This is a genomic window from Thalassiella azotivora (assembly GCF_054781695.1).
The window spans coordinates 1-90656 of the sequence record NZ_BAAGTX010000020.1; the positions used below are offsets into that span (position 1 = coordinate 1).

Annotated in this window: 80 protein-coding genes, 1 pseudogene and 1 riboswitch; of the genes and pseudogenes, 54 read left to right on the plus strand and 27 right to left on the minus strand. The window is 75.1% G+C overall.

The genetic code is table 11. The annotated features are described in order from the left end of the window. From ACYVQV_RS14105 to ACYVQV_RS14130, 6 genes are all read right to left on the minus strand, one after another. Nucleotides 1-249, minus strand: a 249-nt coding sequence (locus ACYVQV_RS14105) for a pentapeptide repeat-containing protein (RefSeq protein ID WP_461023943.1), incomplete at its 3' end; no start/stop codon positions are given. 135 nt (nt 250-384) lie between these two features. Further along, complete coding sequence (locus ACYVQV_RS14110; protein ID WP_461023944.1) at nt 385-2040, minus strand: DNA repair helicase XPB; 1656 nt, start codon at nt 2038-2040, stop codon at nt 385-387. A 145-nt stretch (nt 2041-2185) separates the two neighbouring features. After that, nucleotides 2186-3160: a hypothetical protein gene (locus ACYVQV_RS14115; protein WP_461023945.1), complete on the minus strand. Its 975-nt coding sequence runs from the start codon at nt 3158-3160 to the stop codon at nt 2186-2188. Nucleotides 3161-3214: 54 nt separating this feature from the next. Next, nucleotides 3215-3781: a hypothetical protein gene (locus tag ACYVQV_RS14120; RefSeq protein ID WP_461023946.1), complete on the minus strand. Its 567-nt coding sequence runs from the start codon at nt 3779-3781 to the stop codon at nt 3215-3217. Nucleotides 3782-3844: 63 nt separating this feature from the next. Continuing rightward, nucleotides 3845-6235 carry a helicase-associated domain-containing protein gene (locus tag ACYVQV_RS14125; protein WP_461023947.1) on the minus strand — a complete coding sequence of 797 codons (2391 nt, stop codon included), beginning with the start codon at nt 6233-6235 and terminating at the stop codon, nt 3845-3847. A 28-nt stretch (nt 6236-6263) separates the two neighbouring features. Further along, complete coding sequence (locus ACYVQV_RS14130; RefSeq protein ID WP_461023948.1) at nt 6264-6881, minus strand: DUF998 domain-containing protein; 618 nt, start codon at nt 6879-6881, stop codon at nt 6264-6266. Nucleotides 6882-6947: 66 nt separating this feature from the next. Here ACYVQV_RS14130 and ACYVQV_RS14135 point away from each other — a divergent pair, with 66 nt between their 5' ends. Then, nucleotides 6948-7826 carry an LLM class flavin-dependent oxidoreductase gene (locus ACYVQV_RS14135; protein WP_461023949.1) on the plus strand — a complete coding sequence of 293 codons (879 nt, stop codon included), beginning with the start codon at nt 6948-6950 and terminating at the stop codon, nt 7824-7826. Between the two features lie 179 nt (nt 7827-8005). Beyond that, entirely contained in the window at nt 8006-9661 is a 1656-nt protein-coding gene (locus ACYVQV_RS14140; protein ID WP_461023950.1) for an AMP-binding protein, read from the plus strand. A gap of 98 nt (nt 9662-9759) precedes the next feature. Here the strand turns inward: ACYVQV_RS14140 and ACYVQV_RS14145 are convergent, their stop codons facing one another. After that, nucleotides 9760-12798, minus strand: coding sequence for a S8 family serine peptidase (locus tag ACYVQV_RS14145; protein ID WP_461023951.1), 3039 nt, complete (start codon nt 12796-12798; stop codon nt 9760-9762). A gap of 247 nt (nt 12799-13045) precedes the next feature. Here ACYVQV_RS14145 and larE point away from each other — a divergent pair, with 247 nt between their 5' ends. The 4 genes from larE to ACYVQV_RS14165 all read left to right on the plus strand — a co-directional run bounded on the left by larE (nt 13046) and on the right by ACYVQV_RS14165 (nt 19174). After that, nucleotides 13046-14494, plus strand: coding sequence for an ATP-dependent sacrificial sulfur transferase LarE (larE, locus tag ACYVQV_RS14150; RefSeq protein ID WP_461023952.1), 1449 nt, complete (start codon nt 13046-13048; stop codon nt 14492-14494). Nucleotides 14495-14628: 134 nt separating this feature from the next. Next, a complete protein-coding gene (locus ACYVQV_RS14155) occupies nt 14629-15009 on the plus strand; it encodes a cold-shock protein (RefSeq protein WP_461023953.1) in 381 nt (126 codons plus the stop codon). A gap of 5 nt (nt 15010-15014) precedes the next feature. After that, nucleotides 15015-15983: a DUF3027 domain-containing protein gene (locus ACYVQV_RS14160; RefSeq protein WP_461023954.1), complete on the plus strand. Its 969-nt coding sequence runs from the start codon at nt 15015-15017 to the stop codon at nt 15981-15983. After that, on the plus strand, nt 15980-19174 hold the full coding sequence (locus ACYVQV_RS14165) for a sacsin N-terminal ATP-binding-like domain-containing protein (protein ID WP_461023955.1): 3195 nt from the start codon (nt 15980-15982) through the stop codon (nt 19172-19174). The genes ACYVQV_RS14160 and ACYVQV_RS14165 overlap by 4 nt, the downstream gene beginning before the upstream one ends. 12 nt (nt 19175-19186) lie before the next feature. Here ACYVQV_RS14165 and ACYVQV_RS14170 read toward each other — a convergent pair whose 3' ends face one another. Then, nucleotides 19187-19447, minus strand: coding sequence for a DUF2530 domain-containing protein (locus ACYVQV_RS14170; protein ID WP_461023956.1), 261 nt, complete (start codon nt 19445-19447; stop codon nt 19187-19189). Nucleotides 19448-19590: 143 nt separating this feature from the next. Between ACYVQV_RS14170 and ACYVQV_RS14175 the strand changes: the two genes are divergently transcribed. Next, on the plus strand, nt 19591-21069 hold the full coding sequence (locus ACYVQV_RS14175; protein WP_461023957.1) for an NCS2 family permease: 1479 nt from the start codon (nt 19591-19593) through the stop codon (nt 21067-21069). Nucleotides 21070-21145: 76 nt separating this feature from the next. Here the strand turns inward: ACYVQV_RS14175 and ACYVQV_RS14180 are convergent, their stop codons facing one another. Then, nucleotides 21146-23779: a M12 family metallo-peptidase gene (locus ACYVQV_RS14180; protein WP_461023958.1), complete on the minus strand. Its 2634-nt coding sequence runs from the start codon at nt 23777-23779 to the stop codon at nt 21146-21148. Nucleotides 23780-23981: 202 nt separating this feature from the next. Here ACYVQV_RS14180 and ACYVQV_RS14185 point away from each other — a divergent pair, with 202 nt between their 5' ends. The 3 genes from ACYVQV_RS14185 to ACYVQV_RS14195 are packed head-to-tail and all read left to right on the plus strand — an operon-like array spanning nt 23982 to nt 27082. Further along, complete coding sequence (locus ACYVQV_RS14185) at nt 23982-24485, plus strand: MarR family winged helix-turn-helix transcriptional regulator (protein WP_461023959.1); 504 nt, start codon at nt 23982-23984, stop codon at nt 24483-24485. Then, complete coding sequence (locus ACYVQV_RS14190; protein ID WP_461023960.1) at nt 24482-25834, plus strand: MFS transporter; 1353 nt, start codon at nt 24482-24484, stop codon at nt 25832-25834. Before ACYVQV_RS14185 ends, ACYVQV_RS14190 begins: the two co-directional genes overlap by 4 nt. A 51-nt stretch (nt 25835-25885) precedes the next feature. Next, entirely contained in the window at nt 25886-27082 is a 1197-nt protein-coding gene (locus ACYVQV_RS14195) for a class I SAM-dependent methyltransferase (protein WP_461023961.1), read from the plus strand. Here ACYVQV_RS14195 and ACYVQV_RS14200 read toward each other — a convergent pair. Genes ACYVQV_RS14200 through ACYVQV_RS14210 form a run of 3 tightly spaced genes read right to left on the minus strand, consistent with a single transcriptional unit; the run spans nt 27072 to nt 30550 of the window. Beyond that, entirely contained in the window at nt 27072-28292 is a 1221-nt protein-coding gene (locus tag ACYVQV_RS14200) for an MFS transporter (protein ID WP_461023962.1), read from the minus strand. The genes ACYVQV_RS14195 and ACYVQV_RS14200 overlap by 11 nt on opposite strands. Further along, nucleotides 28259-29389, minus strand: a complete 1131-nt coding sequence (gene serC, locus ACYVQV_RS14205) for a phosphoserine transaminase (protein ID WP_461023963.1) — start codon at nt 29387-29389, stop codon at nt 28259-28261. The genes ACYVQV_RS14200 and serC overlap by 34 nt, the downstream gene beginning before the upstream one ends. A 30-nt stretch (nt 29390-29419) precedes the next feature. Continuing rightward, the gene (locus tag ACYVQV_RS14210; protein ID WP_461023964.1) at nt 29420-30550 is read right to left on the minus strand and encodes a citrate synthase 2; all 1131 of its coding nucleotides are present in this window, start codon (nt 30548-30550) and stop codon (nt 29420-29422) included. A gap of 119 nt (nt 30551-30669) precedes the next feature. On the opposite strand from ACYVQV_RS14210, the gene pdxH reads away from it, so the two are divergent. After that, nucleotides 30670-31410, plus strand: coding sequence for a pyridoxamine 5'-phosphate oxidase (pdxH, locus tag ACYVQV_RS14215; RefSeq protein WP_461023965.1), 741 nt, complete (start codon nt 30670-30672; stop codon nt 31408-31410). A 368-nt stretch (nt 31411-31778) separates the two neighbouring features. Here the strand turns inward: pdxH and ACYVQV_RS14220 are convergent, their stop codons facing one another. Next, nucleotides 31779-32264: a GbsR/MarR family transcriptional regulator gene (locus ACYVQV_RS14220; protein ID WP_461023966.1), complete on the minus strand. Its 486-nt coding sequence runs from the start codon at nt 32262-32264 to the stop codon at nt 31779-31781. An 88-nt stretch (nt 32265-32352) separates the two neighbouring features. Here ACYVQV_RS14220 and ACYVQV_RS14225 point away from each other — a divergent pair, with 88 nt between their 5' ends. Together ACYVQV_RS14225 and ACYVQV_RS14230 are read left to right on the plus strand one after the other, a co-directional pair. After that, nucleotides 32353-33318 carry an ABC transporter ATP-binding protein gene (locus tag ACYVQV_RS14225; RefSeq protein ID WP_461023967.1) on the plus strand — a complete coding sequence of 322 codons (966 nt, stop codon included), beginning with the start codon at nt 32353-32355 and terminating at the stop codon, nt 33316-33318. Continuing rightward, on the plus strand, nt 33315-34907 hold the full coding sequence (locus tag ACYVQV_RS14230; RefSeq protein WP_461023968.1) for an ABC transporter permease: 1593 nt from the start codon (nt 33315-33317) through the stop codon (nt 34905-34907). Before ACYVQV_RS14225 ends, ACYVQV_RS14230 begins: the two co-directional genes overlap by 4 nt. Before the next feature lie 52 nt (nt 34908-34959). Here the strand turns inward: ACYVQV_RS14230 and ACYVQV_RS14235 are convergent, their stop codons facing one another. The 3 genes from ACYVQV_RS14235 to ACYVQV_RS14245 form a co-directional block, all read right to left on the minus strand. Continuing rightward, nucleotides 34960-35589, minus strand: coding sequence for a malonic semialdehyde reductase (locus tag ACYVQV_RS14235; RefSeq protein ID WP_461023969.1), 630 nt, complete (start codon nt 35587-35589; stop codon nt 34960-34962). 80 nt (nt 35590-35669) lie between these two features. Next, on the minus strand, nt 35670-36392 hold the full coding sequence (locus ACYVQV_RS14240) for a hypothetical protein (protein WP_461023970.1): 723 nt from the start codon (nt 36390-36392) through the stop codon (nt 35670-35672). Nucleotides 36393-36401: 9 nt separating this feature from the next. Next, nucleotides 36402-37757, minus strand: a complete 1356-nt coding sequence (locus ACYVQV_RS14245) for a cryptochrome/photolyase family protein (protein ID WP_461023971.1) — start codon at nt 37755-37757, stop codon at nt 36402-36404. Between the two features lie 116 nt (nt 37758-37873). On the opposite strand from ACYVQV_RS14245, the gene ACYVQV_RS14250 reads away from it, so the two are divergent. The 6 genes from ACYVQV_RS14250 to ACYVQV_RS14275 all read left to right on the plus strand — a co-directional run bounded on the left by ACYVQV_RS14250 (nt 37874) and on the right by ACYVQV_RS14275 (nt 44647). Next, the gene (locus ACYVQV_RS14250) at nt 37874-38599 is read left to right on the plus strand and encodes a metal-dependent transcriptional regulator (RefSeq protein WP_461023972.1); all 726 of its coding nucleotides are present in this window, start codon (nt 37874-37876) and stop codon (nt 38597-38599) included. Between the two features lie 20 nt (nt 38600-38619). After that, nucleotides 38620-39786 carry a hypothetical protein gene (locus tag ACYVQV_RS14255; RefSeq protein WP_461023973.1) on the plus strand — a complete coding sequence of 389 codons (1167 nt, stop codon included), beginning with the start codon at nt 38620-38622 and terminating at the stop codon, nt 39784-39786. Nucleotides 39787-39998: 212 nt separating this feature from the next. Then, nucleotides 39999-40157: riboswitch (cyclic di-AMP (ydaO/yuaA leader) on the plus strand. 4 nt (nt 40158-40161) lie between these two features. After that, nucleotides 40162-40932, plus strand: a complete 771-nt coding sequence (locus ACYVQV_RS14260) for a C40 family peptidase (protein WP_461023974.1) — start codon at nt 40162-40164, stop codon at nt 40930-40932. A 316-nt stretch (nt 40933-41248) separates the two neighbouring features. Continuing rightward, a complete protein-coding gene (locus tag ACYVQV_RS14265; protein ID WP_461023975.1) occupies nt 41249-41743 on the plus strand; it encodes an HNH endonuclease in 495 nt (164 codons plus the stop codon). Nucleotides 41744-41909: 166 nt separating this feature from the next. Further along, nucleotides 41910-42638: a DsbA family oxidoreductase gene (locus ACYVQV_RS14270; protein WP_461023976.1), complete on the plus strand. Its 729-nt coding sequence runs from the start codon at nt 41910-41912 to the stop codon at nt 42636-42638. A gap of 185 nt (nt 42639-42823) precedes the next feature. Beyond that, nucleotides 42824-44647, plus strand: coding sequence for a gamma-glutamyltransferase family protein (locus ACYVQV_RS14275; RefSeq protein ID WP_461023977.1), 1824 nt, complete (start codon nt 42824-42826; stop codon nt 44645-44647). 106 nt (nt 44648-44753) lie between these two features. On the opposite strand, the gene ACYVQV_RS14280 is transcribed toward ACYVQV_RS14275, so the two are convergent. After that, nucleotides 44754-45680: an NHL repeat-containing protein gene (locus tag ACYVQV_RS14280; RefSeq protein ID WP_461023978.1), complete on the minus strand. Its 927-nt coding sequence runs from the start codon at nt 45678-45680 to the stop codon at nt 44754-44756. A gap of 122 nt (nt 45681-45802) precedes the next feature. On the opposite strand from ACYVQV_RS14280, the gene ACYVQV_RS14285 reads away from it, so the two are divergent. Both ACYVQV_RS14285 and ACYVQV_RS14290 read left to right on the plus strand, forming a co-directional pair. Continuing rightward, nucleotides 45803-46345, plus strand: coding sequence for a pyridoxamine 5'-phosphate oxidase family protein (locus tag ACYVQV_RS14285; RefSeq protein ID WP_461023979.1), 543 nt, complete (start codon nt 45803-45805; stop codon nt 46343-46345). A 9-nt stretch (nt 46346-46354) separates the two neighbouring features. After that, nucleotides 46355-46684, plus strand: coding sequence for a hypothetical protein (locus ACYVQV_RS14290; RefSeq protein ID WP_461023980.1), 330 nt, complete (start codon nt 46355-46357; stop codon nt 46682-46684). A gap of 26 nt (nt 46685-46710) precedes the next feature. Here ACYVQV_RS14290 and ligD (ACYVQV_RS14295) read toward each other — a convergent pair whose 3' ends face one another. Further along, a complete protein-coding gene (ligD, locus tag ACYVQV_RS14295) occupies nt 46711-47679 on the minus strand; it encodes a non-homologous end-joining DNA ligase (RefSeq protein WP_461023981.1) in 969 nt (322 codons plus the stop codon). A gap of 75 nt (nt 47680-47754) precedes the next feature. Here ligD (ACYVQV_RS14295) and ACYVQV_RS14300 point away from each other — a divergent pair, with 75 nt between their 5' ends. The 3 genes from ACYVQV_RS14300 to ACYVQV_RS14310 are packed head-to-tail and all read left to right on the plus strand — an operon-like array spanning nt 47755 to nt 50017. Further along, nucleotides 47755-49308: a sodium-dependent transporter gene (locus ACYVQV_RS14300; RefSeq protein WP_461023982.1), complete on the plus strand. Its 1554-nt coding sequence runs from the start codon at nt 47755-47757 to the stop codon at nt 49306-49308. Next, a complete protein-coding gene (locus ACYVQV_RS14305; protein ID WP_461023983.1) occupies nt 49287-49454 on the plus strand; it encodes a methionine/alanine import family NSS transporter small subunit in 168 nt (55 codons plus the stop codon). The genes ACYVQV_RS14300 and ACYVQV_RS14305 overlap by 22 nt, the downstream gene beginning before the upstream one ends. Then, a complete protein-coding gene (locus ACYVQV_RS14310; RefSeq protein ID WP_461023984.1) occupies nt 49451-50017 on the plus strand; it encodes a DUF1697 domain-containing protein in 567 nt (188 codons plus the stop codon). The genes ACYVQV_RS14305 and ACYVQV_RS14310 overlap by 4 nt, the downstream gene beginning before the upstream one ends. On the opposite strand, the gene ACYVQV_RS14315 is transcribed toward ACYVQV_RS14310, so the two are convergent. Both ACYVQV_RS14315 and ligD (ACYVQV_RS14320) read right to left on the minus strand, forming a co-directional pair. Next, entirely contained in the window at nt 49977-50462 is a 486-nt protein-coding gene (locus ACYVQV_RS14315; RefSeq protein WP_461023985.1) for a hypothetical protein, read from the minus strand. The genes ACYVQV_RS14310 and ACYVQV_RS14315 overlap by 41 nt on opposite strands. A 57-nt stretch (nt 50463-50519) precedes the next feature. Continuing rightward, nucleotides 50520-51470 carry a non-homologous end-joining DNA ligase gene (ligD, locus tag ACYVQV_RS14320; RefSeq protein WP_461024021.1) on the minus strand — a complete coding sequence of 317 codons (951 nt, stop codon included), beginning with the start codon at nt 51468-51470 and terminating at the stop codon, nt 50520-50522. Nucleotides 51471-51496: 26 nt separating this feature from the next. Here ligD (ACYVQV_RS14320) and ku point away from each other — a divergent pair, with 26 nt between their 5' ends. Next, a complete protein-coding gene (ku, locus tag ACYVQV_RS14325; protein WP_461023986.1) occupies nt 51497-52537 on the plus strand; it encodes a non-homologous end joining protein Ku in 1041 nt (346 codons plus the stop codon). Further along, entirely contained in the window at nt 52537-53403 is an 867-nt protein-coding gene (locus ACYVQV_RS14330) for a hypothetical protein (RefSeq protein WP_461023987.1), read from the plus strand. The genes ku and ACYVQV_RS14330 overlap by 1 nt, the downstream gene beginning before the upstream one ends. Before the next feature lie 21 nt (nt 53404-53424). Here the strand turns inward: ACYVQV_RS14330 and ACYVQV_RS14335 are convergent, their stop codons facing one another. After that, nucleotides 53425-54231 carry an alpha/beta hydrolase family protein gene (locus ACYVQV_RS14335; RefSeq protein WP_461023988.1) on the minus strand — a complete coding sequence of 269 codons (807 nt, stop codon included), beginning with the start codon at nt 54229-54231 and terminating at the stop codon, nt 53425-53427. A gap of 165 nt (nt 54232-54396) precedes the next feature. Between ACYVQV_RS14335 and ACYVQV_RS14340 the strand changes: the two genes are divergently transcribed. The 5 genes from ACYVQV_RS14340 (at nt 54397) to ACYVQV_RS14360 (ending at nt 60108) form a co-directional block, all read left to right on the plus strand. After that, entirely contained in the window at nt 54397-55494 is a 1098-nt protein-coding gene (locus ACYVQV_RS14340) for a type III polyketide synthase (protein WP_461023989.1), read from the plus strand. Further along, a complete protein-coding gene (locus tag ACYVQV_RS14345; RefSeq protein ID WP_461023990.1) occupies nt 55491-56054 on the plus strand; it encodes an isoprenylcysteine carboxyl methyltransferase family protein in 564 nt (187 codons plus the stop codon). Before ACYVQV_RS14340 ends, ACYVQV_RS14345 begins: the two co-directional genes overlap by 4 nt. Continuing rightward, entirely contained in the window at nt 56051-57118 is a 1068-nt protein-coding gene (locus ACYVQV_RS14350; RefSeq protein WP_461023991.1) for an NAD(P)/FAD-dependent oxidoreductase, read from the plus strand. The genes ACYVQV_RS14345 and ACYVQV_RS14350 overlap by 4 nt, the downstream gene beginning before the upstream one ends. Nucleotides 57119-57271: 153 nt before the next feature. Then, nucleotides 57272-58252, plus strand: a complete 981-nt coding sequence (locus ACYVQV_RS14355; RefSeq protein ID WP_461024022.1) for an App1 family protein — start codon at nt 57272-57274, stop codon at nt 58250-58252. After that, a complete protein-coding gene (locus ACYVQV_RS14360) occupies nt 58249-60108 on the plus strand; it encodes an ABC transporter ATP-binding protein (RefSeq protein WP_461023992.1) in 1860 nt (619 codons plus the stop codon). Before ACYVQV_RS14355 ends, ACYVQV_RS14360 begins: the two co-directional genes overlap by 4 nt. 57 nt (nt 60109-60165) lie before the next feature. Here ACYVQV_RS14360 and rfbB read toward each other — a convergent pair whose 3' ends face one another. The 3 genes from rfbB to ACYVQV_RS14375 form a co-directional block, all read right to left on the minus strand. Beyond that, a complete protein-coding gene (rfbB, locus tag ACYVQV_RS14365) occupies nt 60166-61161 on the minus strand; it encodes a dTDP-glucose 4,6-dehydratase (RefSeq protein ID WP_461023993.1) in 996 nt (331 codons plus the stop codon). Nucleotides 61162-61241: 80 nt separating this feature from the next. Next, the gene (locus ACYVQV_RS14370; RefSeq protein ID WP_461023994.1) at nt 61242-62003 is read right to left on the minus strand and encodes a GntR family transcriptional regulator; all 762 of its coding nucleotides are present in this window, start codon (nt 62001-62003) and stop codon (nt 61242-61244) included. 53 nt (nt 62004-62056) lie between these two features. After that, nucleotides 62057-62467 carry a PPOX class F420-dependent oxidoreductase gene (locus tag ACYVQV_RS14375; RefSeq protein ID WP_461023995.1) on the minus strand — a complete coding sequence of 137 codons (411 nt, stop codon included), beginning with the start codon at nt 62465-62467 and terminating at the stop codon, nt 62057-62059. Between the two features lie 127 nt (nt 62468-62594). On the opposite strand from ACYVQV_RS14375, the gene serA reads away from it, so the two are divergent. The 8 genes from serA (at nt 62595) to ACYVQV_RS14415 (ending at nt 72102) form a co-directional block, all read left to right on the plus strand. Then, nucleotides 62595-63794, plus strand: a complete 1200-nt coding sequence (gene serA / locus ACYVQV_RS14380; protein ID WP_461023996.1) for a phosphoglycerate dehydrogenase — start codon at nt 62595-62597, stop codon at nt 63792-63794. A gap of 86 nt (nt 63795-63880) precedes the next feature. Beyond that, a complete protein-coding gene (gene fgd / locus ACYVQV_RS14385; protein ID WP_461023997.1) occupies nt 63881-64879 on the plus strand; it encodes a glucose-6-phosphate dehydrogenase (coenzyme-F420) in 999 nt (332 codons plus the stop codon). A 5-nt stretch (nt 64880-64884) separates the two neighbouring features. Further along, nucleotides 64885-67470 (plus strand): bifunctional FO biosynthesis protein CofGH, encoded by a 2586-nt coding sequence (locus ACYVQV_RS14390; RefSeq protein WP_461023998.1) that lies wholly within the window; start codon nt 64885-64887, stop codon nt 67468-67470. A gap of 160 nt (nt 67471-67630) precedes the next feature. Then, nucleotides 67631-68182, plus strand: a complete 552-nt coding sequence (locus tag ACYVQV_RS14395) for a MauE/DoxX family redox-associated membrane protein (protein WP_461023999.1) — start codon at nt 67631-67633, stop codon at nt 68180-68182. After that, nucleotides 68179-68949 carry a hypothetical protein gene (locus tag ACYVQV_RS14400; RefSeq protein WP_461024000.1) on the plus strand — a complete coding sequence of 257 codons (771 nt, stop codon included), beginning with the start codon at nt 68179-68181 and terminating at the stop codon, nt 68947-68949. Before ACYVQV_RS14395 ends, ACYVQV_RS14400 begins: the two co-directional genes overlap by 4 nt. Then, nucleotides 68946-69458, plus strand: coding sequence for a hypothetical protein (locus tag ACYVQV_RS14405; protein ID WP_461024001.1), 513 nt, complete (start codon nt 68946-68948; stop codon nt 69456-69458). Before ACYVQV_RS14400 ends, ACYVQV_RS14405 begins: the two co-directional genes overlap by 4 nt. Next, on the plus strand, nt 69455-71302 hold the full coding sequence (locus tag ACYVQV_RS14410) for a twin-arginine translocation signal domain-containing protein (protein ID WP_461024002.1): 1848 nt from the start codon (nt 69455-69457) through the stop codon (nt 71300-71302). The genes ACYVQV_RS14405 and ACYVQV_RS14410 overlap by 4 nt, the downstream gene beginning before the upstream one ends. A 5-nt stretch (nt 71303-71307) precedes the next feature. Continuing rightward, nucleotides 71308-72102, plus strand: coding sequence for a hypothetical protein (locus tag ACYVQV_RS14415; protein WP_461024003.1), 795 nt, complete (start codon nt 71308-71310; stop codon nt 72100-72102). Between the two features lie 42 nt (nt 72103-72144). Here the strand turns inward: ACYVQV_RS14415 and ACYVQV_RS14420 are convergent, their stop codons facing one another. Continuing rightward, entirely contained in the window at nt 72145-75456 is a 3312-nt protein-coding gene (locus tag ACYVQV_RS14420) for a S8 family serine peptidase (protein WP_461024004.1), read from the minus strand. A 194-nt stretch (nt 75457-75650) separates the two neighbouring features. Here ACYVQV_RS14420 and ACYVQV_RS14425 point away from each other — a divergent pair, with 194 nt between their 5' ends. From ACYVQV_RS14425 to ACYVQV_RS14465, 9 genes are all read left to right on the plus strand, one after another. Next, nucleotides 75651-76406: a PIG-L deacetylase family protein gene (locus tag ACYVQV_RS14425; RefSeq protein WP_461024005.1), complete on the plus strand. Its 756-nt coding sequence runs from the start codon at nt 75651-75653 to the stop codon at nt 76404-76406. Nucleotides 76407-76467: 61 nt separating this feature from the next. After that, nucleotides 76468-77481, plus strand: a complete 1014-nt coding sequence (locus tag ACYVQV_RS14430; RefSeq protein ID WP_461024006.1) for a glycosyltransferase family 2 protein — start codon at nt 76468-76470, stop codon at nt 77479-77481. Further along, entirely contained in the window at nt 77478-78989 is a 1512-nt protein-coding gene (locus tag ACYVQV_RS14435) for an oligosaccharide flippase family protein (protein WP_461024007.1), read from the plus strand. The genes ACYVQV_RS14430 and ACYVQV_RS14435 overlap by 4 nt, the downstream gene beginning before the upstream one ends. Further along, the gene (locus ACYVQV_RS14440) at nt 78986-80176 is read left to right on the plus strand and encodes a glycosyltransferase family 4 protein (RefSeq protein WP_461024008.1); all 1191 of its coding nucleotides are present in this window, start codon (nt 78986-78988) and stop codon (nt 80174-80176) included. The genes ACYVQV_RS14435 and ACYVQV_RS14440 overlap by 4 nt, the downstream gene beginning before the upstream one ends. Then, entirely contained in the window at nt 80173-81048 is an 876-nt protein-coding gene (locus ACYVQV_RS14445) for an alpha/beta fold hydrolase (protein WP_461024009.1), read from the plus strand. The genes ACYVQV_RS14440 and ACYVQV_RS14445 overlap by 4 nt, the downstream gene beginning before the upstream one ends. A gap of 32 nt (nt 81049-81080) precedes the next feature. Further along, a complete protein-coding gene (locus tag ACYVQV_RS14450) occupies nt 81081-81413 on the plus strand; it encodes an ArsR/SmtB family transcription factor (protein WP_461024010.1) in 333 nt (110 codons plus the stop codon). Nucleotides 81414-81446: 33 nt separating this feature from the next. Next, nucleotides 81447-81971 (plus strand): SRPBCC domain-containing protein, encoded by a 525-nt coding sequence (locus ACYVQV_RS14455; protein ID WP_461024011.1) that lies wholly within the window; start codon nt 81447-81449, stop codon nt 81969-81971. 179 nt (nt 81972-82150) lie between these two features. Further along, complete coding sequence (gene helR / locus ACYVQV_RS14460; RefSeq protein ID WP_461024012.1) at nt 82151-84328, plus strand: RNA polymerase recycling motor ATPase HelR; 2178 nt, start codon at nt 82151-82153, stop codon at nt 84326-84328. Continuing rightward, a complete protein-coding gene (locus ACYVQV_RS14465; RefSeq protein ID WP_461024013.1) occupies nt 84325-84729 on the plus strand; it encodes a VOC family protein in 405 nt (134 codons plus the stop codon). The genes helR and ACYVQV_RS14465 overlap by 4 nt, the downstream gene beginning before the upstream one ends. Here the strand turns inward: ACYVQV_RS14465 and ACYVQV_RS14470 are convergent. Next, nucleotides 84714-85592 carry a hypothetical protein gene (locus tag ACYVQV_RS14470; RefSeq protein WP_461024014.1) on the minus strand — a complete coding sequence of 293 codons (879 nt, stop codon included), beginning with the start codon at nt 85590-85592 and terminating at the stop codon, nt 84714-84716. The two genes, ACYVQV_RS14465 and ACYVQV_RS14470, sit on opposite strands and share 16 nt — an antisense overlap. A gap of 185 nt (nt 85593-85777) precedes the next feature. On the opposite strand from ACYVQV_RS14470, the gene ACYVQV_RS14475 reads away from it, so the two are divergent. Both ACYVQV_RS14475 and ACYVQV_RS14480 read left to right on the plus strand, forming a co-directional pair. Next, nucleotides 85778-86485 (plus strand): 4a-hydroxytetrahydrobiopterin dehydratase, encoded by a 708-nt coding sequence (locus tag ACYVQV_RS14475; RefSeq protein WP_461024015.1) that lies wholly within the window; start codon nt 85778-85780, stop codon nt 86483-86485. Nucleotides 86486-86510: 25 nt separating this feature from the next. Continuing rightward, nucleotides 86511-87101 (plus strand): GNAT family N-acetyltransferase, encoded by a 591-nt coding sequence (locus ACYVQV_RS14480; protein ID WP_461024016.1) that lies wholly within the window; start codon nt 86511-86513, stop codon nt 87099-87101. A gap of 17 nt (nt 87102-87118) precedes the next feature. Here ACYVQV_RS14480 and ACYVQV_RS14485 read toward each other — a convergent pair whose 3' ends face one another. After that, the gene (locus ACYVQV_RS14485; protein ID WP_461024017.1) at nt 87119-87601 is read right to left on the minus strand and encodes a DUF6326 family protein; all 483 of its coding nucleotides are present in this window, start codon (nt 87599-87601) and stop codon (nt 87119-87121) included. Nucleotides 87602-87761: 160 nt separating this feature from the next. On the opposite strand from ACYVQV_RS14485, the gene ACYVQV_RS14490 reads away from it, so the two are divergent. From ACYVQV_RS14490 to ACYVQV_RS14505, 4 genes and pseudogenes are all read left to right on the plus strand, one after another. Next, on the plus strand, nt 87762-88901 hold the full coding sequence (locus ACYVQV_RS14490; protein WP_461024018.1) for a sensor histidine kinase: 1140 nt from the start codon (nt 87762-87764) through the stop codon (nt 88899-88901). Then, nucleotides 88898-89554: a response regulator gene (locus tag ACYVQV_RS14495; protein WP_461024019.1), complete on the plus strand. Its 657-nt coding sequence runs from the start codon at nt 88898-88900 to the stop codon at nt 89552-89554. Before ACYVQV_RS14490 ends, ACYVQV_RS14495 begins: the two co-directional genes overlap by 4 nt. A 43-nt stretch (nt 89555-89597) precedes the next feature. Beyond that, nucleotides 89598-90131 (plus strand): hypothetical protein, encoded by a 534-nt coding sequence (locus tag ACYVQV_RS14500; RefSeq protein WP_461024020.1) that lies wholly within the window; start codon nt 89598-89600, stop codon nt 90129-90131. 108 nt (nt 90132-90239) lie between these two features. Beyond that, nucleotides 90240-90656 (plus strand): annotated as a pseudogene (locus ACYVQV_RS14505) (hypothetical protein); the annotation flags it as partial.

A 90656-nucleotide genomic window follows, 5' to 3' on the forward strand; every position in this document is an offset into this window, starting at 1 on the left:
GCCGTCCTTGGTGCCGGTCAGCTGCGCGCCGGTCAGCTGGGCGCCGGTGAGCTGGGCGCCGTCCTTGGTGCCGGTCAGCTGCGCGCCGGTCAGCTGCGCGCCGGTGAGCTGGGCGCCGGTGAGCTGGGCCCCGGTGAGCTGCGCGCCGTCCGTTCCGCTCACGGCGTGGGCCGTCGCGGTGCCACCGAGGACGAGGGCGGTGACGAGGCCGGCCTGGGCGAGGACCTTGGTGCAGGACGTGCGGAACATAGGTGCCTCCGGGGCGTGGTGGGGGTCGTACCGGGGTCATCGGCACGCTGTCACGGTCAGTGAACCCCAACGGCACTGCTCGGGCTAACCGTGGAGATCACCTGTGACACACCCTGTCCGGCACCACGCCGAAGTTCACAGGTCGGCGGCGCCGTCCAGCACGTCCGCGCCGTCCACGATCCGGTACGCGTACCCCTGCTCGGCCAGGAACCGCTGGCGGTGCGCCGCGAACTCCTGGTCCAGCGTGTCCCTGGCCACGACGGCGTAGAAGCGCGCTGTCCGCCCATCCGCCTTGGGGCGCAACAGCCTCCCGAGCCGCTGCGCCTCCTCCTGCCTCGACCCGAACGACCCCGAGACCTGGATCGCCACCGACGCCTCGGGCAGGTCGATGGAGAAGTTCGCCACCTTGCTGACCACCAGCGTGGACAGCGCACCCTCTCGGAACGCCTGGAAGAGCCGCTGACGCTCAGCGACCGTCGTCTCACCCTTGATGACCGGTGCGTCGAGCCGTTCCGCCAGCTCGTCCAGCTGGTCGATGTACTGCCCGATCACGAGGACCTGGTCCTGGGTGTGGTGCCGCACGAGGTTCTCGACCACGCGGGTCTTCTCCTCGCTGCTGGCGCACAGGCGGTACCGGTCCTCCGGCTCCGCCGTCGCGTAGACGAGCCGCTCCGCCTCGGGCAGGGTCACCCGCACCTCGACGCAGTCGGCCGGGGCGATCCAGCCCTGGTTCTCGATGTCCTTCCACGGTGCGTCGTACCGCTTGGGGCCGATGAGGGAGAACACCTCGCCCTCGCGACCGTCCTCGCGGACGAGCGTGGCGGTCAGGCCGAGCCGGCGACGGGCCTGCAGGTCCGCGGTCATCCGGAAGATGGGCGCGGGGAGCAGGTGGACCTCGTCGTAGACGATGAGGCCCCAGTCGCGGGCGTCGAGAAGCTCCAGGTGGCTGTAGACGCCCTTCCGCTTCGTCGTCATCACCTGGTAGGTCGCGATGGTGACCGGCCGGATCTCCTTCCGCGCGCCCGAGTACTCGCCGATCTCCTCCTCCGTCAGCGACGTCCGGCGCAGCAGCTCGTCCCGCCACTGGCGGGCGGAGACCGTGTTCGTCACGAGGATCAGCGTCGTGGCGGACGCTCGGGCCATGGACGCCGCGCCGACGATGGTCTTGCCCGCGCCGCACGGGAGGACGACGACGCCGGAACCCCCGTGCCAGAAGCCCTCGACGGCCTCGGACTGGTACGGCCGCAGGGACCAGCCGTCGGTGACCAGGTCGATGGGGTGGGCCTCGCCGTCGACGTAGCCGGCGAGGTCCTCGGCCGGCCAGCCGAGCTTGAGCAGCACCTGCTTGAGGTGCCCCCGCTCGCTGGGGTGGACCACGACGGCGTCCTGGCCGACACGCGCACCGACCAGCGGCGTGACCTTCTTGCTGCGCAGGACCTCCTCGAGCACCGGGACGTCCAGCGCCTGCAGCACCAGGCCGTGCGCGGGGTGCTTGACGAGCTGCAGCCTGCCGTAGCGGGCCATCGTCTCGGCGACGTCGATGAGGAGCGCGTGCGGTACCGGGTACCTCGAGTGCTCCAGCAGGACGTCGACCACCTGCTCGGCGTCGTGACCCGCCGCGCGGGCGTTCCACAGGCCCAGCGGGGTCAGCCGGTAGGTGTGCACGTGCTCGGGTGCGCGCTCCAGCTCGGCGAAGGGGGCGATGGCCCGCCGGCACGCCTCGGACGCCGGGTGGTCGACCTCCAGGAGCAGCGTCTTGTCGCTCTGGACGATCAGCGGTCCGTCGGTCACGTCACTCCTCACGGGCCCGGGGTGGTGTGCGGTCGGACGGGCCCACCGGGTCAACCACGCGACGGGCCGCCGCGTTCCCGACGAGCAGCGCAGCAGACCGGTCGGGAGCGGTCCCGACCCGCGGTCGGGTGCGCCGGACGGCGGCCTAGATGCCGGTGACGAACCCGCTGAGCGACCCGAGGACCGCCAGCACGACGCCGAGGCCGACGCCCACGCCGAGGGCGATCCAGGACCACTTCACGAGGTTCTTCGCCGCCGGCAGGTCGTTCTGCACCTTGCCGATCGCCAGCCCCGCGAGGATGGCACCGGCGATGCCGCTGAAGAACGTCACGAAGGTCAGGCAGCAGAACAGCACCGACACGATGTTGACGACCAGCGAGATGATCGCCTGCGTCTTCGTCGACTGGGCGTCGGGGGACAGCGCGCTCGCGCCGGCTGCGGGGTACCCCCCGGTCGGCGGCGGCTGCTGCGGGTAGCCCGCCTGGCCGTACTGCTGGCCGTACTGGGGATCGGTCTGGCCGTACTGCTGGCCCTGGGTCTGGCCGTAGGGGGTCTGGCCGTAGGGCGCGTCCGGCTGGCCGTACTGCCCGGGCTGGCCGTACTGCTGACCCTGGGCCTGGCCGTAGGGGGTCTGGCCGTACGAGGGGGCGTCCTGCGCGCCCTGCCCGGACGGGGCCTGGCCGTAGGGGCTGTCGGCCTGGCCCGGCGGCTGGCCGTAGGGGGAGGGCTCGGACGCCTGCCCGGAGGGAGCCTGCCCCCAGGCGGGAGGTTGCTCGGTCGTCTGGTCACCGGCCGAGGACGGCTGCCCGTACGGGTAGGCGGCGGTCTCGTCCGCCCCGGAACCGGCCCCGGGCTGCGGGGACGTCGTCCCTGGCTGCTGGTACGAGGGCTGCTGGTAGGACGGCTGCTGGTACGACGGCGTCCACGACCCAGGCGCAGGACCGTCGCCTCGCTCCGCGTCCGCGGTGCCGGCCGGCTCCTCGGCCGCCGCTTCCTCGGCGCGGCTTCCCGCGCCCGTCCCGGCCGCCGGCGAGGCGGAGGCGTCGCCCGACGGGGTGCCCGTCTCGTCGGGGCGGTCGTCCTCGCCGTCGGGGCGCGGCGTTCCGGTCGTGTCGTTCATCGTCCCTCGTCTCGTCAGTTGTGTGACCGTGGTGGCCGTCGATGGCGCGCCGGCTCAGTACCCGTCGTAGCTGGTGGACGACTCGCTGGCGATGAGGAAGCCGAACAGCGCGACGACCGCGATCAGGACGATCACGGACACCACGCCGAACACGACCCACCCCCACCTGGTCAGGCGGCGAGCACGCTCCGGGTCCTGCTTGTAGGACGTCAGAGCCACGATGGACAGGATGAGCGGGACGATGCCCGCCAGGCTGAAGTAGCAGGACAGCGTCGCCAGCCCGGACAGCACGAGCAGCACCACCGTCGAGGCGGGCGTCGGCGGTCCCACCGGGCCGTACTGCCCGTAGGCCGCCGGCGCACCGCCCGCGTAGCCGTACGGACCGGCGGAGGGGGCTGCGTACTGGCCGGCGTACGGGTCGCCGTACCCGCTCCCCGGCTGCGCTCCGTACGGTCCAGCGGGCGGGGCGCCGTACTGACCGCCGTACTGACCGCCCGGCTGCGGCTCGGCAGCGCCGTACCCGCCGGGCTCGCCCGGCTGCGCACCCGACGACGCGTCGTCGCCCTGCGTCCCGCCCCCCGGCGTCGGCTCCTCGGCCCGCCCGTGCTGCTCGTCGCTCATCGTCCCTCGTCGTCTCCAGCCGGTCACCCGGCCCGGTCTCGCGGCCGCGCCGCGCGGTCGAACCTACCGCCTCGGCCCCGGCGCCCGGTCACCGTCCTGCGACCGTGCGACGCCCGTCACCCGGTGCACCGACAGCGTCCGGACCTCACCCAGGCCGTGGTCGAACACGGTGATCCGACCCGCGGAGACGCCCAGCGGTTCCACGAGGCGACGCGAGACCCGGCCGGTGCCGTCGCTGACGCCCACCCACACCCGGCGCCGCTCCGAGGCGGCCGCCCGCAGCTCGGCCAGCGAGACCGCGGGGTCCATCGAGGGGAGAGCGGGCGCGTCCCCCGCGACGTCCACCGGCCTCGCGCGCTCGGCGTGGTCGCCGCGCCGCAGCCCTTCCACCACGGCCACCGCGACCCGGTCGGTGACGCTCGGCACGTAGCCGACCGGTCGCGGCGGGTCGCGCGGCGGTGTGCGGTGCCGGTCGGGCCGGGCCAGGACGAGCGTGCCGTCGGCGCCCTCCGCGGCGGGGGCCAGCCCGATCGCGCGCAGCGTCTCGAGCACCGTCGTGGGATCCGCCTGGGCGGCCAGCACGGTGGGCGCCAGCCGGCGCAGCCGCAGCACCGCGGTCCGCCGGTCGGCCAGCACCTCGCCGAGGACCGCCTCGTCGTCCGAGCGGAGGTAGGCACCCGCGGCGCCCACGCGGACGCGCCCGTGGCGGCGGGCGACGTCGCCGACCAGGTACTCCAGCGGTTGGGGGACCGGGGTCCGCGAGTGCTCCCGCAGGAAGGCCAGGACCTCCTGCGCGTCCCGCCCGGCGTCCAGGGCGCGACGCAGCGACCTGTCCGAGAACCGGTACACGGTCGCGCCGCCCCTGGAGTCGACGTCCGCCGCCAGCGCCAGCTCCGCGGCGACCTCCGGGGCGAGCGGCCCCGGCGCGACCGCGGTCAGGTCGGCCTGCAGCAGGACCTCCCGGACGGGCGCCGGCAGCAGCGCGTCCAGCACCCCGGCGGGGTCACCGTCGGCGTCCGCGAGCGCCCGACCCGGACCGGACAGCGCCCCCAGCGCCGTCACCCCCAGCCACGCCGCGTCCGCGAGGACGGCGTCCACCAGGGACGGGGAGGTCGCCGCCGGGCCGCGAGGACGACGCCACCGCAGCTGCACGGCGAGGTCCTCCACCCGGACGGCGCACCCGGGGTCGGCCTCCGCCAGCACCGCGACCACCGCGTGCCGGACGGCGACCACGGAGGGCCGCTCGACGGCGTCCCCGAGGGCCGCGCGCACGCCGTCGCGCGAGTCGCGGGTGCCGACCAGGGCCGGGACGCGCGACGACGTCCACCACGCGCGCGCGAGCGCCGCCCACTGGGTCGCGGTCGTCCCCGCCCACCACAGGTCGTAGGCGGGCGTCGGCAGCCACACGGGGTCGGCCTCGGCGTCCTGCGCCCACAGCCCCGCCACGTACCCGAGCTCGACGACGCGCGCGGCGGTGGCCTCGTCGACGTCGAGCGTGCTCGCGGCGCGGCGCAGCTCGCGGACGCCCAGGCCGCCACCGCGCAGGACCGGCGGCGGGGTCCGCCCCCACGTCTCGGCGAGCTCGTGCACCAGCCGGACGACGTCGGCCGCCGCACCCGCGGCCGCACCGTCGACGCGCTCGGGGCGCGCGACCGGCGCGGCGGTCACCCGCGGCGGCCGCCCCGACCACTCGCGGAGCACGACCCCGCCGCGCAGCGCGCGCCCGACCTCGCGGGGGACGGCGACGCGCTCGGCGTCGAGCGGGACGAGCAGGGCGCGCGCCAGCAGCCAGTCGACCGGTCCGGTGGCGTCGGTCGCTCGCGCGCTGCGCTGGGCGTCCTGCACGGTGCCGACCGGGCCGTCCCACGTCAGCCGCTCGAGCAGCCGGCGTGCGGCCTCGGGGGCGTCGGCCAGCAGCCCCTCGACCACGCCGGGCGCCGCGAGGTGCGCGGCGACGGTCGCGGCGTCCGTCACCGGGTCGCCGGAGGTGGGCAGGGAGAGGTCCTCGCACCAGCCGGCCACGCGGGCCGGGGACAGGGCGAGTGCCGCGTCCGGCAGCGTCGGCCCCAGGCCCGCGGGGTAGGGGCCGAGCACGTCGGAGACCGTCCGCACGAGCCGCAGCGCCCGGTCCGGCCCCCAGACGAGTGCCCGCTCCCGGGCGGCCTGCAGCTGCGCGGTGACGGGCCCGCCGCAGGCGCGGGCCAGCTCCGTCCGGGCGACCGGCGACGGCAGGGCGGCGAGCACCTCGAGCACCTGCCACGTGGGCAGGTCGAGGTGGTCGAGGGCACGCTGCACCGACGCCCGGGTGCTCGCGCGTGCCGCCAGCGAGGTGGTGTCGGAGGGCACCGGCTGCGCGAGGTCCGGCCGGTGGTGCAGCAGCGCCACGAGCGCCTCGTCCGACCTGGCCCGCAGGTCGTCGGCGAGGCTGCGCGGGGCGCTGCGACGGGTGGGCATCCGCTCCACGGTACGCGAGCGCGGGCGGTCAGGACGGCGCGGCAGCGGCGGCATCCCGTCGGGCCACCGGGCGCGCCGGGGACGCGAGGGGGAGGACCGCCGTCCACGCCACCAGGGCGAACGTCATGGCCTTCTCGGTGTAGCCGACCGGCCCGCCGCCGCCGAGCAGGGCGACGAGCCAGGCGGTGTGGGGGAGCGCGACGGCCAGCGCCGCCCACGCCGCGCGTCGCGACCAGCGCGGCAGGCCGTGGTCCAGCGCGCCGAGGAGGACGGCGACGTGCAGGGCCGTGAAGGCGGCGACCGCGGCGGCGGTGTGCCCGCTCGCGACCCAGCCGCCGTCGTCCGACGGGCCGGGTAGCCGCAGAGCACCGGCCGCGAGGGTCGCCGAGCCCGCGACGGCCAGCACCACACCCAGCCGGTGCGCGCCGCGCCGGGCGGCGAGCACGGCGTTCGCCACCTGCCCGAGTCCCTGCGCGGCGAACCCGGCGAGCGCAGGCCCGGCGACGGGGGACCCGAGCGCCGCCAGCGCGCTGATCGTGTCCTCGAGCGGGTCGTGGCCGGCGTCCACCGCGCCGAGCGCGAGCCACGACACGAGGAAGAGGACCTGCCCCCCGACGGCGACGACGACGAGGGGGCGGTCGGGCACCTGCCCCACCGTGCCAGACGGTGGGTGACCGGGCAGTGCCGACGTGGCCGGGTAGCGTCTCGCCTCGTGCGCGTCGGTCTGGTCGTCCTGCCCCAGCAGCGGTGGTCCGAGGCGGCGGCGCGGTGGCGCGCCGTCGAGGACCTCGGCTTCGACCACGCGTGGACGTACGACCACCTCGCCTGGCGGGACCTGGCCGACGAGCCGTGGTTCGCGACCGTGCCGACCCTCGTCGCCGCCGCGACGGTGACCTCCAGGGTGCGGCTCGGGACCTGGGTGGCGTCGCCGAACTTCCGCCACCCGGTGCCCTTCGCGAAGGAGCTGCTCAGCCTGGACGACGTGTCCGGCGGCCGCGCCGTCCTGGGCGTCGGCGCGGGCGGCACCGGGTGGGACGCCGAGGTGCTCGGCGACCAGGAGCTGACGCCGCGGCAGCGCGTCGACCGCTTCGCGGAGTTCGTCGACCTGCTCGACCGGCTGCTCACCGAGCCCGACGTGACCTGGGACGGCGCCTGGTACCGCGCGGTGCGGGCGCGCAACCACCCCGGCTGCGTGCAGCGTCCGCGGCTGCCGTTCGTCGTGGCCGCCGGTGGCCCGCGGGCGATGCGTGTCGCCGCGCGCCACGGGCAGGGGTGGGCGACCACCGGCCCGTACGAGGGGACCGGCGAGACCTGGTGGGACGGCGTCGCGCGCCAGGTGGACCAGTGGCGCTCCGCGCTCGACGCGTCGGGGCGCCCGGACGCCGGCGAGGTCCCGACGTACCTCAGCGTGGACGCCGGCGGGTACAGCCTGGAGTCGGCGGACCGGTTCGAGGACGTGCTCGGCCGGGCGCGGACCCTGGGGTTCACCGACGTCGTCGCGCACTGGCCGCGGTCGTCCGGCGTGTACGCGGGCGACGAGCGGGTCGTCGAGCAGGTCGCGGCGCGGCTGCCGCGCTGGCGGTCCGCCTGACCTGGGCGCCGACCTGACCGCCTGACGCCGTCCACCGCGGTGGGGTGACCGTCCGTCGACCGACGACTACGGACCGACTACCGGCCGCGGCGCGTTGGGGCCAGGATGGCCGGACGACGTCCGTGGCCGGTCCGGCCGTGGCGTCGCACGGTGACGCCGACGCGTACAGGGGTGCTTCGATGCTGACCAAGCCCACCGGGTCCTACACGAGCGGGACCTCGACCGAGCCGCTGCTGGGGCGGACCATCGGCGAGGACCTCGAGCGCACGGTCGCCCGGTTCGGCGACCGCGAGGCGCTCGTGGACTGCGCGACCCGGCGCCGGTGGACGTACTCCGAGCTGGACGTCGAGGTCGACGAGCTCGCGCTCGGGCTGATGGCCGCCGGTGTGCAGAAGGGCGACCGGGTCGGGATCTGGGCGCCGAACTGCGCGGAGTGGGTGCTCGTGCAGTACGCCACGGCGAAGGTCGGGGCCGTGCTGGTCAACGTGAACCCGGCCTACCGGGCGCACGAGCTGGCGTTCGTCGTCCGGCAGTCGGGGATGCGGATGCTCTTCAGCGCGGTGTCCCACCGCAGCAGCGACTACCGGGCGATGGTCGAGCAGGTCCGGCCCGAGTGCCCTGACCTGAGCGAGGTCGTGTGGATCGGTGAGGACTCGTGGGCGGACCTCGTCCGCCGCGGTGGGTCCAGCGACCACCACGCGCTCGACGAGCGGATGGCGACCCTGTCGTTCGACGACCCGATCAACATCCAGTACACGTCCGGGACCACGGGCTTCCCCAAGGGCGCGACGCTGTCGCACCACAACATCCTCAACAACGGGTACTTCGTCGGCGAGCTCGTCCACTACACCGAGCAGGACCGGGTGTGCCTGCCCGTGCCCTTCTACCACTGCTTCGGGATGGTGATGGGCAACCTCGCGTGCACCTCGCACGGGGCGTGCATCGTGATCCCGGCGCCGGCGTTCGACCCGGCGGCGACGCTGCGGGCGGTGTCGGAGGAGCGGTGCACGTCGCTGTACGGCGTCCCCACGATGTTCATCGCCGAGCTGGGCCTGGACGACCTCGGGTCGTACGACCTGTCGACGCTGCGGACGGGCATCATGGCCGGGTCGCCGTGCCCGGTCGAGGTGATGAAGCGGGTCGTGTCGGAGATGAACATGGCCGAGGTGGCGATCTGCTACGGGATGACGGAGACGTCACCGGTGTCGACGATGACCCGCCCGGACGACGACCTGGCCCGGCGGACGGAGACGGTCGGGCGGACGATGCCGCACCTGGAGTCGAAGGTCGTCGACCCCGCGACCGGGCTGGTCGTGCCGCGCGGGGTGTCGGGGGAGCTGTGCACCCGGGGGTACTCGGTGATGCTCGGCTACTGGCAGGAGCCGCAGAAGACCGCCGAGGCCGTCGACGCGGCGGGGTGGATGCACACCGGCGACCTGGCGGTGATGGACGACGCGGGGTACGTGACCATCTCCGGCCGGATCAAGGACATGGTGATCCGCGGCGGGGAGAACGTGTACCCGCGCGAGGTGGAGGAGTTCCTCTACACCCACCCGGACGTCGCCGACGTCCAGGTCGTCGGGGTGCCGGACGAGCGGTACGGCGAGGAGCTGATGGCCTGGGTGGTGCTGCGGCCCGGTGCCGAGCCGTTGACCGCCGAGGCGGTGCGGGAGTTCTGCTCCGGGCGGCTCGCGCACTACAAGGTCCCCCGGTACGTGCACTGCGTCGATGGGTTCCCGATGACGGTGACCGGCAAGGTCCGCAAGGTCGAGATGCGCGAGCAGGCCATCGAGATCCTCGGCCTGCAGGCCGCGGCGGCCGTCCGGCACGCCTGACACGTGGGGAGGGCCGGCCGGCCCGCTGCGGAGGCCGCCGGACGCCGGAGGGCCCCGCCGGGATCGTCCCGGCGGGGCCCTCCTGGTGACTGCTCAGGTCAGTCGATCGTCACCACCGTGGTGGTCTGGGCGCCGGAGTACCGGACGACCCCCAGGTACGGGGTGCCCTCCTCCAGGCCGTCCCAGGAGACGGTGACCTCGGTCGAGCGGCCCTGACGGCCCTTGAGCGGGTCCGGGCTCACCGTGGCGTTCCCGGCGTCCGCGCCCGGCACCGCGAAGGTGCGCAGCGTGAACTCCGCGTCCGTGGCACCGGACTCGGCCGAGTACCCGTGCACGAACACGTAGTAGTTGCCGGGTGCCGGGTCGACCAGGTCGATCCGCTCGCTCGCGCCGGAGGTCGCGCCCGCGCCCTGGCTGGGCACGAAGCCGGTGAACTCCGGGTTGACCAGGTACAGGTCGAGGTCCTCGGCGCGGTCACCGGCCACGAGGTCCACGCGGGCCATCGAGGTGCCCTCGGGGACGTTGAACCGGTAGACCTTGGTGTTCTCGTTGCCGGTCGGCGTGATGGCCGCCGGGCCGATGCCCACCGTGTCGCTGTTCGACTCGCCGGCGACGAGACCGTCGACCGACAGGTCGATGGTGTCGTTGGTGCCCGGGGTGACCCGGTAGGACAGCGAGCCGTCAGCCGCGGACGCGGAGACCTCGGACGGTGCCGAGACCGACACCGGCTTGACCACGATGGGGCTGCGGACCGTCGTGCGGCCACCGTTCCAGGTGAGGTGCCCCTGCGCGTACTCGCCCAGGGTGGCGTCGTCCCGCGAGATGCGGATCTGGAACGTCTTGCTCTGGCCGGGCTGGGTGAAGTTCAGCACCGACGGCACGACCCGGACGTTCATCCCGGGCACGTCGACCTTCGCCCGGTACAGGCCCGGGGTGACGGCGGTGACGGTGCGGGTGATCGTCTGCGTGCCGGCCAGCGAACCGACCGCCACGGACGGCTGGTTCAGGTCGGACGGGTCGATGCCCTCCAGGTCCGGGATCCCCAGGTCGAAGCCCTGGCCCTGGAGGAACGCCAGCCACTCGTCCGGGCCGGACTCGTAGACCAGGCCGGGGTTGAGGAAGCGGGTCGGGTCGACGTGGCCTGCACCCTGGTTGAACAGGTTGGTGTCGGTCGAGCCGTCGGCGTTCTTCAGGTCGTACGCCGTGGTCATCATGGCCGACTTGACGGCCATCGGGGACCACTCCGGCTTCTCGCCCAGGATCAGCGCGGCGAGGCCGGCGACGTGCGGGGAGCTCATCGACGTGCCGGAGAGCAGGTTGAAGTCCCTGCCGCCGTTCGGCCCCGGGGCCACGGCGGCCAGCACGCTGACGCCGGGGGCGGAGATGTCCGGCTTCAGCAGGTCACCGCTGTTCGCCAGGGCCGGGCCGCGCGAGGAGAAGCCGGCGACGACCGGGGTGGCCGTGGGGGCCTGACCGGTCTGGTCACCGGGCAGCAGCGCCGCGGTGGCGTCCTCGCCGGTGCCCGTGACGTACTCCTTGATCGCCGCACCGGCGACCTCGTCGACGTGCACCGTGGGCACCGAGTGGAAGTCGGCGTCCAGGCTGCCGGGGGTGACGTTCGCCAGGATCGTGCCGACGCCACCGGCGCGGGCGACCTCGGCGGACTTGTCGACCCGGGCGTACACGCCGCGGTCGCAGACGACGACCTTGCCGGTCGCCGCGGCCGGGTCCAGCGTGTTCGCCGCGCACAGCGCCACCTCGGCGGGCGGGGCGCCCTCGAGGCCGACCTGCGAGGCCAGCACGACCGGGGTCTGCTCCGGCAGGCCCGTGTCGCTGATGGACGCACCGCGGTAGCGGTCGCCGTTGCCGAGCTCGACGGTGCCCTCGTAGTTGACGTGCGTCGACGCGGCGACGGTCGTCAGCCACGGGCTGTTGTGCGCCACCGTGGACGCACCCGGGCCGCTGTTGCCGGCGGAGGCGGCGACGAAGACGCCCGCGGAGGCCGCGGACAGGAAGGCCAGCTCGACCGGGTCGTAGGCCGTGGTGGTCGACCCGGAGATCGAGTAGTTCAGGACGTCGACGCCGTCCAGGACGGCCTGGTCGATCGCGCGGATCGAGTCGGAGGTGTAGCAGCCGCCCGTGTCCGGGTCGTCGTCCTCCCAGCAGACCTTGTAGACGGCGAGCTTGGCAGCCGGGGCCATGCCCGAGCCCTCACCGAAGCTGCGGCCGTCGACGCTCATCGGCACACCGGCGTTGCCGACGGCGGTGCCGGCGGTGTGGGTGCCGTGGCCGTCGCTGTCGCGGGCCGAGATGACCTCGAACTCGCCCCGGTTCTCCTCCGGCACGGCAGCCAGGAAGCCGTCGGCGAAGTAGCGCGCGGAGACCATCTTGCTGTTGCAGAGGTCGGCGCTGAACTCCTCGCCCTCCTCGCACTCGCCCATGAAGACGTCGCCGTCCGCCTTGAGCATCGCGATCTGGTCGCCGTCGCGGTACGGCCGGCCGACCGCGTCGGGGTCGCCGCTGTCGTCGGTGACGGGGTCACCGGCGAACGACGGGTTCTCCGGGGTGATGCCGGAGTCGATGATGCCGACGACGACACCCTCGCCGGCGGCGTCGACGCCACCGACCTTCTCCCACACCCCGCCGCGGCCGGTGAGGCCGAGGAAGTCCGGGGAGGTCACGGTGTCGAGCTGCCGGGCCTCGTCCGGGACGACCGCGAGGACGCCCTTCTGCGTGGACAGCTTGGCCGCCTGCGCGGGGGACAGCTCCGCGGAGAAGCCGTTGACGACGGTGGTGTACGAGTACCCCACCTCGGCGTCGACCAGCTCGGCGACCTCCTGCTGCTCCTCCTGCAGGAACTCCTGGTACTTGCGCACCTCGGGTGCGTCGCCGTCGAGCTGCTCACCCTTCTCCGGCTTGGTCGCGGCCAGGCCGCGCACCTCGCCCTCGTAGGTGGCGGCGGGCTTCTGCGCCATGACGACGACGTAGCTGCCGGCGGTGAAGTCGGACGGTGGGGGCGTCCCGGGGTCGTTCGCGAAGGCCGAGCCCGCTGTTCCCAGCGTGGCGGCCAGCATGCCGGCTCCGGTGACAACCGCCAGGGCGCCGCGGTACGGGCCCGGTCGGCTGGATCTCGACACGGATGTGCCTCCTCGGGTGGACGAGATGGGTGCGCCTGGGGCGGGTGTGCCCCGGTGGGGTTGCGCGATCCCCGGGTGATCCCACCTGAGTCAGGGCGGACCGTCAAGGGTCGGGTGCGCAGCCGAGACCCAGCCGTGACCAGTCGCCGACGCCCCCAGCCGCCGCGGGCCGCCCGCGTGTCGGGTGCGACCGCGGCCGCGCTGGTCCGATCGGGTGATGCGGCGAACCGGTCCCTACGCTGGGTCGGTGAGCACCCACCCGGTCGTCGGCTTCGACCTCGACATGACGCTGGTGGACACGCGTGCGCGGATCACCACGGCGCTGCGGGCGACGCTCGCGGAGGTGGGCGTGCAGGTGTCCGAGGCGGACGTGTGGCCGTGGATCGGCCCGCCCCTGCTGGACACCCTCGCCGCGCTGGCGCCCGACCACGCACCCGACCCGCTCGTGCGCCGGTACCGGGCGCTGCACGACGCCCCCGACGCGCCCGACGTGCCGGCGCTGCCCGGGGCGGCGCAGGCGCTGGCTGCGGTGCGCGGGTGCGGCGGCCGCACCGTCGTGGTCAGCGCCAAGGTCACCCACGCGGTCGAGGCGGTGCTCGCCGACGCCGGTCTCGCGCCGCTCGTCGACCGGGCCGCCGGCGGGCTGTTCGCCGAGCAGAAGGCCGCCGTGCTGCTGGAGGAGGGCGCCCGCGTCTACGTCGGCGACCACCCCGGCGACGTGCGCGCCGCGAGGGCCGCCGGGGCGCTCGCCGTCGCCGTGGCCACGGGGCCGCACGCTCGCGGCGAGCTCGAGGCCGCGGGACCGGACGTCGTCCTGGACGGCCTGGAGGACTTCGGGCCGTGGTTCGACGCCTACGTGCTCGACCTGCGTCTGGACGCGCTGCGCGCGCGCCTGGAGACGCTCGGGTCGGTGCTGGTGGCCTTCTCCGGCGGCGCGGACTCCGCGCTCCTGCTCGCGGAGGCCGCCCGCGTCCTCGGCCCCGACCGGGTGGTCGCCGCGACCGCCGTGTCGCACTCGCTGGCGTCCGGCGAGCTGGACGGCGCCCGGGCGCTCGCGGACCGGCTGGGCGTACGGCTGGTGACGCCGACGACCCGCGAGATCGACCGGGAGGGCTACCGGCGCAACGAGGGCGACCGGTGCTTCTTCTGCAAGGCCGAGCTGCTGGACACGCTGCGCCCGCTGGCGGACGAGCTGGGGCTCGCGCACGTGGCGACCGGTACGAACGCCGACGACGCGGTGGCAGGGTTCCGCCCCGGCATCCGCGCGGCGGCAGAGCGCGGAGCCGTCACGCCGCTGCTCGACGCGGGCCTGACCAAGGCGCAGGTGCGGCGGGCGTCGCGGGACGCCGGCCTGCCGACGTGGGACAAGCCCGCCGCGGCGTGCCTGTCGAGCCGGGTGGCGTACGGCGTCGCGATCACGCCGTCCCGGCTGGCGCGCGTGGACCGCGCGGAGCAGGCGCTGCGCGAGGCCCTGGACGCCGCGGGCCTGGTCTCGCCGGACGTGCGGGTGCGCGACCTAGGCGGGGACCGTGCCCGGGTCGAGGTCGACCCGGCCGTCGTGGACCGGGTCGCGGCGGCGGCCGGGGTGCTCGACGCGGTGCGCGCCGCGGGGTTCGCCGACGTCGAGGTGGACCCGCGCGGCTTCCGCTCCGGTTCCATGAACGAGCTGCTGGCGGCGCCGGACCGCTACCGCTGACGGCGCCCGGGTCGGGCCGCCGGCCACCGGCCGGTATCGGAGGCGACCTCGTCGCCGACCGGCAGTAGCCTGGCTGCGGCAACACCCCTGCAGGGCGCGAGCGCGCCCCCCACGACTGACGAGGTTCGATCAACGTGCCCACTGGCAAGGTCAAGTGGTTCGACGCCGAGCGGGGCTTCGGCTTCCTGGCGACCGACGAAGGCGACGAGGTGTTCCTGCACGCCTCCGCCCTGCCGGCTGGCACCACCGTCAAGCCGGGTGCGCGGGTCGAGTTCGGCGTCGCGGACGGCCGCAAGGGCAAGCAGGCCCTGTCGGTCCGCCTGCTGGAGAAGCCGCCGTCCGTGGCCGCCGCCCACCGCAAGCCGCCGGAGGAGATGACCGCGATCGTCGAGGACCTGATCCGGCTGCTGGACGCCACGTCCAACACGTTGCGGCGTGGCCGGTACCCGGACCGCGCCCACGGTCGCAAGCTCGCCACCGTGCTGCGCGCCGTCGCCGACGACCTGGAGGCCTGAGCCGGATGCCCACGGCTCCCAGCGACCCCTCCGGCCAGGCCCCCGACCCCGAGGTGCCCGTCGTCGAGGTCGGTCCCGCAGCCGACGCCGCAGCCGACGCCTCGGCCGACGCCTCGACCCACGCCTCGGCCGACGTCTCCATGGACCCGTCGACCGGTCAGGCGCACGCCACCGCGTCCGCCGGACCCGTGCCGCAGGACGCCGACGAGGCCCCGCGGACCAGGGCCCGGCGCGTGCGCGCGGCGACCCTGGACGCCGTGTGCGCCAAGGCCGTCGACCTCGCCCGGGACGCCGCCGCCGAGGTCGCCGAGCCCGGCACGGTGGGCGACCACCTCGGCGCGCGCGCGGTCGGCGACCGCCTCGTCGAGCACGCGTTCGCCTGCACGGCCAAGGGCTACCGCGGGTGGCGCTGGGTCGTCGTCGTCGCCCGGGCACCGCGCGCCCGCGTGGCGACCGTGTGCGAGGCGTCCCTCGTCGCGGGCGAGGAGTCCGTGCTCGCGCCGCAGTGGCTGCCGTGGTCCCAGCGGCTGCGTCCCGGCGACGTCGGCCCGGGTGACGTGCTGCCGCGGGTCGACCCCGACCCCCGGCTCGAGCACGGCTTCGAGGCGACCGGTGACGAGGACGTCGACCGGGTGGCCCTGTGGGAGCTCGGTCTGGGCCGGCACCGCGTCCTGTCCCGCGAGGGCCGGGAGGACGCCGCGGGTCGCTGGTACGCCGGTGACACCGGCCCGCAGTCCGAGACGGGGCGGTCGGCCACCGCGCCGTGCTCGTCGTGCGGCTTCCTCACGCCGCTGGACGGCGCGTTGCGCCGGGCCTTCGGCGTCTGCTCGAACGAGTGGTCCCCGGCGGACGGTCGCGTGGTCGCCCTGGACTTCGGCTGCGGGGCGCACAGCGAGACCGACGTCGACGCCGGGCCCGAGCCCCTGGCCGAGCCCGTGCTGGACGAGCTGGGGTACGACACGGTCGTCCGGTGACCGCCGACCCGTTCGAGACCGCCCGCGTCGTCGAGCGGGTCCTCGCCGGGTGGGCACAGGCGCCGGAGCGGTTCCGTGAGGACGCCAACGCCGAGGAGGACGTCGTCCTCGCCCACCGGGACCGGGTCGTCGTCGAGCTCGCCCAGAACGCCGCGGACGCGGCCGCGCGCGCGGGAGCCGCAGGGCGGGTGCTGCTGCGGCTCGTGGACGCCACCGCCGGCGCACCGCACGGCACGCTGGTCGCGGCCAACACCGGCGCCGGCCTCGACGCCGCGGGGGTCCTGGCCCTGGCCACGCTGCGGTCGTCGGCCAAGCGGGCGGGCGACGCCGCGCACGCCGGTGCGGTCGGCCGGTTCGGCGTCGGCTTCGCGGCGGTGCTCGCGGTGACGGACTCCCCGAGCGTGCTGACCCGGACCGGCGGGGTGCGGTTCGACCGGAGCGAGACCCGGTCGCTGGTGGAGCGGGCCGCCCGCCGCAGCCCGGGTCTGCGCGAGGAGGTCGAGCGCCGGCAGGGGCACGTGCCGGCGCTGCGCCTGCCCTTCCCGGCGGAGGGGGCGGCACCGGACGGCTACGACTCGGCGGTGCTGCTGCCGCTGCGGGACGGTGCCGCCCGCGACCTCGCCGAGCACCTGCTCGCCCAGGTCGACGACGGGCTCCTGCTCGGGCTGGCGGCTCTCGACGAGGTGGTGGTCGAGGCCCCCGGCGCGCCGGTGCGACGGCTCGCGGACGCCGGGCGGCGCTGGCGGTCGCTGACCCGGACCGGCACCCACACCACGCACGCGCTCGCCGACCGTCCGACGGAGGAGCGCCAGCGTCCCGGCTGGTCGCTCACCTGGGCGCTGCCGCGCGACGCCCTGGTCGACCCGCCCCAGCCGGCCGGCGGCGCCGACGCCCCACCCGGCGTCGTCCACGCGCCGACGCCCACCGACGAGCCGCTGCCGTGGAGGTCGATGCTCGTCGCGTCGTTCCCGCTGGACCCGACGCGACGTCACGTCGCCCGGGGCGCGGCCACCGACGAGCTGGTCGCCGCCGCGGCCGAGGCGTACGCCGACCTGCTGGCGGGGCTGGTGGCCGAGGGGGCGGACGTCGTGGCGCTCGTGCCCACGGGCCTGGCGGCGGGCTGGCTGGACGCCGAGCTGCGGGAGGCCGCGTTGCGCCGGCTCCGGCACGCCCCCGTCCTCGTCGCCGTCGAGGACGGCGCGCCGCTGCGCCCGGGTGAGGCGGTCGCCCTGGAACCGGGGTCCTGGGCCGGCGACCGCGACGTCCTGGCGGCCCTGGCCCCGACGGTCGCCGGCCTGGTGGCGGCGCCGCGTGCGGCCGAGCCCGCCCTGGCCGGTCTCGGCGTCCGCCGGCTGGAGCTGGCCGAGCTGGCGGAGCGGCTGCCGGCGCAGCCCGACGCCGCCTCCTGGTCGGGCCTGTACCGCGCGCTGCTGCCGCTCACCGCGGACCCCCGGGCGCGTGAGGCGCTGTCGGTCCTGCCCTGCCCGCTGGCGGACGGCCGGGTGGTGCGCGGAGCCCGCGGCGCGGCGCTCGTCCCGGACCGGCTCCAGGCGGTCGCCCGGGGCCTGACGCGCCACGGGCTGCGGGTCGTGGCCCCCGACGTCGCCGCCGACCCGCCGTCAGCGACGCTGCTGGAGCGGCTCGGCGCGGTCCCCGCGGGCCCGGCCGACCTCCTCGACGCCCCCGGGCTCCGCGACGCCGTGGGGGACTGGGACCCGGAGGGGCCCGACGGCTCCGCCGGCGTCGAGGCCGACGAGCTGCGGGACGTCGTGCTGGCCCTCGTCGTCGCCGCCGTCGAGGACGGCACCGGCCCTGCGGCCGACGGCGGGACCGGCGGCTGGCCGGCCTGGCTGACGGGCCTGCCGGTCCGCGACACCGACGGCGACCTCGTGCCCGCGGGCTGGCTGGTGCGCTCCGCGACGACCGCGGCCGACCTCCTCGACCCGGACGCCGTGGGCCTGCTCGACGAGGACCTGCGCCGACGGTGGCCCGAGCGGGTGTGGGACGCCGTCGGCGTCGCCTCGTCGCTGACGGCCCGCCGGTGGACCGACGTCGACCTGCTCGACCTGCCCGACGACCTCGCCGACGTCGAGGGGGTCGCGGCGTGGGCGTCGGCCCACGGCCCGGGCACCGTGCCCGAGCTGGCCGTCGTCCCCGACCTCGACCTCGTCCGGGTCGGTCGGCTGCCCGACGCCGTGACCCTGCTGGCCGCCGACCCTCTCACCCGTGCCGCGCTCGTCGGGGACGTCACGGTCGTCGGCCCCGACCGGTCGGCGCGGCGCGTCCCCGGACCCACCGCGCGGTGGCTGCGCTCCGAGCTCGGGCTCGCGGGTCGTCGCCACCCCCGACCGCCCGCGGACGGCCGCGACGACCCGCTCGACGCCCTGCCGCCCGCCCCGGAGTGGGTCGCGCAGCTGGACGACGCGGTGCTCGCGGCGCTCGGCGTCGCCCGCACCTGGCAGGACCTCGACGCCGACGGCTGGTCCCTCGTCCTGACCGCGGGGGCGGAGCCGCCGTCGGTCGCCGGGCTGCTGGCGGGTTGGGCGGCGCTCGCCGCCGCCGACCTCGACGACCGGTTGCGCCCGGCCGGCGAGGTGTGGGCCCTCGCCCCGACGGCCACCCCGGTCGGCGGTGATCCCGACGCCGGGCCGGGTGGGGGCGTCGACCGGGCGGCGCACGCGGCCGTCGACGTCGTCCGCTGCGACGCCGCCCGGGTGCGCGTGCCGGACGACGCCCGGTGGTGGCAGCGTCCCGACCTCGGTCCGTTCGCGGTCGCGCCCCACGGTGCGGCCGTCGCGCTGGCCGACGTCCTGGATGTCGACCTGGCCTCGGAGGTCGCCGAGGGCGTGGTGGACGGCGGCGACGGCGCGGTCGAGGCCGTGCCGCGGGCCGTGCACGACGTCCTGGCCGGGACGCCGCGGTCGTGGCGCCGCCGGGCCCGGTTGGCCGTCGACGGTCACCCCGTCCGGTGGTGGGTCGAGGGCGAGGGGCCCGACGCCGTCGTGCACGCCACCGACCCCGCGGCCGCCGCGTGGGGTCTGAGCCACGCCGCGGGCGCTCCGTGGCGCCGGCACCTCGTGCAGGCGGCGCTGACGGACGAGCCGACCCTGAGGGGGTTGCTGGTGGAGGACGCGCTGACGGGGTCACCGCGGGAGGGACCGGTCGCGGGCCCTGAGCGGTCCGGCCGCTGAGGTGGGCGCCGGTCAGTCCGGTGCGGGTCCGGTCCGGCGGCGGACCTCGCGCCGGTGCAGGTAGGCCAGACCGGCGAGGCCGAGCAGGACCCCGGCCAGGCAGCACCACAGCCACCAGCCGCGACCGTCGGCGCGCAGGTCGTCGAGGCGGACGAGCGCGACCGCGCCGAGGACCAGCCACACGCCGATGCCGACGAGCACGGCCTTGCGGTCGTCGGTGCGCAGGGGCTCGGGGTCGGGACGGCGCTCGGCCGGGTGGAGCAGGATCCGCACGACCCCAGCCTAGGGTCTGGCAGGATGCGGGCGCCGCGACGGCGCGGCGAACCGCACCGCCACCTCGCGGGTGCCGAACCGGGCCTGCCCCGGGTCGCCGGGCGCCGGGCGGGGGGCGGCCCACCAGCCACCGCGAGGTACGCATGAGCACGGCCACCGAGACCCGGACCAGCGGGCTCGACCGCTTCTTCAAGATCACCGAACGTGGGTCGACCGTCGGCCGGGAGGTGCGCGGCGGGCTCGCGACCTTCTTCACGATGGCCTACATCGTCGTCCTCAACCCGATCATCATCGGCACCCAGCCGGATGGGACCGGCGGCTTCCTCGGCGGGGGCGACGGGCCGAACCTGGCGATGGTCGCCGCCGCGACGGCCCTGGTCGCCGGGGTCATGACCGTCCTCATGGGCGTCGTCGCCAACTACCCGCTGGCGCTGGCCACCGGCCTCGGCCTCAACGCGTTCGTCGCGTTCGGCATCGCCCAGCTGCCGGAGATGACCTGGGCCGACGCGATGGGCCTGGTGGTCCTCGAGGGCCTGATCATCCTGGTCCTGGTGCTCACCGGCTTCCGCCAGGCGGTGTTCCGGGCGGTCCCGGTGCAGCTGAAGACGGCGATCAGCGTCGGCATCGGGCTGTTCATCACGATCATCGGCCTGGTCGACGCCGGGTTCGTCCGCAAGGCGGCCGGGGGACCGGCGCTCGAGCTGGGGGTCGGCGGGTTCCTGTCCGGCTGGCCGACGCTCGTCTTCGTCCTGGGCCTGCTGACGATCATCACCCTGTACGTGCGGAAGGTCCGCGGCGCCATCCTCATCGGGATCATCGGCGCCACCGTGCTGGCCATCGTCATCGAGGCGGTCGCGCAGATCGGTCCGCGCGAGTTCGACGAGGACGGCCGGGTCGTCAACCCGACGGCGTGGGGGCTCAGCGTCCCCGAGCTGCCGAGCACCTGGGTCGACGTCCCGGACTTCGGCCTCCTCGGGCAGTTCAGCCTGCTGGGGTCCTTCGGGAAGATCGGTGTCGTCAGCGTCGTCCTGCTCGTCTTCACGCTGATGCTGGCCGACTTCTTCGACACGATGGGCACGATGGTGGCGATCGGCGCCGAGGGGAACCTCCTCGACGAGGACGGCACCCCGCCGAACGCCACCCGCATCCTCGTCGTGGACTCGGTGGCCGCGGCGGCCGGCGGCGCCGCGAGCGTGTCGAGCAACACCAGCTACATCGAGTCCGCGACCGGCGTCGGGGAGGGTGCCCGCACCGGCCTGGCGTCCGTCGTCACCGGCATCGCCTTCCTGCTCGCGACGTTCCTGTCGCCGCTCGTGGCCGTCGTCCCCTACGAGGCCGCCACGCCGGCGCTCGTGGTCGTGGGCTTCCTGATGATGCAGCAGGTCAAGGGCATCGACTGGGACGACCTGGACATCGCCATCCCCGCGTTCCTGACGATCGTGCTGATGCCGTTCACGTACTCCATCGCCGCCGGGATCGGCGCCGGCTTCGTGACCTACGTCGTCATCAAGGTGGTGCGCGGGCGCCCCGGCCAGGTGCACCCGCTGCTGTGGCTGACGTCGGCCCTGTTCGTCCTGTACTTCGCGATCGACCCCGTGAAGGACGCGCTCGGCGTCGCCTGAGCCGGGCGACGCCCGCACGCACGAGGGGCCGCACCCGGACGGGTGCGGCCCCTCGTGCGCGTCCGGGACGCGCCGGTCAGGAGGCGGGCGAGACGTACCAGCCCTGGACGTCGGCGATGAGGTCCGTGGTCGCGGTGTCGTTGTAGAACGTCACCCGGCCGTAGGCGTCGACCTTGGCGGTGACCGCGTTGGCGACGTTCTGCCCGCGGTAGTGGTTCAGGTTCGACGACTTGGCGCAGGTGCTCGTGGGCGTGCCGCCCGGGCAGACCGACACGTAGGAGTCGCCGGTCGGCCGCGCCGAGGTCACGTTGAGGGTGACCGCGGTGGCGCCCGCCGGGACGTCGGGCAGCGTCAGGGTGTGGGTCCCGCGGGTCCCGACCCGCTGGAACGCCAGCACCCGCTCCGGGGCCACCGGCTGGTAGACGGCCCCCGGCCCCTCGACGTACCAGCCCTGGACGTCGGCGATGAGCTGGGTGGTGCCGAGGCTGTTGTAGAAGGTGACGGTGTTGCCGGCGCCCAGCTTCGCCAGCACCAGCCCGGGGGTGTTGCGCGCCCGGTAGGGGTTGAGGTTCGAGGACCTCGCGCACTGGCCGATCGCGGTGCCCCCGGGGCACACGGAGACGAACGTGTCGCTCGTGGGGCTGGCGGCGGTGACGTTCAGCGCCACCGCGGTTGCCCCGGCCGGCGCGCCGGTCAGGGTCAGCGTGTGGGTGGCCCCTGCGCCCACGGGCTGGAAGGCCATCACCCGGTGGGGTGCCACCGCCTCGTAGCGGGCGCCGGCGTCCGCCGTCCCCGTGTCGGGGACGAACCACCCCTGGACGTCGGCGATCAGGTCGACCCGGCCGTGGGCGTTGACGAAGGTGACCGTGTTGCCGGTGCCCAGCTTGGCGACGACGAGGTTGGGGGTGTTCCGGCCCCGGTACGGGTTGACGTTCGACGAGGCCACGCACGCGGACAGCGCCGTGCCCCCCGGGCAGACGGACACCCACGTGTCGGCCGTGGGGTTGGCCGCGGTGACGTTGAGGGCGACGGCGGTGGCGCCCGCGGGCGCCCCGGTCAGCGTCAGCGTGTGCGACGCCCCGCCGTCGAGCGGCTGGAAGGACATCGCCCGGTACGGGGTGACGGGCTGGTAGGCGGCTCCGGCCACCACCGGCTCCTCGGTCTCCGGGGCCGGGGGCGTCGCCTCACCGACCTGGATCCGCACCCGCGCGCCGTACTGGTCGACGGACTCCGTGGTCACGACGACCCCGCCGGTGTGGCTGGTGAACGACGTGCCGGCGCGCACCGGGCGGTCGACGTCCGTCGACGAGCCGGTCGGGGTGGCGTCCATCAGGCGGGTGGTCCTGCCGACGAGCCGCATCACGCGGACCCCGTGGTGGACCGCGTTGACGCCGGAGTGCCCGTCGCGTCCCCACGCGGTGCGGACCTCGACGTAGTACTCGTCGCCCGGGTCGTCGCTGAGCGGGTCGTCCACCACGACCCCGCGCAGTCCGGTGCCCGACGAGACCGGGTTGAGGTCGACGGTGTGCGTGCCCTCGCCGAGGGCGGCGAAACCGTCCGCGGCGGGCAGGAAGCCGGCGCGGATCTGCGCCGGGCTGCTGAGGGTGCCGGCGAAGGAGCGGTTGCTGGACGCCATGACGTCCATCGGGTAGTCGCCGTACTCCTTGGTGGCGCAGGACGTCGAACCGGTCGGTCCGTCCTGGACGCTGCCGCAGGTGGTGCTGTTCGCGTGCCCGAACCCGAGGTTGTGCCCGAGCTCGTGGGCCAGCACGGGCCAGGCCGTGTCCGAGACGTAGCTGAGCCCGCCGTAGTTGACGTCGGCCCCGACGCTGCCCAGGCCGTAGCCGCAGCCGGCCGAGGACGGCAGGACGAGGACGAGGTGGTTGTTGCTGCCGGACCCGTACCCGGGGTAGCCGGTCCGGGTCGCGGCCTCCTGCCACATGTCCTGGGGGCTGGAGCAGGTGTAGGCGGACACGTACGGGGCGCTGACCGTGTCGGTGGTGAAGGTGACGCCGGCGCCGGTGACGTCCGACCAGTAGGACGAGGCCCCGTCCACCTGGGCCTCGACGACGGCCTGGGTGATCGTGCTGTCGAGGGACGTGCCGCGCGGCGTGGTACGGGCGACCCACACGCGGTGCGCGCCGGGGCTGTACGAGCCGGCGGTGGCCTCGGCGACGACCTCCGCCGAGCCCACCTCCAGCGGTTGCGCGCCGTCGGCGGAGTCGGCCGCGGCCAGGGCGAGGGGCGAGTCGGCGGGGGCCGCGTCCCGGGTGGCGGCGTCCACGTCGTGCGCGGACAGCCCGTCGCGACCGGCGCGGGCCGCGGCGAGGACGTCGTCGGGGACCGTGACCTCGAGGCGGACGCGGGCAGCGTCGGGGACGTCGGCGAGGGCGTCGCCGTCGACGGGCACGTGGCTGCCGTCGGGCGTGCGCAGGAGCGTCGACTCGGTGTACCCGCCGTGCTGGTGCTCGTCGTGCTGGTCGTGCACGGCGTCGCCGCTGCGGTCCGTCGCGTCGCCGCCCTGGCCGAGCAGCCGGACGAGCTCACCGGTCAGCTCGACGGTGGGCCCGGCCGGCGAGGCCGAGGCGGCCGGGGCGGTGCCCTCGCCGTGGGGGGCGCTCTGGGCCACCCCGGGGGTCTGCACGAGCACGCCGGTGGCGAGGGAGAGGGCCCCCGCGACGGCCAGGGGGCGCCAGGTCCACGACGGCACGCGGTCCTCCAAGGATGTGGTGGGTGGGCGGTTGTCCGCCCACCACGACCTCGGCACGACGGGCCGCGGGCTTGACCTCCGGCGGGTGGGCCGGGCCCGTCCGGGTGCCGCTGCGGCGCCGTCCGGGTGACGTCCGTCCGGATGGTGGGATGAATGGCGGCCACGAGTGTCGTTAGCAGAGGTAATGACCTACGCTAAGGACATGCCTTCCTCCTCCGACACCCGCACGGAGGGCAGGACGACGGCGACCGACACCGCTCCCACACCGGCCGTACGAGCGGCCGACACGCGCCCCGCCGCCCTCGCGGCCGAGCTGCGCGTGGCCCTGATGCGCTCCGTGCGCCGGATCCGGCAGCAGCGCAGCAGCGACGCGATCACCGACGGCCAGTACTCCGTGCTCGCCCACCTCGACAAGCTCGGCGCCTGCACGCCCGGGGACCTCGCCGCGCGCGAGCACGTGCAGCCGCCGTCCATGACGCGCACCGTGAACTGCCTGGTCGACGGCGGCCTGGTCGAGAAGGTGGAGCACCCCGACGACCGTCGGCAGGTGCTCGTGGCCCTGACCGACGCCGGCCGTCGCGAGGTCGCCGAGACCCGCCGTAGGCGGGACGCCTGGCTCGCCCAGCGCCTCGCCGAGCTCGACCCGGCCGACCGGCAGGTGCTCGCCCAGGCCGCGCAGATCATGCGCCGGGTGATCGCCCCGTGAGCCCGACCTTCGCCTCCCTGCACGTCTTCAACTACCGCCTCTGGGCGATCGGCGCGATCGTCAGCAACACCGGGACCTGGATGCAGCGCGTCGCCCAGGACTGGCTGGTGCTGACCGAGCTGACCGACAACTCCGGCGTCGCCGTCGGCATCACGACGGGCCTGCAGTTCGGGCCGATGCTCGTCCTCGGTCCGGCCGCGGGGCTGGTCGCCGACCGGTTCGACCGGCGCAAGGTCCTCATGACCACGCAGGGCCTGTCCGGGCTGTGGGGGCTCATCCTCGGTGTCCTCGTGATGACCGGGACGGCGCAGCTGTGGCACGTGTACGTCCTCGCCGGCCTGCTCGGCGCCACCGCGGCGGTCGACGCCCCGGCCCGGCAGACGTTCGTCGCCGAGATGGTCCCGGCCGACAGGCTCTCCAACGCCGTCGGGCTCAACAGCGCGTCGTTCCACGCCGCCCGGATGATCGGCCCGGCGCTCGCCGGCGTGCTCATCGCCACGTTCGGCACCGGCCCCGTCTTCGTCATCAACGGGCTGACGTTCGCCGCGACGCTGCTGTCGCTGACGCGCATGCGCACCCGCGAGCTCAACGTCATCCCGCGGGCCACCAAGGGCAAGGGGCAGATCCGGGAGGGCATCCGGTACGTGCGGGGCCGGTCCGACATCGTGCTGATCCTCGCGATCGTCGGCCTGGTCGGGACGTTCGGGCTGAACTTCCAGATGACGACGGCGCTGATGGCGCGGTTGGAGTTCGACAAGGGCGCCAGCGAGTACGGCCTGCTCGGCTCGATCATGGCGATCGGGTCGCTGTCCGGTGCGCTGCTCGCCGCCCGGCGCGAGCGGCCGAGGTTGCGGCTGCTCGTCGGCGCGACCGCCGCGTTCGGCCTGTTCTCCACCGCGGCGGCGATGATGCCGACGTACGAGCTCTTCGCGATCTCGCTGATCCCCGTCGGGCTGTCGTCGCTGACGTTGATGACGGCGGCGAACAGCACCGTCCAGATCACCACCGACCCGGCGATGCGCGGGCGGGTGATGGCGCTGTACATGGCGATCTTCATGGGGGGCACGCCGATCGGTGCGCCCATCGTCGGCTGGGTCGGCGAGACGTTCGGGGCCCGCTGGACCATCGCCCTGGGCGGCCTCGTCTCGCTGGCCGTCGCGTTCGTCGCCGCCGCGATCGTCGTCTCCCGCAACGAGGTGTCGGTGTCCTACCGGCGTCACCAGCGGCCGCACCTGCTCGTGCGCGTCGGTCCTGACGGCACGCTCACCGGCCAGCCGCGGCTCAGCCGCGAGGAGGCGCGCGACGAGATGGCGCACCGCCAGGCCCGGGACACCGCCTCAGCCGCCTGACGACCGGGGCCGCCGGGGTGGCCGGCGGCCACGGCCTGGGACGATGGGCGGGTGCCTGAACCGCTCGAGCCCGCCCTCGCCGACGTCCGCGCCGCGCTGCTGGACGTCGGCGGGCTGGTCCGCGCCGTCGGGTCCGGACGGCGCCGCGGCGCCCAGCCCGAGCCCGAGCGCGCCGAGCTGCGGCCGGTGGAGATCAAGGGCGGCCTGCACCTGCAGGTGACGACCCGCACCGGTCCGCGGGTCAGCACGACGAACCTCGACGAGTCCCGCGCGGCCGAGGGCGTGGACCGGCTGCTCGCCGTCCCGTTCGGCAACTGGCACGTGGAGACGACCTCGCAGACCATCCAGCTGCGCGTCACCAAGCGCGGCGACGCGCAGGTGCACCGGGCCGCCACGAGCCGCCGCGACGTCGCGCCACGTGGGCACGACCGGGTCAAGGAGCGGCTCGTGCCGCCGGACGACCCGCTGTTCACGGTGCTCGGCGCCGACGCCGACAAGCGCCGCCAGGTCGACGCCTTCCTCCGCCTCGTGGAACCGGTCGTCCGCAAGGCCCTGCCCGGCGACGGTGCCCTGCGGGTCGTCGACCTCGGCTGCGGTAACGCCTACCTGACGTTCGCGGCGCACCGGCTGCTGCGTGAGCGACGGCCGGGGACGACGACCGTCGGCGTCGAGCTGCGTCCTGACCTCGTCGACCGGTCCACCGCACGCGCCGCGGAGGCGTCGCTCGACGGCCTGACGTTCCAGCCGGGGGCGATCGCCGACGCCGAGCCGGACCTCGACGCCCGACCCGACGTCGTCCTGGCCCTGCACGCCTGCGACACCGCGACCGACGAGGCCCTCGCCCGGGCCGTCCGGTGGCAGACGCCCGTGGTGCTCGCCGCGCCCTGCTGCCACCACGACCTGCAGCGCCAGCTCGACGAGCAGCGCCGCGCCGGCGGCGGCGGGGCGGCCGGACCGTTCCCGTACCAGGCGGTCACCCGCCACCCGATCCTGCGCGAGCGGTTCGCCGACGTCCTCACCGACGCCCTGCGCGCCGCGCTGCTCCGCCTGCACGGCTACCGCGTCGACGTCGTCGAGTTCGTCGACTCCCGCCACACCCCGCGCAACGCGATGATCCGCGCCGTGCGCACCGGCAACCCGCCGACCGACGAGCAGGTCGCCGAGTACCGGGCCCTCGTCGGGCAGTGGCAGGTGACGCCCGCGCTCGCGCGGCTGCTGGACGGGGCGCCCCCGGTCGTCACGGGCTGACGGCTGCGCGCTCCCGCGGGGTGAGCCACAGGGTGGCCGCGGCCACGGCCAGCACCAGCGGGACGATCGTGAACGCCGTGTGCGGGCCGACCCGGTCCGCGGCGGCGCCGAGGGCGAAGGGGGCCGCGCCCGACGCCAGGCCGGCGCCGATGGACGCCCAGGACGACGCGGCGTCCGGTCGCCCGCCCGCGGCGCGGACGAGCAGGCTGACGCCCATCGGGAAGTGCCAGGCGACCCCGAGCCCGCAGACCGCGAGCCCGGCGACGGCGACCACCGGGGACGGCGCCAGCCACAGCAGCGCCCAGCCCGCCGCGGCCACGCCGATCGCCACGAGCAGCAACCGGTCCGGCGCCCACCGCCGGGACGCGCCCGAGGCGATCCAGCGGCCCGCCGCCATCCCGGCGACGAACGCCGACAGCGCCGCGCTCGCCCGGCCCGGGGCCATCCCGTTGCGGGTCATCAGCAGGTCCGCCGCCCAGAACGTGGTCGCGAACTCCGCGGCGATGCACGCCACCAGGACGGACCACAGCATCCAGAACGCCCGGCCGAACGGCTGCCGCGGGCCCGTGGCCCGCGCCGGGCGGGTGCTCCACGCCAGGGACGGGCCGACCCGCACCACCGCCGCGGCGGTGAGCAGCAACCACGCCGCGGCGACGACGAACACCACCCGCCAGCCCCAGCCGGCGGCCACCGCGCCGCCCACGGCGAGCGGCGACAGCAGGCCCGCGGTGGCCGCGAGCGCGTTCGCCTCGCTGATGGCCGCCGGGGCCGACTCGGCGTGCAGCACCGACAGCACCGGGGTGACCATCGTGAACGCGACCGACCCCGTCGTCCCCGCCAGCAGCGCACCGGCCAGCGTGAACGGCAGCGACGTGCCGGTCACCAGCAGCCCGAACGACGCGGCCATCGCCGCGCACCCGACGGCCAGCACCCGCCGCCGTCCGAACCGGCGCACGAGCGCCGGCGCGACGATCCCGGCGACGAGCGCGCCGACCGCCGTCATCGTCCCGTGCAGCGACGCCGCCGTGCGGCTGGTGCCCTGCTCGTCGCGCAGCAGCACCATCGCCGGGCCGAACGCGTACAGCCACCAGCCCCAGCACCCCGCCATCAGGTAGACGGCGAGGGTGACGCGGTCGCGCTGCAGGCCCGGCGCGGGTGCGGGGGCCGGGGTGGCGCTCAGGCCAGCCGCTCCACCACGAAGTCGACGCACCGGGTGAGCGCCTCGACGTCCGACGGGTCCACCGCGGGGAACATCCCGACGCGCAGCTGGTTGCGGCCGAGCTTGCGGTACGGCTCGACGTCGACGACGCCGTTGGCCCGCAGGACCGAGGCGACCTGCGCGGCGTCCACGACGTCGGACAGGTCGACCGTCCCGACGACGGGGGAGCGCAGGGCAGGGTCGGTCACGAACGGGGTCGCCCACTCCCGCGCCTGCGCCCACCCGTACAGGTGCGCCGCCGACTCGCCCGTGCGCGCGGCGGCGAAGTCCATGCCCCCGTGGGCGAGCAGCCAGTCCACCTGGTCGGCGAGCATCGCCAGCGTCACCAGCGCGGGGGTGTTGTACGTCTGGTCCTTGCGGGAGCTCTCCACCGCGGTGGGCAGGTCCAGGAAGGCGGGCACCCAGCGGCCGCTCGCCGCGACCTCCTCGACCCGGGCCAGCGCGGCCGGGCTCATCACCGCCAGCCACAGGCCGCCGTCCGAGGCCAGCGCCTTCTGCGGGGCGAAGTAGTACACGTCGGTCTGGGACAGGTCGGCCGGCACGCCGCCGGCGGCCGACGTCGCGTCGACCAGCACCAGCGCGTCGTCGCCGGTGCCGTCGACCCGCTGCACGGGGGCGACGACACCGGTCGAGGTCTCGTTCTGCGGCCACGCGTACACGTCGACGCCGTCCTCGGCGACGGGTGGTGCGAACGAGCCGGGCTCGGCCTCGACCACCGTCGGCTCGCCGAGGAACGGCGCCCGGCGGGTGCAGTCGGCGAACTTGGCGCCGAACTCACCGAACACCAGGTGCTGCGCGCGGTCGCCGACGAGGCCGAACGCCGCGGCGTCCCAGAACGCCGTCGAGCCGCCGTTGCCGAGCACCACCTCGTAGCCGTCGGGAGCGCCGAGGAGCTCCGCCAGCCCGGCGCGGACCCGGCCGACCAGCGAGCGGACCGGCGCCTGCCGGTGCGACGTGCCGAGCACGGTGCGCGCCAGGCCGGTCAGCGCCTCGACCTGCTCCGGGCGGACCTTGCTGGGGCCGGACCCGAAGCGGCCGTCCGCCGGCAGCAGGTCCGCGGGGATGGTCAGCGAGGGCGTCTGGGTCACCCGCGCATCATCCCAGCCGGGGCGCCGGTGTCAGACGTCGCGACCGGGGTGCGAGACGTCGTCCCACCCGGCGACCTGCTCCGGACCGCGCGGGCCCGGGCCGACGTACCGGGCGCTCGGGCGGACGAGCCGGCCCGTCGCCTTCTGCTCCAGCACGTGCGCGGCCCAGCCGGCCGTGCGGGCGCACGTGAACATGGGCGTGAACATGGACGGCGGCACCTGCGCGAAGTCCAGCACCACGGCCGCCCAGAACTCGACGTTCGTGGCGAGCACCCGGTCCGGGCGGCGTGCGTGCAGCTCGGCGAGCGCGGCCTCCTCGAGCGCCTCCGCCACCTCGAAACGCGGTGCCCCCAGCCGGCGGCACGTCTCGCGCAGCACCCGGGCGCGCGGGTCCTCGGCGCGGTACACGCGGTGGCCGAAGCCCATCAGCCGCTCGCCGCGGTCCAGCACGCCGCGCACGTACGCGCCGGCGTCGCCACCGTCCTCGACGGCGTCGAGCATGTGCAGGACCCGGGACGGTGCACCGCCGTGCAGCGGGCCGCTCATCGCCCCGACCGCACCGGACAGGCACGCGGCGACGTCGGCGCCGGTGGACGCGATGACGCGGGCGGTGAACGTGGACGCGTTCATCCCGTGCTCGGCGGCGGACACCCAGTAGGCGTCGACGGCCTCGATGTGGCGGGGGTCGGGCTCGCCGCGCCAGCGGATCATGAACCGCTCGACGATGGTGGTGGCCTTGTCGACCTCCTGCTGCGGGACCATCGGCTGGTCCTGCCCGCGGGCCGACTGGGCGATGAAGCTCAGTGCCATCACCGACGCGCGGGCCAGGTCGTCGCGGGCCTGCGCGACGTCGATGTCGAGCAGCGGCCGGAAGCCCCAGATCGGCGCCAGCTGAGCCAGCGCGCTCTGCACGTCGACGCGCACGTCCCCGGTGTGCACCGGCAGCGGGAAGGGCTCGGCGGGCGGCAGGCCGGGGTTGAAGCCGTTGTCCACCAGCAGGCCCCACACGTTGCCGAACGACACCCGGCCCACGAGGTCGGTGATGTCGACGCCGCGGTAGCGCAGCGCCCCGCCCTCCTTGTCCGGCTCGGCGATCTCGGTCTCGAAGGCGACGACGCCCTCCAGGCCGGGGACGAACCCGGGGTCCGCGGTGCTGGTCATCCGGTCACTCCTCGTCGAGTGGTCGTGCGGGCCGGCCGGACCGCGCGCGCCATTGTGCCCCCACCCGCCGACGCGGTGCCGACGTCCCCGGGGTCGTCACACCGTCGTAAGGTCGCGTCGTGGGTGACAGCCAGCCGCCGCTCGGCGCCGCGTCCGCCGGGTCGAGCGTCGACCCGGACCTGCTGCGCCACAGCGTCGTCGACCCGGCCGCCAGGCTCGACTACGTCGGGGCCGAGCCGGTGCGCACCCCGCCCGCCGCGCCGCTGACGCTGCTGGCCGCGTGGTTCGACGAGGTGGCCAGGGACCCGCGCGTCAGCGAGCCCAACGCCATGGTCGTCGCGACCGTCGACGCCGACGGCCTGCCCGACGCGCGCACCGTCCTGCTCAAGGGCCTCGACCCGCGCGGGTTCACCTTCTTCACCAGCACGGTGTCCGCCAAGGCCGCCGAGATCGCGGCCAACCCGGCGGCGTCGGTGGTGCTGCTGTGGCACCCGGTGTTCCGGCAGGTCCGGGCGCGCGGTGTGGTCGAGGCCGTCGACGACGCCGAGGCGGACGCGTACTTCGCCACCAGGCCGCGCGGCTCGCAGGTCTCGGCGTGGGCGTCGCAGCAGTCCCACGAGGTGGCCTCACGGGAGGACGTCGAGGAGGCGTTCGCCGCGGCCGGGCGGCGGTTCGCCGACGTCGACCGCGTCCCGCGGCCGCCGTTCTGGGGCGGGTACCGGGTCCGGCCCGTCGAGGTGGAGTTCTGGGTGGGCCAGGCGTCCCGGCTGCACGACCGGGTCGCGTACCTGGCGCGGGACGGCGCACCGGCCGCACTGGACGACGCGTCCGCCTGGCGCGTCACCCGCCGCCAGCCCTGACCGGCAGCCGGCGCCGCCCGCGAGCCGTCGCGCACCGTCCGTGGGGGCAGCAGAGAGCCCGCGGGGTCGCTCTCCGGTCGGTGACCGGTCGGCCGCCGCACTGGACGAGGGTGCGGCCCCCACGGGCTCCGGTGACTGCCTGGGTCTCGCCGGCCGCTTCGGAGCGGTCGTCGGGATCTGCTGGGCAGTCCGTCCGAGGTTCCTCGGGCGGCTAGCTGGCAGCCACCTCACGTGTCCGGTAGTTCTTCACTGAACGGACCACCTCCTTTCCCGTGTAGCAGCACGCTACGTCGGCGTCGCCGGGTGTGCCAGGGGGTTTCCGGCGATTCGTCCGGTCGGGTCGCCGGGCGCTCGGGAGGGGGAGCGCGTCAGCCGTACAGCTCGGCGCGCCTGGCCCCCCACTTCTCCAGCATCGCCGGCAGCTCCTCGGCCAGGAACGCGAAGAAGGCGCGGGTCTCCTCGAGGCGGCGGGCACCGGCCCGCCCGGGCTCGACGAGGTCGATGACCTCGTCGAGCGTCGTGGTCCAGGCGTGCAGCATCTCGACCTCGCCGGCGACGATCCGCTGCCACACGTCGTCGTCGTGCACCCGGTACAGGTCCGAGCGCATCCCCGGCTCGCGCTCCTTGCTGAGCATCCGCACCTGGACGAGGTACCGGACGGCGCCGGAGATCGCGGCGGGGCTGACCCGCAGGCCCGACGCGAGCTCGGCCGCGGTGTACCGGTCGGAGTCCTCGGCCAGCACGTACGAGAAGACCCGCGCCGCCATCCGCGGCATGCCGGTCTGCTCCAGGGCCTGGGCGAGCCGCTCGACTGCGCGCAGCAGCCGCTCGTGCTCGGCGTGGTCGGTGCTCACGAGGTCCTCTCCCGGGCGGGGTCGCGTCACGTCGATCATAGAGGTTATTCACTTCACAAGGTTGTGAAAGGTGTGTAGCGTCGGGAGCGTGACCACGACAGCGATCCGCACGACCGACCTCGTCAAGACCTTCGGCGCCACCCGCGCCCTGGACGGGCTCGACCTCGAGGTCCGCGCCGGGGAGGTGCACGGCTTCCTCGGCCCGAACGGGTCGGGCAAGTCCACGACGATCCGCATCCTGCTCGGGCTGCTGCGTGCGGACTCCGGGCACGCCGAGCTGCTCGGTGGCGACCCGTGGCGGGACGCCGTCCGGCTGCACCGCCGGATCGCCTACGTCCCCGGGGACGTCGTGCTCTGGCCGAACCTCACCGGCGGCGAGACGATCGACCTGCTCGCCCGCCTGCGCGGCGGCGTGGACCGCCGACGCCGGGAGGAGCTGCTCCAGCGCTTCGACCTCGACCCCTCGAAGAAGGGCCGGTCCTACTCCAAGGGCAACCGGCAGAAGGTCGCCCTCGTCGCGGCGCTGGCCTCCGACGCGCAGCTGCTCCTCATGGACGAGCCGACGTCCGGACTCGACCCGTTGATGGAGGCCCAGTTCCAGGAGGTCGTGCACGAGGTGAAGGCCGAGGGCCGCACCGTGCTGCTGTCGAGCCACATCCTCGCCGAGGCCGAGGCCCTGTCGGACCGGATCAGCATCATCCGCGCCGGCCGGGTCGTGCAGTCCGGGACGCTCGCGGAGCTGCGCCACCTCACCCGCACCACCGTGGTCGCCGAGACCGCGCGACCGGCCACCGGGCTGGCCGACGTCCCGGGCGTGCACGAGCCGCAGGTCACGGACGGGCGGGTCGCGTTCGACGTCGACTCCGACCACCTCGACGAGGCCGTCCGGTACATCGCCGGGCTCGGTGTGCGGTCGCTGACCAGCCACCCGCCGACCCTCGAGGAGCTCTTCCTGCGACAGTACGGCGAGCACGTCGACGCCGAGCCGGCCGACGGTGGGAGCGCCCCCGCGCCCGGCTCGGGCGCGCACGTCACGACGGGCGGCCCGCGGTGAGCGTCCTGCCCGCCGGCACCGGCGCCCTCGTGCGGCTCGTCCTGCGTCGCGACCGCGTCCGGCTCCCGCTGTGGGTGGGGAGCGTCGTCCTCGTGACCGGCGCCTCCGCCCAGGCGGTCCAGGGCGTCTACGACACCCAGACCGAGCGGGACGCCTACGCGGCCACCGTCGGCGGCAGCCCCGCCGCCGTCGTCATGAGCGGCCCGCCGACCGCCGTCGACACGCTCGGCGGCATCACCGTCTTCGAGGTCAACCTCGTCGCGCTGGTCGGCGTCGCCCTCATGGGCGTCTTCCTCGTGGTCCGGCACACCCGCGCGGAGGAGGAGCAGGGCCGGACCGAGCTCGTCCGCGCCGGGGTGGTCGGACGCTTCGCCCCCGTCACCGCGGCGCTGCTCGTCGTCGGGTCGGCGTGCCTGCTCGTGGGTGCGGGCGTGGCCGCGTCGTTCGCCGCCTTCGGCCTGCCGGCGTCCGGGTCGCTGCTCTACGGGGCCGTCGTGGCCGCGACGGGACTGGTGTTCACGGCCGTCGGCGTCGTCGCCGCCCAGGTGAGCGAGCACGCCCGGCCGGCGCTCGGCACGTCGGGTGCGCTGCTCGGGGTGGCCTTCCTCGTCCGCGGTTTCGGCGACATCGGCGACGGCCCGTGGTCGTGGCTCTCGCCCATCGGCTGGGTGCAGGCCACCCGTCCCTTCGGTGACGAGCGCTGGTGGCCGCTGCTGCTCGCACTCGGCCTGGTCGCGGTCCTCGTCGCGCTGGCCGGCCTGCTGGTGGCGCGGCGCGACGTCGGGGCCGGGCTGCTGGCGACCCGGCCCGGCCGGCCGAGCGCGAGCCCGCTGCTCACCGGACCGCTCAGCCTGGCCCTGCGCCTGCAGCGCGGGTCGCTGGCGGGGTGGACGGCCGCCCTGCTCGTCCTGGGCCTGGTCTACGGCTCCTTCGCCCAGGAGGTCGGCGAGCTCGTCGAGAGCAACCCGGTGTTCCAGGAGGTCTTCGGGGAGGGTTCCGGCGAGGCCGTGGTGGACGGGTTCTTCGCCTACGCCCTGCTGACCACGGCGGTGCTCTCCGGCGCGTTCGCGGTGTCCTCGGCGCTGCGGCTGCGTTCGGAGGAGACCGCGGGACGGGCCGAGGCCCTGCTGACCACGGGCCTGTCCCGGACGCGCTGGGTGCTGGCCACGCTCGCCGTGACGCTGCTCGGCTCGGTGCTGACCCTCGCAGCCGCCGGCGCCGGCATGGGTGTGTCGCACGCGCTGACGAGCGGTGACTCCTCCCGGGTGGGGCAGCTGACGGCGGCGTCCCTGGCCTACCTGCCGGCCGTCCTCGTCGTCACGGCCGTCGCCGTGCTCCTGCTCGGCTGGCTGCCCCGGGCGTCGCTGGCGGCCTGGGCCGCGCTGGTCCTGTGCTTCGTCGCCGGCTGGCTCGGTCCGCTGCTGGAGCTGCCCACCTGGACGCTCGACGTCTCGCCGTTCGAGCACGTGCCCGCCGCCCCGCTCGAGGACCTGGTCGCCGGGCCGCTGCTCGTGCTGACGGCGCTGGCCGCGGCCGGTGTGGCCGCCGGGGTGGTGGGCGTGCGCCGGCGCGACCTCACCGCCGCCTGACCCCGGCCGGTGGGCTGTCCGGACCGTCCCGGCCGGCCCACCGGCGGGTGGGTCAGATGGTGTCGACGACCTCGTCGTAGTCCAGGCGCGCCGCACGGGGCCGGTAGGCGTCGGGCGCGGGCCGGCCGATGTTCACCACCGCGACCACGCTGCGGTCACCCGCCGGGTAGAGGTCGCGGGTCAGGCCGTCCCGGTCGAAACCGGTCATCGGACCCGCCGCCAGGCCCGCCGCGCGCACGCCGAGGATGAAGTAGGCCGTCTGCAGGGTCGCGTTCACCCGCGCCATCTCGTCGCGGCCGGGCATCGCCGCGAACCGCTCGACCGCGCCCTCGGCGTGCGGGGCCAGCCGGGGCAGGTGGCGGTGGAAGTCGTGGTCGGCGGTCAGGACGGCGACCAGCGGCGCCGCCGCCGTCTTCGCCTTGTTGCCCTCGGCCATGTGCGCGACGACGCGTTCGCGCGCCTCGGCGGAGCGGACCAGGGTCACCCGCAGCGGGGAGGTGTTCATCGACGTGGGTGCCCACCGGACCAGGTCGTGGATCGCCCGGACCTGGTCGTCGGTGACGGGCTCGTCGGTGAACGCGTTCGCGGTGCGCGCCTCGCGGAACAGCAGGTCCTGCGCGCGCTCGTCGAGGGCGAGGTGCTGGGCGAGGTCGACGGGTCGGGTGTCGGCCGTCGTGGTCATCGGGGCGGACCTCTCGGTCGGATGCGGTCGGAACACTTCCTTGAACGCTCAACCTACCCCTTGTCTTCCCCGGGCGCCGGTCAGCGCTGCAGGCCGGCCAGCACCTCCGGCGACACCGCCACCCACACCGCCGTGGCGCGGGCGAGGACCTCCTGGCTGCTCCACAGCGTCGTCGCCGTCCGGGCCGTCCGTCCGGACGACCCCAGGGCCCGGCCCATCACCACGCAGCGCTCACCGGCGTCCGGGGTCCGCAGCACCTGCGCGGTCATCGTGCCCAGGACCATCGGCCGGCCGACCAGGTCGACCGACCACCCGCCCGGGCAGTCCAGGGCCGACCACGTCGTCGCGACGTCCGGCGCCTCCCGCGGCTCCCACGTGCAGGCCGTGTCGTCCGGCCGGTCCGCCAGCACCCCGGGGGTCAGGTGCAGCCCGTCCCCGAGCGGGCGGTCCGGCCCGCAGACGAAGCAGGTGGGGAAGGGGTGCTGCTGCGCGCCCCGGTACGCCGACGCCGCAGCCGCCGCCTCGGCGTCCGGCACCCGGGCGACGTCGACCAGGTCGGCGTCCGGGGCCGCCGACGCCTCCGCGACCGCGGCGCCGTCCGGGCCCGTCAGCCGGGTCACGTCGTCGACCACCCCGACCCGCAGCGGCACGTCCAGCGGCGGCGGGGCGAGCAGCCGCACGGACACCGGGACGGCGCCGTCGCCGGCGTCCGCGACGAGACCGGCGAGCGCACCCGCCGTCCACCCGCCGTTGCCCGACGACGGCGGTCCGTTGAAGCGTGCGGGGACGACGAGCTCGCGCATCCCGCGACGCTACCCCCGGACCTCCTGGTAGCGGGCGAGCGCCTCCTCGCGCTCGGCCGCGTGGTCGACGACCCGCTCGGGGTAGCCGCGGTCGTAGCCGCCGTCCGCGTCCCACGGCGTGTGCGCGGCGCGTCCCGGCAGGTGCCGGAGCTCGGGGACGTACCGGCGCACGTACTCGCCGTCCGGGTCGAACCGGGTGCCCTGCGTGACCGGGTTGAACACCCGGAAGTACGGCGCGGCGTCCGTGCCCGAGCCCGCGACCCACTGCCAGCCGTGGTTGTTGCTGGCCAGGTCCCCGTCGCGCAGGTGGCGCAGGAAGTACCGCGCGCCGTGCTGCCACTCCACGTGCAGGTCCTTGACCAGGAAGCTCGCCACCACCATCCGCACCCGGTTGTGCACCCAGCCCTCCCGCAGCAGCTGGCGCATCCCGGCGTCCACGAACGGGAAGCCCGTCTCGCCCCGGCACCACGCGTCGAACCGCTCGCCCGGGGCGTCGTAGCGCATCCCCGCCAGCTGCGGGCGCAGGTACTCGCGGGCCGACTCCGGGTGGTGCCACAGGACGTCGGCGTAGAACTCCCGCCACGCCAGCTCCGTCCGGTACGTCCGGGCGCCCTGCGAGCGGCGACCGGCCAGGTCGGCCAGCAGCGTCCGCGGGTGCACCTCGCCGTACTTCAGGTGCGCCGACATCCGCGACGTGCCCGGCAGGTCGGGCCGGTCACGCGCGTCGGCGTAGTCGTCGAGGTCGTGCTCGCAGAACTCCCGCCAGCGGCGCAGCGCCGCCTCCTCGCCGACGTCCGGCAGGTCGACCTCGGACGACGGCTCGTCCGGGACGCCGTCGCCGTCCACCGAACGTGCCCACCGCAGCCCGGGCGGCGGCGTCGAGGCGGGCGACGGCCAGCCGTGCTCGCGCCACGCGCGGGAGAAGGGGGTGAACACGGCGTACGGGGACCCGTCGCCCTTGGTCACCGTGCCCGGCCCCACCGCGTACGGGGTGCCGGTGCGCACCAGCGGGACGTCGTCGCCCGCGAGCGCCGCCCGGACCCGCTCGTCGCGCTCGCGCCCGTACGGCCCGGCGTCCGCGGTCGCGTGCACCGCGGCCGCGCCGAGCTCGCGCGCCACCTGCGCGACGACGTCCTGAGGGCGGCCGGACCGCACCACCAGCGCCCCGCCCGCCGAGGCGTCCCACGCCCGCAGCGACCGCAGCAGCCAGACCGTGCGCGCCGTCCCCGCCGGACCGAGGAGGGCGGGGTCGAGGACGAACAGCGGCAGCACCCGCCCGCCGTCCGCCTGCTCGGCCGCCGCGAGCAGCGCGGGGTGGTCACCCAGCCGCAGGTCCCTGCGCAGCCACAGCACGACGTCGGGCACCGCACCAGCCTCGGGGCGCGGCGTGACCGGCGCCACCGGAACCCGCGGGGGTACCCGCGCGACGACTACCCTGGGCGCAGGTTCGGCCACCACACGGATGCGAGGCGGCAGCAGCAGTGAGCGATCTCATCGACACCACCGAGATGTACCTGCGGACGATCTTCGAGCTGGAGGAGGAGGGCATCGTCCCCCTCCGCGCCCGCATCGCCGAGCGGCTGCAGCAGAGTGGCCCCACGGTGTCCCAGACGGTGGCCCGGATGGAGCGCGACGGCCTGGTCGTGGTCAGCGGCGACCGGCACCTCGAGCTGACCGCCGAGGGGCGCGCCAAGGCGACCCGGGTGATGCGCAAGCACCGGCTCGCGGAGCGGCTGCTCGTCGACGTCATCGGCCTGGAGTGGGAGTACGTGCACGAGGAGGCGTGCCGCTGGGAGCACGTGATGAGCGAGCGCGTCGAGAAGCGGATCCTGGCGATGCTCGACCACCCCACCGAGTCCCCGTACGGCAACCCGATCCCTGGCCTGGACGAGCTGCGCGAGGTCGTCGAGACCGGTGACGGCGTGACGGTCGGGACGGACGCCGACCCGGTCGGCTACCTCGCCGGCCTGCAGACCCTGCCGGCCGCCGCCGCCGGTGGTGGGCGGGTCGAGGTCGTCGTGCGCCGGCTGGGGGAGCCGGTCCAGGGCGACCCGGCGCTGATGGCGCGCCTGGCTGCCGCGGGGCTGCGCCCCGGGGGCACCGTCGCGGTCGAGCAGGTCGACTCCGGCGTGCGGATCGGCACCGACCCGGCGACGTCGGTGGACCTGCCGCGCAGCGTCGCCGACCACGTGTTCGTCGCCGCCTGACCGGCCGGACGGCCGGCGTCGTGCCCGGGCGGGCCGGTCCCGGGCACGACGGAGACCGCGCCGAGGACCTGGCCGCCGTGCTCGGCTCCCTGGTCGACGACCTGCGCTTCGCCGAGCTCGCCGAGGCACTGCGCTCCGTCGAGGGCCTGGACGGCGCCACCCGCCGTCACGTGCGGTCGCTGTGCCACGCCGGCAGCCGGCTGCTGTCGCTGGACGCGGCGGGGTTCGCCGACGTCCCGCCCGGTGACCCGCTGCACGGCGCGCTGGCGCCGCTGCAGTTCCCGTCGGAGGCGGTGGGTGGTCCCCGCGGGTCGTTGGACTCGCTCCTCCCGCTCTACGGGCTCCTGCTCGAGTGCCTGGACGTCCACGCGGCGCGAGGTGAGACGGCGGCGGTCGCTCTCGTGCTGCACCTGCTCGCCGAGTACCTGCCGGTGCTCGCGTGGGAGCCGGTGCTGGGGCACGCCGCCGACCCGGTGCGGCTGGCCGGTCACGTCGCCGGCACGCTGTGGGGCACCGACCGGTGCCCCGTCCCGCCGAACCGACGGTCCGCGGCGCAGCGGGTCCTGGCGATGCGTCCCGGTGCGACGGGGCAGGTGGCGCCGGGGCCGGTGACGCCGGAGCCGGTGGCGCCGGAGCAGTGGCGCGCCTACCTGGACAGGTGGCACGCGCGCGTGGCGGCGCACCTGCGCCAGTGCGCGCTGCGACCCGGGCAGGGCCGGCCGAACCCCGCGTCGGCGGGGTGCGACCTGGCGTGCGGCGTCGTCACCCGGCTCGCGCCCGACGTGCTCGACGACCTGGCGACGCGGATGGCCGTGGTCCACGCGTTCCGCCGCTCACCCGTGGTGGCGCTGCGGCACGCCGCTCCCGTGGGCCACTTCTTCGGGGTGCCGGACGGTGAGGACGTCGCGCGGGCCTGGGCGCAGACCGTGACCCGGCTGACGCGGGACTGGGCGGCCGGGGGCTCCCGGGTCGGTCTCGCGGACGGCGCCGCCGGGCTCCGGAACCCCCTGCACGAGGGCGTGCGGGCACGGGACGGCGAGGCGCTGCCGGGCCTGGCCCACGTCCTGTCCGTGGCCGCGGGGCGGCCGGTGCGGGCGTCGACGGTCCTGCACGACGTGGGCCACGCGGTCCGTGGGCTGCTCTCCCCGCTGCTCGAGCCCGGGGCGTCCACGGCGCCCCCGCCCTGACGCCCTCGCCCTCGGCGATACTCCCCGAAACCGTTCAGTCACAGTGCGTTCAGCACGATCGGCGCAGCCCACGATGTGGCTCAGGTCACACGGAAAATCCCCATGACGGTTGTGTGACATCACCCGAACGGGTGGGCTATGGTCGCCGTCGCTGGTCGACCCCAGTCGGCCCAGCCCTCGAGTGGTTGCCGAGCCCTGCCACCACCCGAGGTCCGCACGAGACACCGCACGGCAGGGGCGGGGGAACCACATCCGGGCCCAGCACCACCGGGTCCTTGGGGTGAAGCCTCGAGTCCTCCGGGACGACAGGCCGGGTGACTTACCTCCCACCCGAACCCGACAGCTCACCTCGTAGGCATGGGAGAGGTACTGCACGTGTCGACCCGAACCGTGGGGCGTCACCGCGCGAGCGCGCGGCCCAAGACGCCACTGTCCACCATCAGCGCCGCCGTCACCTCGAACGCCGGTGTCGTCGGTCGCCGCTCCGCCGTCATCGCCGCCTCCTCCGGCCTCGTCGTCACCATCGGCCTCCCGGCCGCCGACGCCGCCCCGGTCACCGAGCGCGCCGACAGCGCCCCCACCGCCCCGGCGCAGCCCGAGACCTCCGCGCCCACCTCCGCCGACGGGCTCGTCAGCGTCCCGGCCGACGCTCCCGTCAGCTTCACCGCGGAGCCGCTCACCGAGGCCACCCCGCCCCCGCCGCCCCCGCCGCCGCCCGTGGTGCAGGAGGCCTCCGAGTCCCGGTCGTCCGAGCGGGCCTCCCGGACCACCGAGCGCGAGTCGCTGCCGACCGCGGACGTCGCCCCCAGCGAGGTCGGCGCCGCCGTCCTCGAGATCGCCGCGCGTTACGTCGGCACCCCCTACCGCTACGGCGGCACCACGCCCAGCGGCTTCGACTGCTCCGGCTTCACCCAGTACGTCTACGCCCAGGTCGGCATCAACCTGCCCCGCACGTCGGGCGCGCAGGCGGACTTCGGCCGTCGGGTGTCGGCGTCCGAGGCCCGCCCGGGCGACCTGGTCTGGACCGAGGGCCACATCGGCATCTACGCCGGCGGCAACATGATGTACGACGCCCCTCGCACCGGTAAGAGCGTCTCCAAGCGGGAGATCTGGTACACGCCCACGTTCATCCGCGTGACCGGCTGACCAACCCCGCACGGCACGTCGTCGAACCCGGGTCCTCGGTGGAGGACCCGGGTTCGACGCTTCTGTACGCTGTGCTCCGTGCCACAACCGCCGGGCCCGCGCCTGGCCGTCGTCCGATCCACGGGCAGCGGCCACGGAGCCGGCTCGCGGTCAGCGGAACCGCGCAGCCCGCGCGCGTCCGCCCCACCACGGCGTCGTCCCTCTCGGGACGGCGCCGTTCGTCGTCCTGGGGCCCGTGCAGCCGAGTGCGCACCGGTCACCGGCCCGACCGTCCTCCGCCCAGAAAGCCGTCTGGGCCGCACGAACGGGGTCGCCCATGCGCACCTTGGTGCTCAACGCCGGGTACGAACCGCTCGCCGTCGTCTCGTTCCGCCGGGCCGTGGTGCTCGTGCTGGCGGGCAAGGCGGTGCTGCTGGCTGAGGACGACCCTCCCGTCGTCTCCGGGTCGCTGACCGTGCCGCGGCCGGCGGTCATCGTGCTCAGCCGGTACGTCCGGATGCCCTACGGCCGCGTCGCGACGGTCTCCCGGCGCGGGGTGCTGCGTCGCGACGCCCACCGCTGCGCCTACTGCGGCCGCTCGGCCACCACGGTCGACCACGTGCTCCCGCGCAGCCGTGGCGGCCGGGACACCTGGGAGAACCTCGTCGCCTGCTGCGTGCGCTGCAACAACACCAAGGGCAACCGGACCCCCGAGGAGATGGGCTGGCGACTGCTCGTCACCCCCAAGGCGCCCACCGGCCCGACCTGGGTGCTGCGTGGCAGCGAACCGCGGCACCCCCGGTGGGCCGAGTTCCTCCCCGAGGCCGCCTGACCCCTCCACCCCCTGTGCTCACCCCCACCAGGCTTTGCTCACCCAGGCGGGGTTTGCTCACCCAGGCGGTGCCCGGACGTCGGATTCGCCCCGTTGTGCTGAGCAAAGCCCGGCTGGGTGAGCAAGGGCGGGGAACAGGTGGGTGCGGGCGGGGGTTGGGGCCGACGTGCTCATCGAGATCTGGTCCGACGTCGTCTGCCCCTGGTGCTACGTGGGCAAGCGCCGCCTCGAGACCGCCCTGGAGTCCTTCGCGCACGCCGACGAGGTCGAGGTCCGGTACCGCAGCTTCCAGCTCGACCCGACCGCGACGCCGTCCTCGGACGACGACCCGCCAGGCGTGGCGGCGAAGCTCGCCGACAAGTACGGCGTCGGCATCCGCGAGGCCGAGGACATGGTGGCCCGGGTCGAGGAGGTCGCCGCGCAGGACGGCATCGAGATGCACCAGGACCGCGCCCGCGGCCGGTCCACCCTCGACGCCCACCGGCTGCTGCACGCCGCTGCGGACCGCGGCGCCGCGGTGCAGGCCGACCTCAAGCAGCGGCTGTTGAGCGCCTACTTCACCGACGGGCAGCGCATCGACGACCCGGTCGTGCTGGAGCGTCTCGCCGTCGCCTCCGGCCTCGATGCCGACGAGGTCCGGCTGGTGCTCGACTCGGACCGGTACGCCGACGCCGTGCGCGAGGACCAGGCGCAGGCGGCGGCCTTCGGTGCCCGCGGCGTCCCGTTCTTCGTCGTCGACCGGCGGCTCGGGATGTCCGGCGCCCAGCCCGTCGAGGCGTTCACCCAGCTCCTCGAGCAGGCGTGGTCGAGCCGGACACCGGTCACCGTCCTCGCGGGTGCCGGTACCGACACGTCGTCCGCCGACGCCTGCGGTCCGGACGGCTGCGCCCTCTGACCCGCCCCCTGACCGCACCTTTCCACCACCCTGCGGTGGTCGTGCGTCCCCCGACCGCACGTTTCCACCAACGTGCGGCCACGGGAGGGCTCCAGACCGCAGGTGGGTGGAAAGGTGCGGTTGGGCGGGGTGGGGTGCCACGGGGTCGGCGGGTGAGGTGCTGAGGCGACGGGCAGGATGGCGGCATGCCGCTCACCAGCACCCGCCCTGAGCTCGCCGGCACCTTCGGGATGGTCGCCAGCACCCACTGGCTCGCCTCGCAGGCCGGGATGTCGGTCCTCGAGCGCGGCGGCAACGCGTTCGACGCGGCCGCGGCGGCCGGGTTCGTGCTCCAGGTCGTCGAACCCCACCTCAACGGTCCGGGCGGGGACCTGCCCGTCGTGCTGTGGAGCGAGGCCGACCAGCAGGTGCATGTCGTCTGCGGTCAGGGGCCGGCACCTCAGCAGGCGACGCTGGACGCCTTCTCCGACCTGGGCCTGCCCGCGGTCCCCGGGACCGGACTGCTCGCCGCGGTCGTCCCCGGTGCGTTCGGCGGCTGGGTGGAGATGCTGCGCCGCTGGGGCACCTGGCCGCTGCGCGACGTCCTCGAGCCCGCGATCGGCTACGCCCGCGACGGCGCCCCCGTGCTCCCGCGCGTGTCCGCGACGATCGAGGCGATGACGCCGATGTTCACCGACGAGTGGACGACGTCCGGCGCGACGTACCTGGACGGCGGGCGGGCGCCGGCGCCGTGGTCGCGACTGCGGCTCACCGGGCTCGCCGAGACGTACGAGCGCGTCGTCGCCGAGGCGGAGGCCGCGGGCCCGGACCGCGACACCCAGTACGACGCCGCGCTGGACGCCTGGTACCGCGGCTTCGTCGCCGAGTCCGTGGACGCGTTCTGCCGCACCACGTCCTGGATGGACACGTCCGGACGACGGCACGGTGGGCTGCTCACCGGCGACGACCTGGCGGCGTGGCGGGCCACCGTGGAGGAGCCGGCCCGGGCGACGTACCGGGGGGTGGAGCTCTGCAAGACCGGGCCGTGGGGCCAGGGGCCGGTGATGCTGCAACAGCTCACGATCCTCGACCAGCTCGGCCTGCCGGACACCCTGGACGACGCCGACCCGACGTGGGTGCACGCCGTGCTGGAGGCGATGAAGCTGGCGTTCGCCGACCGCGACGCCTGGTACGGGGACCCCGACCACGCCGACGTGCCGATGGACGACCTGCTGTCGTCGGCGTACGCGGCCGAGCGGGCGGGCCTGGTCGACGTGGCGTCGGCGTCGCTGGACGAGCGCCCGGGGTCACCGGGTGGACGGGCGCCCACGGCGCTGCCGGACCTGCCGGACGACCTCACCGGCTCCGGTGGTGCGGCGCCCCCGGCCGCGACGGCGGGGGTGGGGGAGCCGACGGTGCGCCGGGACGGGCAGGTCGCCGGCGACACCGTGCACGTCGACGTCGTGGACCGCTGGGGGAACATGGTGTCGGCGACGCCGAGCGGGGCGTGGCTGCAGTCCTCCCCGGTGGTGCCGGAGCTGGGCTTCCCGCTCGGCACGCGGGCGCAGATGTTCTGGCTGACGCCCGGGCTGCCGTCGTCGCTGCGGCCCGGCGCGCGGCCGCGCACGACCCTCTCACCGTCGCTCGCCCTGCGCGACGGGCGGCCGTGGGTGGCGTTCGGGACGCCGGGCGGTGACCAGCAGGACATGTGGTCGCTGGTCCTCGCGCTGCGGCTCGCGCACGGCCCGAGCGGTGCGGACCTGGCGCTGCAGGCGGCGATCGACGCGCCGATGCTGCACTCGGAGCACCCGCGCAGCTCGTTCTACCCGCGCCGGTCACAGCCCGGTCGCGCGGTGCTGGAGGACCGCTGGCCCGCGGGGACTCTGGATGCGCTGCGCGGCCTCGGGCACGACGTCCAGGTCGTCGACGGCTGGTCGCAAGGGCGGCTGTCGGCGGTGGCGCGGGACGGCGGCTGGTTGCGTGGGGCGGCCAACCCGCGCGGCGGCCAGGGTTACGCCGTCGGGCGGTAGGGACGCCGACGCGTCGGCACCGTCGGGCGGTAGGGACGCCGACGCGTCGGCACCGTCGGGCGGTAGGGACGCCGACGCGTCGGCACCGTCGGGCGGTAGGGACGGGTCAGCGTCCGTCGACGAGCACCACGTCGTAGGTGGTGGTGGGGGTGGGTGGCGTGCCGAACCGGGCGTTGACGGCCCACAGCCGTCCGGCGGCCCGGGTGATCGTGGTCGGGACGTCGAAATCGGGGTCGGTCAGCGTCCTCACGACCCGGCCGGTCGGCTGGGTCCCGTGCAGCCGCAGGCGCACCTCGGCGACCTCGTTGAGCCGGTTGCGGACGACGTACAGCGTGCTCCCGCGCAGCAGCAGCCCGTCGCCGTTGGTCAGGCTCGCGCCGCCGAGGTCGACGCGGGTGGTCTCGCCGGTGACCGGGTCGACGGTGAAGAGCCAGCCGGTGGCGGACTGGACGACGACGAGGACCCGCCCGCCCCGGGCGTCCTCGATGCCGTTGGCGTTGAACCCCTCCACGTACTGCAGGTCGCCGGTGAGCGGGAGCCGCGTGGCCGGAGAGCCGAGGTCGCCCCGGGGCGTGGGGACGACGACGAGCTGCTGCACCTGCGAGTCGGTGACGTACACCGCGTCGCGGGTGACGGTCAGGTCGTTGAGGAAGCCCGTGCCGCCGGGTGCCCAGCTGCCGAGGAGCTCGCCGGTCCGCGCGTCGTGCGCCCGTACCTGCCCGGTGGGGCCGCCGGCGACCCACAGCCGGCCGGTGCGGCGGTCGTACTCGATGCCGACGGACACGGCGCCCGGCGAGCCGGGGACGAGGACGGACCCTCGGCCGGTGCGCAGGTCGCCCCGGTAGATCGCGCCGTCCGCCAGCGAGCCGACGTAGAACGTCGTACCGGGGCCGGACGTGATGCCCTCCGGCTGGAACCCGTCCGGCAGCGCGACCGTGTCGGGGAGGCCGCGCGCGGACGCCGTCGGCGCGACGAGGCCGAGGGAGGCGACGAGGGCGGTCACGGTCAGCAGCGCAGCCAGGGGACGTCGCACCGGGCACCTCGCGGACGTGGTCGGGTCGGGCGGTCGGGGCCGTGTGTGCCGGGCGGGCCGGCACCTGTCGATGGTCACCCCGTCCGGTGCCGCTGGCAAGGGTGGGGCCGGAAGGTGGGCCCGTGCCCCTGACCAACCCCTGGCTCGGCGGACCGACTCCGGACGGCCGGCTGCCTCGCGAGCAGCTGGAGGAGCGGATCCTCAACCTGTTGTCCACCCACAACGTCGCCGTGGTGGCCACCGTGAACGACGACGGCAGCCCCGCAGCGACACCCGTGCGGTACTCCAGCCTCGGGTTCGAGATCTTCTACTCGAGCTGGAACGAGTCGGTGAAGTCGCGCAACCTGCGCCGGGACCCGCGGGTGTCGGCGGGGATCGTCGCACCGCTCGTCGGGCAGGCGAGCAGCCGGGGCGCGCAGCTGTTCGGTACGGCCCGCACGCTCGAGCGCGACGACCCGCGGGCCGAGCCCTACTGGGAGGCGTTCCGCTGGCAGTCCGACCACGTCGAACGGGGCCGCTCGCTGGACGACCCGCCGGTGGATCCCCTGACAGTGATCACGCCTACGCGGGTCCTCTACACCGACCACTGGTTGCGGCGCAGCGGTCACGCGCCCCGGCAGACGTGGCGGCCCCTCCCGGTTGCGGGGGCCCCGGACGGCGGGTAGTCCGGAGGGATGAGCGAGCAGAGCCAGGGTGCGCAGCGGCAGGCCTTCCAGGTGACCGAGGAGGCACCCGGCGGGGACGACGGCACCCAGGCGCCGGACGCGGCGATGGCCGACCCGGACCGGCAGGCGCCGGACCCGCAGCAGGCGGACCCGGGCGGCTACCCGCACGCGCCGTCCCCGGACGTCCCGAGCATCCCGACGGACACCGGCCGCGAGAAGCGGGAGGCGGGGACGCCGACCGGCGCAGACGTGCCCGCCGACGCGCCCGGGCCCGGCCGCGACACGGCCCAGACGACGCCGGAGGACGAGGACGAGCGCCGCAAGCGCGGCAACGCCTGACCGCGTGAGAGGGCCCGGGCGGACGATCAGGGCATCAGGTCGCCGTCCTCGTCGAGCCGGTCGAGCACCTCGGTGTACGTGAGCTGCTCGAGGTCCTCGCCGAGCTCGTCCCACCTGCGCGGCGCGGCGACCGTGGGCCGGGCCCGCCCACGCAGCGAGTAGGGCGTGATCGTCGTCTTCGCCGCGTGGTTCTGCGACCAGTCGAGCAGCACCTTGCCGCGGCGCAGGGACTTGGTCATGGTGGCGGTGACGGTGCGGCGGTGGTCCTTCGCCAGCCCCTCGGCGAGGCCGCGGGCGTACTCGCGGACGGCGTCCGCGTCGCTGCCGAGCGGCGTCCCGTCGGTCAGGTCGACGTACAGCTGCATGCCCTTGCCGCCGCTGGTGACGGGGACGGGGTCGTGCAGGCCGTCGTCGGCGAGCCGCTCGGCGACGAGGTGGGCGAGCTCGGAGCACTCGGGCAGTCCGGTGCCCTCGCCGGGGTCGAGGTCGACGACGAGGCGGTCGGGGTCGGCGGGGCGGCCGTCGTCCCCGACCCGCCACTGCGGGGTGTGCAGCTCCAGCGCCGACAGGTTGCTCGTCCACACCAGCGACGGGACGTCGTCCAGCAGCGGGTAGGTGATGGTGGTGCGGCCGCTGTCGGAGTCCCGCGGGGACGTCGGCAGCGTCGCGGTGCGCACCCACTTCGGCGTGCCGGGGGGGACGTTCTTCTCGAAGAACTGCTCCGGGTCGCCGGTGCCGTGCGGCCACCGGATCCGGGTGACCGGCCGGTCTGCGAGCTGGCGCAGCAGCGGGTCGCTGACGCGCACGTAGTAGTCGATGACCTCGGCCTTCGTCGTGCCGGTGCTCGGGTACAGCACCTTCTCGAGGCTGGTGAGGCGCATCCGCCGCCCACCGACCTCGACCACCTGCGGGTTCTGGTCGACCACCCGCCGGACGCTACCGCCGCGGGCGGCGGTGGGCGCGTCGCCGTTGACGGCGGCGTCGCGGAGGGCCACGGTGGGGCTCGTCCCGCCCCGGTCGGGTGACGCGGCGGCGGGTCCGGGTGGTGGGTCTCGAGACGGGATCGGCTGATGGCGACGACGGACGTGTCGACGGGCAGGGACCAGTGGGGCACCAAGCTGGGCTTCCTGCTCGCGGCGATGGGCTCGGCGATCGGGCTGGGCAACATCTGGCGGTTCCCGTACGTGGTGTACGAGAACGGCGGTGGGGCGTTCCTCATCCCGTACTTCGTGGCGATCGCGACGGCGGCGCTGCCGATCCTGGTGCTGGAGTACTCGATCGGGCACCGGTTCCGGTCGGGCGCCCCGCACGCCTTCCGGCAGATGCGCCGCGGGTGGGAGTGGCTCGGCTGGTGGCAGGTGGCGGTGGCCTTCCTCATCGCCACGTACTACGTGGTGATCCTCGGCTGGTGCCTGTCGTTCGTGTGGTTCGCCGTCGGGCAGCAGTGGGGTGACGACACGGCGGCGTTCTTCATCGGCGACTACCTGCAGACGTCGCAGGGCGGTGCGCCGGAGGGGTTCTGGCAGGTCGGCGCCCCGGTGCTCGGGGTGCTGGTGCCGCTGCTGGTCTCGTGGGCGCTGGTGTACGCGATCCTGCGCGGCGGTGTCCGGCGCGGGATCGAGCGCGCCGCCCGCGTGCTGATGCCGCTGCTCGTCGTCCTGCTGCTGGTGCTCGTGCTGCGGGGGGTGACCCTCGACGGCGCGGCCGAGGGGCTGGACGTGCTGTTCACCCCGGACTTCGGGGCGCTGGCCGACCCGACGGTGTGGATCGCCGCGTACGGGCAGGTGTTCTTCTCGATGAGCATCGCGTTCTCGATCATGATCGCGTACGCGAGCTACCTGCCGCGCAGGACGGACCTGACGAACAGCGCGTTCGTCGTGGGCCTGGGCAACGCGAGCTTCGAGTTCCTCGCGGCGATCGCCGTGTTCTCGGTGCTGGGCTTCCTGGCCGTGTCCTCGGACGCGGCGGTCACCGAGGTGGCGGGCAGCGGCGGCGTGGGCCTGGCGTTCATCGCGTTCCCGCAGATCATCAACACGCTGCCCGGCCTCAACGGCCTGTTCGGGGTGGTCTTCTTCCTGACCCTGTTCTTCGCCGGCCTGACGTCGATGGTGTCGATCCTCGAGCCCGGGATCGCCGCCGTCCGGGAGAAGTTCCACCTGAGCCGGCGCACCGCCGTGAACGTGCTGGTCGGCGCGGCGGTCGTCCTGAGCCTGCTGTACGCGACGAGGGGTGGGCTGTTCTACCTCGACACCGCCGACCGGTTCCTCAACAACTTCGGCCTGGTCACGGCGGGTCTGCTCGAGGTGGTGCTCGTCGCCTGGGTGGCCCGCGAGCTGTACGAGCTGCGCGACCACGCGAACCACTTCTCGCACATCAGGCTCGGCTCCTGGTGGACGGTGTCGCTGATGGGGATCACCCCGGTGCTGCTGGGGTTCATGACGGTCTACAACCTGTGGACCGAGGTGAACGAGCCGTACGGCGGCTACCCGGTCAGCGGGCTGATCGCGGTCGGCTGGGGGGCGGTGGCCCTGACGCTGGTGGCGGCCGTCGTCCTCAGCCAGGTCCGCAAGGACCTTGAGATGCGCACGGAAGGAGGCTCGGGATGGGAACGTCCGCGGTCGTGATGCTCCTGGTCGGGGCGGTGTTCCTGTGGGGCGGCTTCCTGCTGGCGGCGGTGACGTACTGGCGCTCGTCGAAGCGGGACGCCGGTCTGCCGGACGACGAGACGGGCCCGCCGCCGACCCGTCCGGCCGGTGACGGCGCGGGGTGACCACGTACGTCGCGCTGCTGCGCGGCATCAACGTCGGCACGGCCAACCGGGTCGCGATGGCCGACCTGCGCCGGGTCGTCGCCGACGCCGGTGGCCGCGACGTGGTGACGTACGTGAACAGCGGCAACGTCGTCCTCGAGCACGACGAGCCGGACGACGCGGCGCTGGGCGCGCTGCTGGAGGCTGCCGTCGCCGACGCGCTCGGGGTCTCGCCGCGCGTCCTGGTCCGGTCCGCGGCGGAGCTGGACGACGTCGTCGCCGCCAACCCCTTCCCGGACGAGCCGGACCCGAAGAAGGTCCACGCCGTGTTCCTGCCCGGGCCCTTGGAGGACGCGGCGGTGGCGTCCGCCCGCGAGGCGCAGGAGGCGGCCGCGCAGCGGGGGAGCCGTGACCGGGTCGAGGTGGTCGGCCGGGTCTCCTACCTGCACACACCGGACGGGCTGGGCCGCAGCATCCTGGCCGACCTGCTGAGCCGCCGCGCGGGGCCGTCGGCGGTGGGGACGGCGCGCAACTGGTCGACCGTCACCCGGCTGCAGCGGCTGTGCGCCGAGCGCCGTCCGTGACCACCCCGACGTCGACGGCGTCCTGACGGGCCGCCCGGCGCCCGGCGGCGACGAGCGCCGTCCCGATCCCCAGGTACAGCGGGTGGAAGAACGACAGCTCCCGCAGGAACCCCATCTGCACGACGATCCAGCCGATGGTCGCGGCGCCGGCGACCTGGGTGGCCGCGCCGGTCCACGTCGACCCGCGCCACGCCAGCACGGCGGCCGCGGTCGTGGGGACGGCGACGACCGCGCCGAGCGCGACACCGCCGAACGCCGGGCTGTCGAACGGCAGCCGCTCCACCAGGTGGTCCGGGAACTGGATCCCGCCGCCGACGAGGCCCACGACCCCGCCCCAGGCGGACACGGCGACCGCACCGCTGAACGCGGCGAGCCCCCGGTGGCAGGGGGCGGTGGGACGGCGGTGGGTGGCGAGCGTGGTCATGTCGGCCTCCTTCGCGGTCACGACCAGCCTGCTCGTCAGGGACGTCGCCGCGTCAGGGTCGAACGCCCCCGTTGCTGTTCATGGATGCAGGTCGGCGGCGTCCAGGTCGGTGCGCACGCCCTTGTAGGCGGGTTGGCGGAGCCGGCCGCCGCTGCTGAAGCCGAGGTGCTCGACGTCCACGAGCAGCTCGGGGCGCACCCAGACCGCTCCCGCGGCGTCCACGCGCGGGACGTCGTCCACGAACGGCGACCCGTCGGCGGCCAGCGGCCTAAGCAGCGGCGCGAGCAGGCGGTGCGCGGCGGGCCCGATGCCGGCTCCGACCCGGCCGAGGTAGCGCACGCCGCCGTCGGACCCGGGGGCGCCGACGAGCAGGGACCCGACGGTCGTCGTGGTGTCCGTCTGCGGACGCCACCCGCCGACGACGACGGTGCGGCGGTGCCGGTGCGGCGACTTCACCCAGTCCGGGCTCCGCCGGCCGGGCTGGTACGTCGACGACAGCCGCTTCGCGACGACCCCCTCCAGGCCCTGCTCCTTCGTCGCGGCGAGCAGCACGTCGCCGTCGGGGAACCACGGGGACAGCTGAGCCACCCCGGGCAGCGTGAGCCGCTCGAGCGTCGCCCGCCGTTCGGACAGCGGCCGGGAGGTCAGGTCCACGCCGTACAGGCGCAGGACGTCGAACACCATGAACGAGACCGGGACGCGCTTGGCCGCCGCGGCCGCCCGCCGCCGGTCCCGCACGTGCAGCCGCTCGGCCAGGACGGGGAACGACGGGACCCCGGCCGGGTCGAGCGCGACCACCTCGCCGTCGAGCAGGACGTCCTGCAGCTCGGCGAGCGCGGCGAGCTCGGGGAAGGACACGGTGACGTCCCGGTCGTTGCGCGACGTCAGCCGGACGCCGGCCTCGGTGACGTCGGCGAGGACGCGCATCCCGTCCCACTTCACCTCGTACACCCACTCGCCGTCCCCGGCGCGGGCGCCACCACGCGTCCCGGGAAGTGCGCCCGGAACGGGTGTCGGGGTGGCGAGCATGTGACGCACGGGTCCATCCTGCCGGGGTGAGAGCGATCTGGAAGGGCGCCGTCTCCTTCGGCCTGGTCAACGTCCCGGTGCGGGTGTACGCGGCGACCGGCGAGAAGGACGTGAAGTTCCACCAGGTCCACGAGGAGGACGGCGGGCGGATCCGCTACAAGCGGGTGTGCAGCGTGGACGGCGAGGAGGTCCCGTACGCCGAGATCGCCAAGGGGTACGAGACGGAGGACGGCGAGCTCGTCGTCCTGACCGACGAGGACTTCGCGGACCTCCCCCTGACCACGAACCGGGAGATCGAGGTCGTCGAGTTCGTCCCCGCCGACCAGGTCGACCCGATCATGTTCGCCAAGTGCTACTACCTCGAGCCCGACAAGACGGCCGCCAAGCCGTACGCGCTGCTGCGCGAGGCCCTCACGGAGACCGACCGGATGGCCGTGGTGAAGGTCGCCCTGCGCCAGCGGGAGACGCTCGCCGTCCTGCGGGTCCGCGACAAGGTGATCTGCCTGCAGACGATGCTGTGGCCGGACGAGGTGCGCGCCGCCGACTTCGACGTCCTCGACGCCGACGTGGACCTCAAGCCCGCCGAGCTCACGATGGCGTCGTCGTTGGTGGAGTCCCTCGCCTCCGACTTCGACCCGGACGAGTTCAGCGACGGGTACACCGAGGCGCTGCAGGCCGTCATCGAGGCGAAGATCAGCAGTGGCGAGGTGCGCCAGCCGCAGGTCGAGTCCGAGGACGAGGGCAAGGGCGGCGCCGAGGTCGTCGACCTGCTGACGGCCCTGCAGCGCAGCGTCGAGAAGGCCAAGGCCTCGCGGGGCGAGTCCTCCGACGCGTCGGCGTCCGACGAGGGGGACGAGGCGCCGGCGCGCGGTGCCTCGAAGCGCTCCGGGACCACGGGGACGAAGACGTCCGCCGCGAAGAAGACCACCGCCAAGAAGACCACCGCGAAGAAGTCCACGGGCTCGGCAGCGAAGAAGGCCACCGCGAAGAAGAGCGCCGCGAAGAAGTCCACGGGCTCGACGGCGAAGAAGTCGACGGCGAAGAAGTCCACCCGCAAGAGCGCGTGATGCCGGCCCGCCGCGGCAGGTGGGCGGCCGGTGCGGCCCTGGCGGTCGCGGCGACCGCTCTCACCGCCTGCGGCGGGGACGAGCCCGGGGGTGCGGACACGGAGATCGTCGTGCCGCCGGGGGTGACGGTGGAGCTCGTGCAGTACCGGCGGGACGAGGCCGAGCGCCGCCTCGCCGTGAAGGTGCGCAACGGCGGCGACGAGCCCGTGCGGGTCACGTCCGTCGAGCTGTCGGCGGAGGCGGTCACCGGCAGCGGGGCCGTCCGCGTGGACGACGTGGTCGCGCCCGGCGGGGCCGTCGACCTGCGCGTGGCGTACGGGGACGTGCGGTGCGACGCGGACGTGGGGGCACCCGTCGTCCGGGTCGGGTTCGACGGTCGTGAGCCGGTGCGGGTCGGCCCCGTGACCGGCGAGGAGGTGCTCGAGCGGGTGGTGCGACGTGAGTGCGCGGAGGACGACGTGGCGCGGGCCGCGGAGCTGTCGTGGCTGCCGTGGGACGGCGGGGGCGGGCCGGACGGGCTGACGGACGGCGTGCTGCGGGTGCACGTGCGGGGCGAGCGGCCGGTCACGGTGTCCGAGATCCAGGGCACGACCCTGTTCACGGTCGTCGCCGCGGGGACGCCGGTCACCGCCGGGCCGGGGCAGACGCTCGACGTGCCCGTCCAGGTGGTCCCGGCGCGCTGCGACCCGCACGCCGTCGGGGAGAGCAAGCGCGGGTACCACTTCGGCGTGCGGGTGCACGTCGGCGAGCCTCCCGACGAGACGTCCGGCGAGGGGGCGAGCGGCACGCTGGTGCCCGTCGTCCCGGACGAGATCGGCCGCGCCGTGCTGGAGAGCATCCTGCTCGTGCACTGCGGTCTCGACTGACTGCGGGGCCGGCAGGTGCGCTCAGTCGGCGGGTGACCCGATGGCCCCTCGGGCGGGGGTGGACGACGTGGCGTGCGCGGCGACCCACTGCGCGACGAGCTCCCGGGCCTGCGGGGACACCTCGTGGCCGACCCCGGGCAGGACCCGGACGTCGAGCGTCGCGTTGGGCGCGATCGCCGGCAGGTCGGCGAGGGGCCGGAAGCCGGTGAAGAGGTACGGCACCACCTCGACGCCGGCGACGGGCACGGCGTCGTCCAGCTCCCCGGCCAGGTGCAGGGCGGAGAACGCGCCGGGGCACTCGGCGACGGCGATCGTCCCGTTGACCACCGCGATGTCCTGGACGACGTCCGGGTGCTCGCACGCGACCCGGTAGGCGAGCATGCCGCCGTTGCTGTACCCGACCAGCAGCACGTCGGAGGCCCCCTGCGCGAGCAGGCCGCGGGCCAGCCAGGTGACGTAGGCGACGTCGTCCACCCCGGAGCGGGCCGCCGACCCGCAGCAGCCGCCGGCGTTCCACGACGGCCGGGGCCCCAGGCCCGCGGGGAGCACCACGGTCACGTCACCGGCGTCGACCCAGTCGCCCACTCCGAGCCGGTCGACCGTCTCGGTCGGGTTGCTCGTGTACCCGTGCAGGGCGATGACGGCGGTCGGCTGCACCGGCCCGCTGGGCACCCTCAGCACGGGTCGCTCGGCGAACGGGACGGGCTCGACGAACGGGTCGGGCGTCGGCGGCGCGGCCTGCCGCGGTGGGGCCGCGCCGGTGGTGCCGACGGCGACGAGGGCGCCGACGACGGCGACCGGCACCAGCCACCCCCACGCCGCCCTCACTGCGCCGCCCTCACTGCGTCGATCTCACTCCGTCGATCTCAGGCACCCCTCACCGGCCCATGGTGCACGACGGCGGGCGGTCGGGCTGAGACCACCAGCGGGCCGGCGCCGTCGCGGCCGGCTCGCAGGGGTGCGGACGGTGCCCGCGTGGGTCAGGATGCGTCGGTGAGCCGCATCGCCTCCGTGGCCCCGGCCCTGCCAGCGCACCGCTACGCCCAGCACGAGATCACCGACGTGCTGGTCGACCTGGTGCCTCCCGACGAGACGTCCCGCGCGGTGATGCGCCGCTTCCACGAGGCGGCGGGGGTGCGGCACCGGCACCTGGCCCTCCCGCTGGAGCGGTACGCCGCCCTCGACTCGTTCGGTACCGCGAACGACGCGTTCATCGAGATCGGGCTCGACCTGGCGGAGCGGGCCGTCCGCGACGCCCTGGACGGCGCGGGACTGGGTGCGCAGGACGTCGACCTGCTGCTCGTGACGTCGGTGACCGGCGTCGCGGCCCCCTCCCTGGACGCGCGGCTCGTCAGCCGGCTGGGCCTGCGGCCGGACGTCAAGCGCATCCCCGTCTTCGGGCTGGGCTGCGTGGCGGGCGCCGCCGGGATCGCCCGGCTGCACGACTACCTGCGCGGTGACCCCGCCGGCGTGGCGGTGCTCGTCAGCGTCGAGCTGTGCTCCCTGACGGTCCAGCGGGACGACGCGTCGACCGCCAACCTCGTCGCCAGCGGGCTGTTCGGGGACGGCGCGAGCGCCGTCGTCCTCACCGGTCGCGACCACCCCGGGGGCCGCGCCGGGCCGCCGGGGCGGGCGCGCCCGGACGTCGTGGCGACGCGCAGCCGGATGTACCCCGACACCGAGCGGGTGATGGGCTGGGACGTCGGCGGCTCCGGCTTCCGGATCGTGCTGTCGGCCAGCGTCGCCGACGTCGTCCGGGCCAACCTGGAGAAGGACGTCACCGGCTTCCTCGCCGACCACGACCTGACGGTCGGTGACGTGCGCCGGTGGGTCAGCCACCCCGGCGGCCCGCGGGTCCTGGAGGCCGTGCAGGAGGCGCTGAGCCTGCCGGACAGCGCGCTGCGCCGCTCCTGGGAGTCGCTGGCCACCGTCGGCAACCTGTCGTCCTCGTCGGTCCTGCACGTCCTCGGCGCCACGCTGGACGACGAGCCGCCGGACCCCGGCGCGCACGGGCTGCTGCTGGCCATGGGCCCCGGTTTCTGCGCGGAGCTGGTGCTGCTGCGCTGGCCCGAGGAGGCGCAGGCGGCGTGAGCGGCGAGGTGTGGTTCACCGTCCTCGTCCTGGCGGTCGCGCTGGAGCGCCTCGCCGAGCTCGTCGTGTCGAAGCGGAACGCGGCGTGGGCGTTCGAACGCGGCGCGTACGAGCGCGGTCAGGGGCACTACCCGCCGATGGTGGTGCTGCACACGGGTCTGCTCCTGGCGTGCCTGGTCGAGGTGTGGTGGGCCGACCGGCCGTTCGCCCCCGCCCTCGGGTGGACGATGCTGGCGCTCGTCGTGGCCTCGCAGGCGCTGCGCTGGTGGTGCATCGCGTCCCTGGGGCGGCGCTGGAACACCCGCGTCATCGTGCTGCCCGGGGAGCCGCTGGTGACCCGCGGCCCGTACCGGTGGGTGCCGCACCCGAACTACGTCGCGGTCGTCGTCGAGGGGCTCGCGCTGCCCCTCGTGCACTCGGCGTGGGTGACGGCGGCCGCCTTCACCGTCCTGAACGCCGTGCTGCTGCTGGGCTTCCGGGTGCCGACCGAGCGTCGGTCGCTGGACGAGGCGGCGGCCGCGACCGCGTCCGGCCGCCCGCCGTCGCCGTCGCGGCCGTGAGCCCGCGCGACCGCGGTGACCGCTCCGCCGCGGACCTGGTCGTCGTCGGCGGGGGGCCCGTCGGCCTGGCCGCGGCGACCTCAGCCGCGCTGCGGGGGCTGGACGTCGTCGTCGTCGAGCCGCGCCCCGGTCCGGTGGACAAGGCCTGCGGTGAGGGCCTGATGCCGGGGGCGGTCGCCGCGCTCGCGGAGCTCGGCGTCCGCCCGGTGGGCCGGCCGTTCACCGGGATCAGCTACGTCGCCGCGGACGGCTCCGCCGGCGGCCGGCACGCCTTCGCCGCGGGCCCGGGGCTGGGGGTGCGCCGGACGACGCTGCACGAGGCCGTGGACGCGCGGGCACGCGAGGTGGGCGTGCGCGTCGTCGGCGACCGGGTGGTGGCGCTGGCGCAGGACGGCGCGGGGGTGGCGGTCGGTCTCGCGGGCGGGGGCTCGCTGCGCGCCCCGTGGGTGCTGGCGTGCGACGGGCTGCACTCGCCGACGCGCGCGCTGCTCGGTGTGCGGGCCCGCTCGGACGGTCGCCGGTACGGGCTGCGCCGGCACGCGCGGGTGGCCCCGTGGTCGACGGACGTCGAGGTGCACTGGTCCGCCGACGCCGAGGCGTACGTCACCCCGGTCGGGCCGCGGGAGGTGGGGGTCGCGGTGCTGGCCCGTGCCGGACGCGACCCCCGCCGGCTGCTCGACGGCTTCCCGGTGCTCGCCGACCGGCTCGCCGGCGCCGCGTGGTCGAGCCCGGCCCGCGGTGCCGGGCCGCTGCTGCAGCGGGTGGACCGCCGGGTGGCGGGGCGGGTCCTGCTCGTCGGGGACGCCGGCGGGTACGTGGACGCGCTGACCGGCGAGGGTCTGCGCGTGGGCCTGGCCGGCGCGCGGGCCGCCGTCGACGCCGTGCTCGCCGGCGACCCCGCCCGGTACGAGGCGGCGTGGTGGCGGCTGACCCGCGAGTACCGCCGGCTGACGTGGGCGCTGGTGACCGCGACCCGCCTCGCCCCGGTGCGGTCGGCGCTGCCGTGGGCCGCCGGGCGGGTGCCCGCGGTGATGGGACGGGCGGTGGAAGCGCTGGCCGGGTGACGGGGTGACGGGAGGACGGCGCGGCCGGGGTGCGGGCCGGTCGGTCCCGGCCCGCTGTGGCAGAGTTTCCGCGCCGGGCCAGGCGCCGGTGACGACGGAGGGTGGGGTGCACGGGTGAGCACGCAGGGCAAGGCGCTGCACGTGTCGGCGCGCCTGGAGAACCACCTGCACGACCTCGCCGAGCGGCGGCTGTCACGACGCGGCTGGGTGCCCGCGATCAAGGCCTACACCGGTTACGGCGCCCCCGGCTGGGTGCGGGTGATGTGCCGGGTGCTGCTGACCCGGCCCGACGCCACCCCCCGTGAGGACCGTGGGTCGGTGCGTGGCTGGCGCAGCTTCGCGACGACCGCCGTCACCGACACCGAGGTCGTCGTGGAGGTCGGCGAGCGCCGCCACGTCGTCCGCACGGACCGGGGCGGGTACGTCGACGCGGTGGTGGCGTCCGACCTCGCCCCCGGCTGGCAGGAGGTCCGGCTGCGGACGGCGGGCGCGGAGCCGGCTCTGTCCCCGGTGCGGGTCGTGGGTGACGAGACGACGTTCGGCGTCGTCAGCGACATCGACGACACGGTCCTGGTGACGTCGCTGCCGCGGCCGATGCTCGCCGCCTGGAACACGTTCGTCCTGGACGAGCACGCGCGCGCCCCCGTCCCGGGGATGGCGGTGCTCTACGAGCGGCTCGTGACCCGGCACCCCGAGGCGCCGGTGCTGTACCTGTCGACGGGCGCCTGGAACGTGGCGCCCACCCTCACGCGCTTCCTCGACCGGCACCTGTACCCGCCGGGGCCGCTGCTGCTCACCGACTGGGGGCCGACCCGCGACGGGTGGTTCCGCAGCGGCCGGGCGCACAAGCGCGCCCAGCTCGCCCGGCTCGCGCAGGAGCTGCCGCAGGTGCGCTGGCTGCTCATCGGGGACGACGGCCAGCACGACCCCGAGCTGTACGCGGACTTCGTCGCGGCGCACCCGGGCAACGTCGCGGGGGTGGCGATCCGGCACCTGTCGCCGACCGAGCAGGTGCTCGCCAGCGGCCTGCCGGTGCCTGCGGACTCCGGTCCGCGGTCGGCGCAGGTGCCGTGGGTGTCCGCGCCGAACGGGGCGGCGCTGTCGGAGAAGCTCGTCGAGGTCGGTCTGCTGTGACCTCGTCCCCTCCCGGTGCCGGCGGGACCGGGGCCGCGGACCGCACCGACCCGTCGTCCCACCCGCTGCGCCGGCTGTGGCAGCGGTACCGCTCGCACCGGGGTCGGGTGGTCGCGGCGGTCGCGGCGACCACGGTCAACAAGGTCGCCGACGTCATGCCCGAGCTGCTCATCGGCGCGGCCGTGGACGTCGTCGCCCGCGGCGGCGACTCGTTCGTCTCCGGCCTGCTGGGGGTCGAGTCGCGGTTCGCGCAGCTCGCGTGGATCGCCGCCATCAACGTCGTGGTGTGGGTGGTCGAGTCGATCAGCGACTACGTCGCCCAGGTGCTGTGGCGCAGCCTGGCCCAGACGGTGCAGCACGAGATGCGGCTCGAGGCGTACGACCACGTCCAGCACCTGGACCTGGCCTGGCACGAGCGGCGCACGTCCGGCTCGACGCTGTCGGTGCTCAACGACGACGTCAACCAGCTCGAGCGCTTCCTCGACGTGGGGGCGTCGGCCCTGCTGGCGCTGGCGCTGAACGTCGTCATCGTCGGCGGGGTGTTCGCGGTCAGCTCGTTGCAGCTGACGGTGCTGGCGTTCCTGCCCATCCCCGTGATCGTCGCCGGGTCGCTGTGGTTCCAGCGACGGCTGGAGCCGCTGTACGCGCGGGTGCGGGCCGCGGTGGGGGAGCTGTCGGGCACCCTCGCCGGCAACCTCGGCGGCCTGCCGACGATCAAGGCGTTCACCGCCGAGGACCGTGAGACCGAGCGGGTCCGGCGGGTCTCGGAGGAGTACCAGGAGGCGAACCGGGTCGCGATCCGCTCGTCGGCGGCGTTCGTGCCGCTGATCCGGATGGCGATCCTCGTCGGGTTCACCGCCTCGCTGCTGCTCGGTGGCTGGGCGGTGCTGAACGGGGACCTGGAGATCGGCATCTACACGGTGCTGGTGTTCATGACCCAGCGGTTGCTGTGGCCGCTGACCCGGATCGGCGAGGTGCTCGACCTGTACCAGCGCGCGATGGCGTCGACCCGGCGGCTGCTGGCGCTGCTGGCGGAGCGGCCGCAGGTGCTGCCCGGGGGGCGGTCGCTGCCGGCGGCGCCGACGGGCGGCGTCGAGCTGCGCGGGGTGAGGGCCGGGTACGACGACGGGCCGGACGTGCTCAAGGGCATCGACCTCGTCGTCCCGCCGGGGCAGGTGCACGCCGTCGTCGGCTCCACCGGTGCGGGCAAGTCGACGCTGCTGAGGCTGCTGCTGCGCTTCTCCGACCCGCGCGCGGGGCAGGTGCTGCTGGACGGCGTGGACGTGCGCGAGCTGGGCTGGGAGTCGCTGCGCGGCGCCATCGGCTACGTGGCGCAGGACGTGTTCCTCTTCCACGGCACGATCGCGGACAACATCGCGTACGGCGCGCCGGACACCACCCGCGAGCAGGTCGTCGAGGCCGCCCGGCTGGCCGCCGCCCACGACTTCGTCGTCGGCATGCCCGACGGGTACGACACGGTCGTGGGGGAGCGGGGGCAGACCCTCTCGGGGGGCCAGCGCCAGCGCCTCGCGCTGGCCCGCGCGATCCTGCGCGACCCCGCCCTGCTGGTGCTGGACGAGGCGACGTCCGCGGTGGACAACGAGACCGAGGCGGCGATCCAGCGCTCGCTGGCCACGGTGTCGCGGGGGCGCACGACGGTGATGGTCGCGCACCGGCTGTCGACCGTCCGGACGGCGGACCGGATCTGGGTGCTGGACGCCGGCCGCGTCGTGGAGGCGGGCACGCACGACGAGCTGCTGGAGGCCGGCGGGGCGTACGCCCAGCTGTGGTCGGTGCAGACGGGCGCGTACGCGTCGGCCCCCGGCTCGTACGAGCCGGCCCCGGGCACGCCGTAGCGCACCCGGGGCCGTCAGGCAGCCGCCGGCCGGGTCAGCGGTCGCGACCGGGGGGTCTCAGCGGCCCAGCCGCTGGTACTGCGCCTCGGTGCGCTCCTTGGCGGCCGTCCACCAGGCCTCGTTGTCCCGGTACCAGTCGATCGTCTGCTGCAGGCCGGCGCGGATGTCCTGGTACTGAGGGGTCCAGCCCGTCTCCGTGCGCAGCTTCGTGGCGTCGATGGCGTAGCGCATGTCGTGGCCCGGGCGGTCGTTGACGTGCTCGAACCAGTCGGCCGGCTTGCCCATCAGCTCGAGGATGAGCGCGATCATCTGCTTGTTGTTCTGCTCGCCGTCCGCGCCGATCAGGTACGTCTCGCCGAGCCGGCCCTTCTCGAGGATCGTCACGACCGCGTCGTTGTGGTCGTCGACGTGGATCCAGTCGCGCACGTTCTCGCCCGCGCCGTACAGCTTCGGCTTGATCCCCGCGAGGACGTTGGTGATCTGGCGGGGGATGAACTTCTCCACGTGCTGGTACGGCCCGTAGTTGTTCGAGCAGTTGCTCAGGGTGGCCTGGACGCCGAAGGAGCGGATCCACGCGCGCACCAGCAGGTCCGCGCTGCCCTTGCTCGCCGAGTACGGGCTGGAGGGGTTCACCGGGGTGGTCTCGGAGAACCGGGTCGGGTCGTCGAGCTCGAGGTCCCCGTACACCTCGTCGGTGGAGATGTGGTGCAGCCGGACCCCGTGCTTGCGCACGGCCTCGAGCAGCCGGTACGTGCCGATGATGTTGGACTCCATGAACGGCCACGGGTCGTCGAGGGAGTTGTCGTTGTGCGACTCGGCGGCGAAGTGCACGACGACGTCGTGGTCGGCGACGAGCCGGTCGACGAGCGCCTCGTCCGCGACGCTGCCCTCGACGAGCTCGACGTCGTCGGCGACCGGTGCGAGGTTGTCGCGGTTACCGGCGTAGGTCAGCGCGTCCAGGACCGTCATCCGCCAGTCGGGGCGGGTGGCGCGGACGCGGTGGACGAAGTTGGCGCCGATGAAGCCGGCGCCGCCGGTGACGAGCACCTTCATGGGATCTCCTCGCGGGTGTCGGTTGCTGCAGGTCGTGGGTCGGGGTCGCGCGGGGTGGGTGGAGCGGGTCGGTGGGGCGGTCAGGGGACGGCGCGCAGGCCGGGTGGCTCGGTCGCGGACGCGACGTGGAACCCGTGGAACTCCACCTCGAGGGTGAAGCGGTGCGCGAGGTACCGGTGGTCGGACAGGGCGAGCGGTGCGTCCTGCGCCGACAGGGCGAGCCGGCGGACGAGCAGGACCGGGGTCCCGGCGGTGACGTGCAGCAGGTCCGCGTCGTCGTCGGTGGTCACGCCGGCGGTGATGCTCTGCCGGACGGTCCCGATCCGCTGGCCACCGCGCTGCAGGGTCTCCCAGATCCCGGTGCGCTGGGCGTCGGCCCGGCTGATCGCGCCGGCGTACGCCGCGGGCACCCACTCGGTGGCGACGTCGAGCGGGACCCCGTCGACGCTGCGCACCGACCGGCTGCGCAGGGCGTCGGCCCCCTCCTGCAGCCGCAGGGCCGCCGCCTGGGCGGCGGGCAGCGGCTCGTACCCGAACCGGACGACGTCGCGGTCGACGACCGCGCCGGCCTCGGCGATGGCGGACTCGGCGTGCCGGAAGGTGCCCATCGCGAGCCGCTGGTGGAACGAGGAGCCGGTGACGAACCAGCCGGCTCCCCGGCGGCTCTCGACGAGCCCCTCGTCGCGCAGCACCTCCAGTGCCCGGCGGACGGTCACCCGGCTGACGCCGTACCTGCGGCCGAGCTCGGCCTCGCTCTCCAGCGCGCCCGAGTCCCCGAGCTCGCCCAGGGCGATGCGCTCGCGCAGCTCGTGCGCGAGCCGGGAGAACCGGGAACCTGTCATGAAGTTGTACGGTACAAGTCGATGACCGGTGCCGGTCAAGTCGACCGCCCGGCTCAGCCCTGCCGGTCCGGCCCCGCCCGCTGGACGGTCATCCGCAGCAGGCAGCGGCGCTCGCGCTCCATCGCGGCCCGGTAGTCGTCCCAGTCGGGGTGCTCGCCGGCGACACCGCGGTAGTACGCCACCAGCCCGTCCATCGCCTCCGGCAGCGAGACGACCTCGACGCGGCCCTCGACCTGCACCCACGGCCCGTAGAAGCCGTCGGTGAACACGCACAGCAGCGCCCGGGGGTCCCGGCGCACGTGCCGGACCTTCATCGCCGTCTCGCGCGTGCTCACCACGACGCGACCGTCGCCGTCGACCGACGCGGTCACCGGCGACGTGGTCGGCGACCCGTCGCGCCGGTACGTCACCATCACCGCGCGGTGGTTGCCGCCCACGAACCGCAGGGCCTCCTCGACGTCCACGGGCGTCAGGCTGCCACGGCCGGGGCCCGCGGTCCACGGGTGCCGCACGAGGGTCCGGTGCCGGGCCCCGTGCGCGCATGCTGGACACCCGCGACGACGGCGACCGCGGAGGTGGGACGATCGCGCCATGCTGAACGCGCTGCTGCTGGAGAACGTGCACCCGCTCGCGGAGGGGATCCTCTCCGACGCCGGCGTGCAGGTGAAGACCCACGCCGGGGCGATGGACCCCGACGAGCTCGCGTCCGCGCTCGACGGCGTGCACCTGCTCGGGATCCGCTCCAAGACCGAGGTCCCCGAGGCGGTCCTGGCGGCCGCGCCCGACCTGATGGCGGTCGGCGCGTTCTGCATCGGCACGAACCAGATCGACCTGGCGTCCGCCGCCACCCGTGGGGTCGCCGTCTTCAACGCGCCGTTCTCGAACACCCGCAGCGTCGTCGAGCTCGCGATCGCCGAGATCATCGCGATGGCGCGGCGGCTCACGGAGAAGAACGCCTCGCTGCACGACGGGGTGTGGGACAAGTCGGCGACCGGCGCGCACGAGGTGCGCGGGCGCCGGCTCGGCATCGTCGGCTACGGCAACATCGGCAGCCAGCTCTCGGTGGTCGCCGAGGCGATCGGCATGCAGGTCTACTTCTACGACACCGCCGACAAGCTGGCCCTGGGCAACGCCCGGCGGTGCTCGACCCTCAACGAGCTGCTCGAGATCGCCGAGGTCATCACCCTGCACGTCGACGGTCGCGAGGGGAACGCCGGCTTCTTCGGCGCGGAGCAGTTCGCGCGGATGCGCCGCCGCGCGCTCTTCCTCAACCTGTCCCGCGGGTTCGTCGTCGACTACGACGCTCTGCGCGAGAACATCCTGTCCGGCCACATCGCCGGCGCCGCCGTCGACGTCTTCCCCGACGAGCCGAAGAAGCGCGGCGACGCCTTCGACTCCCAGCTGCGGGGCCTGCCCAACGTCGTCCTCACCCCGCACATCGGCGGCTCCACCGAGGAGGCCCAGGAGGACATCGGCCGCTTCGTCGCCGGCAAGCTGCGCGACTTCGTCGCCACCGGCAGCACCACGCTCAGCGTCAACCTGCCGCCGCTGGCCTCCGTCACCGAGCCCGGCCGGCACCGCTTCGCCCACCTGCACCGCAACGTGCCCGGCGTGCTGGCGTCGGTGAACCGGATCCTCGCCGAGCACGACGTCAACATCGAGGGCCAGGTGCTGTCCACCCGCGGCGAGCTCGGGTACGTCGTCACCGACGTCGCCAGCGGCTTCGCCCCCGACGTCCTCGACGCCCTGTCCGGGATGCCCGAGACGGTGCGGTTGCGCGTCATCTCCTGACCCGGACGGCGCACCCGGGGGCCGCTCGAGCCGCACGGCACCCCGTGGTCTGATGGGTCCCCACACGCTCACGGCCAGGAGGACGGATGGCACTGCGGATCGGGTACAAGGCGTCGGCCGAGCAGTTCGGGCCGGGGCGGCTCGCGGACTTCGCCGTGCAGGCCGAGGACGTCGGCCTCGACTCCGTCATGGTCAGCGACCACTACCAGCCCTGGCGGCACGAGGGCGGCCACGCGCCGTCCGCGCTGGTGTGGCTGGCCACGGTCGCCGAGCGCACCTCGCGCGTCCAGCTCGGGACGTCGGTGCTCACGCCCACGCTGCGCTACCACCCCGCCGTGATCGCCCAGCAGCTCGCCACCCTGGGCTGCCTGCACCCGGGCCGCCCGATCCTCGGCGTCGGCGCGGGGGAGGCGATGAACGAGTCGGCGCTCGGCATCGAGTTCCCCTCCGCCAAGGAGCGGTTCGCCCGGCTGCGCGAGGCGGTGCGCCTCATCCGCGCCCTGTGGGCGGGTGAGCGCGTCACGTTCGAGGGCGACTACTACCGGGTCTGCGACGCGACGGTGTACGACCGCCCGGACACGCAGGTGCCGATCTACGTCGCTGGCGGCGGACCCGGCACCACCAAGTACGCCGGGCGGGTCGCGGACGGCTGGATCTGCACGTCCGGCAAGGGGATGGACCTCTACGAGGGCACCCTGCTGCCGGCGTTCCGCGAGGGGCTCGAGGCGGGCGGTCGCACCGAGGACGACGTCGACCGGATGATCGAGATCAAGCTGTCGTTCGACCACGACCGCGAGCGCGCGCTGCAGGACACCCGGTTCTGGGCGCCGCTGTCGCTGACCGCGGACCAGAAGTCCGGGGTCGAGGACCCCGTCGAGATGGCCCGGCTCGCCGACGAGCTGCCCATCGAGCAGGTCGCCCGGCGGTGGATCGTCAGCGACGACCCCGAGCAGGTCGTCGAGCAGGTCCGGCAGTACACCGACGCCGGGTTCAACCACCTGGTCTTCCACGCGCCCGGCCACGACCAGGAGCGGTTCCTGACGCTGTTCGGCCAGGACGTCGTCCCTCTGCTGCGAGGGCTCTGAGCACCGTGCCGGCGTCCCCGCAGGTCCCCCGGCCGGTCCCCGAGCCGGCGCCCACGGCCTCCGCGATGCGGCGGGCGCTGCGGCGCGCCGCCGACGGGGTGGCCCTCGACGTCGAGGAGACGGTCGTCCTCCTGGCCGCGCGCGGCGAGGACCTCACGACGCTGCTCGGCCACGCGACGCGCGTCCGGGACGCGCACCTCGCCGCCGAGGGGCGCCTCGGCCTGGTCACCTACAGCCGCAAGGTGTTCGTGCCGCTGACCCGGCTGTGCCGGGACCGCTGTCACTACTGCACGTTCGCGACCGTCCCCGGGCGGCTGCCCGCGCCGTTCCTCGAGCGGGACGAGGTCCTCGACATCGCCCGCCGGGGGGCCGAGGCCGGGTGCCGCGAGGCGCTGTTCACCCTCGGGGACCGGCCGGAGGACCGCTGGGACGCCGCCAGGCAGTGGCTCACCGAGCGCGGCTACGACTCGACGCTCGACTACGTGCGCGCCTGCGCCGTCGCGGTGCTCGAGGAGACCGGGCTGCTCCCGCACCTGAACCCCGGCGTGATGACGTGGGAGGAGCTGCAGCGCCTGCGGCCCGTCGCCCCCAGCATGGGGATGATGCTGGAGACGACGTCGACGGCGCTGTTCACCGAGCCCGGCGGCGTGCACTTCGGCAGCCCCGACAAGGACCCCGCGGTGCGGCTGCGGGTGCTCGAGGACGCCGGCCGCTCCGCCGTCCCGTTCACGACCGGGGTCCTCATCGGCATCGGCGAGACCGTCCGCGACCGCGCCGAGTCCCTGCACGCGATCCGGCGCGTCGCCCGCGCCTACGGGCACGTGCAGGAGGTCATCGTCCAGAACTTCCGGGCCAAGCCGGACACGGCGATGCGCAACGTCCCCGACGCCGACCTGGAGGAGCTCGCCGCGACGGTCGCGGTCGCGCGGCTGCTGGTGCCACCGGGTGTCAGCGTCCAGGCCCCGCCCAACCTCGTCGGCGACCAGCACGCCCTGCTCCTCGCCGCCGGCATCGACGACTGGGGCGGCGTCTCCCCGGTCACCCCGGACCACGTCAACCCCGAGCGCCCCTGGCCGGCCGTCGACGCGCTCGCGCAGTGGACCGCCGCGGCGGGGATGACGCTCACCGAGCGGCTCACCGTCTACCCCCGGTACGTGACCGCCCCCGCCGGGCAGTGGGTCGACACGCGGGTCGCCGCCCACGTCGCCGCCCTGGCCGACCCGGTCACGGGCCTGGCCGACCCGGCCACGTCGCCGCGTCCGCTGGTCTGGCAGGAGCCCGACGGGGGCGTGGAGACCACGGGCCGGGCGGACCTGCACGCCACGGTGGACACCACGGGCCGCACGGGCGACCGGCGGGGCGACTTCGACTCGGTGTACGGGGACTGGGCGGAGGTCGGGGCCCTGGCGGCCCGCGCCGGCGCCCCCGCGTCCCGCGCGCCGGAGCGCCTCGACGACGACGTGGCCGCCGGGCTGCGGCTCGCGGCGGACGACCCCGCGGCGCTGCTCGCCCCCGGCAACGGCGACGCCGCGCTCGCGCTGCTGACCGCCGACGGCGACGCGCTCGAGCGGGTCTGCCGGCTCGCGGACGACGTCCGGCGCGACACCGTCGGCGACGACGTCACCTACGTCGTCAACCGCAACATCAACTTCTCGAACGTCTGCTACGTCGGGTGCCGGTTCTGCGCGTTCGCGCAGCGGGAGCGGGACGCCGACGCGTACCGGCTGTCCGTGCAGGAGGTCGCCCAGCGCGCCGTCGAGGCGGCCGGCGTCGGCGCGACGGAGGTGTGCCTGCAGGGCGGGATCGACCCGCGGCTGCCCGTCACGTACTACGCGGACGTCGTCCGGGCGATCAAGGCGGCGTCCCCGGGGATGCACGTGCACGCGTTCTCCCCGATGGAGGTCGTCAGCGCCGCCGCGAAGGCCGGGGTGAGCGTCCGGGAGTGGCTCACCGAGCTGCGCGACGCCGGGCTGGACAGCATCCCCGGCACGGCCGCGGAGATCCTGGACGACGAGGTCCGCTGGGTGCTGACCAAGGGCAAGCTCCCGGCCGCCACGTGGGTCGACGTCGTCAGCACCGCCCACCGGCTCGGCATCGCGTCGTCCTCGACGATGATGTACGGCCACGTCGACCACCCCGGCCACTGGCTCACCCACCTGCGGGTGCTCGCCGGGGTCCAGGACGACACGGGCGGCTTCACCGAGTTCGTCCCGCTGCCGTTCGTGCACCGCAACGCGCCCGTCTACCTGGCGGGCCTGGCCCGGCCCGGGCCCACGGTGCGCGACAACCGCGCCGTCCACGCCGTGGCGCGGCTCGCCCTGCACGGCCGGATCCGCAACGTGCAGTGCTCCTGGGTCAAGCTCGGCGACGAAGGCACCACCGCGGTCCTGCGCGGCGGCGTCAACGACCTGGGCGGCACGTTGATGGAGGAGACGATCAGCCGGATGGCGGGTTCCGAGCACGGGTCGCGTCGCTCGGTGCGTCAGCTGCACGACCTGGCGGCGCTCGCCGGCCGGCCGGCGCGCCAGCGGACGACGACGTACGGGGCCGTGCCGGACGCCGTCGCGCCGCTGGCCGCGCCCGCGTCCTGACGCGGCGTCCTGACCCGACCCGCGGACCGGAACCCGGGACCGTTCGTCCCGTTCGCGACCATCCGGGGTTAGGGTCACCCACCGAGGCCGGGTGCTGTCGCAGCGTGACTCCACCCGGTCGTGGGGCGTCCCGTCCCGCGACGGTGGCGAAGGAGGCGTGGTGGTCGGACTGGTGGCTGCAGGGGCCCTGCTCCTGCTCGTGGCGGGTGCGCCGAAGGTGCTCGCCCCCGAGGCCGGTCGCGGGGCCGTCGTGGCGGCGCGGCTGCCGCTGCGCTTCCTGCGGGACGCCTGGGTCAGCCGCGCCAGCGGCGCCGCGGAGGTGGTCGTGGCGCTCGCCGTCCTGCTGGTCGGCGGCCCCTGGCCGCTGCTCGCCCTCGCCGTGACCTACGGCGTCCTGGCCGCTTTCTCCTGGCGGGTGCTGCGCGTGTCGCCGGGAGCCTCGTGCGGCTGCTTCGGGCGAGCCAGCACCCCGGTGTCCCGGTGGCACGTCGGCACGAACGCGGGCCTGGCCCTCGTCGCCCTCCTCGCCCTGGGCCTGCACGCCACCGGCGCGCTGGCGAGCGGCTCCTACCTGGCCGCCCTGGGCGACCAGCCGTGGGCCGGGGTGCCGCTGCTCGCTCTCACCGCCCTGCTGGCGTACGCCTGCTACCTGCTCATGACCGCGCTGCCTGCCCTGCTGCAGGCCGGTTCCGGAGGTGTCCCCGTCCGATGATGGTCCTGCTGGTCACGCAGACCGTGGTCCTGGTCGTCCTGTGCGTGCTCGTCGCCGGCCTCCTGCGGGGGTACGCGGAGGTGCTGCGGCGCCTGCACCGCCTGGACGGCGGGGAGGAGCCGCAGGAGGCCGGCGTCCCGCCTTTCCGCACCGTGCAGGACGTCGCCCCGCCGGCGCCCGCCGTGCACTCCGTGCAGCGCCGCGACGAGTGGGCGGCGGCCTCCGACGTGTCCGGGACGACGCCGGACGGCGAGATCGTCCACGTCCGCACCGTCGGCGTCGAGCACGACACCCTGCTCGCGTTCCTGTCCTCCGGCTGCACCGGGTGCGTCGGGTTCTGGGACGAGCTGGCGCGGCCGGGCTCCTGGGCGCTGCCCGAGGGGACCCGGCTGCTCGTCGTCAGCAAGGGCCCGCAGGAGGAGAGCCCCGGCCTGCTCGAGCAGCTGCGGCCGCGCGGCGTGGACGTCGTCATGTCCAGCGAGGCCTGGGACGCCTACGACGTCCCCGGGTCGCCCTACGTCGTGGTCGTCGACGGGCGGACCGGTCGGGTCAAGGGCCAGGGCTCCGGGTCCTCGTTCACCCAGATGTCCGGCCTGGTGGCGCAGGCCGCGGGTGACTCCCGGGCGCTGCGCAAGCCCACCGGCGACCTCGAGCGGGAGGCCGACGTGGACCGGATCCTGCTCGAGGCGGGGATCGAGCCGGGCCACCCCAGCCTGTACGGCGGGGTCGCGGTCGACGACGAGGCGGGACGGGGGGTGTCGCGGTGAGCGAGGTGCTGTCGGGGTACGGGCTGCGGGCGCGGCTGCCGGAGTTCTGGGAGGGACGGGTGTTCCTGCGCCAGGACCCCCGCACGCCGGGGGCCGCCCCCCGCGCCGGTGCGCTCGAGGCCCTGGGTGGGCAGGCGGCTCAGGCGACCGAGCGGGTCACGCCGGTGCTGCACCTGGGCAACTTCGCCCTGCCCGGCCGCCGCGGTGACTTCGGCACCGGCGCGGTCGAGCTGATGGGTCAGCGGCACGCCTTCGTCGCGCTGCTGGAGTACGGCCCGGACGAGGTCGGGACGGCGCTGTTCGCCGAGCAGCAGCTGCCCCGGCCCCGACCGCAGGACTTCACGCCGAACCAGCTGCAGCAGAAGCTCGCCGGCCAGCTGGGGTACCAGCGGTTCTTCACCCACGCCGACCGGGCGTGGTGCCTGTTCGTGGTCCTGGGCTCGCGCAGCGACGTCCCGGGCCTGTGCGCCCAGGTCAACACCGCACTGGACGGGATCGAGGTCTCATGAGCAGCACGCTGTCGGAGCGCATCGTCGAGAAGGTCGCCGGCCGGGCCCGGACGGACCGCCGCGGCTTCCTGCGCGGGGCGACGCTGGCTGGTGCGGCCCTCGCGGTCAACCCGTGGAGCTACCTGACCCGCCCGGCCAGCGCCTACGACGCGGTCTGCGGGTCCCACAACACGTGCGGCTCCGGGTACACGGTGTTCTGCTGCACGATCAACAACGGCTCGAACACGTGCCCGCCGGGGTCGTTCGTCGCGGGCTGGTGGAAGGCGGACAACGCCTCCTTCTGCGGCGGTGCCGCGCGGTACTACATCGACTGCAACAGCTACCGGGGCGACGACCGCTACCCGTGCCGGTGCAACGACGACCCCAGCACGTGCGACAACCGCCTGGTCAACTGCAACCAGTTCCGGTACGGGCAGTGCAACACCCAGATCCCCTGGTCGCAGACCGGGCCGGTGCTGTGCCGCCTCGTGTCGTGCGTGCCGCCGTGGCAGGAGTACGGCGGCGTGTGCTCCACCGCCAGCCGGACGGACAACAACACGACGAGCCACTCCGCCCCGTGCCTCAACGGCAACCCGCCCGTCGGCAACGTCGAGGTGCTCTCCGCCAGCGGCAACACGGTCCGCGTCGCCGGCTGGGCGTACGACCGCGACGAGCCCGGGTCGTCCATCTACGTCGCCGTGTACGTCGACGGCCAGGGCGTCGGGTGGTTCCGCACCGACGTCCCCCGGCCCGACGTCAACGCCAGCTTCGGGATCGGCGGGGACCACGGGTTCGACATCCGGTTCGAGGCCCCCGACGGTCCGCGCACCGTCACCGTGTACGCCATCAACGTCGGCTCGGGCCAGGTCAACCCGGTGCTCGCCAGCCGCACCGTGCACGTCAACCCCGACGCCCTGCCCGTCGGGGCGCTCGACCGGGTCACCACCTCCGGCAACACCGTGCGGCTGCAGGGCTGGGCGTTCGACCCGGACCGCCCCAGCGAGTCGGTGGACGTCGCCGTCTACGTCGACGGGCGCGGCATCTCCTGGTTCCCGACCGACGTCGACCGGCCGGACGTCAACTCCGCCTTCCGGGTCAGCGGACGGCACGGTTACGACATCGAGATCGAGGTCGCCAACGGCCGGCACACGATCGACGTCTACGGCATCAACGCCGGACCCGGGTCGGGCAACCCGCTGCTGGCCCGCCGCGTCGTCGAGGTCAACCCCGGCGTGGCGCCGCTCGGCCACTTCGACAGCGCGCAGACGACCGGCGACGGGGAGGTGCTGCTCCGCGGGTGGGCCTACGACCCCGACCGCCCGTCCGAGGAGATCAGCGTGGCGGTCTACCTGGACGGCGTCGGTGTCGCCTGGTTCCCCACCGGGCGGTCCCGGCCCGACGTCAACCGCACGTTCGGCATCACCGGCGACCACGGCTTCGAGATCCGCCTGTCCGCGCCGCCGGGGGTGCGCACGTTCCGGGTGCACGCCATCAACGTCGGCGGTGGGACCACGAACCCGGTGATCGGCACCCGGACCGTCACCGTCGGCGCGCAGGCCGGCGCCCTCGGCCGGGTCGAGGAGACCACGGTCACCGGCGACACGGTCCGCCTCAGCGGCTGGGCCTTCGACGAGGAGCGGCCCGGCACCCAGCTCCCCGTCACGGTCACGGTCGACGGCACCGAGGTGGCGCGCGGCCGGACCGGTGAGCCGAGCCCGGAGGTCGCGGACGAGCACGGCGTGGACGGCGACCACGGCTTCGACGTGACCTTCACGACCACGCCCGGCCAGCACGTCGTCGTCGTCCGGGCCGTGGACGGCAGGACGAACCCGGTGATCTCGACGCAGGACGTGGTGGTGCGGTGATGGACGTGACGAGCTGGGTCCTCGTGGCGGCGGGCGTGACGGCGGTGCTGGCGGCCGTGCGCGGCACCTGGTCGCCGTGCGGCCTGTCCATGGTGTCGGCGATCAACCCGATGTCCGAGCGCTCCCGCGGCAACCGGTACGGGCTGACCTGCGCGTGGTTCGTGCTCGGCGCCGCGCTCGGTGGCCTGGCGCTGGGCGCCGCCGGGTCGCTCGCCGCGTGGCTGGTGTCGCTCCTGGCGACCGGGGACGCGTGGGTGCTCGCGGTGCTCGGCGCCTCGGCCGCGCTCGTCGCCACCGCCGCCGACACGCGGTTCCTCGACTTCCGGTTGCCCCTGCACCCCCGGCAGGTCAACGAGGTGTGGCTGGACCGCTACCGGCGCTGGGTGTACGCCGCCGGTTTCGGTGCCCAGATCGGGTCCGGCTTCGCCACCTACGTCATGACGGCGAGCACGTACCTGCTCGTCGTGCTGGCGGCCCTGACCGCGTCCCCCGCGGCCGCCCTGGCGCTGGGCGGGCTGTTCGGCCTGGTCCGGGGTGCGGCCGTCCTGCTCACCGCGGGCGTGCGCTCGCCGGGCGCGCTGATGACGCTGCACCGCCGGCTCGAGCGGCTGGAGCCCTGGTCGCTGCGGCTCGCGGTGACCGGTCAGCTGGGTGCGGCGACGCTCCTCGGTGCGGTCGCCGCCGGGCCCGTCGGCGCGGTGGTGGCGAGCGCCCTCGGCGCGGTGCTGCTGGTGGTCGCCCGGCCGGTGCTGCGGTCCGCGCCGACACCGCGGGCGCAGCGGTCCGCAGCCGCCGTCTGAGGGCCGCCCGGGGGCAGCCCTGCGGGCCGCCCCCGGACGGCCTCACCGGGGCAGGACCACCACCTCGTCGACGACCCGGGTGGTCCCGCTGACCCCGCTGGCGGTCATCTCCGTGGTGACGGTGGCGGTGCCGGCGCTCAGCCCGCGGGCGGTGAACGCGTAGCCCACGGACCCGCCGTCCGCGGGGTCCGAGGAGGTGACCCTCAGGTCCGACGTCGGCAGGACGGCCTCCACGTCGCCCTGGCCGGCCTCGTTCTCCGCCCCGACGAGGAAGTCCTGGCCGGCCGGGTCGGTCGGCAGGTCCTCCGGCGGGTACGTGAACGTGATGTCCTGCTCGCCGCCGGTCCGCAGCCACACCTGGAAGGTGCGCTGGTCGGTGGTGCCGAACACGTTGAGCGCGAACTCGACGACGACCCACGTCGACACCCCGTCGGTGAGCGAGCCGGCGCTGACGCCCGGCGCGCCGGTGCCGTCCAGGTCCGTCCAGAACGGCGCGAGCACGTTGTTCGGGGGCGCCGGGTCGGGGCCGTCGGGCAGGGTGCAGCAGTTGTTGTCCTCGGCCGTGGCCCCGCCGACCACGAGGTAGCCGTTGGTGCTGACGCCCAGGCGGGTCCAGGTGCGGCCGTTGTACCGGAACGCGGGCACGTCCAGGTTGAGCACCTGCTCGTCCCCGACGGCGGTCGGTGCGATGCCGAACAGGGCGAGCGGCAGGTAGCCGGCGGGGCTGTCCCCGGGGTCCACGGCGGGGACGCCGGGACGGGCGCCGGTGAGGGTGACGTCGTCGAGGCGGACGGTGCGTGGGCCGTCCCGCTCGGCGCCGTCCGCGGCGACCACCCGCAGCTCGCGGCTGACCGTGCTGGTCAGGTCGACCACCTGGTCCTCGAAGCCGGTGTTCACCGCCTCGACGGTGCACTCGGTCGTCCCGGGCGGGGTCACCTCGCCCGGGTCGCAGGACTGGGTGAGCGCCACCGTCCCCTGGGTGTGGGTGAACGCCACCGGCAGGTGCAGCGTGCGTTCGCGCGTGCTGAGCAGCACCTGGCCGTGGCTCGTCGTCCCCAGCGGGGTGCTCGCCTCGATCGTGATCGTGACCTCGACGGTCCGCCCCGGCAGCAGCATCACCCGGCGGGGGCTGACCGTGATCGTCGTCCCCGGTCCGGCCTGCGCGCCGGTGGTCACGATCTGCGGCCGGTCGCTGGTGCTGGTGAGCTCACGGGTCGTGGTCAGCCGCCCGGGCATCACCGGCGCGTACACCGACGGCAGGTTGAGGTGCACGGCGGTGCGGGCGTCCGCACCGAGGGCCAGGTAGTCCCCGGCGGACTCGTCCAGCGTCATGGGCGCGTCCGCCGCGGGCGCGACCCGGATCCGGCCCGCGCCCATGTCGAACGGGTCGGCGGGCGTCGTCAGGTCCTCCTTGACGACGTCGGTGGTCGCGGTCGTCATCAGCGCCGAGCGGACCTGCCCCGGCGTCCAGTCGGGGTGCGCGTGGCGCAGCAGCAGCGCGGCGCCGGCGACGTGCGGCGAGGACATCGACGTGCCGGCGATCGCCTGGAAGTACTCACCGGGGGGACCGGACGTCGTGGACTCGGCGACCGGGGTGTCCCCGGCCAGGACCTGCACGCCGGGTGCGGTGACGTCCGGCTTGAGCACGACGCCGGCCGGCCCGCGCGAGGAGAACGCGGCCATCACGTCACCCTGGCCCTCGGCCGGCGCGCCGGCGGGGAACGACCCGGTGACGTCGTCGTGGGCCGCCATGAACGCGACGAGGTCGGTGCCGTCAGGGAGGTGCACCGTCGGCAGCCAGTGCGTGTCGGTGTTCGTGTCGGCCAGGGACGGGTTGAACAGGACCATGCCCTCGGCGCCGCCCTGCAGGACGTTGAAGCCCTTGTCGACGCGGGCGTTCACGCCGCGCTGGCACGCCACGACGACTCCGTCGAAGGTCCCGGGCGGTGCCGGGGCGTCGCACAACGGGCGGTTGTACGGCGGGTCGGCGGCCATCACGACCGGGTGCTCGTCGACGCCGGGGGTGACCGACGCGCCGCGGAACCGGGCGGTGCTGCCGTCGGCGGCGGTCAGGGTGAGGGTCGTCGCGAGCTCGCGGGTCTGGGTGGACGCCGCGACCGTCGTCGTCCACGGGCCCAGGTGGTTCGCGGTGCCCGCCCCCGGGCCGTCGTTGCCCGCGGAGGCGGACACGAGGACGCCCGCGGCGTAGGCGTCCAGGAAGGCGAGCTCGACCGGGTCGGTGTACGGGTCGGTGCCGCCGGAGATGGAGAAGTTGATGACGTCCACGCCGTCCAGCACCGCCTGGGCGACGGCGGCCGCCGAGTCGGACCCGAAGCAGCCGATGACCCCGCAGACCTTGTAGACCATCACCCACGCGCCGGGGGCGACGCCGTGGATCGCGGGCAGGTCACCGCCGAGGATGCTCACGTCGTCGACGTGGCTGCCCGCGGACGTCGACGCGGTGTGCGTGCCGTGACCGTTGGAGTCGCGGGCGGTGTGGAACGGCTCGTCCTGCGCCCGGGCCGGGTCGGACAGGTAGGTGTCGAGGAAGGCGCGGCCGCCGACGAGCTTGTCGTTGCACGCGAACGGGTCGTCCTGCGCGGTCAGCGGGTTGTCGCCGAAGTCGCAGGGCAGGCCCGCCGGGGCGTCGGGCAGGGTGCCGGGGTCCGCGAACGACGGGTGCTCGGGCCACACCCCGGAGTCGAGGTTGCCGTAGAGGACGCCCTCACCGGCGGACGCGGACCCGCCGAGGTCGGCGTACACGGGCGGGGCCTCGATGAACTCCGGGCTGGAGTCGGTCAGCAGCTGGCGCAGCTCGTCGAGCTGCACCGCCGCCACCCCGTCGACCGCCAGGAGCGTCTCCACCGCGTTCGCCGGGACGGTGGCGGTCAGGCCGCCGTAGACGGTGCGCAGGGCCTCGCCGACCTGCGCCTGCGGCACGGTGCGCTCGATCGCGGCCCGGACGTCGTCCTCCCGCTCGCGCTGGTAGCGCTCGTAGGCGCGCTCCGCCGCGCTGCGGCCGGTGAGCGCCCGGCCGGTGACCGACGGGCTGGTCGGCGCGAGCCCCCGGACACCGCCCGCGTACGCGGCCGTCGAGTCGTGGTCGAGCTTGATCAGGACGCGGACCGGTTCGGCGTCGTCACGAGCCAGCAGCGAGGGGTCGGTACGGGCGACCCGCGCCGTGGGCGCCTTGTCCGTGTCGAGGACCTCGTCGGGAGCCAGTGGGGTCGCGGTGAGCCCCGGCGGCGCGGGCGCGCCGGAGGGGACGGCGGCCGAGGGGGCCAGCACCCCCGCGGTCAGGGCGAGACCGCTGAGCGCGGCGAGGACGACTCGGGACGTGGTGCGACCGGCCATGCCAGCCTCCGGCTGTGCCGTGTGCTCGGGCCCGGAGTCGCCGGGCGGCCATGACCCGCTGGGGTGACGGTGGAGCGTCCGCGCCGAGCGGCGGTCGCCGGTCGGCGCGGGCACAGTGAAGCACCGCCGGCCCGATCCTGACAACGGTCAGTGAATCGCTGACAGCGGCCCGTGGTCGTCCGTACGCTCCGGCCATGAGCGAGCCGTTGCCGCCGTTGCCCGAGGACGACCTGCGGCGGGTGCTGTGCGTCGTGGCGCACCCGGACGACCTGGAGTACGGGACGTCGGCCGCGGTCGCGCGCTGGACCGCCCGCGGCGTCGACGTGTCGTACGTGCTCCTGACCCGCGGTGAGGCGGGGATGGACGCCTCGCACCCGGCGGAGACCGCGGAGCTGCGGGTGCGTGAGCAGGTCGTCGGGTCGGCCGCCGTCGGGGTGAGCCGGGTGGACTTCCTCGAGCACCCGGACGGCGTCCTGCAGTACGGCCTGGACCTGCGGCGCGACGTCGCCCGCGTCATCCGCGACGTGCGTCCCCACGCGGTGCTCACCGGCTCGTGGGAGGAGGAGTTCGTCGCCGGGCTGAACCAGGCCGACCACCGCGTCGCCGGGCTCGTCACCGCCGACGCGGTGCGCGACGCCGCGAATCGGTGGGTCTTCACCGAGCTCGTCGAGGAGGGCCTGGCGCCCTGGTCCACGCGCTGGCTGCTCGTCGCCGGGCACACCCGGCCGACGCACGCCGTCGACGTCACCGGGGAGCCGCTGGAGCGCGGGATCGCCTCCCTGGAGGCGCACGCGCAGTACCTCGCGGGCATCGAGGGCCACCCCGCCCCGCGGGAGCTGCTCACGGCGGTCACCGCGGCCCAGGGCCGGGCCGCGGGCGTCGGCCACGCCGTCCTGCTGCGCGCGTGGGACCTGCAGTCCCCACCCCCGCTGCCGGAGGGCGGGGGATGACCCGCGGCGGGGGAGCGGTCCGTCACGCGGGCCGCTCCGCCGCCAGCCGACCGGCACCGCCGTGAGCGTGCCGCCGGCCGAGGCGGGGCCGTGCGCCCTGCGCCTGACCGTGGCCGTCCTGACGTACCTGCGCCCGGCGCACCTGGCCGAGGTGCTGCCGTTGCTGTCGGACCAGGTGGCCGACGTGGCGGACCGCGTCGCCGCCGCTCGCGTCCTCGTGGTGGACAACAGCCCGCAGGGCTCCGCGCGGGGCCAGGTCGACGCCGTCGCGCGCACCCTGGCGGGATCGGTCGCGTACGTGCACGAGCCGCGGCCGGGCATCCCGGCCGCGCGCAACCGCGCCCTGGACAGCAGCGGTGACGACGACCTCCTCGTGTTCGTCGACGACGACGAGCGCCCGGCCCCCGGGTGGCTGGGGGCGCTGCTCGACCGGTTCGCGGCCGAGCGCCCGGCGGCGGTGGTGGGGGCGGTCGTGCCGCGTTACGAGGTCCCCCCGCCGCCGTTCGTCGTCGCGGGACGGTTCTTCGAGCGCCGGCGGTTCACCAGCGGGACGTGCGTGCCCGCGGCGGCCACCAGCAACCTGCTGCTGGACCTGAGGGTGGTCCGCCGATGGGGGCTGCGTTTCGACGAGGGGCTGGGACTCACGGGTGCCGACGACACGTACTTCACGAGGTACCTGGTGCGGCGGGGTGAGCGCATCGTCTGGTGCGACGAGGCGGTGGTCGTCGACGTCGTCCCCGCCGCCCGCGCCCGGGTGGGCTGGGTGCTGCTGCGGGCGGTCCGCAGCGGCAACACCTGGGCGATCGTCTCGGTCCGCCTGGCCGGGACGACGGTCGAGCGGGCGACGGCCCGCACCGCCGCCCTCGGCGCCGGGCTGGCCCGGGTCGCCGGCGGGGCGCTCGTGGCGCTGCTGTCGCTGCGCGGCTCCCCTGCCCGACGGGCCCACGCGCTGCGCACGGTGTGCCGCGGCGTGGGTCTGCTGCTGGGGGCGGTGGGCGTGGCCTACGTCGAGTACCAGCGCCCGGACGCCGGGCACCTGCGGCTCCGCCCCGTCCGGTCCCTGGGGACGGCGTGACGCACGACCCGACGGGCGGCGCCGCGCACCGCGACGTCCAGGAGCCGCTGCACCACCCGGCCCAGGGGCCGGTGGAGCCGCCACCGGACGCCCGGCGGGCGGTCGGCGCCAGCGCCGTCGCCCTCGGCACGCGCCAGGCGGTGCAGGTCGCGTTCGGCGTCGTCCTGGCCCGGGTGCTCGGCCCGGACACCTACGCGGCCGTCGCCGCGGCGACGGTGTGCGTGACGCTCGTGACGCTGCTGCTGGACCTGGGGCTGGCGTCCGCCCTGGTGCAGCGCCCCCGCCTGCGGCCCGGCGCGGCGGAGGCCCTGGCCACCGTCAACCTGGCCCTCGGGTGCGTGATGGCGGCGGCCACGTGGGTACTCGCCCCCGCGGTCGGGTCCTTCTTCGGGCAGCCGGAGCTGCCGTCCCTGCTGCGGGTGCTCGCGGTCGCGGTGCTCGTCAAGTCGCTGTCCGTCGCGCCGCGCGCGCTGCTGTCGCGACGGCTCGCGTTCGGCCCGCTCGCCGTCGCGGACGTGGCGGGCGCCGTGGCCGGGGGCGTCGTGGGCCTGGCGGCCCTGGTCCTGGGGGCGGGGCACCTCGCGTTCGCCGCGCAGGTGCTGGCCACCGAGCTGGTCGTGACGGCCGGCCTGGTCGTCGCGGCGCGGGGCCCGGGCCTGTCCCGCTCGGTGCGCCCGGCCGCCGAGCTCGTGCCGTTCGGCGCGAGGGTGTTCGCGACGAACGGCCTGGCGTACGTCTCGTCGAACGTCGACACGGTGCTGGTCGGGAGGTTCCTCGGGGCGCAGAGCCTGGGGTACTACGCCATCGCCTACCGGGTCCTCGTGCTGCCGGTGGTCCTGCTCGGGCTGACGGTCCACCGGGTGCTGTTCCCGTGGTTCTCCCGGACGGCGGGGGACCGGGCCGCGACGGGCCGGGTGCTGCTGGTGGCCACGCAGCTCGTCGCGTCCGCGGCGCTGCCGGTGATGGCCCTCGTCGCGGTGGCGGCGGCGGACCTCGTCGCCGTCGTCCTCGGGCCGTCGTGGCACCCGGCCGCGGTGCTGGTCACCGTGCTCGCCGTCGCGGGCGCGCGCGAGTCGGTCCTGTTCGTCACCCCGGCGCTGATGCGCGGCGTCGGCCGGGCCGACCTGAACCTGCGGTTCCAGGTGCTGTCGACGGTGACGCAGACGCTCGGCGTGGTCGCCGGGCTGCCGTTCGGTGTCGTGGGTGTCGCGGTCGGGTACGCGGCGGCGGGGGTCGCGCTGACGCCCGTGCTGCTGGTCATCCAGCAGCGGCTGACCGGCGTCCGTCTGCGCGACCAGCTGGCCGCGGTCGCGCCCGCTGCGCACGTCAGCGCGTGGGGATGCGCCGCGTACGTGCTGGCCGCGGCGGCGGTGGACGTGCCCGTGGGGCGGCTCGCCGTCGGCGGGCTCGCCTTCGTGGCGGTGGTCGCCGTCCTCGCCGCCACGGTGCACCCGACGTCCAGCCGCCGGGTGGTCGCCTGGCTGACGGCGCGGCGGGTGGCGCCGTGACGCCCGGCCCGGTGGGGTCGGGCGCCCCGCGGCTGCTGCTGGTGACGCCGAACGCGGAGAACAACTCGACCGGTCGCACGTACTGCCTGTGGCTGCTCGCCCGGCACCTGGGCTGGCCCGTCCGGGTCGTCGCCGTCCGTGGCCGGCAGGTGTGGGAACCGCTGCGGGACACGGCGTTCGCGCGCGACTGCGCGGTCCTGACGGACCTCCCCGAGCCGGTCCGCCGTGCGCGGCTCGAGGAGGCGGCCCGGTGGGCGGACGCCGTCGTGGCGGTCAAGCCGCTGCCGCCCAGCCTGGGTGTCGCGACGCGGCTGGCCGAGGTCCACGGACTGCCCCTCGTCGTCGACGTCGACGACCCCGACCTGGAGTACCGGCTGCGGTGGCAGCCGCTGCGCCGGCGGGTGCGGGCGCGGCTGGACGGCCGGCGCTCCGAGCTGCTCCGGCTGGGCAGGTCGCTGCGGTCCTACCCGGTCCTGGTCAGCAACCCCGTGCTGCAGCGGCGGTACGGCGGCGCCGTCGTCCCGCACGTCCGGGAGCTGCCGCCGGACCCGGTGCGGCGCGCCGGTGCTGAGCCGGGTGCCGACCTGGTGGTGCGGTTCGTCGGCACGGTGGGTGACCACTCGGGGGTCGAGGTGCTGCGCCGGGCCGTCGCGACGTTCCGGGGCGACGGGGTGCGCCTCGAGGTGACCGCCGACCCACCGCGCGACGCGCGACCGTGGGAGCGCTGGCTGGGGCGCACGGCGTTCGCGGCCGGGCAGGCGCTCGTGGCGGGCGCGGACGTGGTCGCCGTGCCCAGCCTGGCGCGCAGCTGGTCGCTGTCGCAGCTGCCGGCCAAGCTCGTCGACGCGATGGTGCACGGACGCGCGGTCGTCGCGTCCGACGTCCCCCCGGTGCGGTGGGCGCTGGGTGGCACGGGCGTCCTCGTGCCGCCGGGTGACGCGCGGGCCCTGGCGGACGGGTTGCAGGCGCTGCGCGACGCGGCGGTGCGCCGGCGGCTGGGAGCCGCTGCACGGTCCCGCGCGGTCGAGGTCTTCACCGTGCCGGCCGTCGCGCCGACGTTCGCGCGGGTCGTCGCCGAGGCGACGGCGTCGGTCCCGTCACGTGCGCCGAGCCGCAGGGGAGCCGTCGGGACCGATGAGTTCGAGCCGCCCAGCCGGTCGGACGGGCGGCGAGAGGAGGACGGGTGACCCACGCGGGAACACGGGTGCGCACGGTGCAGGTGGCCGCGCCCGGCGGTGGAGAGCTGCGCGCGTACGACGCGGGTGGTGACGGCGGCCTGCCGGTGGTGTGGATGCACGGGACGCCGAACCTGGGGTCGCCACCGGAGCCGCTGTTCGCGGCGGCCGACCGGCTCGGCCTGCGGTGGGTCGGGTACGACCGGCCCGGCTACGGAGGGTCGACCGCCCGGCCGGGTCGCGACGTCGCCTCGGCGGCGGCGGACGTCGCGGCGGTCGCGGACGCCCTGGGACTCGGTCGGTTCGCCGTGGTGGGGCACTCGGGCGGCGGGCCGCACGCGTTGGCCTGCGGCGCGCTGCTGGGGGACCGGGTCGTCGGGGTGGTCGCCGGAGCGGGCCTGTCGCCGTTCGGCGCCGAGGGCCTGGACTGGTTCGCCGGGATGGCGCCGGCCGCCAGGCGGTCCCTGGAGGCCGCGGCGGCCGGGCGCGCGGTGAAGGAGGCGCACGAGGCCGCCGGCGGCGGTGGGGACCCGGGGGACATCGGGTTCGTGGACGCCGACTGGGCGGCGTTGCGGGGCGAGTGGGCCTGGTTCGGTTCGGTGGTCGGCCCGGCGCTCGAGGCCGGGCCGGGACCGCTGGTGGACGACGACCTGGCGTACGTGGCGCCGTGGGGCTTCGACCTGCAGGACGTCGTCGCGCCGGTGCTGCTCCTGCACGGCGCGGACGACCGGGCGGTCCCGGCGGCGCACGCGCGGTGGTTGGCGGGCCGGTTGCCGCGCGCCACGCTGCGGGTCGTGGCCGGTGAGGGTCACGTGTCCGTGCTGCGTCACGCCGAGGCGGCGCTGGAGTGGCTCTGCGCCCAGGGCACCCCGAATATGCCTTGACAGGCATATGCGGGGTGGAGGACCGTGGTCCGGTGCGTGACACCTTCGCCGTCCTCGCCGACCCGACGCGGCGCCGGATCCTCGACCTGCTGCTGCAGACGGGGGAGCGCCCCGTCGGCGACCTGGTCGCGGAGCTGGGAGCGCCGCAGCCGAACGTCTCCAAGCACCTGCGGGTCCTGGGGGACGCCGACCTCGTCCGGGTCCGGGTGGACGGGCCACGCCGCTGGTACGGCGTGCGCCTGGAGCCGTTGCGCGACGTCGACCGGTGGCTGACCCCCTACCGGCAGGCGTGGGCGGACCGGCTGGACGCGCTGGAGCGTCGGCTCGACGAGATGCCCGCCGACCCGACCGATCGAGCTGACTGACCTGATTCACCTGACCGACCCCGAGGAGCGACCATGACCCCGTCCGACCCGCGCATGGGTGAGGTGCTGACCGACGGCGAGCGGACCGTCCTGCGGTTCGAGCGACGGCTCGCCCACCCGCCGGAGAAGGTGTGGCGGGCTCTGACCGAGTCCGAGCACCTGCGCTACTGGTTCCCCGCCGACGTGGTCGGCGAGCGGTGCCCGGGTGCCGCCCTGACCTTCCCGTTCTGGCCGGACGTCGTGGAGCGGCACGGGATCGAGGACGCCGTGCTCCCCGGTGAGCTGCGGGTGTGGGACCCGCCGCGGACGCTCGAGCTGACCTGGGACACCGACCTGCTGCGCTGGGAGCTCGAACCGGTCGGTGGGGCCACCCACCTCGTCCTGACCACGTGGGTCGGCGCCGTGTCCGGGCCCAGCGTCGAGAGCAACCTCGCCGGCTACCACGTCTGCCTGGACACCCTGGAGCAGCTGCTCGACACCGGGACGGCCACGCCGGTCGCGCAGGCCGACCCGTCCGCGCTGGAGGAGCGCTACCGGGCGCTCGTCTCCGCCGGCTGACCCCGGGCACGTGAACGGAGGAGCCGCAGCTCCTCCGTATCCAACGTATAGCGCGACGGGGGCCTTGCGGCAAGGCCCCGGTCGTGCCCGACGATCCCGTCGGAACAGCGTCCGGTGGGCGACCCCAGCAGGGGGTGACGTCGTCGTGCCGGGACCGTTCCCGGATCGGAGCCGTCCCCGTGAACCCGTTGTCCACCAGCGTCTTCCGACTGCCTGAGCACCTGGTCGCGAAGGCCGACCCGACCCTCGTGGCGGACGACGAGGAGCACCTCGTCGCCGTCGCCGTCGCGCTGGAGGCCGCGGTCGCGGACCTCTCCCACCGTCTCGACGCGGCGCGCAGCGCGCCGGGCGGGTCGGGTCAGCAGGCCCTCGACCGGGACCAGGAGGTCCACCGGCTGACCGCGCGGCTGCGGACCCTGAGCCGGTTCGGACTCGACGTCTGCCTGGGGCGGATGGTGCCCGCGGACGGCGGCCGGCCGGTGTACGTCGGCCGCTTGGGCCTCAAGGACACCACCGGCGAGCCGCTGCTCGTGGACTGGCGCTCCCCGTCGGCGGAACCCTTCTTCGGTGCCACGCTCGAGGAGCCTCGCGGGCTGGCCAGTCGCCGCCGTTACCGGTGGACCGACGGGGCCGTCACCGACTACTGGGACGAGGTGCTCAGCACCGACGGGCCGGGGCACGACCCGGCACGGCTCGCCCCGGACGACCAGTCGGCCTTCGTCGCCGGCCTCGGTGCCAGCCGCTCGCACCGGATGCGCGACGTGCTCGGCACCATCCAGGCCGACCAGGACGCGATCATCCGCGCCGGCTCCCGCGGCGCCCTGGTCGTGGACGGCGGCCCGGGGACGGGCAAGACCGTCGTCGCCCTGCACCGCGCCGCGTACCTCCTGCACTCCGAGCCGCGGCTGGGGCGTTCGCACGGCGGGATCCTGTTCGTCGGCCCGCACCAGCCGTACCTGTCGTACGTGGCCGACGTCCTGCCGAACCTGGGGGAGGACGCCGTGCGCCTGTGCACCCTGCGCGACCTCGTCCCCGGTGGGGCGGACGTTCCCGACGAGGACGACCCGCACGTCGCCCGGCTCAAGGGCGACGCGCGGATGGTCGACGCGGTCGAACCGGCGGTCGCGTTGTACGAGGAGCCGCCGCCGCGGGCGGTGGTGGTCGAGACCGCCTGGACGCGGGTACGCCTGGGTCCGGACGACTGGGCGGCGCTGTTCGACGCCCCCGACCCGGGGACGCCGCACAACGAGGCCCGCGAGGTGATCTGGGAGGAGCTGCTCGCCCTGCTGGTCGACGCCCACGCCGACGAGGACGTCCCCGGGCAGGTGGTCCGCGCGGCGCTCGAGCGGGACGCCGACCTGCGCGCCGTCCTCGACCGCTCGTGGCCGGTGCTGGAGCCCGCGGACGTCGTCGGGGACCTGTGGTCCGTCCCCGCGTACCTGCGCAGGTGCGCACCCTGGCTGGAGCCCGACGAGGTGCGCCTGCTGCAGCGCGCCGACCCGCAGGCGTGGACGACGTCCGACCTGCCGCTGCTGGACGCCGCCCGCCGGCGTCTCGGCGACCCCGACGTCTCCCGGCGGCGCCGTCGGCGGCGGGTCGCGCTCGCGGCCGAGCAGGCCCGCGTCGACGAGGTGGTCGAGCACCTCGTCGCCACGGACGACAGCGAGATGCAGGTGATGTCGATGCTGCGCGGTCAGGACCTCCAGTACGTCCTGGTCGACGAGGCCGTCGGGGAGGGCGACGCCCGTGACCCCCTCGCGGGTCCGTTCGCGCACGTCGTGGTGGACGAGGCGCAGGAGCTGACGGACGCCGAGTGGCGGGTCCTCCTGGCCCGGTGCCCATCGCGCAGCCTCACCGTCGTGGGGGACCGCGCCCAGGCCCGGCGCGGCTTCGACGGCACCTGGCAGGAGCGGCTGGAGCGCGTCGGTGCCGGAGCGGCGCGCGTGATGTCGTTGCGGGTCGGCTACCGGACGCCGCGGGAGGTGATGCAGGTCGCCGAGCCGGTGATCCGGGCGGCCGTCCCGGACGCGAACGTCCCGGCGTCGGTGCGGGAGGCCGGGGTGCCGGTGCGGTACGGGGCCCGGTCGGACCTCGAACCGGTGGTGGACGCGTGGCTGGCGGAGCACCATGACGGCGTGGCCTGCGTCGTCGGCGCCCCGTGGTTCGCCGAGCGGCCGAGGGTCCGGTCCCTGGCGCCGGTCCTGGCGAAGGGGCTGGAGTTCGACCTCGTCGTGCTCGTCGACCCCGACCGCTGGGACGCCGGCACCCAGGGAGCCGTGGACCGGTACGTCGCGATGACGCGGACCACGCGGCAGCTGGTGGTGCTCACGGCCGACGGGCGGAGGGACGCGACATGACGACGAGACCGAGCCCGGCCGGCGATCGCCCGTCGCCGGGCGCACCTTTGCCGCTGGTCCACCTCAACCTGACGGTGAGGGACGTCGAGGCGTCACTGGCGTTCTACCGCCGCTGGTTCGGGTTCACGGCGACCCCGCGGCCCTACCCGGACGGCACCGTGTTCGTGTCGAACGACGACGGCTTCGACCTCGCCGTGCACGCGGGCGAGCCGGCCTCGCCGCCGGCCGCCGGGGTGCACTTCGGCTTCCGCGCCGCGGACCCGGCCGGCGTCCGGGCCCTGCTCGCGGACCTGCGCGAGGCCCGGGTGACGGTCACTGAGGCGTGGGACGAGGACGGCTACGTCAGCCTCAAGTGCCTGGACCCCGACGGGTACGAGGTCGAGGTCTACTGGGAGCCCTGAGCAGCGGCCCGTTCGATGGCCCGGACGGCGGCCGGTGCCTCGTCGGCGGTGAACGACACGGAGTCGACGTGGTGCACCTCTCCCCGGCCGGTCGTGACGCGGGTGCCCGGCCGCAGCTGGACCCGGACGTTCGTCGAGCCACCGACCGCGAGCGCCAGGTGCCCGCCCTCCACGTCGACGGTGCGGCGGTGGCCCGAGGAGAGCTGCGCTGCGGCCTTCACCACGGCGTCGGCCGGCACCGCGACCTGAGCCACGTGCGCGAACCGCAGCAGCAGGGTCGACCGGTCGACCTGGTGAGGGCGCACGTGGATGGCGCAGAGCAGGCCGATGATCCAGACCAGGCCGTACGCGCCGAGGACGAGCAGCAGGACCCGCAGCCACTCCCACGGCACGAGCAGGTGCACGACGACCAGCTCCACCACCGACAGCCCGGCGAACAGGGCGAGGAACGGTGTGACGTCCCGGCCGTAGGGGACCGCGGTCGCCTCGGGTGCGACGTCGACGCGGCCGCGCAGGCGCTGCCCGATGGCGCCGAAGACCCCGTACTCGTGACGCACCACCGCCAGCAGGAAAGCCGGCACCACCGGTCGCAGCGCCTCCAGGAAGGCCTCCTCCCGCGTGGAGCCCTGGGCGCGCGCCCGCCGGTAGCCGACCCCGCCCCTCACGGCGAGCGTCACCGCGGCGAGTGCCAGCAGTGCCTCCAGGGCGAGCGCCAGGCCCACGGCCTCGCGCAGGTCGAGGACGCCGGTCCAGACCAGGAGCGCCTGCACCAGCACGACGGCGAGCGCCACCCACTTGACCAGCCCGAGGACCCGGTCCACACGTTTCGTGGTGCGGCCCTCCTCGGGCTCCTGCTCCTGCACCGGCCGCTCCTCCGGTCGACGTCGACAGCCCCTGTGCGCCTGGGGTGCTCGCATGGTCGCAGGAGCGCCGCGGGTGGGGGAACCCCGGACCGCCCGCTGCCGGTTCGTCGGGGCGCCAGGAAGCCGTCGTCCCGTGCCTCGCGACCGTGGTGCGGGGAGGGGACGCGGGGATACGCTCCCGGTCCATGGACATGCTCGGCGGCGAGCAGATCGCCGCGGCAGGGCTCACCGACTGGCGCAAGCTCGCCCAGGCGCTGCACGCCCGGTACCTCGTCGACGACTTCGGCGCGGCGGCGCGGTTCGTCACCGCGGTCGGCGACGCGGGTGACGAGATCGGCCACCACCCGCGGGTGACGATCGGCGCCGGGTACGTCGACCTGCGGCTGGTCAGCGACGACGCGATCTACCGCGACCACCAGGGCACGGAGCACCGCGTCGAGTGGGTGACCCAGCAGGACGTCGACCTCGCTCGTCGCATCAGCCAGGTCGCGGCCGAGCACGGGCTCGCCGCCGACCCGACGTCCGTCAGCCACATCGAGCTCGGTCTCGACACGGCCGGCTCGGGCGCCGTCGCGCCCGTGTGGGCGGCGCTGCTGACCGGTGACGCGAGCAGCCAGGGTCGCGGGAGCCCCAGCGACGAGGTCCGCGACGCCACCGGACGGGTGCCGAACCTGTGGTTCGGCGACCTCGACGAGCAGCAGGGCCCGGGTCAGCGGGTCCACGTCGAGGTGTACGTCGCGCCCGAGGTGGCCGAGCAGCGGGTCGCCGCCGCCGTCGCTGCCGGCGGGACCGTCGTCGGCGACGCGAACGCCCCCGGCCTCACCGTGGTCGCGGACCAGGAGGGCAACACCGCGGTCGTCTGCGTCGACGTGTCCGCTGCCGCGAGGGACTGATCCGCCGAGGTCGAGGAGGCACGACATGGCAGCCAGCCAGGCGTACACGGTCGCGCCGCTCAGCACGGCGACCTGGCCGGCCTTCGAGGCGATGGTCCTGCGCCACAACGGCATCTTCGGTGGGTGCTGGTGCCTCTGGTTCCACCCCGACGCCCCAGAGCGCGGCCAGGGTGCCGAGGCCCACCGGGCCCTGAAGAAGGCCCACGTCGAGCAGGGCACCGCGCACGCCGCGCTGGTCATGGACGGCGACGAGGCCGTCGCCTGGGCCGAGTACGGCACCCCCGCCGAGCTGCCCACGATCCACCACCGCAAGCAGTACCACGCCACCAAGACCGCGGACCCCGACTACCGGATCACCTGCGTCTTCGTCGACAAGCGGTACCGGCGGCAGGGCCTGACGGAGCTCGCGATCACCGGCGCGCTCGACCTCATCGCGCGGTCCGGTGGCGGACGGGTCGAGAGCTACCCGCACGACCTGACCGACCAGACGAAGAAGGTGTCGTCGTCGTTCCTGTACAACGGCACCCGCCGGCTGTACGAGCGGCTCGGCTTCACCTACGACCGGCCCAAGGGCCTCAGGAACTGCGTGATGGTGAAGACCGTCGACCCCGCGTGAGCCACGGTCGGCGATCCCTACCCGACACGGACGGGTGCACGGTCAGCGCTGGTCGCCGTGATCGGCGACGGTGCGGTGCGCGGCCACGTCCAGGCGTACCGCACGACGAGGGCGAGGAGGGCCACCTCCAGCACGATGCCGAGGCCGTAGAAGAGCAGCCAGGTCTCGCCCACCGCATTGAACACCGTGACGGGGACGTAGAGCGCGGCCACGACGAGGTTCGCGACACGGCTCACCCGGGCGGGCAGTGTCATCGACGCCACGATCATGAGGATCGGGACCGCCATCAACGCCAGCGCCGTGGTGGAGAAGGTCTGGGAGAGACCGAACTCGAAGACCCGGCCGGCGAGGATGTCCTCGACGACGCCGGGCGTGAAGAAGTTGAGGACGTCCACGTAGGCGTACAGGAACATGAGGCTCGTCCACGTCGCGGCGAGCTTGGCTCTCACCGGGATCGGCGGGTCGTCCAGGGCGGTTGAGGTGGGTCGGCGTGCGGTCATGGTGGGCTCCTTTGTTCTCGTGAGACCGGTGCGTCCACGCTCGCTGAGCGCGGCGGGGGGTTCATCGGCCCGGAGGCCGCAGTTCCTCGGCCGGTGGGCGGGTTCCTCTCTCCACCTTTCGGCGGGTACGCCGGAGTCCTCCGGTCCCTAGGCTGGAGCGATGGGCACGGTCCGCCGCTCCTTCTGGCACGAGCCGCGGCCCGCTGACGCCCCGCCCGTCGGTCGTCTCGACCGTCTGCTCGCGGGGGTGTTCGCTGCCGTCGCCGTGGTCGAGGGCGTCGTCCGGCCGGACCTGGCCTGGCGCCCTGTCGTGACGGTGCTCGCCCTGGCGTTGGTGCCCGCGCTGCTCTGGCGGCGGGCTCGACCCCTGCTGGCGGTGCTGGTCGGGTGGGGCGTCGCGGGCCTGCTCTCGGTCCTCGGTCTGGCCGTGCGGCCAGGCGACCTGGGTCTCTCCTCGATGACGGTCGTGCTGGTGCTGCTCTACTCCCTGGTGCGGTGGGGCTCGGGCCGGGAGGTGGTCCTGGGGACGGCGTTCGTGACGGTCGTCGTCGCCCTCGGGATGGTCGCCTCCGCCGCGGGCTGGGCCGACGTCGTCGGCGGCAGCGTCCTCGTGCTGCTGGTCGTCGCTCTCGCGGCGGTGTTCCGCTACCGCGCGGACGTCTGGCACCGTGAGCGGCGCGAGATCCGCAACGAGGAGCGGTTGGCGCTCGCGCGCGACCTCCACGACACGGTGGCCCACCACGTCTCGGCCATCGCGGTGCAGGCGCAGGCCGGTGGTGTGGTCGCGAGCACCCGGCCCGAGCAGGCCGCCGAGGTCCTGGCCGCGATCGAGTCCGAGGCGACGCGGACCCTGGCGGAGATGAGGTCCATGGTGCGGGTGCTGCGTGAAGAGGACGTGGTCGCCTTCGCGCCGCCGCTCGGTGTCGCGGACCTGGCCGGGCTGGTGCGCGCCGGCACGCCCCTCACCGTCGAGGTCGAGCTGGACGGTCCGTGCACCGGCCTGGCACGACCGGTGGACGCCGCGCTCTACCGGCTCGCGCAGGAGTCGCTGACCAACGCCGTGCGGCACGCCCGGAGCGCGACCAGGGTCGGGATCGACGTCCGCCGGGAGGGAGACGCCGTCAGGCTGCGTGTCACGGACGACGGGCAGACCCAGCCGGGGTCGGCCCCGGAGTTCGGCTACGGCCTGCTGGGGATGGCCGAACGCGCCCGGCTCCTCGGCGGGTCGCTCTCCGCGGGCCCGGCGCCTGAGGGTGGCTGGGTCGTCGAGGCCGTGCTGCCGGTAGGGGCGCCGGGGTGAGCATCCGCGTCGTCGTCGCCGACGACCAGGACCTGGTCCGGACCGGGCTGGTGATGATCCTCGGCGCGCAACCCGACCTCGAGGTCGTGGGTGAGGCCGCGGACGGGCCCGCAGCGCTCGACCTCGCGACCCGGCTGCGTCCCGACGTCCTCCTCGTCGACATCCGCATGCCCGGAATGGATGGCGTCGAGGTGACGCGACGCCTCGCCGGGCCGGACGTGACCGACCCGATGGCGGTCGTCGTGATCACCACCTTCGACCTCGACGAGTACGTCGTCGGCGCCCTGCGCGCCGGCGCCCGCGGCTTCCTGCTCAAGGACGCCGGGCCGGCGCTGCTCGTGCAGGCCGTCCACGCGGCGGCCGCCGGGGACGCGCTGATCGCCCCCAACGTCACCCGCCGGCTGCTGGCCACCTTCGCCGACCAGGCACCGGTGGTGCCGGCCCAGCCCATCGTCCCGCTCACCGAACGGGAGGAGGAGGTGCTGACGCTGGTGGCCCGGGGCCGGACCAACGCCGAGATCGCCACCGAGCTCTTCGTCGGCCTGAGCACGGTCAAGTCCCACGTCGCGTCGTTGATGACGAAGCTCGGCGCCCGCAACCGCGTCGAGGTCGCGATGTGGGCGTACGCCACCCGACGCGTGAGAGCCGAGTAGCCGGGTCCAGAGCGCGCGAAGGACTCGGGAAGGGTGCGAGGCCGTGGCCATACTCGTCAGCGTGCGCGGTGACCGGCGGAAGTACGTGCTCGACCTCGACGACCTCGGGCCGTCGGAGGTCTCGTCGAGGTGCAGGTCTGCGCTCGGGCTCGTCGCTGCCGACATCGACTCCGCGGAGACCGACCTGCCCTGGCACCACGTGCAGGACTGGCCGGACGACGTCCGCGCGGCCGCCGAGCGCCTCCGCGACCGCTTCGTCGAGGTCGTCGCCCGCAACAGCGAGTACATGCAGACGGGTGTGAGGACGGTGACGGACGCCGCAACGCGTCGGCACTTCGTCGCCGTCGCCCCCTACGCCTACGACGCCACCTTCTGGCACGTCGACGGCCGCCCGTTGGCCGAGCTGGCCGACGAGGGGCAGGCGTGCGTGCTCACACTGACCGACGAGCAGCGGACGTCGGCGGCTTTGCAACTGGGGGAGGAGCGGGTGATCTCCCTGGCCGACTGGCGCCGCGCACACCCGTCGCTGATGCGGAGGCTACTCGATCGCGTGACCGCGGCGCTGCGGCCAGGGTGAGCCGAGCCGGCGTGAGTCGGGGCAGACCATCGCGGGATCCCTTCTACCGCAGCTATCCTCCGGGCTACATCCGCGCCAGCCGGGCGTGCGCACTACGGGGGACATCCGATGACGTCACGTCCGATCCGGACGGCGCTGGTCTGCGCCGCGACCGCTGTCGCGTGCTTGCTCGCCACCATGGCGGGCGGCGCCACCGTCCCGCTGGCGGCGGCCTCGCCGACGGCGCCGCGCGCGTCGGCGGTGGATGCTGCGGCCACATCGCCGGTCGCTGCAGGCGCGGCGGGTGGTGTGGTGCCGTTGGCGCCTGTGCGGGTGCTGGACACGCGGTCGGGGGTGGGTGCTGGGCGTGCTGTGGTGCCTGCTGGTGGCATAGTCTCGCTGGAGGTGCTGGGGCGTGGGGGTGTTCCGGCGTCGGGGGTCTCGGCGGTGGCGTTGACCGTGACGGTGGTGGCTCCGTCTCACCCGGGGTATGTGACGGTGTTCCCGTCCGGTGGGGCGCGGCCCGAGGTGTCGAACGTGAACTTC

What these genes read in the sequence shown, in the direction of transcription:
- ACYVQV_RS14115 (WP_461023945.1), bottom strand. Translation starts at nt 3,160, where the DNA reads ATGAACGACACGACCGGAACGCCGCGCCCCGACGGCGAGGACGACCGC.
- ACYVQV_RS14120 (WP_461023946.1), bottom strand. Translation starts at nt 3,781, where the DNA reads ATGAGCGACGAGCAGCACGGGCGGGCCGAGGAGCCGACGCCGGGGGGC.
- ACYVQV_RS14125 (WP_461023947.1), bottom strand. Translation starts at nt 6,235, where the DNA reads ATGCCCACCCGTCGCAGCGCCCCGCGCAGCCTCGCCGACGACCTGCGG.
- ACYVQV_RS14140 (WP_461023950.1), top strand. Translation starts at nt 8,006, where the DNA reads ATGCTGACCAAGCCCACCGGGTCCTACACGAGCGGGACCTCGACCGAG.
- ACYVQV_RS14160 (WP_461023954.1), top strand. Translation starts at nt 15,015, where the DNA reads ATGCCCACGGCTCCCAGCGACCCCTCCGGCCAGGCCCCCGACCCCGAG.
- ACYVQV_RS14175 (WP_461023957.1), top strand. Translation starts at nt 19,591, where the DNA reads ATGAGCACGGCCACCGAGACCCGGACCAGCGGGCTCGACCGCTTCTTC.
- ACYVQV_RS14185 (WP_461023959.1), top strand. Translation starts at nt 23,982, where the DNA reads ATGCCTTCCTCCTCCGACACCCGCACGGAGGGCAGGACGACGGCGACC.
- ACYVQV_RS14210 (WP_461023964.1), bottom strand. Translation starts at nt 30,550, where the DNA reads ATGACCAGCACCGCGGACCCCGGGTTCGTCCCCGGCCTGGAGGGCGTC.
- ACYVQV_RS14235 (WP_461023969.1), bottom strand. Translation starts at nt 35,589, where the DNA reads ATGACCACGACGGCCGACACCCGACCCGTCGACCTCGCCCAGCACCTC.
- ACYVQV_RS14240 (WP_461023970.1), bottom strand. Translation starts at nt 36,392, where the DNA reads ATGCGCGAGCTCGTCGTCCCCGCACGCTTCAACGGACCGCCGTCGTCG.
- ACYVQV_RS14265 (WP_461023975.1), top strand. Translation starts at nt 41,249, where the DNA reads ATGCGCACCTTGGTGCTCAACGCCGGGTACGAACCGCTCGCCGTCGTC.
- ACYVQV_RS14275 (WP_461023977.1), top strand. Translation starts at nt 42,824, where the DNA reads ATGCCGCTCACCAGCACCCGCCCTGAGCTCGCCGGCACCTTCGGGATG.
- ACYVQV_RS14290 (WP_461023980.1), top strand. Translation starts at nt 46,355, where the DNA reads ATGAGCGAGCAGAGCCAGGGTGCGCAGCGGCAGGCCTTCCAGGTGACC.
- ACYVQV_RS14300 (WP_461023982.1), top strand. Translation starts at nt 47,755, where the DNA reads ATGGCGACGACGGACGTGTCGACGGGCAGGGACCAGTGGGGCACCAAG.
- ACYVQV_RS14305 (WP_461023983.1), top strand. Translation starts at nt 49,287, where the DNA reads ATGGGAACGTCCGCGGTCGTGATGCTCCTGGTCGGGGCGGTGTTCCTG.
- ligD (WP_461024021.1), bottom strand. Translation starts at nt 51,470, where the DNA reads ATGCTCGCCACCCCGACACCCGTTCCGGGCGCACTTCCCGGGACGCGT.
- ACYVQV_RS14330 (WP_461023987.1), top strand. Translation starts at nt 52,537, where the DNA reads ATGCCGGCCCGCCGCGGCAGGTGGGCGGCCGGTGCGGCCCTGGCGGTC.
- rfbB (WP_461023993.1), bottom strand. Translation starts at nt 61,161, where the DNA reads ATGAAGGTGCTCGTCACCGGCGGCGCCGGCTTCATCGGCGCCAACTTC.
- ACYVQV_RS14370 (WP_461023994.1), bottom strand. Translation starts at nt 62,003, where the DNA reads ATGACAGGTTCCCGGTTCTCCCGGCTCGCGCACGAGCTGCGCGAGCGC.
- serA (WP_461023996.1), top strand. Translation starts at nt 62,595, where the DNA reads ATGCTGAACGCGCTGCTGCTGGAGAACGTGCACCCGCTCGCGGAGGGG.
- fgd (WP_461023997.1), top strand. Translation starts at nt 63,881, where the DNA reads ATGGCACTGCGGATCGGGTACAAGGCGTCGGCCGAGCAGTTCGGGCCG.
- ACYVQV_RS14400 (WP_461024000.1), top strand. Translation starts at nt 68,179, where the DNA reads ATGATGGTCCTGCTGGTCACGCAGACCGTGGTCCTGGTCGTCCTGTGC.
- ACYVQV_RS14410 (WP_461024002.1), top strand. Translation starts at nt 69,455, where the DNA reads ATGAGCAGCACGCTGTCGGAGCGCATCGTCGAGAAGGTCGCCGGCCGG.
- ACYVQV_RS14420 (WP_461024004.1), bottom strand. Translation starts at nt 75,456, where the DNA reads ATGGCCGGTCGCACCACGTCCCGAGTCGTCCTCGCCGCGCTCAGCGGT.
- ACYVQV_RS14425 (WP_461024005.1), top strand. Translation starts at nt 75,651, where the DNA reads ATGAGCGAGCCGTTGCCGCCGTTGCCCGAGGACGACCTGCGGCGGGTG.
- ACYVQV_RS14455 (WP_461024011.1), top strand. Translation starts at nt 81,447, where the DNA reads ATGACCCCGTCCGACCCGCGCATGGGTGAGGTGCTGACCGACGGCGAG.
- ACYVQV_RS14465 (WP_461024013.1), top strand. Translation starts at nt 84,325, where the DNA reads ATGACGACGAGACCGAGCCCGGCCGGCGATCGCCCGTCGCCGGGCGCA.
- ACYVQV_RS14475 (WP_461024015.1), top strand. Translation starts at nt 85,778, where the DNA reads ATGGACATGCTCGGCGGCGAGCAGATCGCCGCGGCAGGGCTCACCGAC.
- ACYVQV_RS14480 (WP_461024016.1), top strand. Translation starts at nt 86,511, where the DNA reads ATGGCAGCCAGCCAGGCGTACACGGTCGCGCCGCTCAGCACGGCGACC.
- ACYVQV_RS14485 (WP_461024017.1), bottom strand. Translation starts at nt 87,601, where the DNA reads ATGACCGCACGCCGACCCACCTCAACCGCCCTGGACGACCCGCCGATC.
- ACYVQV_RS14490 (WP_461024018.1), top strand. Translation starts at nt 87,762, where the DNA reads ATGGGCACGGTCCGCCGCTCCTTCTGGCACGAGCCGCGGCCCGCTGAC.